The sequence below is a fragment of the Novosphingobium sp. ZN18A2 genome (assembly GCF_036784765.1).
In the GTDB taxonomy this organism is placed as follows: Bacteria; Pseudomonadota; Alphaproteobacteria; order Sphingomonadales; family Sphingomonadaceae; genus Novosphingobium.
Window position 1 is genome coordinate 3050001 of record NZ_CP136651.1, and the last position, 113068, is coordinate 3163068.

At 64.6% G+C, this 113068-nt stretch carries 109 protein-coding genes, 2 tRNA genes and 1 pseudogene (2 of these 112 only partly in view); 43 read left to right on the forward strand and 69 right to left on the reverse strand.

Annotation, left to right across the window (positions count from 1 at the left end; genetic code table 11):
• The 6 genes from RXV95_RS14555 to RXV95_RS14580 all read left to right on the forward strand — a co-directional run.
• Positions 1-614 carry the 3' portion of a glycosyltransferase gene (locus RXV95_RS14555; protein WP_338466745.1) on the forward strand. The gene continues 391 nt to the left of window position 1, outside the view, so 614 of the gene's 1005 nt are visible here — the last part of the coding sequence; its start codon lies beyond the left edge, outside the window; its stop codon occupies positions 612-614.
• Entirely contained in the window at positions 611-2140 is a 1530-nt protein-coding gene (locus RXV95_RS14560; protein WP_338466746.1) for an oligosaccharide flippase family protein, read from the forward strand. The genes RXV95_RS14555 and RXV95_RS14560 overlap by 4 nt, the downstream gene beginning before the upstream one ends.
• An 8-nt stretch (positions 2141-2148) precedes the next feature.
• On the forward strand, positions 2149-3012 hold the full coding sequence (locus tag RXV95_RS14565; protein WP_338466747.1) for a beta-1,6-N-acetylglucosaminyltransferase: 864 nt from the start codon (positions 2149-2151) through the stop codon (positions 3010-3012).
• An 86-nt stretch (positions 3013-3098) separates the two neighbouring features.
• On the forward strand, positions 3099-4064 hold the full coding sequence (locus RXV95_RS14570) for a retroviral-like aspartic protease family protein (RefSeq protein WP_338466748.1): 966 nt from the start codon (positions 3099-3101) through the stop codon (positions 4062-4064).
• A gap of 329 nt (positions 4065-4393) precedes the next feature.
• The gene (locus tag RXV95_RS14575) at positions 4394-6214 is read left to right on the forward strand and encodes an ABC transporter ATP-binding protein/permease (protein WP_338466749.1); all 1821 of its coding nucleotides are present in this window, start codon (positions 4394-4396) and stop codon (positions 6212-6214) included.
• Between the two features lie 66 nt (positions 6215-6280).
• On the forward strand, positions 6281-7621 hold the full coding sequence (locus RXV95_RS14580) for a peptide MFS transporter (protein ID WP_338468578.1): 1341 nt from the start codon (positions 6281-6283) through the stop codon (positions 7619-7621).
• A gap of 257 nt (positions 7622-7878) precedes the next feature.
• Here RXV95_RS14580 and RXV95_RS14585 read toward each other — a convergent pair whose 3' ends face one another.
• The 4 genes from RXV95_RS14585 to bamE are packed head-to-tail and all read right to left on the reverse strand — an operon-like array spanning position 7879 to position 10535.
• On the reverse strand, positions 7879-8082 hold the full coding sequence (locus RXV95_RS14585) for a DUF1737 domain-containing protein (protein WP_338466750.1): 204 nt from the start codon (positions 8080-8082) through the stop codon (positions 7879-7881).
• Between the two features lie 17 nt (positions 8083-8099).
• On the reverse strand, positions 8100-9401 hold the full coding sequence (gene hslU / locus RXV95_RS14590) for an ATP-dependent protease ATPase subunit HslU (RefSeq protein ID WP_338466751.1): 1302 nt from the start codon (positions 9399-9401) through the stop codon (positions 8100-8102).
• Positions 9402-9439: 38 nt separating this feature from the next.
• Positions 9440-10012 carry an ATP-dependent protease subunit HslV gene (hslV, locus tag RXV95_RS14595; protein ID WP_338466752.1) on the reverse strand — a complete coding sequence of 191 codons (573 nt, stop codon included), beginning with the start codon at positions 10010-10012 and terminating at the stop codon, positions 9440-9442.
• Between the two features lie 40 nt (positions 10013-10052).
• Positions 10053-10535 (reverse strand): outer membrane protein assembly factor BamE, encoded by a 483-nt coding sequence (gene bamE / locus RXV95_RS14600; protein ID WP_338466753.1) that lies wholly within the window; start codon positions 10533-10535, stop codon positions 10053-10055.
• Between the two features lie 192 nt (positions 10536-10727).
• Here bamE and RXV95_RS14605 point away from each other — a divergent pair, with 192 nt between their 5' ends.
• The 3 genes from RXV95_RS14605 to RXV95_RS14615 are packed head-to-tail and all read left to right on the forward strand — an operon-like array spanning position 10728 to position 13279.
• Positions 10728-11246, forward strand: coding sequence for a ubiquinol-cytochrome C chaperone family protein (locus RXV95_RS14605; protein ID WP_338466754.1), 519 nt, complete (start codon positions 10728-10730; stop codon positions 11244-11246).
• Positions 11243-11776, forward strand: coding sequence for a DUF177 domain-containing protein (locus RXV95_RS14610; protein WP_338466755.1), 534 nt, complete (start codon positions 11243-11245; stop codon positions 11774-11776). The genes RXV95_RS14605 and RXV95_RS14610 overlap by 4 nt, the downstream gene beginning before the upstream one ends.
• A gap of 54 nt (positions 11777-11830) precedes the next feature.
• The gene (locus tag RXV95_RS14615) at positions 11831-13279 is read left to right on the forward strand and encodes an MATE family efflux transporter (RefSeq protein WP_338466756.1); all 1449 of its coding nucleotides are present in this window, start codon (positions 11831-11833) and stop codon (positions 13277-13279) included.
• Positions 13280-13314: 35 nt separating this feature from the next.
• Here RXV95_RS14615 and RXV95_RS14620 read toward each other — a convergent pair whose 3' ends face one another.
• From RXV95_RS14620 to RXV95_RS14640, 5 genes are all read right to left on the reverse strand, one after another.
• On the reverse strand, positions 13315-14979 hold the full coding sequence (locus RXV95_RS14620) for a DUF87 domain-containing protein (RefSeq protein ID WP_338468579.1): 1665 nt from the start codon (positions 14977-14979) through the stop codon (positions 13315-13317).
• Positions 14980-15122: 143 nt separating this feature from the next.
• Complete coding sequence (locus RXV95_RS14625; protein ID WP_338468580.1) at positions 15123-15887, reverse strand: TIGR02186 family protein; 765 nt, start codon at positions 15885-15887, stop codon at positions 15123-15125.
• Positions 15887-16801 (reverse strand): sulfite exporter TauE/SafE family protein, encoded by a 915-nt coding sequence (locus tag RXV95_RS14630; protein WP_338466757.1) that lies wholly within the window; start codon positions 16799-16801, stop codon positions 15887-15889. Before RXV95_RS14630 ends, RXV95_RS14625 begins: the two co-directional genes overlap by 1 nt.
• A 76-nt stretch (positions 16802-16877) precedes the next feature.
• Positions 16878-18032, reverse strand: a complete 1155-nt coding sequence (locus tag RXV95_RS14635) for a hypothetical protein (RefSeq protein ID WP_338466758.1) — start codon at positions 18030-18032, stop codon at positions 16878-16880.
• Positions 18029-19417: a glycosyl transferase family protein gene (locus tag RXV95_RS14640; RefSeq protein ID WP_338466759.1), complete on the reverse strand. Its 1389-nt coding sequence runs from the start codon at positions 19415-19417 to the stop codon at positions 18029-18031. The genes RXV95_RS14635 and RXV95_RS14640 overlap by 4 nt, the downstream gene beginning before the upstream one ends.
• Positions 19418-19531: 114 nt before the next feature.
• On the opposite strand from RXV95_RS14640, the gene nhaA reads away from it, so the two are divergent.
• Together nhaA and RXV95_RS14650 are read left to right on the forward strand one after the other, a co-directional pair.
• Complete coding sequence (gene nhaA / locus RXV95_RS14645; RefSeq protein WP_338466760.1) at positions 19532-20740, forward strand: Na+/H+ antiporter NhaA; 1209 nt, start codon at positions 19532-19534, stop codon at positions 20738-20740.
• A gap of 92 nt (positions 20741-20832) precedes the next feature.
• Positions 20833-21288 carry a DNA starvation/stationary phase protection protein gene (locus RXV95_RS14650; RefSeq protein WP_338466761.1) on the forward strand — a complete coding sequence of 152 codons (456 nt, stop codon included), beginning with the start codon at positions 20833-20835 and terminating at the stop codon, positions 21286-21288.
• Positions 21289-21292: 4 nt separating this feature from the next.
• Here RXV95_RS14650 and gspN read toward each other — a convergent pair whose 3' ends face one another.
• The 8 genes from gspN to RXV95_RS14690 form a co-directional block, all read right to left on the reverse strand.
• Entirely contained in the window at positions 21293-22042 is a 750-nt protein-coding gene (gene gspN, locus RXV95_RS14655) for a type II secretion system protein N (RefSeq protein WP_338466762.1), read from the reverse strand.
• Entirely contained in the window at positions 22039-22512 is a 474-nt protein-coding gene (gene gspM, locus RXV95_RS14660; RefSeq protein ID WP_338466763.1) for a type II secretion system protein GspM, read from the reverse strand. The genes gspN and gspM overlap by 4 nt, the downstream gene beginning before the upstream one ends.
• Positions 22509-23642 (reverse strand): type II secretion system protein GspL, encoded by a 1134-nt coding sequence (gene gspL, locus RXV95_RS14665; protein WP_338466764.1) that lies wholly within the window; start codon positions 23640-23642, stop codon positions 22509-22511. Before gspL ends, gspM begins: the two co-directional genes overlap by 4 nt.
• A 14-nt stretch (positions 23643-23656) precedes the next feature.
• A complete protein-coding gene (gene gspG / locus RXV95_RS14670; protein ID WP_338466765.1) occupies positions 23657-24103 on the reverse strand; it encodes a type II secretion system major pseudopilin GspG in 447 nt (148 codons plus the stop codon).
• A gap of 5 nt (positions 24104-24108) precedes the next feature.
• On the reverse strand, positions 24109-25338 hold the full coding sequence (gene gspF, locus RXV95_RS14675) for a type II secretion system inner membrane protein GspF (RefSeq protein WP_338466766.1): 1230 nt from the start codon (positions 25336-25338) through the stop codon (positions 24109-24111).
• A 123-nt stretch (positions 25339-25461) separates the two neighbouring features.
• Positions 25462-27087 (reverse strand): type II secretion system ATPase GspE, encoded by a 1626-nt coding sequence (gene gspE / locus RXV95_RS14680; RefSeq protein WP_338466767.1) that lies wholly within the window; start codon positions 27085-27087, stop codon positions 25462-25464.
• Between the two features lie 4 nt (positions 27088-27091).
• A complete protein-coding gene (gene gspD / locus RXV95_RS14685) occupies positions 27092-29326 on the reverse strand; it encodes a type II secretion system secretin GspD (RefSeq protein ID WP_338466768.1) in 2235 nt (744 codons plus the stop codon).
• The gene (locus tag RXV95_RS14690; protein ID WP_338466769.1) at positions 29323-30114 is read right to left on the reverse strand and encodes a type II secretion system protein N; all 792 of its coding nucleotides are present in this window, start codon (positions 30112-30114) and stop codon (positions 29323-29325) included. The genes gspD and RXV95_RS14690 overlap by 4 nt, the downstream gene beginning before the upstream one ends.
• 285 nt (positions 30115-30399) lie before the next feature.
• Here RXV95_RS14690 and RXV95_RS14695 point away from each other — a divergent pair, with 285 nt between their 5' ends.
• On the forward strand, positions 30400-30882 hold the full coding sequence (locus RXV95_RS14695; RefSeq protein WP_338466770.1) for an NUDIX domain-containing protein: 483 nt from the start codon (positions 30400-30402) through the stop codon (positions 30880-30882).
• Here the strand turns inward: RXV95_RS14695 and dinB are convergent.
• The gene (gene dinB / locus RXV95_RS14700; protein ID WP_338466771.1) at positions 30879-32015 is read right to left on the reverse strand and encodes a DNA polymerase IV; all 1137 of its coding nucleotides are present in this window, start codon (positions 32013-32015) and stop codon (positions 30879-30881) included. The genes RXV95_RS14695 and dinB overlap by 4 nt on opposite strands.
• 124 nt (positions 32016-32139) lie before the next feature.
• Here dinB and RXV95_RS14705 point away from each other — a divergent pair, with 124 nt between their 5' ends.
• Positions 32140-33411: a multidrug effflux MFS transporter gene (locus RXV95_RS14705; protein WP_338466772.1), complete on the forward strand. Its 1272-nt coding sequence runs from the start codon at positions 32140-32142 to the stop codon at positions 33409-33411.
• A 35-nt stretch (positions 33412-33446) separates the two neighbouring features.
• Here RXV95_RS14705 and RXV95_RS14710 read toward each other — a convergent pair whose 3' ends face one another.
• The 6 genes from RXV95_RS14710 to RXV95_RS14735 all read right to left on the reverse strand — a co-directional run bounded on the left by RXV95_RS14710 (position 33447) and on the right by RXV95_RS14735 (position 41321).
• Positions 33447-34199 carry a hypothetical protein gene (locus tag RXV95_RS14710; protein WP_338466773.1) on the reverse strand — a complete coding sequence of 251 codons (753 nt, stop codon included), beginning with the start codon at positions 34197-34199 and terminating at the stop codon, positions 33447-33449.
• 12 nt (positions 34200-34211) lie between these two features.
• Positions 34212-35735: a carboxyl transferase domain-containing protein gene (locus tag RXV95_RS14715; protein WP_338466774.1), complete on the reverse strand. Its 1524-nt coding sequence runs from the start codon at positions 35733-35735 to the stop codon at positions 34212-34214.
• A 62-nt stretch (positions 35736-35797) separates the two neighbouring features.
• Positions 35798-37783: an EAL domain-containing protein gene (locus RXV95_RS14720; protein WP_338466775.1), complete on the reverse strand. Its 1986-nt coding sequence runs from the start codon at positions 37781-37783 to the stop codon at positions 35798-35800.
• Positions 37784-37978: 195 nt separating this feature from the next.
• Positions 37979-38311: a PilZ domain-containing protein gene (locus tag RXV95_RS14725; protein ID WP_338466776.1), complete on the reverse strand. Its 333-nt coding sequence runs from the start codon at positions 38309-38311 to the stop codon at positions 37979-37981.
• A 195-nt stretch (positions 38312-38506) separates the two neighbouring features.
• Positions 38507-40090 (reverse strand): phosphoglycerate dehydrogenase, encoded by a 1584-nt coding sequence (gene serA / locus RXV95_RS14730; protein ID WP_338466777.1) that lies wholly within the window; start codon positions 40088-40090, stop codon positions 38507-38509.
• 103 nt (positions 40091-40193) lie between these two features.
• On the reverse strand, positions 40194-41321 hold the full coding sequence (locus tag RXV95_RS14735) for a phosphoserine transaminase (RefSeq protein WP_338466778.1): 1128 nt from the start codon (positions 41319-41321) through the stop codon (positions 40194-40196).
• A gap of 138 nt (positions 41322-41459) precedes the next feature.
• On the opposite strand from RXV95_RS14735, the gene RXV95_RS14740 reads away from it, so the two are divergent.
• Positions 41460-42125 (forward strand): extensin family protein, encoded by a 666-nt coding sequence (locus tag RXV95_RS14740; protein ID WP_338466779.1) that lies wholly within the window; start codon positions 41460-41462, stop codon positions 42123-42125.
• Positions 42126-42185: 60 nt separating this feature from the next.
• On the opposite strand, the gene RXV95_RS14745 is transcribed toward RXV95_RS14740, so the two are convergent.
• The 7 genes from RXV95_RS14745 to RXV95_RS14775 all read right to left on the reverse strand — a co-directional run bounded on the left by RXV95_RS14745 (position 42186) and on the right by RXV95_RS14775 (position 48690).
• On the reverse strand, positions 42186-42806 hold the full coding sequence (locus tag RXV95_RS14745; RefSeq protein ID WP_338466780.1) for a LuxR C-terminal-related transcriptional regulator: 621 nt from the start codon (positions 42804-42806) through the stop codon (positions 42186-42188).
• Between the two features lie 255 nt (positions 42807-43061).
• The gene (locus tag RXV95_RS14750) at positions 43062-43826 is read right to left on the reverse strand and encodes a proteasome-type protease (protein ID WP_338466781.1); all 765 of its coding nucleotides are present in this window, start codon (positions 43824-43826) and stop codon (positions 43062-43064) included.
• Positions 43827-43853: 27 nt separating this feature from the next.
• On the reverse strand, positions 43854-44666 hold the full coding sequence (locus RXV95_RS14755; RefSeq protein ID WP_338466782.1) for a transglutaminase family protein: 813 nt from the start codon (positions 44664-44666) through the stop codon (positions 43854-43856).
• Between the two features lie 16 nt (positions 44667-44682).
• The gene (locus RXV95_RS14760) at positions 44683-45630 is read right to left on the reverse strand and encodes an alpha-E domain-containing protein (RefSeq protein WP_338466783.1); all 948 of its coding nucleotides are present in this window, start codon (positions 45628-45630) and stop codon (positions 44683-44685) included.
• Positions 45631-45678: 48 nt separating this feature from the next.
• Positions 45679-47076: a circularly permuted type 2 ATP-grasp protein gene (locus tag RXV95_RS14765; RefSeq protein ID WP_338468581.1), complete on the reverse strand. Its 1398-nt coding sequence runs from the start codon at positions 47074-47076 to the stop codon at positions 45679-45681.
• A gap of 163 nt (positions 47077-47239) precedes the next feature.
• Positions 47240-48022, reverse strand: coding sequence for an alpha/beta hydrolase (locus RXV95_RS14770; protein ID WP_338466784.1), 783 nt, complete (start codon positions 48020-48022; stop codon positions 47240-47242).
• A 116-nt stretch (positions 48023-48138) separates the two neighbouring features.
• Positions 48139-48690, reverse strand: coding sequence for a DUF3617 domain-containing protein (locus tag RXV95_RS14775; RefSeq protein WP_338466785.1), 552 nt, complete (start codon positions 48688-48690; stop codon positions 48139-48141).
• A gap of 115 nt (positions 48691-48805) precedes the next feature.
• Between RXV95_RS14775 and RXV95_RS14780 the strand changes: the two genes are divergently transcribed.
• A complete protein-coding gene (locus tag RXV95_RS14780; RefSeq protein ID WP_338466786.1) occupies positions 48806-49579 on the forward strand; it encodes a hypothetical protein in 774 nt (257 codons plus the stop codon).
• Positions 49580-49603: 24 nt separating this feature from the next.
• On the opposite strand, the gene RXV95_RS14785 is transcribed toward RXV95_RS14780, so the two are convergent.
• Together RXV95_RS14785 and der are read right to left on the reverse strand one after the other, a co-directional pair.
• Positions 49604-50032 (reverse strand): DUF983 domain-containing protein, encoded by a 429-nt coding sequence (locus tag RXV95_RS14785; RefSeq protein ID WP_338466787.1) that lies wholly within the window; start codon positions 50030-50032, stop codon positions 49604-49606.
• An 11-nt stretch (positions 50033-50043) separates the two neighbouring features.
• Entirely contained in the window at positions 50044-51420 is a 1377-nt protein-coding gene (gene der / locus RXV95_RS14790; protein WP_338466788.1) for a ribosome biogenesis GTPase Der, read from the reverse strand.
• A 124-nt stretch (positions 51421-51544) separates the two neighbouring features.
• On the opposite strand from der, the gene RXV95_RS14795 reads away from it, so the two are divergent.
• Entirely contained in the window at positions 51545-52318 is a 774-nt protein-coding gene (locus tag RXV95_RS14795) for a CHAP domain-containing protein (RefSeq protein WP_338466789.1), read from the forward strand.
• A 20-nt stretch (positions 52319-52338) separates the two neighbouring features.
• Here RXV95_RS14795 and RXV95_RS14800 read toward each other — a convergent pair whose 3' ends face one another.
• Positions 52339-52665 (reverse strand): DUF3297 family protein, encoded by a 327-nt coding sequence (locus RXV95_RS14800; protein ID WP_338466790.1) that lies wholly within the window; start codon positions 52663-52665, stop codon positions 52339-52341.
• Positions 52666-52771: 106 nt separating this feature from the next.
• Here RXV95_RS14800 and RXV95_RS14805 point away from each other — a divergent pair.
• Positions 52772-52846: transfer RNA gene (locus RXV95_RS14805), tRNA-Val, on the forward strand.
• 292 nt (positions 52847-53138) lie between these two features.
• On the opposite strand, the gene RXV95_RS14810 is transcribed toward RXV95_RS14805, so the two are convergent.
• The 3 genes from RXV95_RS14810 to RXV95_RS14820 form a co-directional block, all read right to left on the reverse strand.
• Positions 53139-54449, reverse strand: coding sequence for an endonuclease NucS domain-containing protein (locus RXV95_RS14810; RefSeq protein ID WP_338466791.1), 1311 nt, complete (start codon positions 54447-54449; stop codon positions 53139-53141).
• A gap of 71 nt (positions 54450-54520) precedes the next feature.
• Positions 54521-55534, reverse strand: coding sequence for a site-specific DNA-methyltransferase (locus RXV95_RS14815; protein WP_338466792.1), 1014 nt, complete (start codon positions 55532-55534; stop codon positions 54521-54523).
• Between the two features lie 171 nt (positions 55535-55705).
• A complete protein-coding gene (locus tag RXV95_RS14820) occupies positions 55706-55957 on the reverse strand; it encodes a helix-turn-helix transcriptional regulator (protein ID WP_338466793.1) in 252 nt (83 codons plus the stop codon).
• A gap of 84 nt (positions 55958-56041) precedes the next feature.
• On the opposite strand from RXV95_RS14820, the gene RXV95_RS14825 reads away from it, so the two are divergent.
• From RXV95_RS14825 to RXV95_RS14835, 3 genes are all read left to right on the forward strand, one after another.
• The gene (locus RXV95_RS14825) at positions 56042-56302 is read left to right on the forward strand and encodes a hypothetical protein (RefSeq protein ID WP_338466794.1); all 261 of its coding nucleotides are present in this window, start codon (positions 56042-56044) and stop codon (positions 56300-56302) included.
• Positions 56303-56806: 504 nt separating this feature from the next.
• A complete protein-coding gene (locus tag RXV95_RS14830) occupies positions 56807-57370 on the forward strand; it encodes a DUF308 domain-containing protein (RefSeq protein ID WP_338466795.1) in 564 nt (187 codons plus the stop codon).
• A 124-nt stretch (positions 57371-57494) separates the two neighbouring features.
• Entirely contained in the window at positions 57495-58556 is a 1062-nt protein-coding gene (locus RXV95_RS14835; protein WP_338466796.1) for an AI-2E family transporter, read from the forward strand.
• An 8-nt stretch (positions 58557-58564) separates the two neighbouring features.
• Here RXV95_RS14835 and RXV95_RS14840 read toward each other — a convergent pair whose 3' ends face one another.
• The 4 genes from RXV95_RS14840 to RXV95_RS14855 form a co-directional block, all read right to left on the reverse strand.
• Positions 58565-60202 (reverse strand): phospholipase D family protein, encoded by a 1638-nt coding sequence (locus RXV95_RS14840; RefSeq protein WP_338466797.1) that lies wholly within the window; start codon positions 60200-60202, stop codon positions 58565-58567.
• Positions 60203-60271: 69 nt separating this feature from the next.
• The gene (locus RXV95_RS14845) at positions 60272-61702 is read right to left on the reverse strand and encodes an efflux transporter outer membrane subunit (RefSeq protein ID WP_338466798.1); all 1431 of its coding nucleotides are present in this window, start codon (positions 61700-61702) and stop codon (positions 60272-60274) included.
• Positions 61699-64896, reverse strand: a complete 3198-nt coding sequence (locus RXV95_RS14850) for a multidrug efflux RND transporter permease subunit (protein WP_338466799.1) — start codon at positions 64894-64896, stop codon at positions 61699-61701. Before RXV95_RS14850 ends, RXV95_RS14845 begins: the two co-directional genes overlap by 4 nt.
• 8 nt (positions 64897-64904) lie before the next feature.
• On the reverse strand, positions 64905-65981 hold the full coding sequence (locus RXV95_RS14855) for an efflux RND transporter periplasmic adaptor subunit (RefSeq protein WP_338466800.1): 1077 nt from the start codon (positions 65979-65981) through the stop codon (positions 64905-64907).
• A gap of 490 nt (positions 65982-66471) precedes the next feature.
• On the opposite strand from RXV95_RS14855, the gene RXV95_RS14860 reads away from it, so the two are divergent.
• On the forward strand, positions 66472-67149 hold the full coding sequence (locus tag RXV95_RS14860) for an outer membrane beta-barrel protein (RefSeq protein WP_338466801.1): 678 nt from the start codon (positions 66472-66474) through the stop codon (positions 67147-67149).
• 218 nt (positions 67150-67367) lie between these two features.
• Positions 67368-68198: a YbaY family lipoprotein gene (locus RXV95_RS14865; protein ID WP_338466802.1), complete on the forward strand. Its 831-nt coding sequence runs from the start codon at positions 67368-67370 to the stop codon at positions 68196-68198.
• A 10-nt stretch (positions 68199-68208) separates the two neighbouring features.
• Here the strand turns inward: RXV95_RS14865 and RXV95_RS14870 are convergent, their stop codons facing one another.
• Positions 68209-69102 (reverse strand): LysR family transcriptional regulator, encoded by an 894-nt coding sequence (locus tag RXV95_RS14870; RefSeq protein WP_338466803.1) that lies wholly within the window; start codon positions 69100-69102, stop codon positions 68209-68211.
• Positions 69103-69311: 209 nt separating this feature from the next.
• Between RXV95_RS14870 and RXV95_RS14875 the strand changes: the two genes are divergently transcribed.
• The 4 genes from RXV95_RS14875 (at position 69312) to RXV95_RS14890 (ending at position 72719) form a co-directional block, all read left to right on the forward strand.
• A complete protein-coding gene (locus RXV95_RS14875; protein WP_338466804.1) occupies positions 69312-69503 on the forward strand; it encodes a DUF2892 domain-containing protein in 192 nt (63 codons plus the stop codon).
• 77 nt (positions 69504-69580) lie between these two features.
• Positions 69581-70867, forward strand: coding sequence for a serine--tRNA ligase (serS, locus tag RXV95_RS14880; RefSeq protein WP_338466805.1), 1287 nt, complete (start codon positions 69581-69583; stop codon positions 70865-70867).
• Positions 70864-71679: a M23 family metallopeptidase gene (locus RXV95_RS14885; RefSeq protein WP_338466806.1), complete on the forward strand. Its 816-nt coding sequence runs from the start codon at positions 70864-70866 to the stop codon at positions 71677-71679. The genes serS and RXV95_RS14885 overlap by 4 nt, the downstream gene beginning before the upstream one ends.
• A gap of 2 nt (positions 71680-71681) precedes the next feature.
• A complete protein-coding gene (locus RXV95_RS14890; RefSeq protein ID WP_338466807.1) occupies positions 71682-72719 on the forward strand; it encodes a potassium channel family protein in 1038 nt (345 codons plus the stop codon).
• 20 nt (positions 72720-72739) lie between these two features.
• Here the strand turns inward: RXV95_RS14890 and RXV95_RS14895 are convergent, their stop codons facing one another.
• Positions 72740-73150, reverse strand: coding sequence for a DUF1761 domain-containing protein (locus RXV95_RS14895; protein ID WP_338466808.1), 411 nt, complete (start codon positions 73148-73150; stop codon positions 72740-72742).
• A gap of 121 nt (positions 73151-73271) precedes the next feature.
• On the opposite strand from RXV95_RS14895, the gene rimO reads away from it, so the two are divergent.
• Positions 73272-74663 (forward strand): 30S ribosomal protein S12 methylthiotransferase RimO, encoded by a 1392-nt coding sequence (gene rimO, locus RXV95_RS14900; protein ID WP_338466809.1) that lies wholly within the window; start codon positions 73272-73274, stop codon positions 74661-74663.
• A gap of 89 nt (positions 74664-74752) precedes the next feature.
• Entirely contained in the window at positions 74753-76462 is a 1710-nt protein-coding gene (locus RXV95_RS14905; protein WP_338466810.1) for a thiamine pyrophosphate-binding protein, read from the forward strand.
• Positions 76463-76502: 40 nt separating this feature from the next.
• Here the strand turns inward: RXV95_RS14905 and RXV95_RS14910 are convergent, their stop codons facing one another.
• Positions 76503-77507, reverse strand: a complete 1005-nt coding sequence (locus RXV95_RS14910) for a c-type cytochrome (protein ID WP_338466811.1) — start codon at positions 77505-77507, stop codon at positions 76503-76505.
• Between the two features lie 264 nt (positions 77508-77771).
• Between RXV95_RS14910 and RXV95_RS14915 the strand changes: the two genes are divergently transcribed.
• Both RXV95_RS14915 and RXV95_RS14920 read left to right on the forward strand, forming a co-directional pair.
• Positions 77772-78833: a DUF47 family protein gene (locus RXV95_RS14915; protein ID WP_338468582.1), complete on the forward strand. Its 1062-nt coding sequence runs from the start codon at positions 77772-77774 to the stop codon at positions 78831-78833.
• Positions 78834-78849: 16 nt separating this feature from the next.
• Positions 78850-79863 (forward strand): inorganic phosphate transporter, encoded by a 1014-nt coding sequence (locus RXV95_RS14920; protein WP_338466812.1) that lies wholly within the window; start codon positions 78850-78852, stop codon positions 79861-79863.
• Here the strand turns inward: RXV95_RS14920 and RXV95_RS14925 are convergent.
• The gene (locus RXV95_RS14925) at positions 79860-80780 is read right to left on the reverse strand and encodes a cation diffusion facilitator family transporter (protein ID WP_338466813.1); all 921 of its coding nucleotides are present in this window, start codon (positions 80778-80780) and stop codon (positions 79860-79862) included. The genes RXV95_RS14920 and RXV95_RS14925 overlap by 4 nt on opposite strands.
• 191 nt (positions 80781-80971) lie before the next feature.
• Here RXV95_RS14925 and RXV95_RS14930 point away from each other — a divergent pair, with 191 nt between their 5' ends.
• Complete coding sequence (locus RXV95_RS14930) at positions 80972-81787, forward strand: TorF family putative porin (RefSeq protein ID WP_338466814.1); 816 nt, start codon at positions 80972-80974, stop codon at positions 81785-81787.
• A 77-nt stretch (positions 81788-81864) separates the two neighbouring features.
• Here the strand turns inward: RXV95_RS14930 and RXV95_RS14935 are convergent, their stop codons facing one another.
• Positions 81865-82851, reverse strand: a complete 987-nt coding sequence (locus RXV95_RS14935; protein ID WP_338466815.1) for a magnesium and cobalt transport protein CorA — start codon at positions 82849-82851, stop codon at positions 81865-81867.
• A gap of 155 nt (positions 82852-83006) precedes the next feature.
• On the opposite strand from RXV95_RS14935, the gene RXV95_RS14940 reads away from it, so the two are divergent.
• From RXV95_RS14940 to RXV95_RS14950, 3 genes are all read left to right on the forward strand, one after another.
• Complete coding sequence (locus RXV95_RS14940) at positions 83007-84542, forward strand: NAD(P)/FAD-dependent oxidoreductase (protein ID WP_338466816.1); 1536 nt, start codon at positions 83007-83009, stop codon at positions 84540-84542.
• A 56-nt stretch (positions 84543-84598) separates the two neighbouring features.
• Positions 84599-85360, forward strand: coding sequence for a molybdopterin-binding protein (locus RXV95_RS14945; RefSeq protein WP_338466817.1), 762 nt, complete (start codon positions 84599-84601; stop codon positions 85358-85360).
• A 131-nt stretch (positions 85361-85491) separates the two neighbouring features.
• A complete protein-coding gene (locus RXV95_RS14950; RefSeq protein ID WP_338466818.1) occupies positions 85492-85935 on the forward strand; it encodes a hypothetical protein in 444 nt (147 codons plus the stop codon).
• Positions 85936-85963: 28 nt separating this feature from the next.
• Here the strand turns inward: RXV95_RS14950 and RXV95_RS14955 are convergent, their stop codons facing one another.
• The 5 genes from RXV95_RS14955 to RXV95_RS14975 form a co-directional block, all read right to left on the reverse strand.
• Entirely contained in the window at positions 85964-87598 is a 1635-nt protein-coding gene (locus tag RXV95_RS14955; protein WP_338466819.1) for a peptidase S10, read from the reverse strand.
• Positions 87599-87818: 220 nt separating this feature from the next.
• The gene (locus tag RXV95_RS14960; protein WP_338466820.1) at positions 87819-88844 is read right to left on the reverse strand and encodes a mechanosensitive ion channel; all 1026 of its coding nucleotides are present in this window, start codon (positions 88842-88844) and stop codon (positions 87819-87821) included.
• Between the two features lie 436 nt (positions 88845-89280).
• Positions 89281-89982, reverse strand: coding sequence for a 50S ribosomal protein L1 (rplA, locus tag RXV95_RS14965; protein ID WP_338466821.1), 702 nt, complete (start codon positions 89980-89982; stop codon positions 89281-89283).
• 4 nt (positions 89983-89986) lie between these two features.
• Entirely contained in the window at positions 89987-90418 is a 432-nt protein-coding gene (gene rplK / locus RXV95_RS14970) for a 50S ribosomal protein L11 (protein WP_338466822.1), read from the reverse strand.
• 184 nt (positions 90419-90602) lie between these two features.
• Positions 90603-91409, reverse strand: a complete 807-nt coding sequence (locus RXV95_RS14975) for a class II glutamine amidotransferase (RefSeq protein ID WP_338466823.1) — start codon at positions 91407-91409, stop codon at positions 90603-90605.
• Positions 91410-91553: 144 nt separating this feature from the next.
• Between RXV95_RS14975 and RXV95_RS14980 the strand changes: the two genes are divergently transcribed.
• Positions 91554-92009, forward strand: coding sequence for a UrcA family protein (locus RXV95_RS14980; protein WP_338466824.1), 456 nt, complete (start codon positions 91554-91556; stop codon positions 92007-92009).
• Complete coding sequence (locus RXV95_RS14985; protein ID WP_338466825.1) at positions 92006-92827, forward strand: alpha/beta hydrolase; 822 nt, start codon at positions 92006-92008, stop codon at positions 92825-92827. Before RXV95_RS14980 ends, RXV95_RS14985 begins: the two co-directional genes overlap by 4 nt.
• A gap of 15 nt (positions 92828-92842) precedes the next feature.
• Here RXV95_RS14985 and RXV95_RS14990 read toward each other — a convergent pair whose 3' ends face one another.
• The 3 genes from RXV95_RS14990 to secE all read right to left on the reverse strand — a co-directional run bounded on the left by RXV95_RS14990 (position 92843) and on the right by secE (position 94236).
• A complete protein-coding gene (locus RXV95_RS14990) occupies positions 92843-93316 on the reverse strand; it encodes a hypothetical protein (RefSeq protein ID WP_338466826.1) in 474 nt (157 codons plus the stop codon).
• A 154-nt stretch (positions 93317-93470) separates the two neighbouring features.
• Complete coding sequence (gene nusG, locus RXV95_RS14995) at positions 93471-94007, reverse strand: transcription termination/antitermination protein NusG (protein WP_338466827.1); 537 nt, start codon at positions 94005-94007, stop codon at positions 93471-93473.
• A gap of 34 nt (positions 94008-94041) precedes the next feature.
• Positions 94042-94236, reverse strand: coding sequence for a preprotein translocase subunit SecE (gene secE, locus RXV95_RS15000; RefSeq protein ID WP_338466828.1), 195 nt, complete (start codon positions 94234-94236; stop codon positions 94042-94044).
• Between the two features lie 329 nt (positions 94237-94565).
• Between secE and RXV95_RS15005 the strand changes: the two genes are divergently transcribed.
• Complete coding sequence (locus RXV95_RS15005) at positions 94566-94919, forward strand: hypothetical protein (protein WP_338466829.1); 354 nt, start codon at positions 94566-94568, stop codon at positions 94917-94919.
• Between the two features lie 162 nt (positions 94920-95081).
• Here RXV95_RS15005 and RXV95_RS15010 read toward each other — a convergent pair.
• A tRNA-Trp gene (locus tag RXV95_RS15010) sits at positions 95082-95157 on the reverse strand.
• Between the two features lie 63 nt (positions 95158-95220).
• Here RXV95_RS15010 and aat point away from each other — a divergent pair.
• Positions 95221-95961, forward strand: coding sequence for a leucyl/phenylalanyl-tRNA--protein transferase (gene aat, locus RXV95_RS15015; protein ID WP_338466830.1), 741 nt, complete (start codon positions 95221-95223; stop codon positions 95959-95961).
• Between the two features lie 35 nt (positions 95962-95996).
• On the opposite strand, the pseudogene RXV95_RS15020 reads toward aat, so the two are convergent.
• The 3 genes and pseudogenes from RXV95_RS15020 to RXV95_RS15030 form a co-directional block, all read right to left on the reverse strand.
• A pseudogene (locus RXV95_RS15020) lies at positions 95997-96419 on the reverse strand (DUF2155 domain-containing protein); the annotation flags it as partial.
• Entirely contained in the window at positions 96419-96838 is a 420-nt protein-coding gene (locus tag RXV95_RS15025; protein WP_338466831.1) for an NADH:ubiquinone oxidoreductase subunit NDUFA12, read from the reverse strand. The gene RXV95_RS15025 and the pseudogene RXV95_RS15020, both read right to left, overlap by 1 nt.
• 113 nt (positions 96839-96951) lie before the next feature.
• Entirely contained in the window at positions 96952-97542 is a 591-nt protein-coding gene (locus RXV95_RS15030) for a RecX family transcriptional regulator (protein ID WP_338466832.1), read from the reverse strand.
• A gap of 157 nt (positions 97543-97699) precedes the next feature.
• Here RXV95_RS15030 and RXV95_RS15035 point away from each other — a divergent pair, with 157 nt between their 5' ends.
• Positions 97700-99454, forward strand: a complete 1755-nt coding sequence (locus tag RXV95_RS15035) for a fatty acyl-AMP ligase (protein WP_338466833.1) — start codon at positions 97700-97702, stop codon at positions 99452-99454.
• Positions 99455-99478: 24 nt separating this feature from the next.
• Here RXV95_RS15035 and RXV95_RS15040 read toward each other — a convergent pair whose 3' ends face one another.
• Together RXV95_RS15040 and RXV95_RS15045 are read right to left on the reverse strand one after the other, a co-directional pair.
• Positions 99479-101086, reverse strand: a complete 1608-nt coding sequence (locus RXV95_RS15040; RefSeq protein ID WP_338466834.1) for a DUF389 domain-containing protein — start codon at positions 101084-101086, stop codon at positions 99479-99481.
• Between the two features lie 104 nt (positions 101087-101190).
• Positions 101191-101592 (reverse strand): MAPEG family protein, encoded by a 402-nt coding sequence (locus tag RXV95_RS15045; protein WP_338466835.1) that lies wholly within the window; start codon positions 101590-101592, stop codon positions 101191-101193.
• A 213-nt stretch (positions 101593-101805) separates the two neighbouring features.
• On the opposite strand from RXV95_RS15045, the gene RXV95_RS15050 reads away from it, so the two are divergent.
• From RXV95_RS15050 to RXV95_RS15060, 3 genes are read left to right on the forward strand one after another with little or no spacing between them, the layout of a single operon-like run.
• Positions 101806-103017, forward strand: coding sequence for a toxic anion resistance protein (locus tag RXV95_RS15050; protein WP_338466836.1), 1212 nt, complete (start codon positions 101806-101808; stop codon positions 103015-103017).
• A gap of 10 nt (positions 103018-103027) precedes the next feature.
• Positions 103028-103795, forward strand: a complete 768-nt coding sequence (locus RXV95_RS15055; protein WP_338466837.1) for a hypothetical protein — start codon at positions 103028-103030, stop codon at positions 103793-103795.
• On the forward strand, positions 103795-104091 hold the full coding sequence (locus RXV95_RS15060) for a polyhydroxyalkanoic acid system family protein (RefSeq protein ID WP_338466838.1): 297 nt from the start codon (positions 103795-103797) through the stop codon (positions 104089-104091). The genes RXV95_RS15055 and RXV95_RS15060 overlap by 1 nt, the downstream gene beginning before the upstream one ends.
• Positions 104092-104094: 3 nt before the next feature.
• Here the strand turns inward: RXV95_RS15060 and RXV95_RS15065 are convergent, their stop codons facing one another.
• From RXV95_RS15065 to RXV95_RS15080, 4 genes are all read right to left on the reverse strand, one after another.
• Positions 104095-104538: a DUF2721 domain-containing protein gene (locus tag RXV95_RS15065; RefSeq protein ID WP_338466839.1), complete on the reverse strand. Its 444-nt coding sequence runs from the start codon at positions 104536-104538 to the stop codon at positions 104095-104097.
• Between the two features lie 139 nt (positions 104539-104677).
• A complete protein-coding gene (locus RXV95_RS15070) occupies positions 104678-105475 on the reverse strand; it encodes a class I mannose-6-phosphate isomerase (RefSeq protein ID WP_338466840.1) in 798 nt (265 codons plus the stop codon).
• Positions 105472-106530 (reverse strand): mannose-1-phosphate guanylyltransferase, encoded by a 1059-nt coding sequence (locus tag RXV95_RS15075; protein ID WP_338466841.1) that lies wholly within the window; start codon positions 106528-106530, stop codon positions 105472-105474. The genes RXV95_RS15070 and RXV95_RS15075 overlap by 4 nt, the downstream gene beginning before the upstream one ends.
• A 31-nt stretch (positions 106531-106561) precedes the next feature.
• Positions 106562-107326: a hypothetical protein gene (locus RXV95_RS15080; RefSeq protein WP_338466842.1), complete on the reverse strand. Its 765-nt coding sequence runs from the start codon at positions 107324-107326 to the stop codon at positions 106562-106564.
• 187 nt (positions 107327-107513) lie between these two features.
• Here RXV95_RS15080 and RXV95_RS15085 point away from each other — a divergent pair, with 187 nt between their 5' ends.
• The gene (locus tag RXV95_RS15085; protein WP_338466843.1) at positions 107514-107867 is read left to right on the forward strand and encodes a response regulator; all 354 of its coding nucleotides are present in this window, start codon (positions 107514-107516) and stop codon (positions 107865-107867) included.
• Positions 107868-107877: 10 nt separating this feature from the next.
• Here the strand turns inward: RXV95_RS15085 and fdhD are convergent, their stop codons facing one another.
• The 5 genes in view from fdhD to RXV95_RS15110 are tightly spaced (each overlapping or abutting the next) and all read right to left on the reverse strand, a layout consistent with a single transcriptional unit that may run on beyond the window.
• Positions 107878-108672, reverse strand: a complete 795-nt coding sequence (gene fdhD, locus RXV95_RS15090) for a formate dehydrogenase accessory sulfurtransferase FdhD (protein WP_338466844.1) — start codon at positions 108670-108672, stop codon at positions 107878-107880.
• Entirely contained in the window at positions 108662-108886 is a 225-nt protein-coding gene (locus RXV95_RS15095; protein ID WP_338466845.1) for a formate dehydrogenase subunit delta, read from the reverse strand. The genes fdhD and RXV95_RS15095 overlap by 11 nt, the downstream gene beginning before the upstream one ends.
• The gene (gene fdhF, locus RXV95_RS15100) at positions 108883-111738 is read right to left on the reverse strand and encodes a formate dehydrogenase subunit alpha (RefSeq protein WP_338466846.1); all 2856 of its coding nucleotides are present in this window, start codon (positions 111736-111738) and stop codon (positions 108883-108885) included. Before fdhF ends, RXV95_RS15095 begins: the two co-directional genes overlap by 4 nt.
• The gene (locus tag RXV95_RS15105) at positions 111728-112273 is read right to left on the reverse strand and encodes a molybdenum cofactor guanylyltransferase (protein ID WP_338466847.1); all 546 of its coding nucleotides are present in this window, start codon (positions 112271-112273) and stop codon (positions 111728-111730) included. Before RXV95_RS15105 ends, fdhF begins: the two co-directional genes overlap by 11 nt.
• Positions 112270-113068: the 3' portion of an NADH-ubiquinone oxidoreductase-F iron-sulfur binding region domain-containing protein gene (locus RXV95_RS15110; protein WP_338466848.1), read on the reverse strand. 722 nt of this gene lie beyond the right edge of the window; the window shows 799 of its 1521 coding nt (coding positions 723-1521); the start codon falls outside the window, past its right edge — the gene reads right to left on this strand; its stop codon occupies positions 112270-112272. Before RXV95_RS15110 ends, RXV95_RS15105 begins: the two co-directional genes overlap by 4 nt.

Below are 113068 nucleotides of genomic sequence, written 5' to 3' on the forward strand. Positions count from 1 at the left end.
GGTCGGATGGCGGAACGCCGCCTTCGGCGCTTCCGGTAACGCATGAGGCGTTCCTCGCTTCGATAGATGGCCAGGGGCCCCTGCTGTGTCATTCGGCGGTGATGTACCGGCGCGACGCGGTGCTTGCCGTGGGCGGATACCATGCCGCTTTCCGGCACTGCGAGGATCTTGACCTGTGGCTGCGGCTTTCATCGCTCACCAGGATCGCCAACCTGCCCGAATACCTTTTGCGCTATCGCCGTTATGACGAGCAGGTGTCGAACCGCCATGCGACCGAACAGCAGATCGGCGCGGCGGTTGCCCGCATGGCCTGGCGCGAACGGCAGGCCGGGCGCCCCGATCCGACCGCGCATATCGACCGCCTCCCCCCGATCGACGATCTGGACCGACTGTTCGGCCGCGAGGGCGTGGCAAGGGAAGTGCGGGCCACCCTGGTTCCCACGCTGCGTTATTCGCGCGAGGCGCTGCGCGACCGGGGCTTCGATATCATCGTGCGCTATTTGCGCGAGGGCGGCCGGCATGACGGTATGTGGCGCACCGTTGCCCGCCTCTTGCGGTTCGGCCTGCCGACGCGCGCCGCGCGGCTGGCAACCATGCTGGCGTTCGCCCGATGACGAATCCCGAACAGCCGGGCGCCACGCCGGACGGGGGACGCGAAGCGGCGGTGATGAGCGTGCGCGGCGCGGCCGTGTGGGCGATGTCCGGGCAATACATCTCGTTCGGTATCCAGTTCGTTTCGTCCGTTCTGATATCGCGATTCTTCCTGGCACCGGCGGAAGTGGGGCTGTTCTCCATCGCGATGGCCGCCGCGCTGCTCGCCTCGGTACTGCAGGATTTCGGCCTCGTTCGCTATATCGCGTCGCTGCCGGTCGTGACGCCGGACGAGATCAAGCGTTGCAGCTCGGTTTCGGTCACGTTCTCGCTGCTCGTCGCGGGATCGATCGCACTCACGGCATTCCCGATGGCCCGCGCCTATGGCCATCCGGACCTGATGCCGATCATGCTGATCATCGCCTGCAGCTATCTGTTCAATCCGTTTTCCGTGGTGCCGATGGCGCTGCTTGGCCGCACGATGTCGTTCCACAGCCATTTCGCCATCAACGTAAGCGGCGCGGTGGCGCAGGCCGTTGTGGCGCTGGCTTTGGCCGCGATGGGCTTTTCGGCATTCTCGCTGGCCTGGGGCACGCTGGCCTCCGGAATGGCGCGGGGCCTTGTGGCGCAAGTGATCCGCCCTGCCCTGCCGCTGCCGTTCAGCCTGAAGGGCACGCGCAGCGTGATCGGCGCGGGCTCTCGCCTTTCGTCGCTCTATCTTATCGGCGCGCTGGGCAACCGCACGCCGGACATGGTCGTGGGCAAGATCCTGGGACTGATCGCGGTCGGGCTTTACAGCCGGGCGGCCAGCTTGTCCGAACAGTTCCGCATCCTGATTTCCGGCGCGATCGGCAGCGTGTTCTTTCCCGCGTTCGCGCGAATCCGCGACCGGGGCGAATCGCTTGCCCCCGCTTACCTGCGCGTCTGCGCGGGCTATTCGGCGGTCATCTGGCCAGGCATGGCAGGGCTGGCGATGGCGGCAGAGCCGATCGTGCGGATGCTCTACGGTCCGAAATGGGCAGGTGTTTCGCCGCTGCTCTCGCTGATCGCGATCATGGATATCCTGCTGATCTCCCTGCCCCTGGCCAACGACATTCCCATCCTGCTTGGCCGCCTGAACCGGCTGACCGTCTACAACGTGATAGACACCACGATGTCCATAGCGCTGCTGGTTGCCGGGTCGATGCTGGGCGGCGTGGAAGGCGCGGCCGCATCGCGCCTTGTCTATGCGGTGGCGTGGATTGCGCTTTACGCCCGGTTCCTGCAGTCGCTGATCGGATTTTCGCCGCGCGACCTGCTGACGATCTATGCCAAGAGCACGCTGGCCACGGCTGCCGCGATCCTGCCGATGACGCTTGTCTATACGTTGCTTGTGCCGCCCGATGCGATTGACTTCTTCACGCTGGCGGCGGCATCGGCCGCTGGCGTCGTGCTGTGGTTTGTTACGCTGGTGGTCACGCGCCATCCCGCGCTGCACGATCTGCTGGCATTGTCTGAGGCGCTGCCCATGGTCGGCCCGATCGGTCGCCGCCTTTTGCGGTACGTGTGAGCGCCGCCATGCGGATGGCCTATCTGGTTCTGGCGCACGAAAAGCCCGCGCAACTGCGCCTGCTGATCGACCGCCTGCTGGCCGGTGATCACGGCGACATCGTGGTTCTCCACGTCGATCGCAGTTCTGCCCTGTGGCGCAGCGGCGAATGCGCCGACCTGGCAATCCGCCCCCGCGTGCACCTTGTTGCCGATCCGGTCTCCGTGCGCTGGGCGCACTGGAGCCAGGTGGCGGCCATCCATCGCATATGCACGCGCGCGCTTGAGGTCGGGTTCGACCATGCGCACCTGATCAGCGGCGTCGACTGGCCGGTCGCCGCGCGAGACGAGATCGCGCGGCGCATTGCCGCGGACGGCAACCGCACCTGCTATCTTGAGGCAAAGCCGGGCGTCATGGCTGAACGGATGCAGACCCGCCGGCTCGATTCCCGTTGGCTGCGCGTCGATCCGGAAAGGGACCGGCTCGCCTATGCGGCCTGTTGGGAATTGCGCCGCGTCTCGCGCTGGATCGATGCCGTGCTGCCCGCACGCACGCAGCCGTTCGGCCAATGGCACAAGGGTTCGAGCTGGTGGTCCATGCCGGCGGACGCGATGCGCGCGATCATGGCCGACGTATCGCGTGTATTGGCGAGCGGGCGCCTGACGGGCACCCAATGCGCCGACGAACACCTGATCCAGACGATTGCAGCGCGAAAGTTCGGTGACCGATTGGCCCCTACTATGCGGTTCATCGACATGCCTTCGGGCCAATCCAGCCCGCGCACGTTGCTGCGCGCCGACGCGCCTGCCATCGCGGCAAGCGGGGCGTGGTTCGCGCGCAAGGTCGATGCCGGCGCGGACGATTTCTTCCTGCGTGGGTTCGCACAAGGCTGATCGCATCCGGCCCGCAAGCCGCGATTCGACCAGCGACATGGCCGTTATCGCCAATTCGGTGTAATCTCCCCGGCGGGAGACAAGAGATGCCGATCAATCCACTGCTCGCCAAGGCTGCGGCAGCGGCCTTCCCGCTTCTGGCGGCCTATCCGATGACTGCGTTGCAGGACGCGGCGCCCGACGCATCGCAGACCGAAATCGTCCAGGCCGACCAGGACATCAACGCAAGGCTTACCGTCCCGGTGCACATATCGGGAAAGGGGCCGTACCGGTTCCTCATCGACACCGGGGCAGAGCGCACCGTGCTGGCCCGTTCCGTGGCGACGCAACTGGGCCTTGCGCCCACGTCGCAGGGCACGCTCATGAGCATTGCGGGCGTGAAGCCCGTGGACATCGTGGACGTTCGCGAAATCAACCTTGGCCGCCGCACCTTTTACGACCTTTCCGCGCCGCTGCTCGATTCGTCGGACATGGGCGCGGACGGGATCATCGGGCTCGACAGCCTGCAGGGCCAGCGCGTGCTGCTGGATTTCGACAACAACCGCATGGCGATTGGCGACGCGCACGATCTGGGCGGCAACTATGGCTATGAAATCGTCGTGCGTGCGCGGCGCAAGTCCGGCCAGTTGATCATGACCAACGCGCGGATAGACGGCGTGCACACGCAGGTCATCATCGATACCGGCGCGGAAATGTCTGTCGGCAACATTGCGCTGCAGGATGCCCTGCGCAAGCGCCACGAACAGGTGAAGACGCAGCTTATCGCGGTAACTGGCCAGCAGATAACCGCGGATCTCGGCTTTGCGCGTCGCGTCGAGCTGGGCGACCTCACCATTTCCAACACCGTCATTGCCTTTGCCGATGCCCCGCCATTCAAGCGGCTGGGCCTGCGCAAGAAGCCCGCCCTGCTGCTGGGAATGGCGCAACTGCGCCTGTTCCACCGGGTTGCGATAGACTTCGATAGCCGCAAGGTGATGTTCGACCTGCCCGCCAGCGCGATCGATCCATTCAAGCGCAACCTGGGCTCGCGCCTGCTCGACACCGGATACTGATTTCCGCGTTTAAGGGCACATGACTCAAGGGTCAGGACCTATTAATTGCACCTTCGGGGTTTGAGGCAAAATGGCCTGGCGCAAGGCGGATAGGCGCAGGAATAGTGGTTCTATTTCAAGACTCTCCAACGCAGCGCCGGGCCATTTTGGTCAAATCCCTGTGGGACGCCGGAATGGCTTCCATCTCGAACCGAAAGGCGCTTGCAAAGGCAACCAGCCTTCGCGGCGCGCCTTTCGGCCCGATATGTTCGCCATTCCGGCGCCTCGAAGGTGCAATTAATAGGTCCTGACCCTAGGCAAACCGCCCCAAGAGCCTATCTGGACGGGTAATGCCGCCAGATACCGCCACCGATCCCGACGCCCGCCACGACGGCTGGGGCACGCTGAAGCGTTTCCTTCCCTATCTCTGGCCACGCGAACGGCCGGAGCTGCGCTGGCGCATCGTCGTCGCGGTCATCCTGATCCTTGCCACCACCGGCACGCAACTTGGCCTGCCGTTCCTGCTCAAGTGGGCGGTCGACGCAATGAACGTGACCGGGCCGCGCGTGATGCAGCTCGCGATGCTGACGGTGCTGGCTTACGCGGCGGGCCGCTTCGGAGCGGTGGCGTTCAACAACCTGCGCAACATCGTGTTCGAGCGCGTGGGACAGGACGCGACCCGCGCGCTGGCGGAAAACGTGTTCGTCCAGCTTCACAAGCTGTCGCTGCGCTTCCACCTTTCGCGCCGCACGGGCGAAGTGACCAAGACGATAGAACGCGGCACCAAGAGCATCGACACGATGCTCTATTTCATGCTGTTCAACATCGCGCCCACGGTTCTGCAACTCGCGGCCATCGCGGTGATCTTCTACCTTGGTTTCGGCTGGACGCTGGTGGGCGCGACCGCGCTTTCCATCGTCGCCTATATCTGGCTGACGCGAACGATCACCGAATGGCGGACCAAGCTGCGCGCCGAGATGAACCGGCTGGACGGGCACGCACTGGCGCGCGCGGTCGATTCGCTGCTCAATTACGAGACGGTGAAATATTTCGGCGCCGAAGAGCGCGAACACCGCCGCTATGCCGAAGCGACCGACGCCTATGCCAATGCGGCGGTGAAGAGCGAAAACAGCCTGGGCCTGCTCAACATCGCGCAGGCGCTGGTCACCAATCTGCTGATGGGCGGCGCGATGGCGCTTACCGTCTATGGCTGGTGGCAGGGCAAGTACAGCGCGGGCCAGCTGGTGTTCGTGCAGGCGCAGCTGACGCAGCTTTTCCGCCCTCTGGACATGCTGGGCATGGTCTATCGCACGATCCGGCAGGGGCTGATCGACATGGCCGCGATGTTCGCGCTGATCGATACGGACATCGAGGTGAAGGACGCGCCCGGCGCCCCGGCGCTGGTGGTGCGCCGCCCCTCGCTCGCCTTCCAAGACGTGTGGTTCGGTTATGACGAGGATCGCACCATCCTGCACGGCCTCAGCTTCGAGGTCGAGGCGGGTACGCGCGTCGCGCTGGTCGGCCCGTCGGGCGCGGGCAAGTCCACCATCGCGCGGCTGCTGTTCCGCTTCTACGATCCGTGGCGCGGACGCATCTGCATCGACGGGCAGGACATTTCGCGCGTTACGCAGGAATCGCTGCGCGCCGCCATCGGCATCGTTCCGCAGGACAGCGTGCTGTTCAACGACACCATAGGCTACAACATCGCCTATGGCCGCGACGGGGCGACGATGCTGGACGTGGAACAGGCGGCAAAGGGCGCGGCAATCGCCGATTTCGTCAACCGCCTGCCGCAGGGTTACAATACCGAAGTGGGCGAGCGCGGGCTGAAACTTTCGGGCGGCGAGAAGCAGCGCGTGGCGATTGCCCGAACGCTGGTGAAAAACCCGCCGATCATGATGTTCGACGAAGCGACGAGCGCGCTGGACACCCGCACCGAGCAGGACATCCTGACGACGCTGCGCAGCGTGGCCGAGCATCGCACCACGCTTTCCATCGCACACCGCCTTTCGACCGTGGTCGATTCGGATCGCATCCTTGTGCTCGACCAGGGCCGCCTCGCCGAAAGCGGCAGCCATGCCGAATTGCTGCGCCAGCGTGGGCTCTATGCCGAAATGTGGGCCAGGCAGGCATCGGAAGGCGATTCGGTTGCCGAAGGGACAGTGGACTAGCGCGCAACAGCGGCTATCCATGGCGTTCCGTACAGACGCGCAACGCCTTCCCGAAGGATCAGAAGACTGACCGCACCGGCCGAGCACCAGCCCGACCTTTTCGGCCACCCGCGCGGCCTGTGGGTGCTTGCCGCGTCAGAGTTGTGGGACCGCATCTCCTTCAAGGGGATGCAGGCGATGCTCGTGCTCTACATGGCGGGCGAACTGCTCCAGCCGGGCAAGATCGAACGGGTCGCGGGCTTCGGCGCGTTCCGCGCGGGTCTGGAGGCGATGACCGGCCCGCTTTCCGCCGAAGCGCTCGCCGCGCAGATCTTCGGGCTCTACATCGCACTCGTCACGCTCACCCCGATTGCGGGCGGCTATATCGGCGACCGGCTGACCGGGCGGCGCGTGGCGGTGACGATGGGCGCGCTGCTGATGACGGCGGGACATTTCGCGCTCGCCTTCGACCGCACCTTCCTTCCCGCGCTCCTGCTACTCGTGCTGGGGGTGGGGTTGTTCAAGGGCAACCTGACCGCCCAGGTAAAGGCGCTTTATGCCGATGGCGACCGGCGGCAGGCCGATGCCTATCAGATATATCTGATCGCGGTGAACCTGGGCGGCGTAATCGCGCCGCTGCTTACCGGCACGCTGGCCAGCGCATGGGGCTGGCACGCCGGGTTCGCGGCAGCGGGGATCGGAATGCTGGTGGGGCTTGTCACCTATCTTTCCGGATCGCGCGTTCTGCCTCCCGAACGGCCGCGCCGGATTTCCGGCCCGCGGCAGCCGCTAAGCCCCGAAGAACGCCGTCACGTTACCGGGCTTCTGTTGCTGTGGCCGTTCCTGATCGGGTTCTGGATCGCCCAGTCGCAGGTGTGGAACCTCTATAACCTGTGGGTGCGCGATCACGTGGACCGCATGGTTGGCGGCTTCGAAGTGCCGGTGCCGTGGTTTGCATCGCTGGACAGCTTCGCGCCGGTGGTTCTGGCGCCGCTGGTGATCGGCCTGTGGCGCTGGCAGGCCCGGCTGGGAAAAGAACCGCGCCTGCTGACCAAGATGGCTCTCGGCTGCCTGTTCTTCGCCAGCGGCGCGGCGCTGTTGATGGCGGCCTCGCTTTCCGCCGACCGCGCATCGATGGCATGGCCCGTGGCGTTCCACTTCCTGTCCAACCTGGGCTGGCTGTTTTTCGTGCCGGTGGAAACCACGGTGTTCGCAGGCGAATCGCCCGAACGCTGGCGCGGCACAATGCTGGGCGTCGCATCGCTATCGGTATCGGCGGCCAGCCTGATTTCGGGCCGCATGGGCGTGCTTTACGAAGGCGTGCCGCCCGCGCAGTTCTGGGCGGTGAACGCCGCCATCGTCGGCGGCACCGGGCTGGCGCTGCTTGTGGCCGCACCGCTGCTGCGCAAGCGCCTCGCCAGCGCCTGAGGGACAATACCGCTTGGGGCCGCCCGGGGCCGCTTGGGGCCGCTTGAGCGAGTCCGGCTTCGCCCGGCGGGTCTGCTATCCGATTTTCGTCCAAAAGCGGACATTCTGGATACTGCGACATCGCGAACAGTGCGCTGGCCCACCCCCAACACCTCCCCCAAGCGGGAGGGGAGCGAGATTTGCGCCACCGCAGGCGGTGTCAGATCGGGGCGGGCAATTGCCCGATGGCCCCGCCATTCAGCGCACCGTCGCGCGGTTTAGCGCTTGATCGCGTCAGCCTTGTGCCAGACGACCGCCTGCGCAACCTTCATGCACAGGTGTCCTTCGTCCCACGCCATGCTGGGCGAACCATACAACTGCCAGCCTTGCGCCAGCGCTTCGGACACGCGCTCGCAAAAGGCGCGGTCGTCCTTGCCGGTCAGCAGGCGATAGACCGGGCGGCCTTCGGGCGTTTGGTGCATTCGGGCTGTTCCCTCGATCAAAGGATGTATTTCGACAGGTCGGTGTCACTGGCAAGGTCGGCAAGGCGCTCGCTCACATAAGCGTCGTCGATCGTCACCGTCGAACCCTTGCGATCCTCAGCATCGAAGCTGACCTCTTCCAGCAGCTTTTCCATCACCGTCTGCAGACGCCGCGCGCCGATGTTCTCCACGCTTTCGTTGACCTGCGCCGCCACGCGGGCGACCGCGCCGATGGCGTCGGCGGTGAAGTCCAGCGTCACGTCCTCCGTGCCGATCAGCGCGCGGTACTGGTCCACCAGGTTGGCGCGCGTTTCGGACAGGATGCGCACGAAGTCCTCTTCGTTCAGCGCCTTCAGTTCCACGCGGATCGGCAGGCGACCCTGGAGTTCGGGCAGCATGTCGCTCGGCTTGGCGACGTGGAACGCGCCCGATGCGATGAACAGCACGTGGTCCGTCTTCATCGGGCCATACTTGGTGGAGACCGTGGTGCCCTCTATCAGCGGCAGCAGGTCGCGCTGCACGCCTTCGCGGCTGACAGAGCCGCCGCGCACGTCGGACACGGCGATCTTGTCGATCTCGTCAAGGAACACGATGCCGTTGGTTTCCGCATTGGCCAGTGCGACGCGGGCAACGTCGTCCTGGTCCATGCGCTTTTCCGATTCCTCGTCCACCAGCTTGTCCCACGCATCGGCGACGCGCAGCTTGCGCTTCTTGGTGGGGGTCTTGCCCATCGCCTTGTTCATCATGTCGGACAGGTTGATCATGCCCACGTTGCCGCCCATTCCGGGCAGGTCGAACGGCATCTGGGGCGCTTCCTCCACCTCGATCTCGACTTCGGTATCGTTCATCGAGTTGTCGACGATGCGGCGGCGAAAGCTTTCACGCGTGGCTTCGCTGGCGCTGTCGCCCACCAGCGCCTTCAGCAAGCGGTCCATCGCCGCCTGACTGGCCGCTTCGCGCACCGCTTCGCGGCGGCGGTCCTTTTCCAGCCGGATCGCTTCTTCCACCAGATCGCGCGCGATCTGTTCCACGTCGCGGCCGACATAACCGACTTCGGTGAACTTGGTCGCTTCCACTTTCACGAACGGCGCATCGGCCAGCTTCGCCAGCCGCCGGCTGATCTCTGTCTTGCCGCAACCGGTGGGGCCGATCATCAGGATGTTCTTGGGCGTCACCTCGTCGCGCAGTTCATCGGGCAGGCGCTGCCTGCGCCAACGGTTGCGCAAGGCGACCGCCACCGCGCGCTTGGCTTCGGCCTGGCCGACGATATGTTCGTCGAGCGCCGCGACGATGGCTTTGGGGGTGAGGTTCTGGGTCATTCTCTTCTCGTTCTCCTCCCGCAAGCGGGAGGGCGTAATCAGATCGTCTCGACCGTCACGCGGTCGTTGGTGAACACGCAGATGTCGGCGGCAACCTGCATCGCCTTGCGGGCGATTGTCTCGGCGTCGGCCTCGTAAGCGTCGAGCGCGCGGGCGGCGGCCAGCGCATAGTTGCCGCCAGAACCGATCGCGGCGATGCCGCCTTCCGGTTCCAGCACGTCGCCATTGCCGGTCAGCACCAGCATCGAATCCGCATCGGCGACGATCATCAGCGCTTCAAGGTTGCGAAGATACTTGTCGGTGCGCCAGTCCTTGGCGAGTTCCACCGCGGCGCGCATCAGCTGACCGCGATATTGCTCAAGCTTGCGCTCCAGCCGTTCGAACAGCGTGAAGGCATCGGCGGTGGCACCCGCGAACCCGGCGATGACCTTGCCCTTTTCGGGGCCGCCCTCACCCAGCCGACGCACCTTGCGCGCATTGGGCTTCATCACCGTGTTGCCCATGGAAACCTGCCCGTCACCGGCGATCACGGTGCGGCCGTTCTTCTTCACCCCGATGATGGTGGTTCCGTGCCACTGTATCAGGCCGTGGCTGGCCCTGCTATCGTCCATGGGGCGGATGTAGGGTTCCGCCCGCAGGGTTCAAGCCGGATCAGCTGCCGTTCGGACCGCCAGGCGCGCCGGCCCCGCCGGCGCCCGCCCCCGGCATCGCGCCAACCGCGCCGATATTGCCGAACAGGTCTTCGAAGAAGCTGCGGCTGCGGCCCAGCGTCGGCGTCTTGTCGCCGTCGGGCGAAAGGCGCACGACGTGCTCCATCCCGTCTCGGCCGACATTGGTGACGTTGCCGGCCTTGTCGAAATTGACCGTCAGGATCATTTCCGATGACGTGCGCGGCCGCGTGAACGGCGCCTGCCTGGTGTTCATCGACACGTAATACCAGGTCTGCTCGCCAAACTCGCTCTTGAACGTGGGACGGCCCAGCGTGCGCTCTACCGAAACCTTGTTGTCCAGCCCCGGCTGCACCGAATTCACCAGCGCGGGATCGACGATATAGCCGCGGTGGTCGCGGATGCTTGCACAGCCGCTTGCCAGCACCAGCAGCGCCAGCGCCGACACGCCCCGTACGATCCGCATCCTGTCCTGCATTCGATAAGCTCCGAACCGAAATGACCCGCCATTGCCCCGGCGATTGCCAAGGCGCCCGCGCTGCCTGTATCGGCGGACCCTTACGGGCCAAAGCCGAACTCCGCAATGGCGGTAAGCGCGCAAGGCCCCGTCTTAATCGGCATCGGATTTAATCCGGGCTGAACGGAAGGGAATTCGCGAATGTCGTTCATCGCAAAGCTGTTTGCCCGCCGCGGCGACGATCGCGATGTCGCCCGCCCGCTGTGGCACCGCGTCGTCGCCATCTCGCGGGAACCGCAGTGGTATGCCGAGGCCGGCGTGGCGGACACCGTGGGCGGCCGCTTCGATGCGATCACGATGGTGCTGAGCGTGGTGCTGCTGCGCATGGAAGCGGACCCCGCGCTGATCGAACCGTCGGTGCGGCTGACAGAGCTTTTCGTGGAAGACATGGACGGCCAGCTGCGCGAAAGCGGCGTGGGCGACCAGGTCGTGGGCAAGCACATGGGCAAGTTGATGAGCGTGCTGGGCGGCAGGCTGGGCGCCTGTCGCGAAGCGCTGGCCGCAAGCGACGAAGCACCGCTTCTGGAAGCGGTGAAGCGAAACGTGACGATGATCGAAGGCAGCGATCCCGCGCGCGTCGCCGCGCGGCTGCGCGATCTTGCGCGGCAGATCGCCATCCTTCCGGCCGACGCGTTGCTGGCGGGGGAGATCGGGCGATGACAGGGAACGCACCTTCGAAGCCCGAGTTTTCGCGGCTGTTCGATATCCGCAACCTGCCGGGCGCACCGATCGTGCTGGAACCCGACGAGACGGAACGCCGCCGCCTTGCCGGGCGCTTTTCCATCACGGCGATCGATGTGATGCGCGCCGAAATCGTGCTCGAACCCGATGGGCGCAACATCAGCGCAAGCGGGCGGCTGACTGCCAGTATCGTGCAGCCCTGCGCGGTTTCGGGCGACGATCTTCATGTCGGAATAGACGAAGAGGTGTCTCTGCGCTTCGTACCGGCGGGAACGCCCCACGATCCGGACGAGGAAGTGGAGCTGGACGCCGACGAGCTTGACGAGATCGAGTACGAAGGCACCGCCTTCGACCTTGGAGAGGCGATTGCGCAAAGCCTTGCGCTGGCGATCGACCCGTTCCTGACCGGCCCGGACGCGGACAGGGTGCGCAAGGAGCACAATCTTGCCGGCGACGGCGCAAGCGGCCCGTTCGCCGCACTGGCCGCGCTGCAGAAGAAGAATGATTGACGCCGCGTTTCCGGCGCGCGGGTCCTTGTTGCCATCCCAGGAAAGTCCAGACGAATGACCAGATCCGGCCCGCCTGCGCGCGGCGACCTAAACAGCGGCCCCGTGATGCGCACGCTTCTGGTGTTTTCGGCGCCGACGCTCGCCTCCAACATCCTGCAGTCGCTGAACGGCTCGGTCAATTCGGTGTGGGTGGGGCGCCTGCTGGGCGAGGACGCGCTGGCCGCCACGGCCAATGCCAACGTGGTCATGTTCCTTGTCTTCGCGGCGGTATTCGGTTTCGGCATGGCCGCGACGGTCAAGGTGGGACAGGCATTCGGTGCGGGCCGGGTCGATGCCGCAAGGCGGACTTTCGGCAGCGCGATGGGCTTTTGCAGCCTGCTGGCGGTCATCATAGCGGTCGCCGGGTGGATCCTTGCCGATCCGCTGCTGAAGGCGCTGGCGACACCCGGCGATGCCTATGACCTGGCGCTGACCTATTTGCGCGTGATCTTCATTGCGATGCCGGCCTCGATGATCTCGGTCATGTTCGCGATGAGCCTGCGCGGCGCGGGCGATTCGCGCACGCCGCTGCTGTTCATGCTGTTGAGCGTGGGGCTGGACATCGTGTTCAACCCGATGCTGATAACCGGCTTCGGCCCATTTCCGCGCCTCGGCATCGCCGGGTCTGCCCTGTCGACCGCGCTCGCCTCTGTCGTCAGCATGATCGCGATGGTCACGTATGTTTACGTGAAGGACATCCCGCTGCGCCTGCGCGGAAGCGAGGTTTCCTATCTCCTCCCGCGCCGGGACGAGCTTGGCTATATCGTGACCAAGGGCCTGCCGATGGGTGCGCAGATGCTGCTGATATCGGCGGCCGGCATCATCATGGTGGGGCTTGTGAACCGCGAGGGGATACTGGCCAGCGCCGCCTATGGCGCATCGTTGCAATTGTGGACCTATCTGCAGATGCCGGCGATGGCGATTTCGGCGGCGGTCAGCGCCATGGCGGCGCAGGCAATAGGCGCGCGGCTGACCGGCCGCCTGTCCGAAATCACGCGCGCGGGGATCATCCTGAACATGGCGATGACCGGCGCGCTTACCGCGCTGCTGCTGCTGTTCGACAGGGCCGCGCTCGAGCTGTTCCTTGGCCCCGGATCGCCCGCCGTCCCGCTCGCCCGCCATATCCAGTTGCTGGCAAGCTGGTCGTTCCTGCTGTTCGGCGTGACGATCGTGCTGTTCGGCACGATGCGCGCGGGCGGCGTGGTGATCGCGCCGCTGATCGTTCTGGCAATCGCGATGTATCCGGGGCGGCTGGGCTTCTATTACATCGCCTATCCGCGCATCGGGCAGGACGCGCTCTGGTATGCTTTCCCCGTGGGCTCTGTCATTGCCAGCGCGCTTGCCATCGTCGCCTACCGCATGCCCGGCTGGCGCAAGGACATGCACGCGATTCCTTCCGGCGAAGCTGCCGAGGAAGCGATGGCCGACAGCGATGTTTCGGGCCGCATGGAACCCTTGATGTAACAGGAACGGGGCCGTCCAGCGGGCGGCCCTCAGGATCACCTGGCCTGTGCGCGCCAGCGTTGCACGGTGCGCACCACCGATTGTTCTTCCCCGCCCGACTTGCTCCACAGTTCGGAGAACGACGGGTCGGCCGAGGCCGGGCGCTTGACCGCTTCCAGATCATCGAAGCTGACGCGGATCGGGATCGCCACGCCTTCGCCGCAGATGATGCATTCGCGGTTGCGCAGCGCCGGAATCGAATCGAGGAAGCCGCGCGCGCCTTCGGGCATCGCCGCCTTCACGAAAGCCTGGTCGCGGTCGTTGTTGAGACGCATGGAAATGATCGTACCGCACTGCGAAAGCACGCCTTCGGCAAGGTCGGACGGGCGCTGCGTGATCAGGCCCAGCGATACGCCGTATTTACGGCCTTCCTTGGCGATGCGCGAAAGGATGCGGCCAACCGACGACCCGTCGGAATTCTTTTCGCTGGGCACGTAGCGGTGCGCTTCCTCGCACACCAGCAGCACGGGGCGGGTCTGTTCGTCACGCGACCAGATCGCATAGTCGAACACAAGTCGGCTGAGCACGGCGACCACCGTGGAGGTGATTTCCGAAGGCACGCCCGACACGTCGATGATCGAAATCGGCTTGCCGGCGGCAGGAAGGCGGAAGACCTTGCCCAGGAAATCGGCCATCGTGTCGCCCACCAGCATCCCTGAGAACATGAACTGGTAGCGCGGATCGGCCTTGATCTCCTCAATCTTCGATTTCACCCGCATATAGGGAACCGAAGAGTTGGCCTTGTCGATCTTGCCCATCTCGTTCTGCAGGATCGTGGTCAGGTCGGACAGCAGATAGGGGATGGGCGAATCGACCGTGATCTTGCCCATCTGGTCCGCCAGCCGGTTCTTCATCCGCGCCTGCAAAAGGCACTTCGCCAGAATGTCGCGATCCATCTGTGCGTCGGAACCGGTGGTGGTGATGAACACCTCGCAGTGTTCCTCGAAATTCATCAGCCAGTACGGCATCTGCAGGTTCGACACGTCGAGCAGGAAGCCCGTGTGGCGGAATGCCTGCATATATTCGCCGTGGGGGTCGATCATCACGATGTGCCCCTCCGGCGCCGCCTCGCAGATGCGGTGCAGGATCAGCGCCGCACTGGTCGATTTGCCGGTGCCGGTGGACCCGAGCAGCGCGAAGTGCTTGCCCAGCAAGGCATCGACATAAAGCCCCGCACGGATATCCTTGGTGGGATAGACCGTGCCGATGGGTACGCTGGACCGTCCGTCGCTGGCATAGATCTGGCGCAAGTCGGCACTGGTGGCCGGATAGATCGCCGCGCCGGGAATGGGATAGCGGGTAACACCGCGGCGGAAGCCATAGATCTTGCCGGTCAGCCGCTCTTCGTCGCCTTCGCCAAGGAAATCGATGTGGGCGATGATCCCGCCCTCGACCTTCCCTTCGGCGCGCTGGGTGCGCACGCTGGCAAGCAGCCACGAATCGCCGACGCGGATCTTGATCTGGCTGCCGACCTGGCCCGACAGGGCGATGGACGGATCGGTATCTACCGAACATTCGTTCAGGCGTTGCAGGTCGAGCGCGATGCGGCTGCCCGAACCGGCGATCTCGATCACGAAACCGATCGGCTGGCGCGCATTGTCCGAAACGGCTGCCGCCTCCGAAACGGTCGCCGGATTTACGGCATGCGTTTCGGGCGCCATTTCCGAAGGATCGGCAGAACGCGCTGCTTCGAAACCGTGCATGTTCATATCAGACATTATTCGCAAACCCCCGCCATGCGGCCATTCGATGGTTTGCCGGTCTATCCGCATCGCGGTTAACAAGCGGCTAAACAGACGGGGGGTTATACCAGCGCGAAGAGCCTGCCCGCGATCCAGCCCATGCCCACCGACACCAGCACGGCGAACAGTCCGTAAAGCAGCGAATCGCGGTCCGCCGTCACGGCAACGAAGCGTTCGAATCCCTGCTTGCTTACTTCCACTCTGGTCAGCGCGGAGGCGACAACCTTGCCCCGGTGCACCGCGAAGGTTTCCGCGGTATAGGTGCCGGTCTGCACGGTGGACGGCAGCGAAATGCGCGCCTGGTAAAGCACCTGCCCGCTTATCTTAACGCCGCCGGGGTTCTGCTGGTAAAGCCCCTGCCGGCGCTTCAGGTCCACCAGTCCGGCGGAAAAGCGCGCCTGCTGCGCGGGATCGATGGTGCCGATCGGCGAAAGCTGCAACCAGTCGAGCCCCAGTTCGTAGATCGCGGCGGTCTTGTCGTCCACGATGTCCTTTACCGGGCGCGACGAGGCAAGCGCGAAGAACGATGGCGCTGACCGGAATTCGGTGCTGTCGGCATTCAGCCAGATACCCGCGACTTTCTGCTTTTCGCGCAGGCGGATGGACTGGACCGGCCCTTTCAGCACCACGACGATGTCGTAATCCTGCGCCGCGCGCGAACCTTCCGGCGTCAGGATCGCGCCGAACAGCAAAAGGTTCGCGCCGGTAAAGCCCTGCCGCACCTGGATTTCATGCTGGCTGATTTCGGGCACGAGGATCGGGTCGCGCGCGCCGCCCAGGAACAGAAGCGCGGCGGCCAGCAACAGCGCCTTCGTGCCCGCGCTGATCACAACGGCACCACGGAATAGATTTCGCTTGGCCGGTATCCCAGGCCCAGCGCCATGCGGAAGGCGACCAGCAGCACGATGGTCGCCAGCACAAGGCGCAGCTTTTCGGGCCGGGCCTTCTGTGCGAACTGCGCGCCGATCTGCGCGCCCGAAACCGACCCCACAAGCAGCAGCCCCGCCAGAACGATATCCACCGCCTTGGTCGTCAGCGCGTGCATCATGGTGGTGACCATCGTCACGAACAGGATCTGGAACAACGACGTGCCGATCACCACGCTCGCGCTCATGCCCAGGATATAGAGCATCGCGGGCACAAGGATGAAACCGCCGCCGATCCCCATCAGCATCGTGATGATGCCCGTGCCCATGCCCAGCAACAGCGGCGCGAATGGCGAGATATAGAGGCCCGAGCGATAGAAACGCCAGCGCATCGGCAGACTGGCGACCAGCGGATGATGCCGCCGCTTGCGTGCCGGCACTTGCGTTCCGCTGCGCTGGGCGCGCAGCGCGCCGATGCTTTCGTGCGCCATCAGTCCGCCGATACTGCCCAGCAGGACGACATACAGGATGTTGATGACGGTATCGATCTGGCCAAGTGCCTGCAAAAGCCGGAACAGCAGCGCGCCGATGCCGGTGCCGATGGTGCCGCCCGCCACCATCACCGCGCCGAGCTGATAATCGATGCCGCCGCGCCGGGCATGGGCGAAAGCCCCCGAAACGCTGGCGCCCGTCACCTGGCTGGCGGCAGAGGCCGCCGCGACCGTGGGCGGCACGCCATAGAAGATCAGCAACGGCGTTGTCAGGAATCCGCCGCCCACGCCGAACATGCCCGACAACACCCCGGTAACCGCGCCAAGGGCGACGATGACCAGGCCGTTGACCGAAAGATTCGCGATCGGAAGGTAGACATCCATTGCGCCTTACGGCCTAGCGCAGCGACGGCGGCAATGGAACGCCGCGCGACGCATCGCGGATCAAATTCCGCAAGGGTCAGAAACCGGCGGAAACGGTTATGGCCGGTCCGGAGCCGGGCCGCGCATTTCCCGCAACGCGAAACCGCCAGTCGAACGCGACGCGAGACGCCGTGCCCTGCACCCTCAGGCGGGCCGATGCCCTTGGCCCCAGATCAAGCCGCGCCGCGCCGCGCTGCCCGCCGGCCCAGGCCCCGCCGCCCAGCCGCAACTCCATATTGCCGCCCGTCGCGGCAACTCTTTTGTCCGCGACGGCCTGCAAATCGAAAAACGCCGTTGCGCCCTTCCCGCCGACATAGCCCGCCTGCGCATAGACTTCGGCCTTCACGCCCATCGGCAGGCGCTGCGGCGCAAGTTCGGTCACGACCGTGGCCGCCGGGCGCACGCGCGCCTTGCCCGTCGATTGCGTGACACGCGCTTCGGCCAGTAGCCGCAGCGGCATGGACGGGACGGGCCGCACGCCAATTCCCGCTGCGACATCGCGATCCCCGCCCGGCCGCCCCAGCGCGCCAGAAACCCTGGCATATAGATAGGGCGCGGCGCGGCCGCCGTCGTGCAATCGGTAGCGCAAGACCGCACCGGCCTGGCTGCCGCCATAGCCCGGCGCGCCCGGAAGCAGCGCCGCCTCACCGCCATCGCGCCGCGCGAGCACCCAGCCGTCCGCCGACCAGCGCGATGTTCGGGATGTTCCGGCGGGCGGCACTGGTTGCGGTGCCGGGTTCATCGTCGAAAGCGCACGCGTCGCGATTTCCGGCAAGGTCACGTAACCGAGCGCGGCCATCAGCAGGAGCTGGTGCCCCGCAACCGCCCGGACGTTGCCCATTTCGGGCACCCGCACATCGCGCGATTGCACCTTGGGGGCGAGCGATTCGACCGGGTGCACCATCGGCAGGAACGGCCCCTGCCGCGTACCGTGCAAAGGCGCGAATCTGTGTGCCGCGGAACCATTCGTGGCGCCATGTCCCCGTTTCCCCGCACGCTGCATCGGCAGTACGCGACGCTTCGGGTCGCGCGCGTTGTCCTCGCTCCGCCCGGCAATTCGCTCGACCGGCGCGGGCACCACTTCGAACCCCGCGTCCCACATTGTCGCGCGCAGGCCGATCCAGCCGGTCAGCAGCGCGGCAAGAACCAGCAACGGCTCGCCCCGGCGGCGGGAGCGGGGCGTTACGGTCATCCCGAAAACCGGACCGCTGCGGGGTGGCGTCGATGCACGGTCTTGTCCCAGCGAATGCCCGTGCCCCTGAGTGTCCGCAGATAGGCGAGCAGCGCGCGCCGACCCACGATGATCGCGATCACGTTGGACACGTGGATGCGCAGGACGGAGCGGACCCCTTCGACCCAGCCATGGACATGCGCGGTGAAAGCGAAGCGCATGATCGCGCGCCAGAAGAACCCGGCAAGGTTGAACACCAGCAGCCATTCGAGCGCGCGCGAATATGGCAGCGCGGCGATCATGCCGGACCGTTCGGCCACCATCGCGAAGGGCCAGATCACGATCAGCAGATAGGCGGCAACCAGCACCACCGCGGTCAGCGGTCCGCGCCGGTCGCGCATGCGCATCCACACTTCCGCCGGCCGGCGATGCCAGCCGAGCCGGTCCCACCCCTGGAAGGCGATTCCGTGCAGCCAGCGGGTTTTCTGGCGAACCGCCGCATCAAGCGTGGCCGGAAAGAATTCACGCGTGGCGACAAGTGCGCCCGCCGCGTCGCGAATGCGCAGGAACCGGCCCTTCCCGCCGTCTTCGGCGACCAGCAACCCGCATTCGTAATCCTCTGTCAGCGAATCGGGTGCGAAGGGATGCGGCGTGCCGCGACGCCTTGCGATGCGCGCAATCGCGTCGCGCGAAAAGGCGCAACCCACCCCGGCCGAGGGCAGGCCGACGCCGAGCCAGTCCCGCACCACCATCGTCTTGCCGTGGGCTTCGGCGAACTCGTCTGCATAATGCCCCGCCACCCAGCGCGAATCCGCCTGCTGTTCGGGCATCACCGGCAATTGCACGAAGTCGGCCTGGTCCAGCGCGGCATCGAGTTCCGAAAGCGCGGCGGGATGGACCAGATCCTCTGCATCGTGGAGGACGATGGATCGCGCGCGAAAGCCCGCGCGCGCCTCGTCATCGCAAAGCGCTTCGTAAAGGCGGTTCAGGCAATCGGCCTTGGTCGTGGGACCGTCCACATCGTGAACCACGATGCGAAGACGCGGATCGCCCGCCGCTTCCATCATCGCGCAAAGCGTGGGCGTATCGTTGCGATAACAGCCGGCATAGATCCGCAATTCGGCCTGCGGCCAGCTTTCCAGGCAATGCGAAAGCATCGCGCCGACAACATTCGCCTCCTGCCATGCGGGGACGAAGACCGCCGCGATGCCGCCCAGCGGCGCATCGGGCGGGCGGGTCAGCGGACGCGCCCCGGCCCTGCCGCGCAGCGCCAGCCCCAGCCAGGCCACGTCCACCAACATTTCGTCCAACGTGCCCAGCGCCAGCCAGAAGGCCGCGAACAGAAGCAACTCGTGCTGAACCAGCACCAGCCCTTCCATCACCGCACGGGCGATTTGCGCGTCCAATCCCGTCTAGCCCCCTTGAAAGCGCCGGCGAAACCCGCCGGTCGCGAACGATCGTAAGGGTATTGGGGGCAATCACGCCTTGCAACGCGGGATCAGTTCGGGAATGGCGGGAAAATGCAGGCCAGATCGAACACTTCCCGAAATCCATTGACCACCCTGCTGGACAGCGAGGCGGCTCCCGGCATCGTTCTGATGATCGCCGCGGCGGCTGCCATGATAATGGCCAATTCGGGCCTGGCGGAAACCTATCACAACATCTTCCACCACCGGCTGGGATGGACCCCGATCCCCAAGCTGGACACCTGGCACCTGTGGATCAACGACGGCCTGATGGCGGTGTTCTTCTTCGTCGTCGGGCTGGAGATCAAGCGCGAGATCGTGGACGGCGAGTTGAGCGATGCGGAAAAGCGCCGCCTGCCCGTGATCGCCGCGGCCGCAGGCATGGCGATCCCGGCGCTGATCTTCATTTTCGTCGCGCGCGGCGACCCTTTGCTGCACCGGGGCTGGGCCATTCCGGCGGCCACCGACATCGCATTCGCGATGGGCGTCCTCGCCATCGTCGGCGGACGATTGCCCCCTTCGATCCGGCTGTTCCTGCTGACTGTGGCCATCGTTGACGATCTGGGCGCGGTGGCGGTGATCGCGCTGTTCTATACCTCTGGCATAAAGGCCATGTGGCTGGCGATTTCGCTCGTGATCCTTGGGGCGATGATCGCGCTCAACTATTTCCGGCTGCGTTCGGTCTGGCCCTATGTCGCGCTGTCCGTGGTGCTGTGGTTCGCGGTGCTCCATTCGGGCATCCACGCAACGGTGGCGGGCGTGATGGCTGCGTTCACCGTGCCGATGGCGCTCGATTCGTCGCGGCACAGTCCGCTGCTGCGACTTGAACATGCGCTGGTGAAGCCCAACGGGTTCCTGATCGTTCCGCTGTTCGGCTTCGCCAATGCGGGCGTCGCCATCGGGGGCGATTCGATGCACTTGCTGGCAACGCTTCCTGTGGCGATTGCGCTGGGCCTGTTCCTGGGCAAGCAGATCGGCATTTTCGCCAGCATCTGGATCGCGGACAGGCTGCGCATCGCCCCGCGTCCCGAAGGCGCAAGCTGGGTGCAGATCTGGGGTATGTCGCTGCTGTGCGGCATCGGCTTCACGATGAGCCTGTTCATCACCGCGCTGGCCTTTCCGCTGCACCAGTTGCTGGTAGAGGAAGCGAAGATTGGCGTGCTGGGCGGCTCCGTCGTCTCCGCGCTGCTCGGCTGGGCGGTGCTGCGCTTCGCACCGGGCGCGGCCACGCCGGACGCGACCCCGTCAGACAAATCGCCTTAATCGAACAGTGTAACCGCCTTTAATCGGGAAACGTGATCACCGTTCTGCGTTAGAAGGTTATCAGACCAGAAAACGCAAGAAAGGGAATCATCATGCCCGGCGACAATGCCACCAAAGCCCTGAACGACAGCATGAACGGCCTGCTGGCCGATTATTTCACGCTCTACGTCAAGACCAAGAACTTCCACTGGCACGTAAAGGGGCCGCAGTTCCGCAGCCTGCACCTGCTGTTCGACGAACAGGCCGGGCAGCTTTTCGCCCTGACCGACACCATAGCCGAACGCGTGCGCAAGAACGGCGGCCAGACGCTTACGTCGATTGGCGGCATCGGCGCCAAAAGCCGCATCGCGGACGACGATCGCACGGGGCTGGATGCCACGGAGATGGTCCGTACGCTGCGTGACGACAACGCGAAGCTGGTCGATGCCATTCGCGAAGTGAAGGCCGCGGCAACCGAAGCCGGTGACAACGCGACCGAGGGGCTTGCCGACGACTGGACCGACGAGGCGCAGGAACGCGTCTGGTTCCTGACCGAGATCCTTCAGTAAGGCGCTACAGCGTTCCGCCCGCCTTCACGCCGATCCCGCCGCCGGGGCGGGCGGAAAACCCCATGTCGAGCAATGGGCCGCTGACTTCGACCGGCAATCCGGTCAGCACAAGATCGGCGGTCCACTTGCCGCTGCCTTTTACGCGCAGCATCAGCTTTTCCATCCCGGTCGGCCCCTGCATGGGCACGAACAGGTCGCCGTCATCGCACCGCGCATTGCCGGACATCGCGATGTCGCCGGGCAAGAGCGCGCTGACCGGCGCGACCTTCAGCGTCACCGTGCCTTGCGCGGACTGGCACTTGCCGTCGCGAAGTTTCATCGCGAATTCGCCGAAGCCGAGCGAATCGACCGGCAGGGCGCCGGCCAGCCCGCCAAGCGGTACGGTGCCGTTCACGTGACGGAGCGCAATGTTGGCGCCATTGCCGGAAGCGATCGCACTGAACGGCGCGGCCGCTCCATCGGGCCGCCTGACCCAGACCTCTGGCCTGCCCACAAGCAGGGGAAGCGGGTTCAATCCGGCATCGACCGTGCCCAGCGGCAAGGGTCCGGCGTTGAGCTGGCCGATCTGGCCCGACCAGATAGACCCGTGCACGGCCTGCGCGGTGATCCCGTGCTTGCCGCTGCCCACCCAGGCCAGTGCCAGCCGCAGTGGAAACAGCGCGATCAGGAACAGCACGAACAACACGGCCAGCACAACGATGGCGCGGCGCGGCAGCCTGCGGTCGCGCAGGAAAATCCAGCGTTCGAATATCATCCTGCCCGCCTCAACGTCGCATTGACGGAAACCGTTCCGTCGGCTGCCGGGGTAACCGTCAGCGCCTCTATCGAAAGCCCCTGCGCGGACAGCCGGTCCAGCCAGCCGAGCACATCGGAAGCGCGCGCGCCGGGGATCGAGACGATCGTCGTGTCCGCGCCCTGCGCCTGGTTCGACTGGAGGACAAAGCCCGCCTCTTGCGCGGAGGCGGCAACCAACTGGTCCACTGGCCCCGAAGCGGCCACGCGCCCACGCGCGGGCGCATCCAGCCGGTCCAGCATCGCCATAAGGCGCGCGCTGCGCATCACCGCGTCACGATGGCGCAGCGCGGCGGCGTCAAGCGCGCGGCCAACGGGCATCACGATTCCATAGACCAGCAGGACCAGCGCGGCGAGCGCGCCCGCCACGCTCACCAGCACGCGCTCGCGCAGGGTCAGCCCCAGATACCAGGCGGAAAGCCGTGCGATCATTGCGCCCTCAGCGTTATGGCGGCAACCGTCGCGCCGGTGGGATCGGGTGCCAGCGCGGGCGGCACGGTGACTTTCCAGCCGTCTTCCTGAAGCGACAGCAACAAGGCGTTGATATCTTCCGCGCGCGGTGCGGCGGCGGTGAAGCGCAGTGTGCCGTCGGCCGAAAAGCCCAGGTCGCGCAAGCTGACACCCGGAATGGCCCGCATCGCGGCCAGCAGCGCGGCGGCAGGTGCGGAAAAGCCCGATGCGCCAAGACCGCGCTTCGCCACTTCCGCGCTGGCCAGCCGCTCTGCGCTGTCGAGGTCGGTCGCGGCGGGAAAGTGCTTTTGCGCGGCGGCCAGGGCGTCGGCCTCCTGCGCGCTTGAATCGACGTTCCACTTGATGATCCACGCCAGCATCAGCACCAGCGCCAGAAGCGCGGCCAGTGCAGCCATGCGCGCCAGCCGTCCCCAGTCCGGCAAGCGGAAGAAAGAAACGCGCCGGGGTGCATAGCGCCCCTGTCGCAAGTCCAGCGGCGCTTCGCCATGAACCACCAGCATACCCTGCAACACGGCATCGTCGGTGATGTCGCGAACCTCGCCGTCGCCTGCCAGCGCCTCGACCAGCGCAGGCTCTCCCGCGAAGGCGGCGGTGGTCGTGCGGGCCAGCGGTTCCGCGCCCAGCGTGCCGCCGACAAGGCCCGTCACCGGACGTGGCAGGGCAAGCGCGGCGGGCACAAGCGAAGCCGGTTCGATCCCGCGCGCCGCGCATTCGGCCAGCCATGTATCCATGTCTGACGGCGAAACCGCGCAGGACAGCAGCCGCCCCTCGTGCGCGGCGACGGCAACGTGGCGCTCGCCCGGCACGGCAGCTTCGCCCGCACGCTCCAGCCGCTCTGCCGCCAGCGCCTGTGGCAGCGGCATTTCGGGCAGCGGCTTGTCGGCCACCGGGGCCAGCGCGGCGGGCACGATCGCGGTGATGCGCGCGCCCTCGCCCAGATCGCCCCACGGCGCCGTGCCACCGGGGTCGAGCGTGCCTTCGCCTTCGATCCCGCGCGCGCCGACGCGCCACCAGCGCCCCTCCGCGCCGGGCGCGGGCGGAAGCTGGACGATCAGGCCGTCGGACGTGTCGTTGGCGGTTTCGCCGGTCATCGGTGTGCCCGTGCCTATTTCTTCTGTGCAGAGGTGATGTCGGCGTTCAGCCCCTCACCGCCGGGCTGCCCGTCCGCGCCGAGCGAGAGGATTTCGAACGGTTTCCCGTCGGGGCCGGGCACCTTGTACTGGTATGGCCGTCCCCAGGGATCGCTGGGCAGGTCCTTGATATAGCCGCCCGATTTGTAGCTGCCGGGCTGGCCCAGGTCCGCCGGCGGATTTTCAAGCGCGGCAAGGCCCTGCGCCTGCGTGGGATAGGTCGCGTTATCCAGGCGGTACATCTCCATCGCCTGGTCCAGCGTGGCGATATCACCGCGTGCCTTTACCACCATCGCCTTGTCCTGGCTGGGCAGCACGTTGATCAGCACCACGGTTGCCAGAAGGCCGATGATGAAGATCACCACCATCAGTTCGACAAGGCTGAAGCCGTTGGGGGCAGGAAGCTTGCGTTGGGGTTCCATGATTTTCAAAGTCCGGTCAGGTCTTGCAGTTGCAGGATGGGCAGCAGGATAGCGAGGATGATCAGCGCGACCACCGTGCCCATGACGATAATGATGGCAGGTTCCAGCAGCGCCATAGCCGCGCTGGTGAAACTTTCGAATTCGCGCTCCAGATAGTCCGCCGCGCGTTCCAGCATGGTGCCCAGCTGGCCCGCCGCCTCGCCGCTGGCGGCAAGATAGACCAGCAGCGGCGGGAACGTACCCGCTTCGCGCAAGGCGGTGGACAGCGATCCGCCCGCGCGCACCCTTTCGGTGATCGCCTGAAGCGCGTTACGCTGAACCGAATTGGAAACCGTGCGGCTGGCAAGTTTCAGCCCGTCGACCAGCGGCAGCCGCGCCTCGATCATTGTCGCCAAAGTGCGGGCAAGGCCGGCGGCGTGCATGTCGCGGATCAGGCGACCAATGAACGGCAGGCGCAACACCAGCGTATCGAAGCGCAGCTTGAAGGCGGGATCGCGCAAGGCGCGCAGGAAGCCGAGTACGCCCAGCGCCAGCACCAGCAGGATCGCCCACCACCAGGCGCCAAGAACCTGCGAGATGCCGATCACCGCGCGTGTCAGGAAGGGCAACTGGCGGCTGGCGTTGTCGAACTGTTCCACAACCTTGGGCACGACCTTCACCATCAGCCCCGTCACCACCGCCACCGCCACAAGGCTGAGCACGATCGGATAGGCCAGCGCGGCGATGATCTTGCCGCGCACCTGTGCCTGCTTTTCCAGCAGGTCGGCCAGCCGGTTGGCGATATCGGGCAGGCTGCCCGAATTCTCGCCCGCCGCGATCATCGCGCGATAGACCGGCGGAAAGCTCGGCTCCTCGCGCCGCATCGCCTCGGCCAACGGCAGCCCCTCGACAATACCCGCGTGGACGTTGGACAGGATCTCGCGCGCCTTGGGCTTTTCCGTCTGGCGAGAGATCGTGCGAAGCGTTTCTTCCAGCGGGCTGACCGCCATCAGCGAGGCGAGCTGGCGCGTGAACAGCGCCAGTTGCTTGGGCGAAAGTTTCGGTGCGAACAGGGCAAGGCCACTGGTCGATGTTGCCGCGCGCCTTGCGGAAGAGGCCGCGTCCGGCCCCACGCGCACCACGTGCCACTGGCGGCCCGCCAGCTTCGCGTGGGCCGCGCGCTCGTCCTCGGCCTCGATCGCGCCGCGGCGTTCGTTGCCCTTGGGATCAATCGCAAGATAGGCAAAGCGGGCCATCAGGTGCGCGTTCCGAAAGCGCGCGCGCGTTCATCGCTCGACAGGCTCACCATGAACGGGAGCGGGAACCACAAGGTCGGTTCTTCCGAAGCTTGTCGAAGGAGGCCGCGCAACATCGCCTTGCTAACCATCGCTGCGATCCTCGCGCCGGGTGATGCGCAGCGCCTCTTCCGCCGTTGTCACGCCTTCCAGCACCAGCCGCCGCGCGGCCCTGGCGAGCGTGGGAGACTTTGCGTACGCGTGCCTGGCGATGGCGGTTTCATCCGCGTTTTCATGGATCAGCCTGCGGATCGTGTCGTCCACGCGCAGGGCTTCGTAAACGCCGATCCGGCCGGTGAAGCCCGTCTGGTTGCAGGCCGGGCAGCCATTCGCGGCATAGACGGTCGCACCCGGCTCGATACCCAGCGCGCCGGCCACCGCCGGTTCGATTTCATGCGGTTCGCGGCAATGCGGGCACAGGCGGCGCACCAGCCGCTGGGCGATCACCGCGCGCAAAGTGGAGGCGAGCAGGAACGGCTCCACCCCCATATCGCGCATCCGCGTGATCGCGCCCGCCGAATCGTTGGTGTGGACGGTGGAAAGCACAAGGTGCCCGGTCAGCGACGCCTGAACCGCGATGTCGGCCGTCTCGCGGTCGCGGATTTCGCCGACCATCACCACGTCCGGGTCTTGCCGCAGGATCGCGCGCAGGCCCGCCGCGAAGGTCAGCCCCACCTTGGCGTTGACCTGCGTCTGCCCAACGCCTTCCACCGCGTATTCGACCGGGTCTTCCACCGTCAGGATATTGCGCGCGCCGTCGTTCAACTGGCGCAGCCCGGCATAGAGCGTGGTCGTCTTGCCCGACCCCGTCGGCCCGGTGACAAGCACGATCCCGTTGGGTTCCGCCAGCGCGCCGTTCAGGATTTCCGCCGCCCGGTCGTCCAGCCCCAGGTGCGCGAGGTCCAGCCCCGCGTTCTCCTTGTCCAGAAGGCGCATCACCACGCGCTCGCCCGCTCGGCCGGGCAGCGTGGAAACGCGCACGTCGATCAGCTTTCCCCCAAGGCTGAGCGAAATGCGCCCGTCCTGCGGCACGCGGCGCTCCGCAATGTCGAGCCGCGCCATCACCTTGATGCGGCTTACCAGCACCGGGGCGACGTGCGGCGGCATTCGCAGCTTTTCGGCCAGCACCCCGTCCACGCGCATCCGCACGACCAGCGCCTGTTCGTATGGCTCTATGTGAATGTCGGATACGCCCTGCCGCACGGCTTCGGCGATAAGGCCGTTGATGAGGCGGATCGCGGGCGCGTCGTCCGCCGAATCGAGCAAGTCTTCGGCGGAGGGAAGCCCCAGCGCGAGCGGATCGATGGTGTCGCCCGCTATGCCCATGTCGCCCGCGACCGCCGCCGCCGCGCCATCGACCGAATAGTGTTCGGCAAGGCGCTTTTCGAAAGCGGCCGAATCGACGCGCTCGATCTCCAGCGGCCGGCCCAGCGCGCGGCGCAGTTCCAGCAGAACCGACGGGTCGGCCCCTTCGCGCAGCACCAGATGTGCGGCACCGCCTGCCTGTCCGGCGTTGCCCTGCCCCAGCAGCACCCCGCGATCGCGCGCGAACGCATAGGGAAGGTCAAGCGCGGGAGCAGCCGCGGGCGACGCGACGCTGACCGCATCGGCCAGCGCGACATCGTCCGACACGGAAACGTCGGCGGGCGTGGTTCCGCCCGCCGTTGCGGCCTCCGTTTCGTTGTCAGCGTTTCCCCGGCGGATCTGCATCGGACTATGGCTTCCGGGGCGGCAACTCGCCGTCGATCTGCGCCTTCGGTTCGGCGGTGCCCGCAGCCGATGCCTGCGGACGGATCACCGTATCGCCCGGTGCGTGGGCATCGACCGGCATGGCCGCGCCCATGTAGTCGGTAACAAGCTGGTCGATCCCCGGTTCCTGCTTGGGATCGAACTGCATCTGCGCATCGCGGATCACGCCCATGCGCCGCGCCGCCAGCGCCTGGCGTTCGGCATAGGAGCGCAGGATGGTCGGCCGGATGAAGACCATCAGGTTGGTCTTCACGTGGCTTTTCCCGCGCGATTTGAACAGTTCACCCAGCAGCGGGATATCGCCCAGCAGCGGCACCTTCTCGATCGTGCGGCGCTCGTTATCGTCCAGCAGCCCGCCCAGCACCGCGATCTCGCCATCGTGGACGGTCAGCGTGGTCTTGATCTCGCGCTTGTTGACGATCAGTTCCGAATTGTTCGACGAGACCGGCCCGGCGACCGAGCTGACCTGCTGGCGCAGATCGAGCCGCACTTCGTTGCCCGCGTTGATCTGCGGCGTCACGTCCAGCTCTATGCCCACGTTCTGGCGCTGGATGGTGCGGAACGTGTTCTGGAAGTTCGCGCCCAGCGCCTCGCCGGTGGAAACCGGGATTTCCTGCCCGAACAGGATAGAGGCGGGCACGTTGTTGTTGGTGGTGATGTGCGGGGTGGAAAGGATGTTCGAATTGGTATCGGACTGCACCGCGTTCAGCAGCACGCCCAGATAGCGGTCCTTGCCAAGGTCGGCATAGCCGCCAAGATATCCGCCCTGCGCGCCAAGCGCGGCCTGCGCCGCATTCTGGCGCAACAGGTCTCCGGTCGCACTGTTCGTGGTGGTCGTGACGGTCGAACCGTTGATCACGGTGGTGGACTGGTCGATCTTGTTGGCCAGCAGCCCGCCGGCCAGCGTCACGATATTCGGCGCGGCGTTGGAAAAGTTGGTCGCGGCAAAGGGAATGTCCTTGCCGCCCAGCAGGAACTGCAGGCCCAGCTTCCGCGCGACGTCGTTCGAAACCTCGACGATCACCGCCTCGACCAGCACCTGGTCCTGCCGCACGTCAAGCTGGCGGATCACTTCGGTCAGCCGGCGCTGCACATCGGCGGGACCGGAGATGATGACCGCATTGGCGCCGGGATAGCGGGTGATCGTTGCCGTGCCCGCTTCGTTCGCCAGCTTGATCGGTCCGCTGCCCAGACCGCCGCTGGTCGCGCCCGTGGGGCTGGATGCGGCCGTCACCTGCCCCGGCGACGCGCTTGACGTAACGGTGCCGCCGCTGCCGCCTGCCGCAGACTGCCCGGACGTTCCGCCCACGCCGCCAAGCGATACGGGCGCGGCAGAACCGGACGTCACCTCGTCGCCGCCGCTGCCGCCCACCAGCCTTTCCAGCACGGGCACCAGCGTTGCCGCGTCGGCATAATCCAGCCAGACGACCTTCACCCCGCCGCTCGCCGCCGCGCGCGCATCAAGCTGGCGCGCGGTATCGGCCAGCTTCTTCAGCGTGCCCGGCTCCCCGCGCATGATAACCGCGTTCGAACTGTCGACCGGGACGATCGTCGCCAGCGCGCGGCCCTCTGCCCCTTGCTGGATCAGCTGCGTCAACGCCGTCGCGATCTCGCGCGCACCGGCGTGTTCCAGCATCACCGTGCGGGTAGAGGCTTCGCTTGCCTTGTCGATCTGGCCCACCAGCGCGCGGATGCGGCGCATATTGTCGGCATAATCGACGATGACCAGCGAATTGCCCGCCTTGTTGGCGGTGATCGAACCTTCGCGGCTGACCAGCGGGCGCAGCGTTTCCACCGCCTGCGCCGCCTCTATCGTGTGAAGGCGGACGATCTCCGTGATCATCTGGTTGCGCGCCGCGCCGCGGCTGCCGATCTGGCTCGGCTGCGCCGCCGCGCCTTCGGCCGGCTGTATGCGGAACGCGCCGTTGCTGGTCGGCACCGCGACAAGGCCGTTCGCGCGCAGCGTGGAAAGAAACACCTCGAAGTATTCCGACCGCGTCAGCGGCCGGTCGCTGACCACGCTGATCTTCCCGTTGACGCGGCCATCCACGATGAACGTGCGGCCCGTCACTTGCGCCGCGTCGGCGATGAAGGCGCGCACGTCCGCGTCGCGCACGTTCAGGGTATATTGCGCGAATGCGGCGTTCGGCGTGGCCAGCGCCAGCGCCGCGGCCGCGACAAGAAGGTTGCGAAATTTCATTGCGCCAACGTGATTGCAAGAGGAAGCTGACGGCCGCCGCGATTGACGGAAACCGAGATGGAAGCGCCGGGCTTCAACTGCCCGACAAGTGACGCGATATCGTTGCCCGAGGTTACCGGCTTTCCGCCTATCGCGGTGACGATATCGCCCGGTTCGAAGCCGGCTGCGCGGAATGCCGCGCCGTCTCCCGACGGCTGGACTTCAAGCCCGTCGATCCCGCTACCTCCGGCATACGGCGCAAAGGTGATGCCCTTGCGCACCGTATCCACGGTCAGCGCATCGGGGCCGGCATTGGCAGCGCGCGGCGGCGCGACAGGGTTTTCCGCGACCACCGCCTGCGCGTTCGGCGCGGCCTTGGACTGGTCGATATAAAGCAGTTCGTGCGCGCCGTTGTGATCCAGCGTCACGTAATCGAAGGCCACGCCCGCCAGCTTGACGCCGGGCTGCACCTCGTCTCCCACGCGATAGACTTGTTGCACGCCATCGGCCCCGGCCACGATTGCGCTGCCCCCGCCGCCCGGCATGCCGCGCGTGCCGTAAAGCGTAAGCGCCAGCGACGTTACGGACTGGCTCTGCCCCTTGCGCACCGGCGGCTTCGCCTGGCGGTTGAACGGATCGACACTGGCGAACACGGCCGCGCGTGCGGGTTCGGGCATTACGTGCACGGCGCGCGGGCGCCAGGCGCCCAGCGGCGAGACGGGCGTGACCAGCACCCACACGATCGCCGCGGCGAGCCAGACGATCGCGATCGCCAGCGCCCACCACAACACGTCGTGCAGCGACGGCACAGACAAACGCCTGCCCGAAAAGACAAAATTCTCCCGTGCGAATCGCACCCCGGTGCGCCCTCCTCGACGGCATTGCTTTACCGCGCCGATCCCGATTCCACCAACGCGGCGTGCTGGCGGACAAGCAGGGAAATGCTACCGGAGTATGACGAAATCCGTAAATGCCATTCTAAACGGATATTTCCCGCCCTGCCGCAACCGCCCGCGCGGCGCACGCCGCGTCGGCAGTATCCAACCCGAACCGGATGCATTATTCCGCCCCGCAAGCGGAGGAATCCTCGAACATTGCCGATTGCCGTCTCACCCCTCCTTCACCGCACCGCGCTGCGGATTGCGCAGGCCGTCCGTCTGCGCTGGTGGCGATTCGCCGGCGGGGCGACGCACGGTTGCGCCGTGATCGCGCAAAACCGCGCGGGCGAAATCCTGCTGGTCCGCCACACCTATCACCGCAGCGATCAGTGGATGCTGCCGGGCGGAGGCATCGGCGCGCTGGAACTTCCGCTTGCCGCAGCCATCCGCGAAGTGCTGGACGAAACCGGTTGCCGCCTTGCCGGAACGCGCCACGTCGCCACGCACGTGCTGGATCGCGGCCGCTGGGTAAACACGGTGGAACTGGTTTTCGGAACGACCGCCGACCTTCCGCGCGCCGACGGCCGCGAAATTGCGGAAGCGCGGTTCTTCAATCTGTCCGGCCTACCCGAAAGCCTTGGTGAATTGTCCCGCGCGCAGATCGCAGCCTGGCGCGAGAGTGACCGAAACGCGCGCTAAAACGGTAACTTGCCCTGTATAGGTTCGCCACCCACCGCCGTTTCTTCGTCTTCCTCCTCATCGCCCTCCAGCGCGGAAAGGGTCAGCCCCATCAACCGCACCGGCTGTGGCAGCGGTAGAACCGCGTCGAGCAACTCGCGCGAAAGGCGGGCGAAATCCTGCTTGTCCTCGACCGTGCGGACCACGGACCGCGCCCGCGACATGGGCCGGAAGTCCGCGAATTTCAGCTTCAGCGTCACCGTGCGCCCGCGCGCGCCGCTGCGTTCTATGCGGTCCCACACGATATCGATGATCCTCTCCAGCGTATCGCGCAATGCCGGCCCGCTGGAGATATCGTGATCGAACGTGCGTTCTCCGCCCACGGACTTTCGCGGCCGGTCCGCGCGCACCCGGCGAAGGTCTATCCCCCGCGCTGCGCGATAAAGGTAATCGGCAAGGTTGCCGAAGTGCTGGCGAAGGAAGCGGATGTCCCTTGCGGCAAGGTCGGCTCCGGTGCGGATGCCCAGCGCCGCCATCTTCTCCGCGCCGCGCGGCCCCACTCCGTGGAAGCGCGCAACGGGCAGCGACTGTACGAAAGCGGCGCCTTCGCCGGGGCGGATCACGCAAAGCCCGTCCGGCTTGTTCTGGTCGCTGGCCAGCTTGGCAAGGAACTTGTTGTAGGAAACGCCCGCGCTGGCGGTCAGCTGCGTTTCGGCCTTTATGCGGGCGCGGATCAGTTCCGCGATGCGCGTGGCGGAGCCGATGCCCTTCAAGTCCTCGGTCACGTCAAGATAGGCTTCGTCAAGGCTCAGCGGCTCTACATGCGGGGTATGGTCAAGGAAGATCGCGCGAATCTGGCGCGACACCGCCGAATAGACATCGAACCGCGCCTTGCGGAAAATGAGGTCCGGGCAGAGCTTCACCGCCCGCGCCGAAGGCATGGCGGAGCGCACACCGAAGACCCGCGCCTCATAGCTTGCCGCCGCGACCACGCCGCGCGCAGAGGAACCGCCCACCGCCACCGGCTTGCCGCGCAACGAAGGGTCGTCACGCTGCTCGACGCTGGCGAAGAAGGCATCCATGTCTACATGGATGATCTTCCTCAGGCCCGGCGCCGGATCATCGGGATCGATGGATTCGGATTCGTCGCTCACCGTGCCGGTTTAGGCGTCACGGCGCGCGACGGGGAGGCATTTTGCGTTTCACGCGGCGCATGCGCTTTTGCAAATGCGAAGAATTCACTTCCCCGATTTGTCGCGACAAGGCATCAGGCGATCCATGCAGCCATCGACGCCTGACGCTTCCCCGGTCCGCAAGCTGGGCGAGAAGGAATTCATCGCCCTGATGGCGATGCTTATGGCGTTGCAGGCGCTCGCCATCGACGGGATGTTGCCCGCGCTGGGGCAGATCGCACAGGATCTGGGCGTTTCCGATCCGAACGAGCGGCAGCTTGTGGTCGGCGTGTTCCTGGTTTCGGCAGGGTTCGGCGCGCTGGTGCCCGGCGCGCTGGCAGACCGGTTCGGGCGGCGCCCGGTGCTGTTCGCAAGCCTTCTGGCCTACATGGCGCTGTCGCTGGCCTGCGCGCTGGTTCAGGATTTCGATACACTGCTGGTGCTGCGCGCGCTTCAGGCGCTGGGTAGCGCGGGGCTTTCGGTGCTGCCGGGCGCAATCATCCGCGATCGTTTTGGCGGGGACCAGATGGCGCGGATGCTTTCGACGATTTCGGTGGTGTTCCTTCTGGTCCCGATCCTTGCGCCCAGCGTGGGGCAGACGGTTCTGCTGTTCGCGGGATGGCGCTGGATTTTCGTTGTCCTTGCCGTCATGGCCGCGCTGGTTACCGGCTGGGCGTGGTCGCGCCTGCCCGAAACGCTGGACCCGGCGCACCGCCAGCCGATCCATCCGGCCACCATCGCGATCAACATGGGCCGCGCGGCGGTGAACCGTCAGGCGCTGGGATATGTGATCGGCGGCGCGCTCGTGTTCGGGGCGCTGTTCGGATACATCAATTCGTCGCAGCAGCTGGTGGCCGAACATTTCGGCGTGGGCGAATATTTCCCGCTGGTCTTCGGCGGCACCGCGATGACAATGGCGGTGGCCAGCTTCACCAATGCGCGCATCGTCGAACGCTTTGGCGCCCGGCGCGTTAGCCACACGGCACTGTTCCTGTTCATCGCCACCGGCGCGCTGCAACTGTTTCTGGCGACGCGGCCCGGCCAGACGATCTGGCAGTTCATGCCGGTCATGGCGTTCAACATGTGCCTGATCGGCTTTATCGGCGCGAATTTCGGGTCGATCGCGCTCCAGCCGTTCGCCCGCACCGCCGGGGCGGCCAGTTCGGTCCAGGCTTTCGGGCGAATGGTAATCGGTTCTGGCCTGGGGATCGTGATCGGCCAGGCTTATGACAACACCGCCCGTCCCGTGGCGCTCGGCCTTGTCGCGTGCGGCATGGCCACGCTGTTGTTCGTGTTGTTCAGCGAACGGGGCAAGCTGTTCCGCCGCGTGACCCCGCCCGGCGCGCCGCGCCCGGTGGCCGACGTGGTGATGCACTAGTTGTCCTGACGCGCAAAGCGCAGCGACGCCTTGCCTCAGCCACCCTCGAGCTTCGCCGAATAGAGATGCCAGCCTTGCGATGGCGCGCCCGCCCCGCTTGACTGGCGCAGCACGTATTCGCCGGTGAAGTGCTGCCGCGTGCCGTCATCGAGCCGCGCGTCGACCGTGACGGGAACGGTCACGTAAAATGACCCTGCCGCCCCTTCCACCGCACCCGGCTTGCCCGGCTCCACCTGTGTCGAGACTGTATGCGCAAACCCGGCGCGAAAGGCTTCGAACGTCTTGTGGCTGTTCCCGCCGGAATCGCCCCACGCGGCATAGGCGGTGCCGAAATCGCTGGCGCCGATCGCATCGTAATACCGCCGCACGGCGGCAACCGCCGCAGCGCCGCTCGCGGGCGCGGGATCGCAGGCGGTCTCGTCCTTTCCGTCCGGCCCGAGCAAGGCGCACCCACGCGCGATTTCGCTTTCGATCATCGCGCAGGAATTGTCTGCATTGCACGGTGGATGCGTGGCGGGTGAGACGGCAAGGCACTGTTTGACAAGGGCAGCCGCCTTCGCCGCACCGATGCTTTCTGTGCAGGAAACCGGACTGCCGGCGGTCAGGGGCGGGGCGGTTGCGGCGGAAGCGGGCGGCGGCGCGATTTCCGAAACACTCGATACGGTGGCAGAAGGTCCGGCCTGGGCGCTGGGCGTCTCGTCAGGGCTGCCCGCCGGTCCGCTGCATCCCGCCAGCAATGCGGCCGGCACGGCAAGACACAGGCTCCCCTTCCAAATGCCCAAAGCCATGTCTGCCTTCTCCTATTCCGTCTCCAGCATGCGCCAGGCGAGGTCGGCAAACTCGCAAAGCAGGGGGCGGGTATCGCGCGGATCGACGATGTCCTCCACCGAAAAGCGTTCGGCGCTGCGAAACGGAGACCGCACGCGGTTCAGCCGGTCGCGGATCGCGGAAAGGTGGGCGTCATAGTCTTCCGCCGTTTCCAGTTCGGACTTGTAGGCGACTTCTATCCCGCCTTCGATTGGCAGGCTGCCCCAGTCGCCCGACGGCCAGGCGAAACGGTACTGGAATTCCTCGGCATTGCTCATCGCGCTGCCTGCGATGCCATAGGCGCGGCGAACGATCACGCTGGCGAGCGGGACGGTGGCCTTGTAGATCGCGTTCATCGCCTGCACGCCGTAGCGGATTGTGCCGGAACTTTCCGCCGCGTGCCCGATCATGAAACCGGGATTGTCGACGAGATGGACGATCGGCAGGCGGAACTGGTCCGCCAGCTTCACGAAGCGTTCCACCTTTTCGCTGGTACGCGCTTCCCACGATCCGCCCAGAAAAGAGGGATCGCTGGCCAGCACCGCAACCGGCCAGCCATCCAGCCGCGCGAAGGCGGTGATCGCCGCCCTTCCCCAAAGCCGCCCCATCTCGAACACGCTTCCGCTATCGAACACCGCTTCGGCCACGCGGCGCATCGAATAGACCTGCTTGGCATCGCGCGGCACGGCGCCGATCAGCCAGTCCTCGCGCCGGTCGGTGGGATCGGCGCAGCCGGTGCGCGCGGCCTTCTCTCCGGTGTGGCCGGGCAGGTATGACAGGAAGCGCCGCGCCCGTGCGAAGGCTTCGTGTTCGCTTGCCACCTCCTCGTCCACCACGCCGTTGCGCGTGTGGATGCCGCTGCCGCCCAGCGATTCCTTGTCGCTCGGCTCGCCGATCGCCTCCACCACCGCAGGCCCAGCGGCGAAAAGCTGGGACAGGCCCTTGACCATGATCGAATAGTGGCTGGCCACCACGCGCGCCGCGCCAAGCCCGGCCGTCGGCCCCAGTGCCAGCGCGACGACAGGCACGGTTTCAAGGTTCTTCACCACGTGGCTCCACCCCGGAACGGCGGGCACATAGGTCGCGCCGATATCCTCCAGGGTCTTCACCGATCCGCCGCCGCCGGTGCCGTCTATCATGCGGATCATCGGGATTTTCATCGTATGCGCCATCTGTTCGCACATCACGAACTTGCGATGGATCGCCGCGTCGGCCGCGCCGCCGCGCACCGTGAAATCGTCCGCCGATGCCACGACAGGGCGGCCTTCGATGTTCGCGCGCCCGAAGATCAGATTGGATGGCGCAAGGTTTTCCAGCCCTCCTTCGGCATCGTAAAAGCCCTTGCCCGCGATCTTGCCGATTTCGCGGAACGATCCGGCATCGACCAGACCGGCGATCCGCGCGCGCGCGTCCAGCTTGCCGCGCGAATGCTGCCGCGCGACCTTTTCCGCACCGCCCATCTGCTCGGCCATCGCTTCGCGGGCACGCAGTTCCTCGATTTCGGCTTCCCAGCTCAAGCGCCTCTCCCGCTCCTTATCAGGCGGTAGGTATTGGCACGCCGCGCCGGTCAGGAAAAGGGTCAGGCCGCCTGGCGCCCGGCAAGCGCTTCTTCCACCGGCAACGGCCGGCCAAAGCGATAACCCTGCATCAGCCGGATGCCCAGCGCGCGGGCCACCTCTGTCTGGGCTTCGGTTTCCACGCCTTCTATCACGCAATCGATGTCCAGCTGCCAGGCCAGCGTCAGGATCGTGCCGGCCAGCGCGCGCGCTCCGGCATCGGTTGCCAGCGCCCTGGTCAGCCCGCGATCGATCTTGAGCACGTCCAAGGGCAGGCGGTGGATATTGCCAAGGCTGGCAAGCCCCGCGCCGAAATCGTCGAATGAAATGCGAAAGCCGCGATCGCGGAACGCCTGGAGGTTATGCATGGCGCGCTTGGGATCGAGGATCAGCGCGCGTTCCGTCACATCGAACGTGATCGTCTCTGGCGGGGCGCCCGCCTCGCGCACGACCTGTTCGATCGATTCGACCGAACCGTCGCGCAACACATCGCGCGGCGCCAGGTTGACGCCGAGCGTCAGGCCCTGTTCCCACACGCGACATTCGCCCAGCGCCCGCGCCAGGATCGCGCGGGTCAGTTCACCCGTCCGTCCGGTCGCGTCGGCAAGCGGGATGAAAGTGCTTGGTTGCAGCCACGTCTCGCCGCCATCGGGTGTCCAGCGGGCCAGCGCCTCGTAAGCCACGACCTTTTCCGATTCGATGTCCCACACCGGCTGGTAGAGCAGCCGGATCGTGTCGTTCAGCGAAGCGGCGTTGAACGTTCGCGTGATCGCCACGCGCTGACGCAGGGCGACCTCGTCTTCCGGGGCGAACATGCACACGGCGCCATCCCCGTCTTCCTTTGCCTTGTAGAGCGCCGAATCGACGCGCTCGAGGCATTCGTTCACGCTCCGGCCCTCTGTCCGCTTCATGCCGATGCACGCGGACAGGCGCAAAACCGTTCCCCGGTCGGCAACCGGTTCGGCGATCTTGCGCGACAGATCCTTCATCGCCGCCAACGCTCGTTCGGAATCGTATGCGCCGTCCAGCAAGAGCGCGAACTCGTCCCCGCCAAGCCGGCCATAGGCGGTAACGCCGTCCTGCGCGCCGATCCTGATGGCCACCGTTTTCAGCAGGGCATCGCCTGCCGCGTGCCCATAGGTATCGTTGACGTGCTTGAATCCGTCGAGATCGACCAGCGCCAACCACGCGCTGGCGCCTGTCGCATCGTTCATCGCGCGCTCAAGCAAGGAAAGGAACGCACGGCGGTTGAGCACGCCCGTAAGCGCATCGTATGTCGCGTTTGCAAGGTTGTCCGCCGCAAGCCTTGCGGCATGGCGTTCACGCCGCACGATCTCCTCGCGCGAGAGCTCAAGCCGCACGAAATCGCGGTGATGGGCATTGGCGACGACCAGCAACAGGCAGGTCAGCGTTGCCTGCACCACCGATATGAAAACGGCGTTGGGGTGTCCGTTCATCACGAAGAACAGCGTGGAAGGAACGGCAAGCGAAAGGCCGAAGAACAGCGCGGTCAGCGGGGCTTCGGCAAGGCACAGTATGCCGCAGAAACCGATCACGGAAATCACGTAGTGGACAAGGCTCTGCTGCGCGGCGTCGCCATGGGGATAGATCGCAACCGCCCAGCCGACCAGGATCGCCGCACTGAAACCGCTGACCCAGTTCATGGTGCGAAGATCGCGGCGCAAGTCTGCGATGCTGCGCCGCCGGACCCGCGCGGGGAGCCAGTAGGCCAGCCGCCACAAGGCCAGGACAGACATCATCGCCGGCACCACTTCGGTAAGGACCGCGGGCGCCGTGCCGTGGAAGCGCATTGCAAGCAGGGTCACGGCAAGGATGACAAGACCGTAAAGCGGCGGCACGCGTTGCGACAGGTTGGCGGAATAGGCCCGGATCAGGTGATCTTCATCGCGCTGGCGATAACTCGCGCGAAACCGCCCCAGAATCGAGGGTCGCTGCGCCCGATCGCGCGCGTGTTCATGGCTGAACGTCCGGTCTGTACCAGTCCCCATGAAACCGGCCTAAGCGGCCAGCGTTAACGAAGCGTTTGGACCGATGCGGATTTACCGGAATTTGTTGCAAGTGTGACGATCTTGGAGCGGAATCGCGGACCGGCGATCCGTGGTGGTCGAAAAGCGCGCTGTTGGTCCGCTTCTGAAATTTGCAGCCCTGTTGGCCAGGTGGCGACAATTGTCAGAATTAATCCATTACCCGCCTGCGGCCGCCACTTTTTCCGGGCCTTCGCGCAGGACGTCCAGCAGGTTTGCCATTTCCGCCTGATGCAGCGGGGGGGAAAGGCGCAGGCCAACGCAATTGCCCTGCGACCAGCGCACCGCGCCGGTGATCATCCCATAGCCTTCGACATTGAAGTGAAGTTCTTCGCCTTCGCGAAAATGGTCCTGCTGTATCTGGCTGATCCGGCAGCCTTCAAGCGAAAGCTCTATCAGCAATCCGTCACCCGCGATCGCGCGGCCCTTGCGCAGGGGCACCCTGCGGCAGACGGCAAAACGCTTGTGGGCACGGATGACCAGTAAGGACACAGGCCTTCTCTCACCAAGGACCAAGACCTGCGACGTTAGCTATAGAGGGTTAACAATTGCCTTCGCGCGGGAAAACGCGCGCTGCCGGTGCAAGAACGGGGCCGCTTCGCCAGCCGTCGCGGCGCCCGATGCAAATGGGGCCGACGCCGCAATGGCGCCAGCCCCATGTTGCAATGACCATACGGCCCGGCGCGGTCAGAACCGCAGCGGCATCACCGTCTTCACGCCGGGAAGCTGCTTGGCCTGTTCCACCATTTCGGACGAAAGCTGGCTGTCGAGCGAAAGCAGCAGCACCGCTTCGCCGCCTGCTTCGCGGCGGCCAAGGTGGAAGGTGCCGATGTTGATCCCGTTCTGGCCCAGCAGCGAACCGATGGAACCGATGAAGCCGGGCGCATCCTCGTTCACGATATAGAGCATATCGCCCTTGAGGTCCGCCTCCACCGCGATGCCGAAGATTTCGGTCAGGCGCGGCTGGTCGGCGCCGAACAGCGTGCCCGCGACAGAGCGGTCGCCCGCTTCGGTGCCCACCGTCACGCGCAGCAACGTGTGGTACACGCCTTCGCGCTCGTGCCGGACGGAGCGCACGTCAAGTCCGCGCTCCTTGGCGAGGTAGGGCGCGTTGACCATGTTCACGCTGTCCGAATACTGCTTCATGAAGCCAGACAGCACGGCAGCCTCGATCGGCTTGCCGTTCAATGCGGCGGCCGCGCCTTCGCGCTCTATGCTGATCTTGGTCAGGCTCCCGTGGGCGAGTTGCCCGACAAGGCTGCCCAGACGTTCGGCCAGCGCCATGTAGGGCTTCAGCTTCGGCGCTTCCTCCGCCGAAAGCGACGGCATGTTGAGCGCGTTGGTCACGCCGCCGTTGACGAGGTAATCGGCCATCTGTTCGGCCACCTGCAGCGCGACGTTGACCTGCGCTTCATTGGTCGACGCGCCAAGGTGCGGCGTGCAGATGAAGTTCGGCGCGCCGAACAACGGGTTTTCCTTGGCCGGCTCAACCGCGAAAACGTCAAGCGCGGCACCCGCCACGTGGCCGGACACCAGCAGGCCTTTCAGCGCCGCTTCGTCGATCAGCCCGCCGCGCGCGCAGTTGACGATGCGCACGCCCTTCCTGGTCTTGGCCAAATTCTCGGCCGAAAGGATGTTGCGCGTCTGGTCGGTCAGCGGGGTGTGCAGCGTGATGAAGTCCGCCTTTTCAAGCAGGGTATCGAGGTCGGCCTTTTCCACGCCCATTTCCACCGCGCGTTCGGGGGTAAGGAACGGATCGTAGGCGACAACCTTCATGCGCAGGCCCAGCGCGCGGCTGGCGACGATCGAACCGATATTGCCCGCGCCGATCAGGCCCAGCGTCTTGCCGGTAACTTCCACGCCCATGAAGGCGTTCTTCGGCCATTCGCCTTTCTGCGTGCGTTCGTTCGCTTCGGGAAGCTGGCGGGCAAGCGCGAACATCAGCGCGATGGCATGTTCGGCGGTGGTGATCGAGTTTCCGAACGGGGTGTTCATCACCACCACGCCCTTGGCGCTGGCGGCAGGGATGTCCACGTTGTCAACGCCGATGCCCGCGCGGCCGATAACCTTCAGGTTGGTCGCCGCGTCAAGGATGGCGGGCGTGACCTTGGTGGAACTGCGGATGGCAAGGCCATCGTACTGGCCGATGATCTCGATCAGTTCTTCGGGCGTCTTGCCGGTGATCACGTCGACCTCGCAACCGCGCATCTCGAAGATGCGCGCGGCGTTGGGGTCCATCTTGTCGGAAATGAGTACCTTGGGCTTGGTCATGGTAAATTCCTTGTGCGGTCCTCCGGCAGCGCCGGGACGCAAGTATTGTATCGGGAAGCGGCGCCCCCGGCGCGGTGCCGGGGGTCACGCGAAGAGCGGGCCGTCAGGCCTTGAGCGAAGCCCAGGCCCAGTCGAGCCAGGGGCCGAGGGCCTCTACATCGGCCGCATCCACGGTCGCGCCGCACCAGATGCGCAGGCCCGGCGGGGCATCGCGGTATCCGGCCACGTCATAGGCCGCACCCTCTGCTTCGAGCAGGGCCGCGAACTTCTTGATGAAGTCCGTATCCGCACCTTCGACCGAGAGGCAGACAGACGTCTTCGAACGGATGCCCTTGTCTTCGGCCAGGTGGCTCAGCCAGCTGCGCTCCGCCACGATCTTTTCAAGCGCTTCGGCATTGGCGTTGCAACGCGCCTTCATGCCTTCCAGCCCGCCGATCTCCTTCGCCCATTCGAGCGAGAGGATCGCGTCTTCCACGGCCAGCATCGAGGGCGTGTTGATCGTTTCGCCCTTGAACACGCCTTCGGTCAGCTTGCCGCCCTTGGTCAGGCGGAAAACCTTGGGAAGCGGCCATGCAGGGGTATAGCTTTCCAGCCGCTCCACCGCGCGCGGGCCAAGGATCAGCACGCCGTGCGCGCCCTCGCCGCCCAGCACCTTCTGCCACGAGAAAGTGGCGACATCGATCTTGTCCCACGGGATGTCGTAAGCGAACACGGCGCTGGTCGCGTCCGCGAACGAAAGCCCTTCGCGATCGTCGGGAATCCATTCGCCGTCGGGAACGCGCACGCCGCTGGTGGTGCCGTTCCAGGTGAACAGCACGTCGTCCGACCAGTCGACCTTGTCGAGATCGGGAAGCTGGCCGTAATCGGCGCGCATCACCGTGGGTTCGAGCTTGAGCTGCTTGACCGCATCGGTGACCCAACCTTCACCGAAGCTTTCCCAGGCAAGCGTCGTCACGCCGCGCGCGCCGAGCATGGTCCACATCGCCATTTCGAAGGCGCCGGTATCCGAACCGGGCACGATGCCGATGCGATGCGTATCGGGCAGGCCCAGCACTTCGCGCATCAGGTCGATGCAATAGGCAAGGCGCGCCTTGCCGATCCTGGCGCGGTGCGAACGGCCGAGCGAATCGGTGTTGAGTTTTTCAGGGGTCCAGACAGGCGGCTTCGCGCAGGGTCCGGAAGAGAAATACGGACGCGCGGGTTTGCGCGCCGGACGGGTATGTTCAGTCATGTAGACTCTCCTTGCAGAGAGCACGCGCGGCGTTGGGACCGCGTGGCCCGCCGGCGGCCTTAAAGACGCGCGCCGGCAAGTCAAGCGGATTGCGTGACGTAACCGGATATTAACCATATATTCCGCAAACTGACGCCCATGCGACGCACTCTTGCCATCCTGCCCGCGATGGCCCTGTTGAGCGGCTGCATCGATGTCCCGCAGCCGCAACAGCGCCAGGCCGTGCACCAGTCGACCGCGCGGTTCACACCCGCGCCGCAAGAACGGCAATGCCTTTCGCGTCTGGGAATGACCCACGCGGATTTCACGCCCTTGCCGGACCGGTATTACGGTGCGGGATGTTCAACGCTGAACACGGTGCAGATCGCATCCTTGCGCAGCGACGAAGGTTTGCTTGCGCTCACCCGGCTGGGGCCGGTCTCCTGTCCTCTGGCCAATACTTTCGCCGGGTGGGCGCGCTATGGCGTGGACCGGGCGGCGCAGCAGATTCTGGGCAGTCCGCTGGTGCGGATCGAGACGTTCGGCAGCTACAACTGCCGCAACGTCGCCGGAAGCGGCCGCCGCTCTGCCCACGCCACCGCCAATGCGATCGACGTTTCCGGATTTGTGCTGGCCGACGGACGCCGCATCACCGTGAAGGACGACTGGTCGGGCGGCACAGCGGCCGAACGCAGGTTCCTGCGCGTGATCCACGAAAGCGCCTGCAAGCGATTCGGCACCGTGCTGAGCCCCGATTACAACGCCGCCCATGCCGACCATTTCCACGTAGAGGTGGACGAAGGCGGCGCGTCCTTCTGCCGTTGATCTATCCAGGCTATCCCTGCGGATGCGACGATAACTCCGCCGGCGCCGCGCCGCCATCCGTCACGCGGCGATATCGTCCATGCCCACCGCTTCGATGCGCAGGCGAACCACGTCGGCCGCGTGGTGCGCGCCCAGCTTGCCCATCATCTTCATGCGGTGGATTTCCACCGTGCGCGGGCTGATATCCAGCTCACGCGCGATGGCCTTGTTGCTGAGGCCCGCGGCCAGCCTGTCCAGCACTTCGCGTTCGCGCGCGGACAGGCGCGATATCCTCTCGCGCGCTTCGGCCGCCCTTTCTCGCTGCACGCGCATGCTGTCCGCTTCTGCCTCCACGCGTTCCAGCGAGGCGCGCAGCGGGCCGACGTCGAGCGGCAGCGACAGATAGTCCAGCGCGCCCGCCTTGATCGCGGCCACGACCCGGTCGGTCTCGATATTGGCGGCGAACATCACCAGCGGCAGCCAGCCCCCCTTGTCGGCCAGCCCTTCGATTACGGGCCGGACGGGATCGCCTTCACCGGAATCGAACGCCAGTATCACCCCGTCAGACGGGGCATGGGCGAGCAATTCCGCCCGGTCGGCATAGATCTCGGCATGGCACCCGGCGGTAAAGGCAAGGCGAGCCAGCTGCGCGCGGCGGGCGGACTGGCTATCGACGATGTGGATTTTCAGGCGATCAATCATGTCCCCGATTGATCGCCATGGCCGGCCTGCGATCCAGCCATAATCCCCCCGTTTCCGAGTGTTAGCATGGCGGTTCTGATGGAGCAGTGGCGGATTTCCGGCGGAAAAATGCATCCGTTTCCGATCCGCACCCGCCCGATTTCGCGCGGATCGGATTCGGTTTTACGCCGCAACGCCGTTCGCCGCCATACGCACGCCACCCTAGGGCGTTGGCTAGGGCGGTGGCCTTAGGGTCAGTACCTGAGGCAGGGATCGCTATTCGGCCAAAACCGACGTCGGCGCATCCAGCTTGTAGTCGGGCAGCGAATCGAACGCGAGTTTCAGCGCCTCGCCCCAGCCCGACGAAATCGCGTGGAAATAAGGGTCGTCCGCTGCGATCCGCCGTTCGTGCAACGGTTCGAAATTGTCGCGCTCCATCACCAGAAGGTCGAGCGGCAGGCCCACCGAAAGGTTGGCCTTGAGCGTGGAATCGAAGCTGACCATCAACAGCTTGACCGCATCCTCGAACGACATCGCCGGATCGTAGGCGCGGATGATGATCGGTCGCCCGTACTTGGTCTCTCCGATCTGGAAGAAGGGCGTGTCGAACGAGGCTTCGATGAAATTGCCTTCGGGATAGATCAGGAACAGCCGCGGCTCCATGCCCGCGATCTGTCCGGCAAGGATCAGCGATGCGGAGAACATCGGCTTTTCCGCAGACTGACCCGCAGCCTCGTTCCGCCCGGCAATCGTGTCGCGCAGCAGGTTGCCCACCAGCGTCGCGACCTGGAACATCGTTTCCGCCTCAAGGATGGAAGGCCGGCGCTCGTTTGGCGTCTTGTTGCGTTCTTCCAGCTGGCTGATCACCGCCTGCGTCGTCGCAAGGTTGCCCGCCGTCATGATCGCGATGAAGCGTTCGCCCGGCACGGACCAGGTCTGCATCTTGCGGAACACGGAGATGTTGTCGACGCCGGAATTCGTTCGCGTGTCGCTCATCAATACGAGCCCGCGGTCGAGCACCATGCCAACACAATACGTCATTGAAATTCTTCCCCCAACCCGGCGCGCTTATTGTTCCATACGCTGCTGCTCGACCGCAAGCGAGACGTGAAGTTCCTCTTCGTGCGCGCCGAAGCGGATACCGGTAACGGGGGCAGCCTCGCGATAGTCGCTGCCGGTGGCGATGCGCACATAGCGCGCATCGGGGCTGATCCCGTTGGAAATGTCGAAGCCGATCCAGCCGATATGGTCGACATGCGCTTCGGCCCAGGCGTGCCCGGCGTCCTGTTCCACCCGGTCATCCATCATCAGGTAGCCGCTGACATAGCGCGCGGGAATGTCCATCGCCCGGCACGCCGCGATGAAGATATGCGCGTGGTCCTGGCAAACCCCGTGCCCGGCATCCAGCGCCTCTTCCGATGTGGTTGCCGAATGGGTCTGCCCCGTTTCGTATGTCACCGCATCGCGGATCGCGGCTGACAGCGCGTGGAGCATGGGCAGCGGGTCCCCTCCGCGATCGACCTCGCCCAGCAGCGCGCGCAGCTTCGGTCCGGCCTTGGTCAATTCGGTCGGCCGCAGGAAGTGCCACAGCGGCAGAAATCCCGAATGGCGCCCGATGATGCCGGATTCGTCGGCAGTATCGACAAGGCCGGTGCAGCGGATCGTCATTTCCGAAGCGCCTTCGTCTATCGAGACGAGCGAGACGTGGTTGTAGTTGTGGTCTTCATATTCCACTTCCAGCCGCGCGCCTTCGAACACCATGTCCCACTTCACAACGCGCTGGCCGGAGGTGTGCTTGGGCGTAAGCCGCAGGCGCTGAAGCCCGTGCTTCAACGGCCCGGAAAAGCGGTAGTGGGTCACGTGGTCGATGGCGAGGCGCATGGGTTTTCTTCGCCCCCTATTCGTAGAACCGGTAGTCGCTCTGCACCTGCCTGGCGAGCTTCTGGTTGTGTGCGAGGAATTCGGCGATGAATTCGTGCAGGCCCTGTTCGAAAATCTCGTCGATGGTCAGTGCGTGAAGGCGGCTTTGCGTGTCCCGCAGGATCGCGTGGCTGTCCATCTCGCCTCCGTATTCGCGCGCCAGCGCGGCAAGGTTCGACTGGATCTTGGAATAGCAGAAGGCAAGGCTGCGCGGAAACCGACCGTCAAGGATCAGGAACTCGGCAATGCTGCGCGCGTCCATGCCGCCCGAATTGAGCCAGCGGTATGCGCGTTCGCCCGAAACGGACCGCAGGATCATGTCCCACTGCACGTTGTCGAGACTCGATCCGACATAAGAGACCGAGGGCAGCAGCACATAGTATTTCACGTCCAGCAGGCGCGCGGTGTTGTCCGCGCGCTCTATGAACTTGCCCAGTCGCGCGAAATTGAAAATCTCGTTGCGCAGCATCGATCCCATCATCGCGCCGCGCACCTGCGTGGAATACCGGCGGATCGTGTCCAAAACCGTGCCGAGGTTGGTTTCGCGCACCGGCCGGGACAGCAGGTCCTTCACGTTCATCCACAGCTCGTTCACCGCTTCCCACAGCTCGCGCGTGATGCCGGCGCGCACCATGCGGGCATTGATGCGCGCGTTTTCGCACATCGCCAGGATATTGCCGGGATTGTCCCGGTCGCGCAGGATGAAGTTGAACACGTCGGGGCCGGTATAGGTATCGCCGAACTTCGCTTCGTAGGCTGCCTGCTGGCCCAGCGTAATCACCACCGATCGCCATTCGACATCGGCGTCCATCTCGTCGCGGGTCAGCGCCATGCGGAAGCCCGCGTCAACCAGCCGCGCGGTGTTCTCCGCCCGCTCCAGATAGCGGAACATCCAGAACACGCCGTTGGCGGAGCGGCCTAGCATGACGGGGCCTGCATATTGGAGGGCGCCGGGTTGGAGGGAGTCGGGCGGTCAGTCATCGAGCACCCAGCTGTCCTTGGTCCCGCCGCCTTGCGACGAGTTGACCACGAGGCTGCCCTTCTTCAGCGCCACCCGCGTCAGCCCGCCCGGCGTGATATCGATCCGGTCGGGCGAAACCAGCACGAAGGGCCGCAGGTCCACGTGCCGCGGCGCAAGCCCGGCCCTGGTGAAGATCGGCACGGTGGAAAGCGAAAGCGTGGGCTGGGCGATATAGTTTTCGGGCCTGGCCTTCAGCTTCGCGGTGAACCGGGCGATTTCCTTCTTCGAAGCGGTCGGCCCGATCAGCATGCCATAGCCGCCCGAACCGTGGACTTCCTTCACCACCAGATCGGAAATGTTGTCGAGCACATAGGCCAGCGAATCCGGTTCCGAACAGCGCCACGTGGTGACGTTGGGGAGCAGCGGTTTTTCGCCGGTATAGAACTCCACGATCTCGGGCATGAAGGAATAGATCGCCTTGTCGTCGGCAATACCCGTGCCCGGCGCGTTGGCGATGGTGATGCCCCCCGCGCGATAGACGTCCATGATGCCCGACACGCCCAGCACGCTGTCCGGGTTGAAGGTAAGCGGATCGAGGTAATCGTCGTCCACCCGGCGATAGAGCACGTCGATCGGCTTGTAACCGCGCGTGGTGCGCATCGCGATGCGCCCGTCCTGAACGCGAAGGTCGCTGCCTTCGACCAGTTCGGCCCCCATCTGGTCGGCCAGGAAGGCGTGTTCGTAATAGGCGGAATTGTAGATGCCCGGCGTCAGCACCGCGACCACCGGCTTGCCGCTGGTGGCGGGCGGCGCGCAGGCGGCAAGGCTGCGGGCCAGCCGGCGCGGATAGTCCGAAACCTCGCGCACGCGGACCTTGGTGAACAGTTCGGGGAACATCGCCATCATCGTTTCGCGGTTCTCGAGCATGTACGAAACGCCCGATGGCGTGCGCGCATTGTCCTCAAGCACCATGAACTCGTCCTCGCCCGTGCGGACAAGGTCGATGCCGACGATGTGGGTAAAGACGCCGCCCGGCGGGTTGAAGCCCACCATCTGCGGCAGGAATGCCTCGTTCTGCGCCAGCAGGCGCAGCGGCAGGCGGCCGGCGCGGACGATCTCCTGCCGGTGATACAGGTCGTGCAGGAACGCATTGAGCGCGCGCACCCGCTGCTCGATCCCCTTCGACAGCCGCCGCCACTGGTTGCCACTGATGATGCGCGGCACCTGGTCGAACGGAATCAACCGTTCTTCGGCATCGTTCTGGCCATAGACATTGAATGTGATGCCGGTGCGGCGAAAGAAGGCCTCGGCCTCTGTCCCCTTGCGCCGCATCAGCTTGGGGTCCTGATTTTCGAACCAATCGCAGTAGCGCCGGTAGGCAGGCCGGACTTCACCGTCCGCCGTGTACATCTCGTCATAGGACGAAGGCGCTTCTGTCACTGGCAATCACCCATGTGCCCATGACTGACGCTTCGCTCGCCGCTGTCAAGGAGGGTTATGCTGCACTTGCGAAAAAACTTGACCGAAATGGATTGGACTGACGATCCGGACCGGCTTGCCCTGTCCGTCGACATCATTCGTCGACATCAAGCTGGCGCAGCACTTCGACGATCACGCCGGGATGGCTGGCGAAGGACAGGTGGTTGCAACGGACCGGGATCGCGCGGTCGCGCTCTCCCGCCCGGCCGCAGGCGGACCGCGGGTGGACCACGCCGTCGCGCGGGCTCCATATCGCGATCGTCGGCACCGGCGGCTTCGGCGCCAGGTCGCTGGCGACCGGCGCGTTTTCCACTTCGTGGCCGGTCACCCACTGATAGGCGCGCCATGCGTTGTTGGCGCGGCGATGCCCGGAAAACGGCGTCCCCATGGTGATGACCTTGCAGATCGACGCGGGCGCATGGCGCGCCGCTTCGCGCGCGAAGATGCCGCCAAGGCTCCACCCGACCAGCGCCAGCGGTTCACGCTCCTTGCGCGCCATCGCCTCGATCCGCGACAGCAGGAGGTCGAAGCGTTCCTCGGTCGGCCCCAGGTTGAAACCCAGCCCCCAGTCGCTCACGCGGTGTCCCGCGTTTTCCAGCGACCGCGCCATGTGATGCATGCGTGAGGGCCGGGTGCCGAATCCCGGCAGCAGCATGACCGGGCGCGGGATTGCGGCCCGGGCATAGGCCTGCCCGGCGCGGCGGCGGCGCAGCATCTCGCCCCACACTTCCGCCGGAGAGCCCAGCTCTCCCAACATCCTGCGCAGCGGCGGCTTGTGCGCCTGTTCGGGATGCGGCTGCAGTGCCAGCGCGTTGCGTCGCGAAATGTCGCTGCCGAACGCGGCCAGCTTCTCGCCCCAATGCTGAAGGTTCTGCATGCCGTGCTGTTTCAAATCAGGGATTCCGAAATCCACCGCCGGTCCTTGCTCCGCATGCCCTGTAAAGGCACCGCCAAGCCATTAACGCACCGGGGACAGCGAGGGTTCCGGCGCGATCAGCTGTCTTCCTTGCCCGTGCAAGCGCCCACGTGCTTTGCGTTCATCGACATCTGCATGTCCATTTTCATGCCCGAGTGGGCGTTGCCCATGCTCTGGACCTGCATCTGGTAGCTGTCCGGCGTGTAACTTCCGTTCATCGTCACCGATTGCAGGCCGGTTTCGCCCTTGCAATCCAGCCGCGCGTCGATCTTGCCGCCGCCCATCGTGAAGTGTTCGTAGGAACAGTTGTCAGACTTTTCGCCGAAGAACTTGGGCGTCGGCTTTTCCGCCTCTTCCTTTGTCAGGCACGAGGTGACGGTGCGTTCCTTGCCCATCATCCCCGCGATCATCTTCTTCGCTTCGGGCGGCGCGTCACCAAGGTCCAGCTTGTCGATCTTCATCGTCATTTCCCAGCGCCCGGGCGTGAACCGCATCGCTCCGGCTTCCGCCACCTTGCTGGCCACGCTTTCCGGTGATTCGTTGTGCGCCTCGATCGATTTTTCCTTGCTGCACGCGCCAAGCGCGAGAACGGCAAGCGGGAGCGCTGCAATCAGGGCGGAACGACGCATAAGCTGGACCTCTGTCGAAAGTTTGAAGGCGGGCAGGTTACCAAGCCCTGCCCCGCCTGCCAATGCGCCTTGCCCCTGCCGGAGGCCCGCCTTACGCTTCGACCCAAGGGAAAGGATGGACACGCAGATGGCAGAGGCCGACCGACCGATTACGCCCACCGCCGACACCCGCCCCTGGCCGCAGGAAGGGCGCGAGCGGATGATCTATCCATCGCCCGTCGGCTGGAAAGGCACCGACTTCGTGGACAACGAGGAAGATCTGCTGCGCCGCCTCAACCCCAAGACGGTGTTCATGATGGGTGACAATCCCGCCCTGCCGCGCATGCCCGAACGGCCCCGGCTGCTGGATTTCTTCCGCTGCCGTTTCGGTGACATCACCGTGCGCCACCTGCTGGTAAGCGCGAAACGTGCGATGGACGACGGACTGGACGAAAAGGTGGTCCTCGCCTGCCTGCTGCACGACCTGTCCAACGGCTGCCTGATCCGCGCCGATCATGGATACTGGAGCGCCCAGATGATCGCGCCCTATGTGGACGAGGAAGTGGCATTCGCGGTCAAGTACCATCAGGCGCTGCGGTACGTGCCCGATCCGGAATTCGGCTATGAATACCCGGATAGCTACAACCGGTTCTTCGGTCCGGACTACAAGCCGCCCGAATACCTTTTGCGCGATGCGCAAGCGGCGAAAGCCAGCCCGTTCTATCGCACGGCGCGCATGGTCACGCTTTACGACACCTATTTCTTCGATGACTTCCCGGATGTCGATCCATCCGAAATGGAAGGGGTGATCGCGCGCAATTTCCGTGAGCCGGACGAAGGCCTGGGCTTTGACGGATCTGATGTCGCCCACATGTGGCGCACGATGATCTGGCCCAACAATTTCCTTTAGGACGTTTGCAGGGATTCGGCGCGGCTATCCGGTCGGCGCGCCGGCTGCCGCTTCGGCCTTGCCCGACGCACCCGCGAACCCGCTCAATCCCATCCACCACTGCATGGCGATGATCGCGCCCTTCACGGGTTGCAGCATGCCCAGCATCATGGCCACCGCCAGCGACGCGACAATGGCGATCATCGCCCACAGAGGAAGCGAGGTCTGCCCCATCTCGATCATCACCGGCGCCATCAGGTGACCGGTGACAAGGATCGCGACGTAGGGCGGGAAATCGTCTGCCGAGTGCAGGGTCCAGTCCTGCCCACAGGCACGGCAACGATCCACCGGCTTCAGGAACTTGCGGAACAGCGGCGCGCCTTCGCAGCGCGGGCATTTGCCTTTCGCGCCGCGCAGCATGGCTTGTGAAGCGCTTTGCGGCAGGTGCGTGGTTGCAAGGGTCTGGTCAGGCATTCGGGCCGCTCTCACTTCCTGGCGAAGGGGTTTTTCGGGCTGCGCAGCGTAAGGCGCACGGGCACCGCTTCGAACCCGAGTTCGCGCCGGATGCCGTTGACGAGATAGCGCTGATAGCTTGCCGGAAGCTGGTCAAGCCGCGTGCCGAACAACACGAAACCCGGCGGGCGGGTCTTGGCCTGGGTGATATACCGCAGCTTTATCCGCTTGCCCCCCGGCGCCGGGGGCGGGTTGGCGGCCAGCGCATCGTCGAACCAGCGATTGAGCGCCGATGTGGGCACCCGCTTCGACCAGGAATCGCGGATGTCGAAGGCGGTGGAAATCAGCTGGTCCAACCCCTTGCCGGTTCGCGCGGAAACCGAAAGCAGCGGCACGCCGCGCACTTGCGCCAGCCCTTCGTCAAGCGCCGCGCGAACGCCGTTGAACAGGGCGGATGCGTCTTCCGCCACGTCCCACTTGTTGATGGCGATGATCAGCGCGCGCCCTTCTTCCAGCACCATGGACGCGATCTTCAGGTCCTGGTGTTCCAGCCCGCGCGTCGCATCCAGCAACAGGACCACCACTTCGGCAAAATCGATCGCGTGGCGCGCATCGGCCACGGCGAGTTTTTCCAGCTTGTCGGTGACTTGTGCCTTCTTGCGCATTCCGGCGGTATCGATCAGCCGGATATCGCGCGCTTCGCCGCTTTTCGGATCGGCCCATTTCCAGTCGATCGCAATCGAATCTCGTGTGATCCCCGCTTCCGGCCCGGTCAGCAGGCGCTCTTCGTTCAAAAGGCGGTTGATCAGCGTGGACTTGCCCGCGTTGGGCCGCCCGACGATGGCAAGCTTCAGCGTTGCCTTGGGATCGTATTCCTCTTCGTCCTCGCCCTTTTCTTCCGACTCCACCTGCTTGTCATCCAGGTGCGGCAGCAACGCCTCGAACAGGTCGCCCATGCCCTCGCCATGTTCGGCCGAAAACGCCACGGGTTCACCGAAGCCAAGCGAGAACGCCTCGAACAGGCCGGCATCGCCCGCGCGGCCTTCCGCCTTGTTGGCGACAAGCACGATGGGCACCGAACTTGTGCGCAGATAGCGGGCGATTTCCTCGTCCAGCGGCGTCACGCCGGCGCGCGCGTCGACCACGAACAACGCCACGTCCGCCCCCTTCAGCGAAGCTTCCGTCTGCTGGCGCATCCGGCCGGGCAGGCTTTCGGCGTCCTCGTCTTCCCAGCCTGCGGTATCGACGATGGTGAAATCGAGGCCCAGCAGGCTCGCTTCGCCGAAGCGGCGATCACGCGTGACGCCCGGCTGGTCGTCCACCAGCGCAAGGCGCTTGCCGACAAGCCGGTTGAACAGCGTGGACTTGCCCACGTTGGGGCGGCCGATGATGATGACCTGCGGTAGCATCGACCTCCCGTGGCGTGCCTTTGCCGGCAACGCAAGCGATGAGCGTGGTGAAGGGCAATCGTTAAGCCGTCATTTACCATAATGGACAGGCTTGCGTTAACCAAACCGGCGGCACCCTGCAGGAATGAAGGCACTTACCTGCACGATTGCGGTCATGCTTGCGCTGGGCGCCGCGCCCGCCCATGCCGCGCCGATTGCGCCCGGCGTGATCGACGGGCCGGACGACGGCGCCAGCGACCAGCCCTATCTGCAGTGCGTGCCCTATGCCCGGCAGGTTTCGGGCATACAGATTCATGGCGATGCCTGGACCTGGTGGGACCAGGCCGAGGGGCGTTACAAGCGCGGTTCCGTTCCCGAAGTCGGCGCGGTCATGAGCTTCAAGCCCTATGGCGCGATGCAACTCGGCCATGTCGCGGCGGTCAGCAAGGTGATCGATTCGCGCACGGTGCTGCTGCGTCACGCCAACTGGTCCCCGATCAACGGACGGCGCGGCCAGATAGAGGATGACGTGCGCGCAGTCGACGTTTCGCCGGACAACGACTGGAGCGAGGTGCGCGTATGGTTCGCGCCGATAAACGCCCTTGGCACGACGCACTGGCCGGTGAACGGATTCATCTATCCGGAAAAGGCGCTGAAAACCGATTCGCCCATGACGCTGGCCGATGCCCGCCCCACGCGTGAGCCGGCGCGCCAGCAGCGGGCATCGCTGATCGGCGACGATTTCCTGAAAGGTATCCCAGCCGATTCGCCATCGCGACGGGCGCAGGCCCCGCGCAACCTGCTGGCTTCGGACGATCGTTACACCCCGGCCCGGCCGCAGCGGCGCGTGGCCGCGGCGCAATCGGCACGCGGTGGCAACGACCCGATCGGCCAGATCATCTCGCGCATTTCGCGCTGACCCGGCCGGCGGGCGGAAACTCAGCCAGCCCTGGCTACGGGCGCGTCTTCGCCCAGATCTTCATACCAGGCTTCGACCGGGCCGTTGATCCTGATCGTCAGGGGCTGCCCCTTGCGGTCGAGCGTCTTGCCCGCCTGCACGCGCACCCAGCCTTCGGAAATGCAGTATTCCTCGACATTGCGGCGCACCGTGCCCTTGAATCGGATGCCGATCCCGCGCTGCAGCTTTTCGGCATCGAAAAAGGCGCTGCGCGGATTGATCGCCAGCCTGTCGGGCGGAAGGTCCGCTGCGGTGGCGGGCGTGGCGGGCTGGGAACCCGTTTCGGGCGTGTTTTCGTCTTCGCTCATGGGATCAGCGCCAATAGTTTTGCGCACCCGCTTGTCAATCGCCACGGACCGTGGCAAAGGCGCGCCCCTGTTCTTCGGGGCCGTCTGCCGGCCCTGCCAAAAGGACGGGCGCGTAGCTCAGCGGTAGAGCACACCCTTCACACGGGTGGGGTCGCAGGTTCAATCCCTGCCGCGCCCACCATTCAAACTACTGATTTTGAATGGTTTTTTTCGTAATTTCGTTGCGTATGCAACTATCCTCCCGGACAGTTGTTCGCACGTTGTACGCTGAAGGTGCATTTTTGCATCACTTTGTGCATGCGAGATTCAAAACGCGCGAAGCAATCGAGACTGCCAATCGCGCCATGTATCCTCATCTTTCAGTGAGTTAGTGGACAGAAATTGAGGTGTGACCCCACCCTGCACTGGGGTGGGGTCGGAGGTTGTTGCACTATAGTGTTCCATCGACAGCATCGACGCTCTCACCGATGCAATCAGATGGTCTTTAGCGTCATGCCCGCGCGATATTCGATCAATGAAACGTCGGTGTCGTGGGCATCGCGCGCATGGACGAGCTTGTCATCGATCTCGGCTGCAACCACCACGCCCCGAACCGGCTTGTTATCGGCAAGGTTGCGCTTCACCCAGCCCATGTAGCGCGAAAGCTGACCGAACACCTTGTCCGCGGAACGGCCTTTCTTGAGTTCGACAACTATGTATGTGCCGCCCACCTCTTTGAGCAGAATGTCGATAGGGCCGACGGTCGTTTCATATTGCCGCCCAACGAACTCGACCTTCACACCCAATTGTTTACCGATGATCTCGAAATTCGCTTCAAGATCGTCTTCAAGGCGCTTCTCGCTGGCCATTACACGGCGGAACTCGTTGAGTGCCTTGCCCTTGAGACCCATCTTCTTCTGAACTGCTGTAGCCGCTTCGAGGTCGCCGCGCGAGCGATACAGGTCTAGTGCGGTTTCACGAAGCGGCAGCGCATCTGGGTCGCCCATCCAAGCGACAAATTCCTTCTTGTTGGCGAATGCGATGTATTCGCCTTGGCCTGCATACTGCTCGATAAACCTGCGGTTTTCACCGCGCAGCGCCCCCGCAACAAGATGGATCGAGTGGTCATCATCCACGCCGATGATGTTCGACAGTCGCCACATTGCAACCGCGTAGGACTGGTTCAGCTTGATCGTGTTGTAGATCGAACTGCGTCGTTCGCCGCCAAGCATGTAGGCGTCGCAACGGTCAGCCAGCAGCCTCTGCTCCGCCTCGTCGATGCCTCTGAACTCCTCAATCAAGTCGGCAACGGCATCAATATCTTCAATGCGCTTGGCCCTCGCTACGAAGAGCCGGTATTCCATGGGCGAGATCGATGTTCCCAAACTCTGGAGCAGCCGAATCAGAAAGGGGACAGGGTGGAGCCTGATCGCTTGGTGATGGCGCGCTCGGATGGTCGGGTTCCAAATTTGGTATCGGAGAACTTGCTTCGCCAGCGCCGCATCATGGTCGCCCGCATCCAGCAGAGAATTCCCAGCGGGTGTAAAGTCGATTGACTCGGACTCATCGACCCACACCAAGCCGAGCAGGGTAAGCACTTGCTTGAGCATACGAGCCAGCGGCGCGCCGCCTTCCGGCCAATCACTTTCAGCGTGTGAGACGCCTTCAGCGTTCAATCGCTCAATGTAGCCACTCTGACAGTCCCGCCAGGTGCCGTTGTGCTCGAACTCCTTGAGAATCTTCAGGCGAGGAAGGATGCTCTCGGCCGAGACGGACAATCCCTTTGGCACATACCAATATGCCATGTCAGTTCCGTAGGACCGAACGAACTGTGACCACCTCGTCGGCAGCCGAATATTCTTCGCCGCTCTCGCCACTAAACCAGCTTCGGCTGATCGTCCTCGTCGGCGGCATCGACCTTTCGGCCATAGGTCTTGCGCTTATGCTTGCTCACAGCTTCCGCCCCTTTTGACCCGCCCTCTTCGAAGAGCATCCGAACTAAGTCATCCTTAGTAGGGTATTTCGGGCGTCCGACAACCCACAATGGTTCGTCAGGCGAAGCATCGCGGAGTCTTTTTTCAGCGAAATTCAAATACGATTGGTTGATGTCGATGCCGATCCATCGCCGCCTCATCTTCTTTGCGACGATGCAGGTGGTGCCAGTGCCGACGAACGGGTCGACGACGATCTCACCCGCAAAGTCGTCACAGGAACCGTATGTGTATAGGCGCATCAACCGTGCTGGCAGCTTTTCCGGGAACGGCGCTGGATGACCCTCCTCTCGCTTCACATCCTCTGGATACATGAACCAAACCTGCTGCGTGAGATCGAGCCATTCGTTCCGGGGTATCTTGTTCGCTTCCTTCGTTTTCTTATCGAACTGCGGCGGCTTTCCGGGCTTAACAAAGACGTTGATAAACTCGATGGTGTTGTTCTCGAAGATGTTGCCGGGATACGGGTAGCTGCCGAACATCATCTTTGACGTTTGCTTCTGCCAAATGAACAGGCCGTAGCGTTCTAGGTCCGTAGCGGCCAAAATCCGCTGCTCATTATCCGCTGCAATGTTCTTGAGGTGCCGAGTATGCTGTTCGATCACGTCCTTCGGAATGGGCATCAGCGGTGAATTGATGCACAGCTTGCCGTTCGGGCGCAGAACTCGTGCGCACTGTTCCCAGACGGCCTGCATGTCATCCAAGTAATCTTCGTAGGTCGCCCAGCCTTCCGTCGGACCATCATACTCGACCGCATTCCAATACGGAGGCGACGTGATTATGCAATCCACGGATCCTTCGCGCCATTCAGCCATAACTTTGGCGGCGTTGCCGCAAATAAACTGACCGATTTGGTTTTCGAAGGCCGGAGGTGCGACATACATTGCTTGCGATTCCATGCGCCATCTTATGGAACAAAATTGCAAGCGCGCCTACCACATGCCTTGAAGTTCCCCCACCCCAATCACCCCCGGCTGCAAGTATTCCGACGCGAACGCTGCCCCGCAAGGCCGTTTGCCAAGTCGCCGTGGTGCGCGCCGGACTTGCCTTGCGTTCGGAAAGCCTACCTGTCAGCTCTTGTCATGCAGCGCAGATGAGTGCAAACATCTTGGAAGCTCCTGCGTCAGCGCGGCCACGTCGCACCGCATCGCTCGACACAGCTTCACCAGCGCAACAAACGTCAGGTTGTGTTCGCCACGCTCGATACGGCCGACATAGCTGCGATCGAGCCCTGCTTCGTGCGCCAACCCCTCTTGTGTCATCCCAAGCTCACGGCGCCTCGCACGTATGCGTTGGCCAAGGATGTCGAGGTATAAATCCACCGCCGCACGACACGGGATAGGTGACTATTAGTCCACGGATTATGAATCCCATTGCGCGGCATTTTCTGCTATACGGTCGCTGAGATGACTGATCCCGAACTCGACGCGATGCATGTGATGCTTGAGGAACTCGACACGCTTGATCCCGCGGCAATCAAACGCATCTTGATTTGGCTCGCAGACCGATATGACATCGACTTGGTCGCTCGTCGAACGACAACGCGAAAGTCGCGCACCAAGCGAACCCGGCGTCAAACTCGTGAACATGCATCAGAAGGCACTTTCGGTATGCCGAAAAAAGGCCGCACCTCGCCCGAAATCGAAGCCTTGCTGAGACTCGCTTAGGGCAAGAGCTTTGGCATCGCATGTGGTTGCGCTCACACACTTGATCGAAGCGCCAGCGACCTCATCGGAATGAATGAAATTAGTTGTTCGCAAGTTGTTAGCATGGGGCGAAAATCGCGTAAGTTGTTAGCACGTTGTTTGCATCTTTCCACGCATACACTTCGTTAAATGGGCGGTTTTGCGTCACGAAAACGTGTTATATCCCGCACAAGCTGGTATTTTCTAACCTTCACACGGGTGGGGTCACAGGTTCAATCCCTGTCGCGCCCACCATCTTTCGACACGACCGGCTTTGCACGTCACCGGCGGAAAGATGGTCCGTCGCCCCGAACAAATCACCCTCACGCATATCCGTCGACGACTGACGATACCGCGCGGCACGTCACCGCGGAATTCATCCGAGTCCGGCTTCGTCCCGTTCAGCCCGATCTGGCTTAATCATACCCTCACCAGCGCGCGCTTTGTCGGGTAAGCTGCGGTGGGGAGCAAGCAAGGAGCGGTGTCATGACGTCTATTGAAGATGGCGTATCCACGGTCCGGCGCGCATGGGGCTGGATGCTGGCTTATGGAATATTGCTGATCGTCGTCGGCTGGTTCGCGGCATTTCACCCGATCGCGACCAATCTGGCCGTGGGCGTGATGCTGGGTGTGGCGATGGTCTTTGTGGGCGCGGCATCCATCATTGCCGCTTTCCGCGATTTCGGCTGGCAATCGAAACTGGTCGACGTGCTGTTCGGTATTCTGGCGTTACTGGGAGCATTCCTGTTCCTGGCGATGCCCGTGCTCAGCGCGACGGGGCTTGTATGGGCGGCCGGCATCTTCTTCATCGTGAACGGCGGCTTCGAACTCTACAACGGCTTCAAATCGAGCGAGGACCGGGTGTTCCTGATCGTCATGGGCATCGTCGACCTTGCGCTGGGCATCTACATTTCCACGTTCATGCCCCTGGGTGCGCAAATCGTTACGCTGGCCCTGTTCGTGGGATTCGGGTTCATTTTCCGCGGCGTGATCCTGTCCATTCTGGCCTTCAAGGTTCGCGGATTGACCGCCAAACAACCCGGGGCATAACCTCCGGCATCAGGAAAGCCGGTTCGGCAAGGCTTGCGCGGCGGACAGTGCCGGTGCACCCCGCGCGAACCGCCTTTTGCCACTGCGCCCCTCGCAGGCTGGCAAGAGGCGGCAGGACCGGGACATGATGCGCAAATCCAACACCCTGCTGGTCGCCATCGCTGCAACGGTGCTGATGCTCGTCTTTCTGGCGCCCATGCGCTCCGTGCTGTTGTGGGCAACGATGATGAGCGTGATCGTCGGCACGATGAACGAGCGGCTTGCCGTGCGATTCGCAAGCCGCAGCCGCGCGGCACTGGCGTCCATCGGCGTTGTCGTCCTGTGCCTGCTGGTCCCGATGATCGCCGTTTCGGCCTTGCTGACCGAACAGGTCGCCTCGATCGTTGCGCGGCGGCAGGAACTGGCCGCCGACATTTCGTCCGCCTTCCGCGACGGTCTGGCCCTTCTGCCCACGAAAATGGCGACCGACATCCAGCACGCGATCACCGCGTTCGACTGGTCGAAGATCACCGGCTTCATGGCGGGCGCCGCCAACTATCTGCTGCACGCCAGCGGCAATTTCCTGGTGGTGGGCGGACAACTGCTTGCCGCGCTGTACCTGGCCTATTTCTTCCTGCGCGACCGGGAGCAGATACTCGACCTGTTTTCATCCATGGTTCCGCTCGACCCGGCTGACCAGACCACACTGAAACAGCGGCTTGCGGAAACGGCGATCGCCACCTTTCGCGGCACGCTTCTGGTCGCGGCGGCCCAATCGGCCATCGCGGGGGCCGTCTATGCCGCGCTGGGCCTGAACATCTTTGCGGTGCTGGCGCTTCTGACGTTCATTGCCTGCCTTATCCCGGCAATCGGTTCCGGCCTGGTATGGGTGCCGGTTGCGCTGTATTTCTTCTTTTCAGGCGATTTCATCCGCGGCGGCATCATGCTGGCAAGCGGCATCCTGGTGATCGGCATGGTCGACAACGTGCTTCGGCCCAAGCTGATCGCCAGCCGGACGACGGTGCCGGATTACGTTATTTTCGTAACGTCGTTCGGCGGGCTTGCGCTGATCGGTTTCGACGGACTGTTCATCGGACCACTGGTTGCCTGCCTGTTCCTGGAATCATGGCGACTGAATACGCGCCACCGGGCAGAGGAAAGGCTGCCCGGCCAAGGCCCCGGCGGTTCCGACGCCCCGCAGGGCTAGCCAGGCCGTTACAACAACCATTGGATGGGCAAGAGCGACAGGGCCGAAACAAGCGCGCGGGAAAAGGCGGTCGTACCCGGCTCTTTGTGCCACACGCGCCTTGCGCCATTTTCTTCCAGCGTCCAGGTCAGCGCGCCGTCACTATCAAGGGAAACCGCATAGGCCGCTTCGGGCAGCCGCCGGTCAAGCGCCTGCCGGAACGCGATAGCCAGTTGCGGCGAGTCGATAACGAAGCCCATTTCGCAATTGAGCAGCGCGCTGCGCGGATCGAAATTGAACGAACCCACAAAAAAGGTCCGCTCGTCGATCGCGAATGTCTTGGCGTGCACGCTTTCGCCGCCGCCGCTGAACGCTGTATGCCCCAGCCGGGCCGCCCTGCTGCGCGACGCGCTGATCGGGCTTGCCTCGTACAATCGCACGCCCGCCTTGAGCAGCGGCTTGCGATAGGGGGCATAGCCGGCGTGGACCACCGGCACGTCCGTCACCTGTATGCTGTTGGTCGCCGCGCGCACCGCCACCCCGCGCCGCGCCGCGTCGGCCAGCAACCTTTCCCCCGCCTTGCCGGGAACGAAATAGCCCGAAACCAGGTCTATTCTGGACCGCGCGTTGTGGAACAGCGGGGCGATCCGCGTTGCGAGCAGGGATTGCCGGCTGGCGTGCCCCATCGCCTTTGCCGGATCGTCTGCCACAAGGCGCACGGGCGCCCAGACGAAAGCGTTGGAAGGATCGTCCAGACCCAGCGTTTCCAGCGCCCGGTTGCCTGCAAGGCGATAATGCTTCGCCCGCTCCGCATCGTCGTAAACCGGTTCCTCCAGTTCGTGCGCGTTCATCGCCCCCGCTGACGACAGGATCCATTGCACCGGATAGGCGGATTGGCTGCGCCAGTATCGTTCGAACTCCGCGCAAACGGCAGGCACGACCGCGCCGATCGCCAGTGCATCCACATCTATGAACAACCCGTGGTCGCGCGCACCGAAATATTCATCCCCCACGTTGCGGCCGCCCACCACGCTGGCAACGCCATCGACGGTGAACGACTTGTTGTGCATCCGCCGGTTGAGCCGCGGAAAATCGAACAGGTAATTCGCCGCGCGCATCCGGCGGATCGTCAAGGGATTGAACAGGCGGACAGAGATGTTGGGGTGCGCGTTTACCCCGGCCCACATGGTATCCAGCCCGGCGGTGGGATTGTCGTCGATCAGCAGCCGCACGCGGACGCCGCGATCGGCGGCCTTCATGATTTCCGCCAGCAACATCCGCCCCGAAAGATCGTTTTCCCATATGTAATACTGGGCATCGATGCTGCGATGCGCGTTTCGCACCATGGCCAGCCGCATCGCGAACGCATCGATCCCGTGCGTCAGCAGCAGCAAGGCCGTTTGCCCGTCATGGTCCTGCGCGAACTGCGCGGCAGTATTCGCGAATGGACCGGCGCCAGTCGCCAGCGGGCCATCTTCGGGCATCTGCGTGCGGGGCGGCAGGGGATTGGCCACCTTCAGGACAACCGCGACGGCAACCAGCGCGACGATCGCGACAAGCAGGCCTTCCATCACGCGGCGCCCCCTGCTTTTCGGTCTTTTCCCGTCCTTCGCCATGACAAGACCTCCTTGCGCGGAAGCAAGCCGTTCGCCTTCATTGTCCTTCATGCCCGCTCTTGCGCGATTCCGCGACCGGCAGGCCGGACGGCCCCGCCCGCCACACAGGCCAGCGCCCTGCTATTTCCCGGCGCTTTCCGATGGCGACCAGCCACCGCCCAGTGCCTTGTACAGATCTGCAAAGGCCAGATCGCGCTGCAACCGCGACTGGGCGACGGACAACTCGGTCGACAGCAGGGAGCGCTGCGCGTCGAGCACCGAGAGATAATCGCTGACACCGGCCTTGAACTGCAGGTTCTGCAAATGGAGCGACCGTCTGGCGGCTGCGAGCTGATCCGACAGCGGCCCCAGTTGTTCCTGCGCGGCACGATAGCCGTAAACCGCCTGGTTCACATCGAACAACGCCGACTGGACCGCCTGGCGATACTGGATCAGCGCCTGCCTGGTCTGCGCCCTTGCCACATCGACGTTGCCCTGATCGCGGCCGAACGAAAGGATCGGCAACTGCACATTCGGCCCCCAGCTATTGAGCGAGGCAGACTTGTTGTTGTCGAACAAGGACGTGATCTGCGTGCTCGACCGGCCGAAGATCGCGCTGAGGCCAATAGTGGGGAACGGGAATCGGTTGGCGATGGCCACGCCTTCCTGCGCGGTGGCCGCCGCCAGCGATTGTTCCGCCGAAATCACGTCGGGCCGCCGCGCCAGCAGGTCCGTGGGAACCCCCAGCGGCAGGTCATGGGCGAAATGGTCCGCGCCAAGGCCGTCACCCCCGTCGGTTCCGGCTGGTTCGAGCTCTATCGGCGCGGGATAGCGCCCCAGAAGGATCGCCAGGTTGTTTTCGTTGACGAGCCTTGCCTTGCGTACCGCCGGAAGCTGGGCCTGCGTGCCGGCAAGTTGCCCCTTCGCCTGTTGTTCTTCACTGTCGGAAACCACGCCCGAACGATGCAGCGATTGCACCAGGCTGAGCGACCGTTTCTGCAGGCCTATGTTATAGGTCAGTATCCGTTCTTCCGCCTGCAATTCCCGAATGGTCAGCCATGTGGCCGCAACCTGGTTCACGATCGTGGTCACAACGGCTTCCTTGCTTGCCCTTGTGGCCAGCAATTGCGCCCGCGCCGCTTCGTTCTGACGCCTCAGCTTGCCAAACAGGTCCACTTCCCAGTTGAGCAGCAGGCCAAGCGTGAACGCGCTGTCGTTCGCGTTGGGTTGGGGAGAGGCGCCGGTCTGCAACGAACCGTCGAGCGACGGAAACATCTGGCTTCGCGTGGTCCTGAGCCGGCCCTGCACCTCATCAATGCGGGCAAAGGCCAGTTGCAGGTCAAGGTTGTGATCCAGCGCTTCGCGGATCAACGATTGCAGTTGCGGGTCACGGTAAAGATCGAACCACGCGATGTTGGCGGCGCTTTGCGCTTCGCCCGCTTGCAACATCACGGCGTGCCGGGCCGGGATATCGAGTTCGGGCCGTTTGTAATCATGCCCCGCAACCATGCAGCCGGAAAGCGCCAGCGCCGCGGCGGCAGATGCGATCATCCTCGGTTTGCGCAGGCTCATGCCGGTTGCTCCTGCGTATCGCCGTCTTTGCCCTCGGGCGGTTGCGCGGCGGTATCGCTTTCCGTCGGGGTCTTCCCGGTCAGGCGTTCGGATATCGTCTGGACGATCACGTAAAGCGCCGGGACAAGGAACACGGCCATGAACGTGGCGACCAGCATTCCGCCAAAGACCACCGTCCCGACCGAATGCTTCGATGCCGCCCCCGCGCCCGTTGCGATCATCAACGGGACGACGCCCAGGATAAAGGCAAACGACGTCATGAGGATCGGGCGCAAGCGCAGCCGGGCCGCCTTGATCGCCGCGGCCGCGATCGGCTCTCCCGCTTCGCGGAAGGCCTTGGCGAATTCCACGATCAGAATCGCGTTCTTGGCGGAAAGGCCCACCAGCGTGACCACGCCGATCTGCCCGTAGACGTTGAAGTCCATCCCGCGCAGCAACACCGATATCAGCGCGCCCATCACCCCGAACGGCACGCCCAGCAGCACCGCGATGGGAACCGACCAGCTTTCATACAGCGCCGAAAGGAACAAGAACACCACGACCACGGAAAGGCCCATGACGATGGCGGCCGAATTGCCGGTTTCCACCTCTTCGCGCGTGACGCCCGCCCATTCATAGCCATATCCGGCCGGCAAGGCCTTGGCCGCCGCGCGTTCAAGCGCCGCAATCGCTTCGCCCGAGCTGTAACCGGGCGCGGGCGCACCCGAAATGTCGGCCGAACCATAAAGGTTGTACCGCGTCGTGAAGCGCGGGCCGGCGCTCTTCTCCACCGTCACCACGGTGCTTAGCGGCACTTCCTGCCCGGTCGTGCGGCTGCGCACCTTTATCGCGCCCAGCGCTTCGATATCCTCGCGATAGGGCGCGTCGGCCTGGACCATCACCTTGTAGTTCTTGCCGTAGCGGTTGAAATCGTTGACCTGCGCGCCGCCCAGCATGATGCCCAGCGTCTGATAGATATCGGTCAGTTGGAGGCCCAGCTTCTTGGCCCTCTCGCGATCCAGCGTCAGCTTGAAGTTGGGTGTGCCGGCATTGAAGGTGGACGAGATTCGCCCGATGGCCGGATCTTTCGATGCTTCCTCAAGGAACGCGGTTGTAACCTTCGCCAGTTCCTTGGGCGACTGCCCCGCCTTTGCCTGCAACATCATGGAAAAGCCGGACGATGCGCCGAAACCCGGCAGGGCGGGCGGCCCAAAGCTCATCAACATCGCTTCGGGCACGCCGAAGCCCATCATGTTCGATTTCTGCATCAGCGCCGCGGCCGAGCTTTCGCTGTCCCGTTCGCTCCACGGCTTCAGCTTGGAAATCATCATGCCCGCATTGGGCGCCGCGGTAACCGACAGCACGTCGAAGCCCGAAATCGACAGCACCGATTCCACCCCCGGCAGCTTTTCAAGCTTCTTCGAATAGGAATCGAGCACGGCCTGCGTTCGCTGGCTGTTCGACGCGTCGGGCAATTGCGCCATCGTGAAGAACGCGCCCACATCCTCGTCCGGCACGAAACCGGTCGGGGTTATCCGGAACAGCATGACGATCGCCAGGATGACGAAGACCAGCAACAGCGCCACGCGCTTGAGGCTGGTCGTCGTCATGCCGACGATGCGGGCATACCGGTCGGTCATGCGGGCAAAGCCGGTATTGAACCGGTCGAAAAACCGGTTGAGCCAGGACTTTTCCTCTTCCGGCTTGTCTTCACCCTTGGGCTTGAGCAGCAGGGAACACAAAGCCGGCGTCAACGACAGCGCGACAAGCGCGGAAAACGCGGTGGAAACGGCAATTGTAAGGGCGAACTGCTTGTAAAGCTGGCCGGTAACACCCGACACGAAAGCCATGGGGATGAACACGGCCGACAGCACCAACGCGATGGCCACAACCGGTCCGGACACTTCGTCCATCGCCGCGCGGGTCGCCTCACGCGGGGGCAGCCCTTCGTTCTCCATCTTCTCTTCGACCAGTTCGACCACGACGATCGCGTCGTCGATCACGATCCCGATCGCCAGAACCATGCCGAAAAGCGACAGCGTGTTGATGGAGAATCCCAGGAAATTGTAAGCGATAAGCGTCGCGATCAGCGAAACCGGGACGGCCAGCATAGGGATCAGCGTTGCCCGCCAGCTTTGCAGGAACAGAAACACGACGATCAGCACCAGGATGATCGCGTCGCGCAGGGTATGTTCGACCTCGACGATCGATTCCCCCACGAATTCGGACGTGTCGTAAACGATGCTGTAATCGAAATCGGGCGGGAATGCCGTCTTCAGGTCGGCCAGGCGCGCCTTCACGTCATCGGCCGTCTGCATGGCATTGGCGCCCGGAGACAGCGACACGCCGATGGCCGCCGCCGGTTTCCCGTCCAGCTTGGCTTCCTGCGCGTATCCTTTCGCGCCAAGCTCTATTCGCGCAACGTCGCGCAAGCGGACCAGCGAACCGTCCGGCTGGCTGCGCAGGACGATATCGCCGAACTGCGCGGCATGGTTGATCCTGCCCTGCAACTGGAGCGAATACTGAAAACCGCTTTCGGTTTGCGTGGGCGGCTGGCCCACCGAGCCGGGAGCCGCCTGCGCGTTCTGTTCCTGCACTGCCGCAACAACGTCCATCGGCGTAAGGTCAAGCGCGGCCAGCCTGTCCGGCTTCAACCAGATGCGCATCGCGAACTGGGAGCCGAAAACCGACACGTCACCCACGCCGGGCGTCCGCTTCACCTCGTCGACGATGTTGTTGTAAAGGTAATTGGCGAGGAAAGTCTTGTCGTAAGCGTTCGACGGCGAATAGAACGCGACATACATCAGCGTGTCGGTCGACGCCTTTTTCACCGAAACGCCGATATCCTGAACTTCCGACGGCAATTGCGGGATCACCAGCGATGCGCGGTTCTGCGTTTCGACCGCGGCAATGTCGGGGTTACGATCCAGCGCGAACTTCACGGTGATCGTGGACGTCCCGTCCGAACCCGATACCGAACGGATCGAACGCTGGCCGGTTACGCCGTTTATCTGGGAATCGAGCGGGGCCGTAACCGTATCTTCCACCACTTGCGCATTCGCGCCGGGATAAGTGGCCGACACGCGAACCGTCGGCGGGGAAATTTCCGGAAATTGCGCGACTGGCAGGCCAAGCAGCGAAAGCGCACCTGCCAGGACGAGAAACAGCGAAATGACGATCGCGAAGATCGGCCGGTCGATGAAAAAGCGTGCCATGGCCGGGGTCAGTCCTGTCCCGTGCCGGCCTGTCCCGTGCCGGCCTGCCCCGCACCGGGCGACGCGGCGGCGCCTTTCGCCTTCGCGCCTTGCGGCATCGGCTGCACAACCGCCCCCGGTTTCGTCTTGGAAAGCCCTTCGACGATGACCCGCTCACCCGCCTTCAGGCCGCTGGTGATGATCCATTGCCCGCCTACGTGAGGCCCAACCTGCACGCGGCGCTGTACCGCCTTGTTGTCCTTGCCCACCACCATCACGAAGAACGATCCGAACTGTTCGCTTACCGCCTTGTCGGGAATGACGATGGCGTTCTTTTCAATCGCGACGCGGATCTGCACCCGGCCAAACTGGCCCGGTCGCAAGGTCAGATCCGGATTCGGGAATATCGCGCGCAACCGGTAACTGCCCGTTGCCTCGTCGAAAGCCCGGTCCGTAAAATCTATCGTGCCGGTCCGGGGATAGACCGATCCATCGGAAAGGATCAGCTTCAGGCCATTCTGGGCCTGCTCGCGCTGCTGTTCGGGCAATTGCTGAAACCGCAGCACTTCCTGTTCGCTGGGGCTGAAATAGACTTCGACGGTCGATGCATTGGAAATGCGGGCAAGTTCCGTGGACCCCGGCGACACAAGCGTGCCGACGTCTACAGACGCCTTGCCGATCTTTCCGGAGATCGGCGCGCGAACATAGGCGTAGGATAAGGACAGCCGGGCCTGTTGAAGGCTTGCGCGGGCAGCTTTCACCTGGGCGGCATTGGCTTTCGCGGTTGCAACGGCGTTGTCGAACACCTGGCGCGCAATCGCGTCTTCTTCCACCAGCGGCCGATAACGCGCCACGTCTTCGCCCGCCTGGGCGGACTGGGCCTGGGCGCCGGCCAGCTGGGCTTCTGCCGCGGTCACCGATGCCTGGTATTCGCGCGGATCGATAACGAAGAGCAGCTGCCCCTTGCGCACGTTACTGCCTTCAACGAAAGCACGCCGCATCAGCACCCCGCCGACGCGCGGGTATATGCCCACATCCTTCAGCGCGCGGATATCGCCGATGTATTCAGCATAGAGAGGCGTCGATTGTGTGCGGGCAGCGGCCACTTCCACGGGAATTGGCGGAATCGCGGCCTTATTTCCACCCTGGCCGCAACCGCCCAATAATGTAATAATCGCAACAGACGAAAGTACTGCGCGAGTTCTTGCCATTATTTTCCCCAATACATTTATTTTCCCCAATACATTTGCGAAATCCACAGAGTGCAGGCGAGGCGCAGGCAACAAATGTTGATGCCGCTACCCAGCATTGCATTACGCATTACGAAATATTGCACTACCCAACCGAAACATTAATCTGACATTAATCCATTTGACAATCGTGCATATGGACCAATCTGGATGTATTTCGTCGAAACCATCCCCATAACGACTCGACTATGCCGACCCCATTTGAGCATTCGGTTATAATTTTTATTATGGTAGATGTCTGTTTACATAATTTTTCTGGCTATCGAACTTCGCATATCTCCACCTCACCAAGCGCAGCGGGGCACACCGTTGCAGCGAAACACTTTGGTTCAGATGGAGAATTCACATGCTCAACGGAAAGTCATTTGTCGCCGCCCTGGCAATCGCCGCCACGGCATCGGTCGCGTCTCCGGCACTGGCGCAGGGTAACGATGCCGGTGGCGTCTATGTCGGCGCGGAAACCGGCGTGGTGATGGCCGGAAGCGGGAACCTGGGCGGCGATGCGGTCGTCGGGCAGAAGGCCGGGTTCGACCTGGGCGGCACCGTCGGCTATCGCTTCGCGCAGACCCCTTCGGGCAATTTCCGCGTCGAACTGGAAGGTCACTATTCCCAGTCCGACCTGGACACCGGCAGGCCCTATGGCGCCTTCGCCGCAGACGCCTACAACGGCGAGGTGCAGACGGCGGGCGCGATGGTGAACGCCTATTACGACCTATCGCAACTGGGCGGCCGGGTGGTTCCCTATGTCGGCGCCGGGCTCGGCTTCGAAAACGTCGACCTCGATGCCCGCGGGAGCGCCGCGTCCTATCACGGCAACGATACCGTCTTCGCCTATCAGGCCATCGCGGGCATCGAATACCGGATCGACAACCACGTTTCGGTAACGCTCGACGGGCGCTATTTCGACATGGACAAGCCCCGCTTCCACACGGCCCCTGCCGGGATCGCGGTGACGCCGGAGCCGACCGCCTCGTATGACCTTGACGGATTCAAGGGCATGGTCGGGGTTCGCTACACCTTCTGATCGCTGGCGCGGCAATGCACCGGCCGTCCCCGGGCCATGCGCATTGCCGCCCACACCGGTCCGGCGCTTCGACAACAGCCCTCCCCCCGCACGGAGCGCCGGACCGTTAACATCGTCAGGCCATGGCCGGACCGGACCGTTCCCGTCTTGCACGTGCATCGGCAGGCGTGGTTACGAAGGGATCGGCCCAAGGGAGAAGGCCCAAAGGGAGAAACTCGATGAAGAAGCCACTTCCCGCGTCGATCCTCGCCGGATCGATGCTTGCCGTTTCGGTTCTGGTATCCGGATGCGCGATGCCCGCGCGTCAGGCCGAACCCCAGGCCCCGCTTGCGAAGTTGCACGACATGAAGATTTCCGGACAGGCCGCCTATCGCGAGCGTATTGCCCTTGCGCCGGGCTCTACATTCGACGTGCGCCTGATCGACATTTCCCGCGCGGACGCCCCGGCCGACGTGCTGGCGCAGGAAAGCCGCGTACTGAACGGTGAACAGGTGCCGCTGCCGTTCACGCTTTCGGTAAGCGAGCACAAGATCAAGACCAACCGCCGCTATGCCGTGCGCGCCACGATCACCGATCCGCAAGGGCGGCTGGCGTGGACATCGGACAGGGTCTATCCGGTCGGCACCTCCGCTTACGAACAGGATCTTGGCACGATCGCTCTGGTCCGGGTGCGCTCGTCAGGGGGAAGCGATCCGGCACGGCCGGCATCGACACAAGCCATTCCATCGGGCGCCGTCCACACCGTTGAGGACATCGACGGCACCGGCCTGATCGACAATTCGCACGTGACGATCCTTTTCGGGACAGACGGCCGGGTAAGCGGATCGACCGGATGCAACACCTTCTCGGCCAGCTATACCGCGAACGGCAACGCGCTTTCGATCGGTCCGGTCGCGACCACACGGCGTGCCTGCCTTCCGGCGCTCGACAAGCAGCAGGCGCGCTTTCTGGAAGCGATGCAAAGCCTTTCGCAATGGTCGCTCGATCCGCAGGGCCGGCTTGTCCTGCGGGGGGCGAACGGGCACGTCATCGTTGCGATCCGGTCGTAAATCGGCCGGACTACGTTCCGGGTGCCTCGCCCGCCGATCCCAGCAGCATGGCCCTCGCCTTCGAGATGCGGGGATTGCGCAGGGCGCTTTTGGGCCAGAGCAGGTTATATTCGATAGACGGGTTACTGTGGGGGCCATCCAGCGCCAGCAGCCGCCCTTCGCTCAATTCGTGCCCGACCATGTAGCGCGGCAGCACGGTCCACCCCAGCCCGGCCATCACGAAGTTGCGCAGTGCGCGCAAATCGGGCGCGGTCAGCGCTTCATGGGCATGGTCCAGCACGATGCGATTGTGATCGAGCCACGTCCGAAGCAGGTGACGTTCAAGATCGTAGGCGAGGAAGGGCGTTTCGCCCAGGGCCTTGCCCAGTCCATCGGCGCGCACGGCCTCGCCCATCCGAAGGGGGGCGACAAGCACCAGTTCCTCGCTGCCGTAAACGGTGAAGTCGATCCGCGGGTCGTCCGGGACAAAGACATTCAGCCCGAAATCGGACCGCCCCTCGACCAGCATCGCGATGATTTCCTCTCCGGCCGCCGGGTGCATCTGCACGGTCAGGTTGCTGGCGACGAGGTCCGCCAGCCGGGGTATGATCAGATCGGAAAGAATGTCGGACGGCCCGCAAAGATGGATCGTCCCCCCGATCGTGCGCGATCGCGCGCGCACTTCCGCCAGAATGCCTTCTGCCGTGTCGATCGCGCCCGATACGCGCGCGGCCAGTTCATCAGCAATCACGGTCGGCTTCACGCCGCGGGCATGGCGGGTGAACAGCTTGCGCTCAAGCATCGCCTCAAGGCTTGCAACGTGTCCCGAAACCGCGGGTTGGGTCAGCCCCAGTTCGTGCGCGGCCTTGCTGACCGAACCCTGGCGATAAACCTCCACGAAGCTGCGCAGCAGAATGATCGACATAGCGCAGACATAACAATCCTTATCGCGATCGTCGGCAGATATAACCGAACTGGACCATTCAATCGGCAAGCGCGTCACGCGCGTGCGAACAAGCGTGCACGGCGCCTCTGCCGTCGGGCATTCCCACAAACTCTCCGGGTTGATAGGTATCAATGCAGCGGCGGGGGAAATGCGGTTTCAAACACCCGGCTGCTTTTTGGGAGGCGCACATGTTCAAGACCAACGTTGGAAGTCTCGATCGTATTGCCCGCATCGTTCTGGGCGTGATCCTTATCGCGCTTGTTTTCGTGGGACCGAAAACGCCGTGGGGCTGGCTGGGCATCATCCCGCTTGCAACCGGGCTGCTGCGCACCTGCCCGCTCTATTCGATCCTTGGCCTCAACACCTGCGGAGCGAAATAGGGCGGTTCGTCGACGGGTATCGTGCAGGACGGCCAAGCGCGCTTGACCGGCGTCGGCACTGCCAATAGGCCGCGCCCATGCACGATATCCGCCTGATCCGCGAAAACCCGGAAATGTTCGACGCAGCCCTCGCCCGCCGCGGGGTGGAGCCTTGCGCGAAAGACCTGCTTGCCCTCGATGCAGAGCGGCGCGCCATCGCGACGCGGATGCAGGAGGTTCAGGCTCGCCGCAACGAGGCGTCAAAGGCCATCGGCGCGGCCATGGGCAAGGGCGACAAGGACGCAGCCGAAGCGCTGAAGGCCGAAGTTTCCGGCCTGAAGGAAGAACTGCCCGCGCTGGAAGAGAAGGACCGCGAGCTTTCGGGACTTCTGGCGGAGCGGCTGGCCGCGCTGCCCAACCTGCCCGATGCCGACGTGCCCGACGGGGAAGACGAAACGCAGAACGTGGAAGTATCGCGCTGGGGCACCCCGCGCACTTTCGCGTTCCAGCCGAAGGAACATGCCGACCTTGGCCCCGCGCTGGGCATGGACTTTGAAACCGGCGCGCTGATTTCGGGCGCGCGCTTCACCTTCCTTAAAGGCCACATGGCCCGCCTGCACCGCGCGCTGGCGCAGTTCATGCTGGACAGGCAGACGGAAGAGGCCGGCTATACCGAATGCAACCCGCCGCTTCTGGTGAAAGACGAAGCTGCCTTCGGCACCACCCAGTTGCCCAAGTTTTCCGAAGACCTGTTCCGCACGACGGACGGCCGCTGGCTGATCCCCACCGCCGAAGTCAGCCTGACGAACGCGGTGCGCGAACAGATCCTCGACACCGGCGCGCTGCCGATCCGCATGACCGCGCTTACCCCGTGCTTCCGGTCCGAAGCGGGCGCGGCGGGGCGCGACACGCGCGGCTTCATCCGCCAGCACCAGTTCGAGAAAGTGGAACTGGTATCGGTCTGCAGGCCCGACGATTCGGCGGCGGAACACGAACGGATGACCGGCGCGGCCGAAGCGATCCTGCAGGCGCTGGACCTGCCCTATCGCAAGATGCTGCTTTGTGCGGGCGACATGGGCTTTGCCGCGCGCAAGACCTATGATCTGGAAGTCTGGCTGCCGGGGCAAGGCGCCTATCGGGAAATCAGTTCGTGTTCGAACTGCGGCGATTTCCAGGCAAGACGGATGAATTCCCGCTTCCGACCGGACGGGCAGAAGAACACCGAATTCGTCCACACGCTGAACGGATCGGGCCTTGCCGTCGGTCGAACGCTGGTGGCGGTGCTGGAAAATTACCAGCAGGAAGACGGCTCTGTAATCGTGCCGGACGTGCTTCAACCCTGGATGGGCGGGATCACCCGGCTGGTGCCCGCAAGCGCGGCGTGAACGCGGCGCGGCGCCTGGCGCTTCCCGCCAGCGCGGCATTGACCGCGCTGGCCGGAGGCTGCGTCGGCTCATCGTCCCCGCCGCGCCAGGTCGCCCGGCCGGTCGTGCAATCGACCGCGAATGCGAACACCTATGTCGTGCGCAGCGGAGACACGCTGTCAGAGATCGCGCAAAATCAGGGCGTGGGCATGCGCGAACTGGCGCGCGCCAACGGCATTGCCCCGCCATACCTGATCCGCATCGGTCAGCGTTTGCGCATCCCATCGCGCAACCTTTCCTATCGCGAGCCGGCAAGGCCGGCGCCGATGCCCATGCCGCGCCCTGCGCCCACCCCGGCGCCGGTCCGCCCCTATGTTACGCCCGCCCCGCGCCCGACGAGCCTGCCAACGCCGGGTCCGGTGCGGCAGGCGCGAACGAAGATTCCGGGCGCGCCGGGCCTTACCTGGCCAACGGACGGGCCGCTTGCCAGCCGGTTCGGCAGCCTTGTGAATGGCGAACCCAACAACGGCATCGACATGACCGCCTATCCCGGCATGGCGGTGCGGGCTTCCGCCGCCGGCACGGTGATCTTCGCCGGGCAGGAAAGCCGGCGTTTCGGCAAGACGGTGATCGTCGATCACGGGGACGGATGGATGACCGTCTATGCCTATCTGGGCCAGCTGACGGTCAGCGCGGGGGAAAAGGTCCGCCAGCGCACGCGCATCGCCTTTGTCGGCAAGAGCGGGGAAGCGCGCGTGCCCAAGGTCCATTACGAATTGCGGCACGACAACGTGCCGGTCGATCCGCAGCTCTACCTGCCGGGACGACTTTGAGCGTGGCGCCGCCGCGCCAGCGCCGCCTGTTCAATCCGCTTCGGCGGGACGTGGGCGTTCCGGTCTGGGCGGATGTGGCAATACGGCTGTTCGCGGCGCTGGGGCTCGTGTTCGTTGTCGTGCTGGTCCACTGGTTCGACCGTGACGGCCTGGTCGACAATCACGACGGCCACGTCAGCTTTCTCGACGTCGTCTATTTCACGATGATCTCGATCACGACGACCGGGTTCGGGGATATCGCGCCGGTCAGCGACCGGGCACGGATGATAGAGGCGGTGATCGTCACGCCGATCCGTCTGGCGGTGCTCTTCATTTTCGTGGGCACGGCCTACAACTTCCTTATCAAGCGCAGCTGGGAGAGATTTCGCATGGCGCAGATCCAGAAGAAGCTCACCGGCCACATCGTGGCACTGGGCTTCGGCATCTCGGGGTCGGAGGCGGTGGGCGAACTGATCGCGCGCGGCACCGATCCCAAGCGCATCGTCGTGCTCGACCTTGACGATACGCGGCTGGAGCAGGCCGCGGCGTTGGGCTGCAACGTGATGAAGGGCGATGCAACGCGCGACGATACGCTGATGGACGTGCACGTGGCGCGCGCGTCGTCGATCCTTGTCTCGGCGGGGCGCGACGACACGTCCATCCTCATCACGCTGACCGCGCGGCACCTCGCCCCCGAAATTCCCATCACGGTTGTCGTGCGGGCGGAAGACAACGAGCAGCTTGCCCGGCAAGCAGGCGCCAGCAACGTGATCAATCCGGTGCGCTTCACCGGCCTCTTGCTGGCGGGTTCTGCCCACGGCCTGCACGTGGCGGACTATCTGGGCGACCTTGCCTCGGTCACCGGCCGTGTCCAGCTGGTCGAACGCCCGGTAACCCCGGACGAGGTGGGCAAGCCGCTAAGCGCGCTGGCCAGCGGCGGACAGGGGCTGCGCGCCTATCGCGCCGGGCAGGCCATCGGGTTTTGGGAAGACGCGGCGCAAGCGCTTCAGGCGGGCGATATCGTGGTCGAGATCGTGCCGGCTCCGGCCGAATCGGCTTGACGGTCGCGCGGAAATCGCCCCTAGCCGAACAGGAAGAAGACCAGCCCCATCGATAGATAGGCGAACAGCCAGTAACCGGCGTCGATCATGGCCAGCCGGGTGGAAATGCGCTGGTGCGAATAGCTGGTCCACAGCGCCGGAATGACGAACGCGATCGCCAGCCCGCCCGACATCATGAAATAGAGCCACGGCTTCACCGAAAGCGTTGCTTCGCCCACTCGCGCGAACATGTGGCCGATCATGGTCGAGGAAACCAGCAGCAGCAGGGCGCTGATCATGAGGGTCCGCCCGGGCGACGTGCGCGTACCCAGGCCGCCGGGTCCAACCTCCTCAAGCTTGGCGCGGCCGAACAGCGGTCCGTACCACAGGCCGGACACACCCAGCGCTACGGCAGTTGCGACTACCACGGCAAGCCAGTTTACCGGTCCCATGCCTTCCTCTCGTGCCGACCCTGTTTGTGCACGTGCTAACGCTCCATACCGGGCATTGCAAATGCACCCGTTGTGGAGATTGGTGACTGTTTCACGAAAAGCGCCTATGGGCGCGCCAATCATGGCATCGCAAACCCCGCAAGACACCACCCGCATCCCCGCATCGCCGCGCGTCGGCATGGTCAGCCTCGGCTGTCCGAAAGCACTGGTCGATTCCGAACGCATCCTCACGCGACTGCGCGCGGATGGCTATGCGATGAGCGCCGATTACGCGGGGGCGGACGTTGTTCTGGTCAACACTTGCGGCTTCCTCGATTCCGCCAAGGAAGAAAGCCTGGCCGCGATTGGCGAGGCCATTGCCGAAAACGGTCGCGTAATCGTGACCGGCTGCATGGGGAACGAGGCCGAAACGATCCGCGCGCGTTTTCCCGACGTACTGGCGGTAACCGGCGCGCACCAGTATGAGGCGGTTGTCGATGCCGTGCACGACGCGGCGCCCCCGGCGCGCGGTCCGTTTGTCGACCTGATCCCGCAGCCCGATATAAAGCTCACCCCGCGCCATTACGGCTATCTGAAGATATCCGAGGGCTGCAACCATTCCTGCGCGTTCTGCATCATCCCGCAACTGCGTGGAAAGCTCGCCAGCCGCCGCATAGACGCGGTGCTGCGCGAAGCGGAAAAGCTGGTCGCGGCGGGGACGAATGAACTGCTGGTGATCAGCCAGGACACCTCTGCCTATGGCGTCGACGTGCGGCACGAGACGCGCGACTGGAAGGGGCATCCGGTCCGCACGCACATGACCGACCTTGCCCGCGAACTGGGCGGGTTGCGCACGCCCGGGGGGCAGGTGCCGTGGGTGCGGCTGCACTATGTTTACCCCTACCCTCACGTCGACGCGGTGATCCCGCTGATGGCCGAAGGGCTGGTCACGCCCTATCTCGACATTCCCTTTCAGCACGCCAGCCCGTCTGTCCTGAAAGCCATGAAGCGACCGGCGAACGAGGCCAAGGTGCTCGAGCGCCTGAAATCCTGGCGCGAAATTTGTCCCGACGTCGCCATCCGTTCCAGCTTCGTCGTCGGCTTCCCCGGTGAGACCGAGGACGATTTCCGCTACCTGCTCGACTGGCTGGACGAAGCACAGCTTGACCGGGTGGGCGGCTTCCGGTTCGAGCCGGTCGAAGGCGCGGCGGCCAACGATCTGCCCGGTGCCGTGCCCGAAGAGGTGAAGGAAGAACGCTACGCCCGTCTGATGGAAAAGACCGAGGCGATCAGCGCGGCGAAGCTGGCGGCAAAGGTCGGGCGGACGATCCCGGTAATCGTCGACGAAGTGGGCGAGCCCGACGAGGACGGCGATATCGGCGCAACCGCGCGCAGCCAGGCCGACGCGCCAGAGATCGACGGCGCGGTTTACCTGCGCAACGTGCCAGCATCGCTGAAACCCGGCGATATCGTGGACGTGGCGATAGAAGACGCTGACGCGCACGACCTGTACGGAGCCATCGCCGGCGCGTGATTGCCGGGATTTAACGGAACCCCATCGGCGCTCCGGGCGTAGGGAAAGCATCCCGGCTTTCCCGTAACCGCAAAATGGAGCTGCCTGCCATGTCGCTGACCGTCGCCGAACTTCTGACCCGGACGCTTGCCGAAATCGGCGTCAGCCATGTCTTCGGGATCGTCGGCGACGCGCTGAACCCCTTCACCGATGCGCTGCGGCGCGACGACCGTATCGGCTGGGTCGGCGTGCGGCACGAGGAAGGCGCCGCACTCGCCGCCGCCGGACAGGCGAAGCTGACCGGGCGGCTGGCGGTGTGTTGCGGCACCACCGGGCCGGGCGGAAACCATCTTGTCGCCGGCCTTTACGAAGCGCGCAAGGACCATGCGCCGGTGCTGGCGATTTCCGGCGGGGTGCCGTCCGCCAAGCGGGGGCTGGACTATCACCAGGAAGACGATCCGGTGGAGCTGTTCCGCGACGTGTCGGTCTATTCCGAACTTGTCGCCAGCCCGGAACAGGCGCCGGGCGTGATCCGCCAGGCCATTGCCGAAGCCTATGGCCGCAAGGGCGTGGCGCATCTTTCGATCCCGCCCGACGTGTTTTCCGCGAAAGTGGAAATCGATGCGATACCCGGTCTTGCCACCCTGCGCCCGCGACCGGCCTTCGCCCCGGCGGAGGGCGAGATAGACCGGGCCGCGCTGATGATTGCGGAGGCTGAAAAGATCGCGGTGTTCTGCGGCGAAGGGTGTCGCGGCGCGGAAGTGGAACTGGTGCAGCTGGCCGAACGGCTGCAGGCTCCGCTGATGCACACCTTTCGCGGCAAGGACCTGTTGCCGTTCGACAATGCCTACTGGATCGGCGGCGTCGGCATGATCGGCGGCAGGCCGGGCGTGGACGCGCTGCACGATGCCGACCTGATGTTGATGGTGGGCACGGACTATCCCTATTCGGAATACCTGCCCCAGCACGGCAAGGTGATCCAGATCGACGAGCGGGCAGAGGCGCTGGGCCGCCGGGCACCGGCAGGGCTGGGCGTGGTCGGATCGGTCAAGCCCGCACTCGCCCGCCTGATCGAACGCCTGCCCCAGCGTAGCGACAGCGCGTTTCTGGACAAGGTCAAGGCAGACCGCGCCGAATGGAACGCGATGCTGGACGAAAAGGCCAGCCCGTCACGAACGGGCCACCGGCTCCACCCGCAGCAACTGGCGCGCGCGATCAGTGACCGCGTGGCGCAGGACGCGATCTGGGTAACGGATACCGGCGAAGTCACGCTGTGGGCCGCGAACTGGTTCCGCCAGAACGGGCGCCAGCGCATGACCGGATCGTTCAACAACGGCGCCGTGGGCACGGGAATGGGCATCGCAAACGGTGTGCAGGCGCTCGATCCCGCGCGCCAGGTGGTGCTCCACGCGGGCGACGGCGGCTTCACGATGCTGTGCAGCGAATTCATGACCGCAGTCGAGCACAAGCTGCCGGTAAAGGTGGTGGTTTACGACAACAGCGGCTGGGGCCTCGTCCACCTGGAAATGGAGGGCGCGGCGCTGCCGGCGGCAAAGGGCACCGAGTTTCCGAACATGGATTTCGCGGCCTTCGCCCGGGCCTGTGGCGGCGAAGGCTTCTCCGTCCACACCACCGGCGAATTGCCGGGCACGATCGAAAGCTGGCTGTCGGCCCCCGGCCCGGCAATCCTCCACGCGATGGTCGATCCGGACGAAATCCCGGCCATGCCGCACATCGACATTGGCCAGGCCGCACGCTTCGGCATCGCACGCATCCGCGAGGCGTGGCTTTCGTTGACCGGCCGCGAAAACGAAGCCTGAACGCCCCGTTTCGGATTGGGCAGTTTCAGATCGGGCGGATTCAGAGCGGGCCGCCGGGCACACCCGCGCCCAGCAGCTTTCCGTCCACCACCTTGCCGTAATAGCTTTTCTGGCCCTTGTGGTGCTTCTTCGCGTTTTCCGCGACGGTGCCGGTCTGGCGCGGATCCCTGGGGCGTTCGTGGCTGTCGACATAGGCCGCCACATCCCAAGCGTCCTGATCGCTCAGGGTGCCGCTGGTGCCATAGGGCATGTTCCACTTGATGAAGGCCGCGGCCTTGTCGACCTTCGCCAGCCCCGCGCCCCAGTTATAGCTGTGCGGCCCCCAAAGCGGCGGGAAGGTGACGTTGCGGCCGGAATGGCTGCCCTGCCCGTCCGCACCGTGGCAGGAATCGCACTGCTGTTCGAACACCTTCTTCCCGCGAACGGGATCATAGCCCAGCTTGGTTTCCTTCACCGCCGGAAAGCCGCCGCCAACCATCTTCACGCCCGTCGGCGCGCCGGTGGCCAGCCAGTGGAAATAGGCTTCAAGATCGCGATAGACCGGGCTGCCGCGCGCGGGTGCACCGCCTGCGGGGCTGTCCTGCGCGTTCATCGAATACATGAAGCAGCCGCGGATGCGGTCTTCCATGTCGTTGATCTGGCCGTTCTTCGAACGATAGGCCGGATACTTCACCCAGGCCGCCCACATCGGCGAAGCCTTGGGGCGGCGCCCGCCGTCTAGGTGGCAATTGGTGCATGACAGCGCACCGCCGACATAGGCGCGCGCATTGCCCGGCGTATCCGAAAAGATCGCCATGCCGCGCCGGATCGCATCGCCGTCCGGCCCGTCGGGGATTGTCGCCGGACTGGGCGGCTGGAAGCCCGCCGTCTTCGGGTCGGGCGTTTCCGCCTCGGTGGGCGTGCCCTGGTGATAGCCTGCCAGATCGGCGAGGAGCGATCCGCCGTTCACAAGCAGCATCGCCGCAAGCCCGCCACCGAACGCGGCCAGCAGCGGCAATAGGATCGGCGAACCGCCTTTTTGCGAAGTACCTTCGTTTTCCTGCATTCCTGGCCTATTTCCTGTCCGGCCGATAGCCTGGCTGGCTCTCCCGCGCGCATTCATGCCGCGCCGGACGCCCGCCGTCAAACATTAGCGTTTACTGATAGGCGTTCGCAGGATCGCCCCTCATAACAACGCTCTTGTAACATTGCGGTCATAAACGTAGGCGCGCGACCGGAAAGAGAACATCGGGTCCGGAGATCAACCATTCGCCAGATTGCTGCCCTGCCTTATTGCACAGAGGGGCCGGGGCTCGACGCCCCGGTGCGGGTGATGCTTGTCACCTCGCGCCGGACCGGACGCTGGGTGATCCCCAAGGGCAATCTGATGGCCGGCACGCCGTCCCACGCGGCGGCCGCGCTAGAGGCGGAGGAAGAGGCCGGAATCCGCGGGCTGGCCTGCCCCGTCGCGATCGGCAGCTATCGCTATCGCAAGCGCAGGCGCAACGGCGCGTCGCTTATGGTCGATGTGGAAGTCTTTCCGCTCTCGGTCAGTGAGGAACTGGCGACGTGGAAGGAAAAGGACGAGCGGGAACGCCGCTGGTTCACGCTTGCCGAAGCGGCGAACGCCGTGGACGAGCCCGATTTGCGCGAACTGATCCGTTCGTTCGGGCCAAAGGAATTTCGCGCGGCGGCCGTTCGCACCGGCATGCTGAACGTGGTTGCCAAGAAATCAAGGATTCCCAAGATGTTCGCATGGTTCCAGCGCCTTCTCCCGAAGACCGGCAACTTCTTCGAACTGTTCGAGGCGCACGCGCTTACGATCACCGCGGCCGCCGATGCGCTGGCCCGCCTGTTGCAGGGCGCGTCTTCCCCGGCGGACCACATCCGCGAAGTGAACGAGCGGGAAACCGATGCGGACAACATCATCCGCGAAGTGCTGCACACCGTGCGCGAAACCTTCCTGACGCCGTTCGATCGCAGCGCAATCACCAGCCTGATCGGATCGATGGACGATTCGGTCGATGAAATGCAGGCCGCCGTCCAGGCGATCGACGTGTACGACGTGACCGAGTTCGATCAGGAAATGAAGGACATGGCCGCCATCATCGTGGATTGCGCGCGGCTTACCGCCGAGGCGATCCCCCTGCTGCGCGACGTGGGCCGCAACGGCAACCGCCTGCACGAACTGACCGAACGGATGGTCCGGGCCGAAAACCACGCGGACGAAGTGCACCGCGCCGGGCTCAAGCGCAATTTCCGCGAGTTCGGCAAGGTCGACACGCCGCGCTTCATCGTGGCGCGCGAAATCTACAAGCATCTCGAACGGATCGTGGACGCTTTCGAAGACGTCGCGAACGAGATCGACGGCATCGTGATCGACCACGCCTGAACGAAGGGGCGACACGATGTACGAACTCGCCTTCCCGCTGCTGGTGGGGCTGATCGTCACCGCGCTGGCGTTCGACTTTCTCAACGGCCTGCACGATGCCGCGAACTCTATCGCCACCGTCGTATCCACGCGGCTTCTGCGCCCGGTTCCTGCGGTGGCCTTTGCCGCCGTGTTCAACGCCGGCGCCTATTTCCTGACGATCACCTTTCCCAGCCTGCACAAAGTGGCGGAAACGATCGGCGCCGGCCTGATCGACAAGAACCTGGTCACGCCTTCGGTAGTGTTCGGGGCACTGGTGGGCGCGATGTTCTGGAACGTCGTCACCTGGATGAAGGGCATCCCCTCGTCCTCAAGCCACGCGCTTGTCGGCGGCATCGTGGGTGCGGGCGTCGCGCACGCGGGCATCGCCGGTATCGAGTGGACCGGCCTCAACAAGACGCTGATCGCCATCGTGCTGTCTCCGCTTCTGGGCATGATCCTGTCGATGGCGATCATGCTGGTGACGAGCTGGGCCTTTTCGCGCAGTTCCAACCGCGTCGCCGAACGATCGTTCCGGTTCCTGCACCTCATTTCCTCGGGCACCTATTCGCTCAGCCACGGCCTGAACGATGCGCAGAAAACGATGGGCATCATCACCGTCCTGCTGTTTTCGACCGGCCACCTGAACGGCAAGTTCGAAGTGCCGCACTGGGTTGCGCTGTCCTGCTACACGGCGATGGGGCTGGGCACGCTGGTCGGCGGCTGGAAGATCATCGAGACGATGGGATCGCGCATCACCAAGCTTTCCCAGCACCAGGGATTTTCCGCGTCGCTTGGCGGTTCGATCATGGTCTTCGCCGCATCGTTGCTGGGCATTCCCGTCTCCACCACGCACACGATCACCGGCTGCGTGATCGGCGCGGGCGTTTCCCGCCGCGCCAGCGCGGTGCGCTGGGGCGTGGCGAGCGACGTGGTTGTTGCCTGGGTGGTGACGATCCCCGCTTCGGCGCTGGTGGGCGCGGCGTTCTATATGCTGACCCTGCTGTTCTAGGCGGCCTGTATCCGCGCGGATGCATCCTGCGGACGGACATAGACACGCGCGACAATCGGGAAGCCGGCCCCCACCTTGCGCTCTATAGCGGCGACGATCCGTTCTACCTCTCCGGCGCTGATCGCATCGTCGAAATCGGCGGTAATGATCGCCGTCACCATGTCCGGTGCTGCGTGCAGCGTCAGCACTTCGCGCACCGAAACGATGCCCTTGTGCGCTTCGGCGCAGGTGCGGATCGCATCGACAAGCTCCGGGTCCGCGCTTTCGCCGATCAGCAGGCTTTTCGCTTCGTAAAGCAGCATGATCGCAAGGATGCCCAGCACCAGCCCGATCAGGACCGACGCGAAACCGTCGAAGAACGGATTGCCGGTGACAAGGCTGAGCGCAAGGCCCGCCGCGGCGACCGCCAGGCCGACCAGCGCGCCCGCGTTCTCAAGCAGAATTACCAGCGTCGGCGCATCCTTGGTGTCGCGGATTTCCTGAAGGATGGTTCCCCTGCGGTGGGCGTTGAAATCCTTCAGCGCCGCGATCACGGACCAGCCTTCAAGCATGAAGGCGATGGCCAGCACCACGAAGGCGACCAGCGGATCGCTCGCCGGTTCCGGCTCCAGGATGTGGATGATGCCTTCGTAAACCGAAACGCCCGCGCCCAGCGAGAACACCAGGATCGCGACCACGAAGCTCCAGAAATAAAGTTCCCGCCCGTAACCGAACGGGTGCTGCGCATCGGCCGGCGCACGTGACCTTTTGCGGCCATAGAGCAGCAGCACCTGGTTGGTCGAATCGACCAGGCTGTGCACGCCTTCGGTCAGCATCGCTGAAGAGCCCGTGATCCCGGCCGCGACGAATTTCGCCACCGCAATGCCCACGTTCGCCCCCAGCGCGATCAGGATCGTGCGCGTCGAACCGCTTGCCATTTCCGGTCTGTCTCCATGTTTCGTGCCGTCGGACATACTTCGTTACGAAGCCGAAACGCGCGCGCCAAGCGTTTCGAATATCCGCTTTGGTTCCGGCGCGACGCGTCACCATCGGCCCGGCCCGATGAGAGGGCGCGCACGCCGGACGCAGGATGGAACGTTTTTACCCACCAGACGGGAGGACGTTCCCTATGAAAATATATATCGCCGCGGCGCTTGCCGCGTGTGCCATTCCGGCTTCGGCGCTTGCCGAAGAGACCGATCCGCCCGGCGCCTTCGAAGTGTCGGGCAGCGCGGCGCTCGTCTCCGACTATCGCTTTCGCGGCGTATCGCAGACTGACAAGCAGATGGCCGTCCAGGCGGGTGCGACCGTTACCCACGCCAGCGGCATCTATGTCGGCACATGGGCCTCCAACCTTGCCGGGTGGGGCACCTTCGGCGGCTCCAACATGGAACTGGACATCTATGGCGGATACAGCGCCGCGATCGCCAGCGGGGTGACGCTGGACGTCGGCCTTACGTGGTACATGTATCCCGGCGGCGCGGACACGACCGACTTTGCCGAACCCTATGTGAAGCTGTCGGGCGACCTTGGCCCCGCGAATATGCTGGTTGGCGTTGCCTATGCGCCGAAGCAGAAGGCGCTGGCGAACGTATCCAACACACCGCAAAGCAACGGACAGAGCCAGGACAACCTGTATATCTGGACGGACCTTGGCGCGGGGATTCCCGGCACCCCGTTCTCCGCCCGCGCGCACCTTGGCTATTCTAACGGCAACCCGGGCCTTGGCCCCAACGGCACCAGCATCGCCCCCACGGGCGAATACTTCGACTGGTTGCTGGGGCTCGACTATGCGCTCGGCCCGGTCACGCTGGGCGTGTCCTATGTCGATACCGACATCTCCCGGGCGGGATCGGCCTATCTCCTGCCGGGCTTCGCATCGACCAAGGACGGATCGACCATCGCCGGATCGACGGTGCTCTTTTCGGCAACGGCCTCGTTCTAGGGCAGACCGGGGCCAGTCCCGGCCATTGCAGGCTTCATGGGGTGGCCCGGCGCGGTAATCGTGCCGGGCCATTCCGGTCAGATCCAGCCGATCTTGCGGAAGCGCCAGTAAAGCAAGGCGCACACCGCGATCATCACACCCAGCAGCCAATAGAACCCGTCCACCAGGTGCGAGCCGGGGATGCGTTCGAAGTTCATGCCGTAGACGCCCGCAATCGCTGTGGGCACGGCCAGGATCGCGGCCCAGCTTGCCAGCTTGCGGGTCATTTCGCCCTGCCGGTGCTGTTCAAGCAGGCTGGCCGTATCGACGATGGAGGCCAGCGTCTCCTTCAGGCCGGACTGCCGGGCCAGAACGCGGCGCACATGGTCCAAGACGTCGCGGAACCATATCTGCGAGGACGCGTCGATCACCGGCAGTTCCGCCACCGAAAGGCGCTTGGTCACTTCCTCCATCGGGCCGATCACGCGTTCGAACCGCCGCAACTGGCGGCGCAGGCGGAAGATGCGGCGGATCGTCGCCTGGTCGGGAAACTCGTCGATCGCGTCCTCTTCCATTTCCTGCGCGATCGCATCCAGGTCGTCCATCAGCGGCAGGTATCCGTCGACCAGGAAATCAAGCACCGCGTGCAGCACATAGTCCGGCCCTTCGGCCAGCCGTTCGGCATCCTCTTCCAGCCGCCGGCGCAAGTCGCTGTGCGCGCGCGTGCTGCCGAAACGGACGCTGACGATGAAGCCCTTGCCGACGAAGAACGACGTCTGGCCATATTCGATCAGGTCTTCGCCTTCGGGCGTCTCCACCAGTTCGGCTGTGCGTGCGACGACGAAGATCTGCTGCCCGTAGATGTCGATCTTGGGCAGCTGGCGCGGGTGCAGCGCGTCTTCCACGGCAAGCGGATGCAACCCGTATTGCACGCGCACCCGCTCCATTTCCGCATCGTCCGGCTCATAAAGGCCGATCCAGTCGAAACTGCCATCGGGCGGCAGCGAACACGCCTCTCCATCGATGGGAAGGTCCGCATGGCTGACCAGGCCGTGGGTATAGCGCCGTGCCGCAACGATCGTCATGGCGCATACCGTGGCAGGACGCGGCCGCGCTGGCAATCGGGGCGCGAAGGCAAGGCGCCCCGCTGCGGCGCATCAGGCCAGTTGCAATTCAGGACTGTTCAGGCCGTCCGCCGTCGCCTACACTGGTGTCAACAAGACAGAACGGGAGAACAGCGGTGAACGCGATCGGCGGCAACACCGAATTCGGCAAAGCGGGCGAAGTGCCCGATATCGACGTGGCCATCGTAGGTGCGGGCATTTCCGGCATCGGCATGGCGGCGCACATGGAAATGATGTGCCCCGGCCGCAGCTATGCCCTGCTGGAGCGGCGGGCGGACCTGGGCGGCACGTGGGACCTGTTCCGCTATCCGGGCATCCGGTCCGACAGCGACATGCACACGCTGGGCTTCGTGTTCGAGCCGTGGAAGCACGAGAAATCCATCGCGGACGGCCCTTCGATCCTGGAATACCTGAACCGCATCGTCGACGAACGCGGCATCCGCCCGAAAATCCGCTTCAACACCAAGGTCGTCTCTGCCGACTGGGACGGCGCCGCCGCACTGTGGCGCATCGCGGTGGAGGACGAGACAGGCAAACACAGCGAAGTGACCGCGCGCTTCGTTTACCTGGGATCGGGCTATTACGATTACGACGATCCGTATGACGCGGGCTTTGCCGGGCGCGAGGCGTTCAAGGGCGATCTGATCCACCCGCAGTTCTGGCCGAAGGACTATGACTATTCGGGCAAGCGCGTGGTGGTGATCGGATCGGGCGCCACGGCCGTTACCATCGTGCCGTCCATGGCGGCCAGGGCCGCGAAGGTCACGATGCTCCAGCGCACGCCCACGTGGTATGCGATCCGTCCGGCGAAGGACAAACTGGCCAACACGCTGCGCAAGTTCCTGCCCGAAGGGCTGGCCTATGCGATCACGCGGTTCAAGAACATCCGGTTGCAGGATTTCTTCTTCAAGCGCGCACGCCAGCGCCCGGAAAAGGTCAAGGAGTTCCTCAGCGGCAAGATCCAGGACGCGCTGGGCGACAAATACGATGCCGCGACATTCACCCCGCCCTACGATCCCTGGGACCAGCGCCTGTGCCTTGTGCCCGACGCGGACATGTTCGAAGCGATCAAGGCGGGCAAGGCGGAAATCGTTACCGGCCATATCGACCGTTTCGATGAAACCGGCGTGCTGCTGAAGGACGGGCGGCACCTTGACGCAGACATCATCATCACCGCCACCGGCCTGCGCCTGGCGGTTGCGGGCAAGATCGCGTTCAGCGTGAACGGCGAGCCGGTCGATTGGTCGCAACGCTTCTTCTACAAGGGCTGCATGTTCTCCAACGTGCCGAACCTGGCGCTGGTGTTCGGCTATCTGAACGCATCGTGGACGCTGCGGGCGGACATCAATTCCGATTATGTGTGCCGCCTGCTGAACCACATGGAAAAGATCGGCGCGGAGGTTGCCGTGCCTTTCCTTGCCGAAGACCACGGGCTGGAAGAGGACGACATCTTCGATTTCTCGTCCGGCTATATCCAGCGTTCCAAGCACCTTCAGCCACGGAATGCCAAGGATCTGCCGTGGCGGTTGAACCAGGAATACGTGAAGGACAAGGCCTGGCTCAAGGCCTCTCCGATCGACGACGGCGTGATGCGTTTCGGCCATGCCGATCCGCAGGCGGCGCGGGTGGAGGTTCTGGAAGCGGCGGAATAGGCGGGCCGCTCCGCCCCGCTTCCCGCAGCCGGACCAATGGTCTATCCCTCGCGCCGATGACTGACGAATCGCGCATCTGGACCGCCGCAATCGTGATCGTGGGGGACGAGATCCTCTCGGGCCGCACGCAGGACAAGAACATCTCGCAAATCGCCGTATGGCTGGGCGTGCAGGGTATCCGCCTGCGCGAAGTGCGCGTGGTCGCCGACGATATCGACGCGATTGTAGAGGCGGTGAACATCCTGCGCGCGCGCAACGATTATCTGTTCACCACTGGCGGCATCGGCCCGACGCACGACGACATAACCGTTGACGCCATCGCGCAGGCGCTGGGCGTGGACGTGATCGTCCACCCCAAGGCGCGCGCGATCCTTGAAAGCTATTACAACACGCGCGGCGGATTGACCGACGCGCGCCTGCGCATGGCGCGCGCGCCCGATGGCGCGGACCTTATCGAAAACCGGATGTCCGGCGCGCCGGGAATCCGCATCGGCAACATCTTCATGATGGCGGGCGTGCCCGGCATCACCGCGCAGATGCTCGATTCGCTCACCGGGCAACTGGAAGGCGGATTGCCGCTGCAATCGCTGACCATCGGCTGCTGGGTTCCCGAAAGCGAGGTTTCCGACCTGCTTGCCGCCACCGAAAAGGCGCACGCGAATTGCCAGATCGGCAGCTATCCGTTCTTCCGCGAAGGCAAGGTCGGCGCGAACTTCGTGATCCGATCGACCGATCCCGAAGAAATGGAAACCTGCGCGGCGGCACTGGAATCCGGCCTTGCCCGATTGGAGCGCGAGGCCGTGCGGGGCGGGATCTGAAACCGCGTCCGGCACCGGGGCTTGTAGTTCTTGCCATCCTGCTTGCCGCGGGCGCGTGCGCCACATCCCCGCAAGGAACGCTGCCCCGGTTCGAAGCCGCACTTGCCGCACAGGACAGCGCGACGGCCGCCTTGCGCGGCTGGTGCGCGCAGCGACACATCGCCCCTGCGGCCGGCATTCGCGCGCTTCCCGTAAAGACCGCGACGATCCCCGCCTCTGCGGAAACGCGGCGGCTGCTGGCCGTCCGTGCGGACGAACGCATCGGCTATCGCCATGTCGCGCTGGCTTGCGGGGATACAGTCCTGTCTGTCGCGCACAACTGGTACGTTCCGGGCAGGCTGACCGCGCAAATGAACCGCACGCTGGAAACCACGCGCACCCCGTTCGGCAAGGCCGTGGCCGATACGCATTTCACGCGCCAGCGGCTTGCCGCGATCCGCGGACGCGGCCCCGGTTGCCCGGCTGGCACGGTGCTGACCCACCGGGCCGTGCTCCACCGCGCCAGCGACGGATTGCCGATCAGCCTTGTCGTGGAATGCTATACGCGCGCCAACCTGATGGCCGGCGCGCGCTAGGCGGCGTGGACAAATTCCGCGTGGATCATCACCCGCCAACATTATCGGTCCGCCGGATAAAGGCCGCCACGTTATCGTGCAGTGCCTTCAGCGAAGGTTCGTGCGCATAGACCATGTGACCGGACTGGTAATACTTGTATTCGATGTTCTTCTGCAGGCTGTCGGGGATCTGCAGGTGATGATCTTCGTACCAGCCTTCGTAGAACGGCGTGGCAAGATCGAAATACCCGCCGTTGACCATCACTTTCAGGTCCGGGTTGTATTTCATCGCCATGGCAAGGTCGGGCATCACGTTGGTCGCCCCGCGGATCGGGAACGGCATGCCCGGCTGCTTGTGGGCGAAATCCCATTGGCGGAACACGTTGATTTCGGGCTTGTAGGTCTTCCCCTTCCCGTAATGCAGCGTTGAACGCACATAGTCGTTGAAGGCAGAGACATAGGCCGAACTGATCGCGGCGGACTGCGGATCGTATTCCGCCTCCTTCTCAAGCGGGTCCATCGACGGCCCTGAAAAGCGGCTGTCGAGCCGGCCCGTGGTGAGATCGCCCGAAATCTGCAACTCGTGCGCGAACTGTCCGCCATCGACCCGCAGGTTCGATTTGAGGATATAGTCCACCGGAAGCCCGGTATATTGCGCAAGCTGCGTGGCAACCTTCTGCTTGGTCGCCGGGTCGATCTCATCACCCTGCGCCAGCGCCTGAAGGTAATCCGTCGTCGCGAAATGTTCGACCTGCTTCAGGAACGCAGGCAAGTCGGCGGGGCGCTGCCCCGGCAGCTTGTTGTGATACCAGGCGGTTGCCGCATATGTCGGCAGCGCGACGACATAGGGTTCTTCGGTGCCGGGGTTCAGGGTCGGCGTATCGATCGAAAGGTCGAAGTTGAGGATCTGCGACAGCAGGATCACGCCGTTGAAATCGATGTCGTCACCCGTTTCCAGCTCGTTCACCACCACGGCGGAGCGCGGCGTGCCATAGCTTTCACCGAACAGATATTTCGGGCTGTTCCAGCGATCGTATTTCGAAAGGAACGCCTTGATGAATTCCGAAAAAGCGTGGCCATCGGCATCGACGCCATAGAACGCCTTGTCCTTGTCCTTCCCCGCGATGCGCGAAAAGCCGGTGCCCGGTGCATCGATGAACACGACATCGGTCGCGTCGAGCAGGCTATAGGCGTTGTTCACCAGGCTGTAGGGCGCGGCGGGCGTGTGAGAATCGTCCGACGTCACAACCCGCTTCGGGCCAAAGGCGCCCATGTGCAGCCACACGGTAGAAGATCCGGGACCGCCGTTGTAGAAGAACGTGATCGGCCGGTTGGCGCTTGGCGCGCCGTCCTTGAAATAGGCGACATAGAACATTGACGCTTCTGCGCCCGGTTCCCCCTTTTTCGCGTTGCCCGACTTTTCGCGCCACGCGGCATCGTCCCACCCCGCCGGGTGCACGACAAGCGTGCCCGCGACGGCCTTGTAGCCGATCTTGCTGCCTTCGACCGTTACCGAGCCAGCACTGGCGGATTCGGTCGGCTGGAACAGCGCCTGCGGCGCTGCGCTGGCGGATGCGGCATCGTCGCCCGCGGTGTCTTTCTTGCTGCTGGCAGCCTGCGCCGGGCCGGCGGACAAGGCAATTGCGGCGCATCCCAGCGCCAATGTCCTGACAAGGGTTTTCATCAGATCTGCTCCCGTCTTTTACGGATAAGGCGGGGGCGTCCTTTGCTCGGCATCCTCTGGCGCCCCCTGTTGTGCGGAGCAGGATGGCGCGGCAGGGCAACAATGTTGCGTTAAATTATGGCAAGGTTCCGGTCACACCTGAAACCATCGGCACGCAAAAAGGGCCTGGCAGGCGTCGCTCCCAGGCCCCTTCATGCCGCTAGCCCCGCAGGGCGACGGCTTACTTGACGACGTCGTTCAGCTTGCGCGCGGCAACGTCGCGCCCGCCCAGCCCGAAGGCCAGCGCAAAGGCGACGGACGCCCCGGCCACGATGGCCACGAACGCATAATCGACGATCGGCCCGCCGATATTCATCTGCTTGATGCCGATGAACACGAACAGGGCAACCGTCAGCCAATAGACCAGTGCCGGCGCAAAACCGTCTCCCGCGGCGGTCGAGATCAACCCCTTGAGGACGCGCGCCAGGATCACGCCTGCCGCGATCAGAACCGCGCCGAAGATAACGCTCGCCCCCTGGTCAAGCACGGTTTCGACCACGCGGGTGAGTTCGGGAAAGCCCAGCAGCCGCGTTGCCGCGATGGCCATGAACAGCAGGATGCCGATCCGCACCAGCGTGGCGACGATGCCCGATGCGGTGCGCCCTTCGGGAACGACGCCGATGGCCGCCACCGAACGGTCGAAGCCGAGCCCGGGCAGCACTTCCTCTATCATCCGGCCGACCCAGCGGGCGATCACGTATCCCAGCCCCAGCAGCAGGCTGGCCCCGATGATCAGCGGCACGGCTTGCAGCATCATCGCCAGCATTTCCGTGGCGGGAACTGTGATTGCCGGGATGTTGAGCACATCCAGCGCCGCGATCGACACCGGAATGATGATCAGGATGAACACGATCGTGGAGATCGTCCTGCTGATCGTGCTGTTGCCGGTAACCGCTTCGGCGCCGCCAAGGTTGGCCCACTTGTCGAAATCGACCGAGACAAGCGCGGTTTCCACGATGTCGCGCGCGATCCGGGCGATCATGCCGCCGACGAAGAAGATAATCGCGGCGCCAAGGATCTTGGGAATATAGTCGATGAAGCTGTTGATCAGTTCCTGAACGGGGCCGATCACGCTGTTGAGTTCAAGCGCCTGCAGCACGGCGATCAGGCCGAAAAGCCAGATGAACAGGGAAACCAGCCGGCCCAGCGTGGCACCGATGCTTTCGCCAGAGCCCGACGCGCGTTGCAGCAGCGGTATCGCATCCACCAGTTTTGCGAAGGACCACTTGGCGGCTTTGGCCAGCAGCCAGGTTATAAGCGGATGATGACGACGGTTATCGCCTTCTGGGCAAGCTGGCTGGCCAGCGCCGGATCGAAGGCATAGCCCCCCAATGTCAGATAATTCATGTCTGTCCCCCGGTTTGCGTTGCGGCGGGCGGTCATGATCATTCGGGCCAGCCGCTGCCGCCCCGGACCGCATCGATGCCAGATCGCCACTGGGCGGCGACGGCGTTTTGGCGACCTTGAGCCGGACAAATGCGGCGAGTCGCTCTCGCATCGTGGTCAATCCGGGAGACGCGGGCAACCCTTGTGCCAAAGGGCATGTAACGGGGAATCAAACGAAATCCGCGCGAAACAAACGAAAAGGGCCGGGAAACGGCGTGCTTCCCGGCCCTTTGCTATTTGATCCGAAGTGGCTGGATTCAGGCGCCAGCGACCTCGGCCGTGTCGATCTTGATGCCCGGCCCCATCGAGGACGAGAGCGCGACCTTCTTCAGGTACTTGCCCTTCGCGCCCGAAGGCTTCGCCTTGACGATCGCGTCCATGAACGCATCGAAGTTGGCGCGCAGCGCTTCGTTGGTGAAGCTCATCTTGCCGATGCCGCCGTGGATGATGCCCGCCTTTTCCACGCGGAACTCGATCTGGCCGCCCTTGGCGTCCTTGATCGCCTGCTCCACGTTCGGCGTGACGGTGCCCAGCTTCGGGTTCGGCATCAGGCCCTTGGGGCCGAGCACCTTGCCGAGACGGCCGACCACACCCATCATGTCGGGCGTGGCGATCACGCGGTCGTAATCCAGGTTGCCGGCCTGCATGTCTTCCATCAGGTCTTCCGCGCCAACCTTGTCGGCGCCGGCGGCCAGCGCCTTTTCGGCGTTGTCGCCGCGCGCGAAGACCGCGATCTTCACGTCCTTGCCCGTGCCCGACGGCAGCGAAACCATGCCGCGAACCATCTGGTCCGCGTGGCGCGGATCGACGCCCAGGTTCATCGCGACCTCGATGGTCTCGTCGAACTTGGTGGTCTTCAGGTCCTTCAGAAGCTGGATCGCTTCGTCGACGCCATAAAGCGTCTGGTTGTCACCCAGCTTTTCGGCGAGGGTCTTCTGCTTCTTGTTCAGCTTAGCCATGTCTTCAGCCCTCCACGACGTCGAGGCCCATCGAACGGGCGGAGCCCTCGATGATCCTGGTTGCCTGCTCGATGTCGTTCGCGTTCAGGTCCTTCATCTTCATCTCGGCGATCTCGCTGAGCTTCGAACGCGCGATGGTTCCGGCCGAAACCTTGCCCGGTTCCTTCGAACCCGACTTGAGGTTGGCGGCCTTCTTGATGAGGAAGCTGGCGGGCGGGCTCTTGGTCTGGAACGTGAAGCTGCGATCCGCATAGACCGTGATGATGGTCGGGATCGGCATGTTCTTTTCCATGTCCTGCGTGGCGGCATTGAACGCCTTGCAGAATTCCATGATGTTCACGCCGCGCTGGCCCAGGGCAGGGCCGATCGGCGGAGAGGGGTTCGCGGTGCCGGCGGGCACCTGCAGCTTGATATAACCTTCGATCTTCTTGGCCACGAGTGGCCTCCTTTCTTCCTGTCGGGCCGCACGCCGAAGCGTTGGCCCTCAGAGTGAGCGGTCAGACAGACGGCGCATGGCCATCCTCCCGCACGGATTTCCGGCCTGGCATGGATATCCACGACGCCCGGGAGCGCGCGCGAATAGCGGGACAAAGCGATTCTGGCAAGCCGCCTTGCGCGGTTCAGCCTTCGCGGCGCCCCACGATCGCGCCGTCGCGCAGCGCCAGAACGGTTCCGCGCGGCAGGCCTTCCCAGTTGCCGTCGTCCAGCGGCACGCTTGCAAAGACGATGGTCTGCGGCGGCAGATCGCGCACCCTGGGGCCGCTGGCATGCCATTCGCGCGGGGCGTCCTCGCGATCGAAACGACGCATGACAAGCCCCGGCTCGCGCGGTTCGGTAAGGCCATCGGGCATCTCGAACCTGCGCCGGTCGGCATGGACGAACAGCGTGTGCCCGTCGAAAAACAGGAAGTTGGCATCGCCCAGCGCACGCATGTCGGCTGCAAACGCCGCGAACGCATCGATCCGCGCCTCGTCCGACGTCGCATTCGCGCGAGAGAGGCGTGCGAGCAGAATCAGGAAAGCCAGTTCGGAATCGGTATCGCCCACCCGCTCGGCCTTCACCGCCTGCGCTTCGGGCACGTCCTCTATGCCGCCCAGCGTGCCGTTGTGCGCGAAGTGATGCGCCCGGCCGCAATGCACGCGCGTATAGGGATGGGTGTTCGCCAGAAGCGGCCTTCCGTGCGAAGCGCGGCGCACGTGCGCCATCAGATGGCGGCAGGCGATCTCCCGCTCGATCACCATGCGCGCAAGCGGGCTGTCCGCCGCGGGAGAGGCTTCACGGAACACGTGCGCGTCGCGGTCTTCGGCGAACATGATGCCCCAGCCATCGCGGTTGGCGTGGCGTTCGCCGCCTTCCGCGGCAAAGGCATCGAGTTCGTAACGCACCGTGGCAGGCCGGGCAGCCGTCATCGCAAACAGTTCACACATAACGCTTTCCTAGACCCTTGCGGCGCCAGATGCGAGCGTGCCGTCGCACGGGGCGCGTCCGGCATTGACCGCGCCTTCGCGTGGCTGCACACCGTCACCCCGAACACCACGGGGAGAGACATGAGCAACCCTGCGAAATCAAGCGTGACCGCACTGGCCGGAATTGTTGCGACCATGGCACTGGCCCTCTCCGCTACATCCCTGTCCGCGACACCCCTTTCCGCAACGGCTGCGGCGCAAGGCAGCGAAACGGAGCCGCCCGCCGACGCCGTAACCGCGCCAGGCGATACCGACCAGACGATTACTGTCGAGGCGCCGCGCCTGGTCAAGCGGCCGGCGGCAAAGGAGGCCCATACCGGGGCCGAGTTCATGTCGACCACGGTGGCGATTCCCGTGCTCTACAGCGATCTGGACCTGACGAAGGATTCCGATGCCGAACGGCTGATGGCGCGAATCGAACGCGTGGCGACCGACGCATGTCGCGAGCTTGACCGCGTCTATCCGCTGGATCCCGACCCGGATTGCATCACCCGCGCGGCCGGAAACGCACAGCAGTCGGCTCGCGAAGCGATCGACGCGGCACGAGGCACGACCCCATGAGCAACACGCTTGTCGCCAGCCGGTCCGCGTTCCTGGCCGGCCACCCGGAGCAGCGCGAAACCGTGAACGGCCGCGAATGGGGAGTGATCCGCGCGGGCAAATCGGGTCCGGGGCTGGTCCTCCTTCCCGGAACGCTGGGCCGCGCGGACATCTTCTGGCAGCAGATCGATGCGCTGTCCCACCGCGCGCGGATACTCTCGCTGAGCTATCCCGACAGCGGCGGAATCGCCGAATGGTCCGCCGAAATCGCTGCGCTGATGGACCGTTCGGGAATGGATAACGCGGTGGTGCTGGGCACCTCGCTTGGCGGCTATGTCGCGCAATATTTCGCCGGCGCGGAGCCCGCGCGCGTGGCTGGGCTGATCGCTGCGAACACGCTGTCCTCCGCGTCGCAGGTGGTCGGCATTCCGCCCTATAGCCTCGACGTTGAATCGGTTCCGGCCGAGATCCTGCGCGATGGCTTCGTGCGCTCTCTCGAAGCGGCACCGCAAACCGATCGCGGACGCCGGGCCTTGACCGAATTGCTGCTGGCCGAAGTAACCGGCCGCATTCCCGCCGCGGAATTGCGCGCGCGTCTTTCCGCGCTGAAGCACGGACCGGAACTGCCGCCGCTCGACCTTGAGCGGGACAGGATCGCGGTCGTCGAATCGAACGACGACCCGCTTATTCCGGCGACAATGCGCGACATGGTGCGAAAGCGGCTTTCCCCCGGGCGGGTGTTCCGGTTCAGCAACGGCGGGCACTTCCCCTATGTGGAGCGGCCCGCCGAATACAACGCCTTGCTGGAAGAACGGCTGGACCTGGCCGAAAACGGCTGACCCAGGCCCCCTGGCTCAGGCGGGCGCCCCTTGCGCAAGCATGGCCTGCCACACGGGCAGGCGCATCGCGTCGAGGTATTCGCGCTGCATATCATGCGTCAGCACCTCGATCATGCGATCGCCCTCGATCCACACTTCGATCACGCCGAAGGCGCCGCCGCGCTTGCGATATTTGGACGTCCAGCCTTCGCGGCGGGCGATGGCGTGCACCTCGTCCTCGTCCAGCGGCGTCGCCATCGCGAAATGCGTGGACGATCCGCCACGCACCGCGCCGGGCATACCAAAGCCATCGGCGTCGCCTTCGGCCTCTACCAGTTCGGTGTTGCGCGGATAGACTTCGACCAGGGTGTTGCGATCGTCGCCCGCGTGGGCGACCCAGCTTCCCTCTATCACCGGCGGAAACGGCGTGGCGGCCCCTCCGAACAGTTCGGCAAGGACAGTGGCGACGCGCTGCGGATCATGCGCATCTATGGATACGTGAAACAGCATGGACCTTCTCCCGACTCACGATGAGCCGGAAGCCATTTACACCCGAATCGGAGGCAACCGCCCGTTTCCCGTCAAACGACCGGAAGCACACGACAGACGGCGCGGCGCGCCGACGAACGGCCGCGTAGGGCCGACCAAACGCGCGGGCGGGCGCTTACTTGCTGAGTTCGACCTCGTCGAAGCCCAGTTCGACCGGCGTCGCGCGGCCGAAGATCGAAACGCTGACCTTCACGCGCTGCTTGTCGAAATCGAGCTCTTCCACGATGCCGTTGAAGCTGGCGAACGGGCCGGCGTTGACCTTGACCGAATCGCCGATCTCGTAATCGATCGAAACTTCCTCACGCGGCTTGGAAGCGGCTTCCTCGCGCGCGCCGAAGTAACGCGCGGCATCGCGTTCCGAAATCGGCTGCGGCTTGCCGCTCGATCCCAGGAAGCCGGTAACCTTGGGCGTGTTCTTGACGAGGTGATACACGTCGTCGTTCATCGCCAGCTTGGCCAGGACATAGCCGGGCATCGTCTTGCGTTCGACCTGCACCTTCTTGCCGCGCTTGACCTCGGTCACCGTCTCGGACGGGACTTCCACCGCCTCGACGAGCTGCTCGAGCCCCATACGTTCGGCCTCGGCAAGGATCGCTTCCTTCACCTTGTTCTCGAAGCCGGAATAAGCGTGGATGATGTACCAGCGGGCCATATGTCTCTCGAAACCGTGTCTTGTGCGGGATGGATCAGGCGAGCGACAGCAGGAACTGCACGATCTTGCCGAACAGCGTGTCGATGCCAAGGAAGAACAGCGCCAGGATGACCATCATGATCGCCACGAAGATGGCCGTCGTCACGGTTTCCTGGCGGGTCGGCCAGACGATCTTGCGCGCTTCCGACTGGACCTGGCGCATGAACTCGCCGGGATTGATCTTGGCCATCGTGCTGCCTCTTTTCGCCTTGGCTTGCCTGATTCGAATTCGTGTCTCTTCCGCCTAGGGGACATCGCCGCCCCGGCCAGTGTCCGGGAGGGGCTGCGATATTCTCCATGAGCGGGAGTAGCGGCCATTTAGGCGCAGCCGCGCGCGATGGCAAGGTCTTGCCGGGTTTCATGCGCTCATATCATGTTGCCGCGCCCCTTGCACCGCACGGCCCGCACTTGCGCGAAACGCGCGACGGGCCGCGCCGGGGCCGGGAACGATGGCCCGTGCGCTCCATTGCAGCAGTCCGTCCGGGTCGCATCGGACGCGAGCAATCGGAGTGCAAAGACATGAAAACCATCACCCCCTGGATCATCCCCCTTGCCGCCACGGCCGCCTTTGCCGGGGCTGGCATCGCGCAGGCAGCGCCGCCCAAGGACGGCGCTTCGGCCGATACCGGCGCAACCGTATCGTCCACCACCCGCAGCGGGGACCGGGACGTAACGGCAACCGGCTCGGCCAAGGCCAAGGGCGGCGTTTCCGCGGATTCGTCGGGCGTTACCGGCGCGGCGAGCGACCACACCAACGCGGGCGCGATGATGACCGGTCCCGATCGCGCCGCGACCGTGGGCGGAAACCCTGGCACGGCGCAAACGAGCGCGACGCCTTCGGACAGCCCGTCCGACAATCCCGATTCGCTGTAATCGCCGCACAGCACGGAAAAACAAGCGCGGGGGCGGGAACATCGTTTTCCGCCCCCGAACACGTGTGGGAACGGGGCCGGGACGCATTCCAGCGCCGATTCGCGCACGCCGGGCGCACATGGCCGAATGACGACCACACAATGACGGCAAATGCGGGAAAAATGGCAGGAGTGGCAGGATTCGAACCCGCGGCCCTCGGTTTTGGAGACCGATGCTCTACCAACTGAGCTACACTCCTGTGCGGAAGCGCCCTGTAGTGGGTTGACCGGCGAAGCACAAGCGCGACAAACAATTTCCCGCAATGCACGGGCCCGCCGACAACCAGATCATTCCGCCAGCGCTGCTGATGCGCGCCTATCAGGCGGGCATTTTCCCGATGTCCGACAGCCGGGACGACCCGGACGTTTTCTGGGTAGAGCCACGGCAGCGCGCGATCCTGCCGCTCGACGGGCTACACCTGTCGCGCTCGCTTGCAAAGACGCTGCGCCGCGGGCGCTTCAAGGTCACTTGCGACGCCGCTTTCGACGCGGTGATCGATGCCTGCGCGGCGCCGCGTTCGGACAGCGAAGACAGCTGGATCAGCGGGCGCATCGCCGGCAGCTATCGCGCACTTCACGAACTGGGCCATGCCCACTCGATCGAATGCTGGGAAGACGGCGAGCTTGCCGGTGGGCTGTATGGCGTGGGCTTCGCGCGCGTGTTCTGCGGCGAAAGCATGTTCAGCCGCACAAGCGATGCCAGCAAGGTCGCGCTTGCGTGGCTGGTTGCCGCGCTGCGCCGCGCCGGGGCCGAATTGCTCGACTGCCAGTTCCTTACGCCGCACCTGGCCTCATTGGGCGCGGTGGAAATCCCGCAGGCGCAATACCTTGAATTGCTTGCGCGCGCGCAGCGGCCCTATTCGGCGGACGGGGCGCCCGAAGGCGAAGTGGATGCGGTTCCGCTGCCCGACGCTTTTGCCGCCTTGCTTGCCGATGCGTCCGATGCGGGCTTCGCGTCCTCCCCCGGGAAGGTCATCGAACAGTCCTTGACCCAGACATCGTAGACCGGGTGTTCAACCACGTTGAGCGAAGGCGAGTTCTTGAACAGCCAGCCCGAGAACACCTTGTGCCAGGCCAGCTTGTCCTTGATCGTTGCCCGCTCTTCCACGAAGACCTGCACGAAGGCGCCTGTTTCGGGCGGGTCTTCCCACGGCTTCGTCCGCTCGCAGGTCGCCAGCTTCACGATGAGATTGCCGATCCGCGTCGATTCGCCGCTTTTCAGCTTGATGTCCTGCGTAAGGTTGTTGCGCTTGTTCAACACGCCAAGCGTGGCAACGCGGTCCTTTACCGGGGTGCCATAATCCTCGTCCGCCGCGGCAGCCGCGGCGCTGGGCGCAATCGCGGGTGCCGTCGCCTCTTCCGGCGGCGGCGGATTGTTCTGCCCCTTGTTCGTGCATCCGGCCGTCGCAGCCAGCGCCGTGCAGGCGAGCAGCGCCCCGGCCGGCCTTGAAAGCACGCGCATCAGCCCTCTGGCGACCAGGCTTCGTAATCGCCTGTTGCCGCGGCGCGCTTGCCGCCGCGCTCAAGCGCGCCTTGCGGGCGATAGGCGAGCGCGGTGCCCGTTGCGTTGGGCGTGTAGTCCACTTCCCAGATACGCGGCGGAGGAAGGTTGCTTTCGGGAACGGCCCCGTCTTCAAAGCTGCCGTGCAGCCAGCCATGCCATTCGGCGGGCACGTTGCTGGCATCGTTCGCGCCGGCGTAGATCACCCAGCGCCGCTCACGCCCGGCGAACGGATGCCCGGCCGGATACGGCTTTTTCGAGCGATAATATTTGTTGCCCGCAGCGTCCGTGCCGACCTGTTCGCCATGACGCGCGCTATCGAGCATTGTGCCGATGGTGGCGCCATTCCACCATGTGAAGATCTTGGAGAAGATGCCCATGGTCGCGCGCCTAGCGGAAACAGGGGGGGCGCGGCAAGGCGATTCGGGCAGGATCACCCCGGCAGCAGTCCATTTGATCGATCCGGCAGTCACGACTCCCGCCGTCATCCCCGTTACCAAGGGGCATTTCCGGCATCGTCTTCGCCTTCCCCGGCCCATTGTTCCGCTTCCTCGACCGAGGGAGCTTCGATCAGGGCGCGCGCGCTGTCGATCGGGTGGCCGGCGCGCAGCATTGCCGCAACCTGCTTCTGCCTTTTCGCCGGGTCGCCCACCGCATCGCCGAATGGCCCGAACCGGCGTTTTTTTGCGAGCGCCAGCGCGGCGCGGCGGCGTTCCCCCTCGCTGGCCTGCACGTCATCGCGAACGGCCTCTTCAATTCCGGCCGCGCGCAGCGCCTGGTCGATCCGCCGTGCCCCGTATCCGCGCCGCAGCAGCCCGGCGCGCTTTGCCTGCGCGAAGGCAACGTCGTCCACGTATCCGGCGTCCACCATGCGCGCCACGATGGCCTGCACGTCGGGCTCTCCCTCCCCGTCCCAGCCGCGTTCGCGCAGCTTGCGCGACAGATAGGCGGAAAGCTTGCCCGCGCTCGTCGCAAATCGCGCGACATAGGCGAGCGCAAGCTCGTCCAGCCGGGCGCGATCAAGCGGTCGCGCAGCGCGTTCGCGGCGCTTGCTGCGCGAATTGTGTCGGGGACGGTCATCCATCGCGCCACATTCGTGCCACAGTCACGACTAAATGAGAACGTCGCGGAGCCCACACCCTGAATGCAGGGGAGGGGATGGCGCTCCATCGAATGTTCACGCGGCGGCCCGCATCGGCGGTGCCATCGCACGGAAAAACGATAGAAATTCGGGGTTTCGCATGACTGTCACCGATGCCGTCGCCGACGGGACGACACTTGTACCCACTCCCAACGACGACCATCTCGCGCGCCGCTACGCGGATTTCGAGACCTTCGTCGAGGCGCTGGATTATGCGGCGCAGGGTACGCTGGGCTTCAATTTCCACGACGCGCGCGGCAATCTTTCGCTGGTCTATCCGTTTTCGCAGCTTCGCGAAGAGGCGGTGGCGGTTGCGCGCAAACTGGTCGCGCACGGCGTGAAACCGGGCGATCGGCTGGCCATTATCGCCGAAACGAAACCGCAGTTCGCGGCGCTGTTCTGCGGCGCGGTCTATGCCGGCGCCTGGCCCGTTCCGCTGCCCCTGCCGACCAGTTTCGGCGGCAAGGACAACTATATCGAACAGCTTGTGGTCCAGCTTTCGAGTTCCGACCCGGCGATCCTTTTCTTCCCCGGCGAACTGACCGAGATGGCCGGCGCCGCCGCCGCGCGGCAGGGGTGCGAAGGCGTGGCCTGGGACGGGTTCCTTGAAGGTGAGGCTCCCGAGGTCGATCTGCCCGAGGCCGATCCCGATGCGATCTGCTATTTGCAGTATTCCAGCGGATCGACCCGTTTCCCGCACGGCGTGGCGGTTACGCACCGTGCGCTGCTGGCGAACCTGGCCGGCCACTCGCACGGGATGGAAATCAGCACCGGCGATCGCTGCGTCAGTTGGCTGCCGCTCTATCACGACATGGGGCTTGTCGGCTGTTTCCTCTCGCCGATCGCCAACCAGGTTTCGGTCGATTACCTGAAGACAGAGGATTTCGCGCGCCGCCCGCTCGCCTGGCTGGACATGATCAGCCGCAACAAGGGCACGACGCTCTCTTACTCCCCCACCTTCGGCTACGATATCTGCGCACGGCGCATTTCCAGCCAGTCGAACGTGGCCGAACGCTTCGACCTGTCGCGCTGGCGCGTGGCGGGCAACGGCGCCGACATGATCCGGCCCGACGTGATGCAAAGCTTCGTCAACGCCTTTGCCGAGGCGGGGTTCAAGGCGGGCGCATTCCTGCCCAGCTATGGCCTTGCCGAAGCGACGCTGGCCGTCACCATCATGCCGCCGGGCGAAGGTATCCGCGTGGAACTGGTCGAGGAAGAGCGCCTTTCCGGCACCCCGCGCGACCTTTCGCGCCCCGCGCGCTATCGTGCGATCGTGAATTGCGGCAAGGCAATTCTCGGCATGGAAGTCGCCATCCTCGGCGAAAAGGGAGAGCCTTTGGCCGACCACCGGATCGGCAAGGTATGGTGCAAGGGCTCAAGCGTCATGCATTCCTACTTCCGCGATCCGGAATCGACCGATGCGTGCCTTGTCGATGGCTGGCTGGACACCGGCGACATGGGATACCTTGTAAACGGCTACCTGTTCATCGTCGGCCGCGCGAAGGACATGATCATCATCAACGGCAAGAACCACTGGCCGCAGGATATCGAATGGGCGGTTGAACAGCTTCCCGGCTTCAACCACGGCGATATCGCCGCCTTCGCGATGGAAACCGAAAACGGGGAGGAAACCGCAGCGGTGCTGGTCCATTGCCGCGTTTCCGACGAGGACAAGCGCGTGGAACTGCGCGAACAGATCCGCGACAAGGTCCGCTCCGTCACCGGCATGAACTGCGTGGTGGAACTGGTTCCGCCGCGCACGCTGCCGCGCACCAGTTCGGGCAAGCTCTCCCGCGCGAAGGCCAAGAAGCTGTATCTTTCGGGCGAGATCGAACCCTACAAGCTGGCTGCCTGAGGGCGGTTCCGGGGCCGAAGGGCGTCAGCCGGCGGCGTCAGCCCCGCCCGGCGCCTCTGCCGGGGATGCCCAATCCGCCGTCACCACGTCCTTGGGCGCCTTCCGGCTGCTTTCCGTTTCCGTCAGAACCGTCACGCCCTTTTCGCGCAGAGCCTTGGCGGCAGCGTCCACTTCATCCCCGTCGCGCCCCGTCAACTTGACGGGCGCCTGTACGCGCGTCGCGGCCCAGGCGATCAGGCCCAGCGCGTTCTGCCCCTGTTCGTCCACCTTGCCTTCGGCAAAGGTCACGCGCGGAAGGGCTGCCGCAGGCGGGCGCAGCGCCACCTGCCAATCGGGAGCGAGCCGGGCGACACGCGATTCGAGCACCGCATAGGTCGCCAGCGGCGTACCCGGCACCACCTGCGCGTTGACCACGATCTTGCGATGATCGCGATCGACCAGGATCTGGTCGGCCGGGACGCCCGAAACCAGCGACATCGCATCCACCAGCCGCTTGATCCGTGCGGCTTCGTCTTCCTGCTGCTTGGCGCGCGCCGCAGAAAGCTGCGCTTCTTCTGCGTCGGTCGCGCTGGTGCCAACGCGGAACTGGTCGATCGATACCTTGACCGGACGGCCCAGCAGGCGGGTCAGCGCGCGGTTGCTGGTGTCTTCCGCCCCCGAAAGCAGCTTGGGCGTCAAGATCGATGCGGTGACGTTGATCGGCTTCGAATCGAAATCGATATCCATCTGCGAAATCCGCGCGCGCGGATCGAACTCGTCCTTGATGAAGCCGTTGATCGTGCGCGTGGCGTTGGTTTCCCACGCGATCTGCAAAAGCGAGATCGTAAGCGGCACCGCCAACGCGACAAGGCTTACGACGATACCCGCCGACTGCCAAAGCGTCTGCCGCTCTGTCAGCAGCGAATGGAAGCCATAGATCCGTGCCATGATCGTCGCGGTCAATGCGATGGTCATCAGGTTGGTGACGAACAGCATCAGCGCACCGCTGAACACCGTCCAGTTCCACGTCGCCAGACCGAAGCCGACCACGGCCAGTGGCGGCATCAAGGCGGTAGCAATCGCGACGCCCACGATCGCGCCCTCGCGGCCGCGGATCATCGCGTAGGTGCCGGCAAGTGCCGAGAAGAACGCGATGGCAAGGTCGAACAGGTTGGGGCGCGTGCGCGCGGCGATTTCGGGCGTAACCGTCTGCAGTGGCGACATCAGGACGATAAGCGCGCAGAACAGGATAGCGGCGCCGGTGCCCAGCCCCAGCGTGCGGGCCGCCCGCCTGAGCCAGTGAACATCGCCCGTGGCCAGCGCGAAGCCCGCGGCGATGATCGGCCCCATCAGCGGCGAGATGAGCATGGCGCCGATGACCACGGCCGGCGAGGACAGCAACAGGCCAAGGATGGCGATGCCGCCCGACATGAGCAGCATGAACACGTACCGGCCCGAGAACTGGCCTTCGTCCTGCACTTTGGACAGCACGGCAAGCTGATCGACCGACGCGACAAGTTCGCGCCGCCGCCAGCGCCGCATCGGCCCCAGCACCGGCGCGAGCAGGCGCATGCGCGGATTGAAGGCGCTTTCGCGCTTCGCGCCGGGCGCGGTTCCGGCCTCTGCGGCAGTGGACGGTGTCTGCGAATTCATATCCGGCCGCATTTATTGCCTGCCGCAATCGCGCGCAAGCAAAGCTCTATACGGAACGGATGGATATGAAACGGATGGCAAGGGTGCAGGAACGATCCCGCGCCTCAACCCGCCAGCAGCGGCCAGAGCGCGATCAGCAGGCCGACGATGCTGACCAGGAATACAAGCGTGCGCACCTTGGGCACACCGGCCCAGTAAAGCGGCAGGTAAACCGCCCGCGCGCCCAGCCAGATCCAGCCGCCCAGCGCGGTCGTGCCACTCGTCCGCCCCGCAACCACCACGCCAAGAAGCGCGATGATCGCGATAGGCAGCGTTTCCAGATAATTGTCGCGCGCGCGTTCCAGCCGGCCGGCAATCGGGTTGAGCGGCGGCAGGCTGGCGGTTTCATCGCGCGCGCCGGTGTTCCAGTCGACGCCGTATTGCTTCGTCTTGAAGTGGATCGCGGTGAAGATGTGGACCAGAAGCAGGACGGCGGCCCAGCCCAGGATCATGATTTCAGGATGCATGGCGCGGCTTCTCTCCCAATGTGGTTTTTATCCAGCCTGACCGTGACGCACGCCAATGTCCAGCGGGATCGGCGCCTGTCGCCGGGCGGACGGGCTATGCCGCTGGTCGACCCGTCCCTTGAATGCCGTGTCTTACAATCATAATACAGCTTGTCAGGAGACGCGCGCATCTCCACATTGAAGACGACCGACCTACACGCCGGGGACTATCCGATGGCCAGCAGTACCGAAACGCAGACCGAAGCCAAGCTTGACCTGACACCGCCCGATCCGGTGCCGGCTGTCGCGCCGACGAAAGCGGCGGGCCTTGTGCCTGTATCGGATGAGACAAAGTCCAAGCTGGAAGCGAAGGTCGAATCCTTCGTTGCCGACCTTGTCTCGCAGGATGCAGCAAGCCCCGAATTCGGCAAGCGGGTGGACCAGCTTACCAACATGGGCCGCAAGGAAATCGTCGCTGCCGCGTCGATGTCCAACCGCTTCCTGGACCGGCCGATCCGGGCGATGGACAAGGACACCGGCGTCGGCACCGACCTGGCCGAACTGCGCCGCACGGTGGAAGACCTCGATCCCGGCCGGCAAGGCAATCTTTCCTCGGGCCGCAAGTTCCTGGGCATCATTCCCCTGGGCAACCGCATCAAGCGCTATTTCGACGGCTATACGTCGGCGCAGGGGCACATCAAGGCGATCCTCGACCGGCTTTCGTCGGGCAAGGACGAACTGCTGATGGACAATGCCGCAATCGACGTGGAACGCCAGAAGCTGTGGGAAGCGATGGGCAACCTGGAACAGATGATCCACATCTCCAAGGTGCTCGACCAGCGGCTGGAGGACGCCGCCGCCGACCTTGACCACACCGATCCCGCAAAGGCCAAGGCGGTGCGCGAAAGCGCGCTGTTCTATACCCGCCAGCGCACGCAGGACCTGCTGACGCAGATGGCGGTGACGGTGCAGGGCTATCTCGCGCTCGACCTGGTGAAGAAGAACAACGTCGAACTGGTAAAGGGCGTGGACCGCGCCAGCACGACCACGGTGGCCGCATTGCGCACCGCCGTGACGGTGGCCCAGGCGATGACCAACCAGCGGCTGGTGCTGCAACAGATCACCGCGCTCAACACCACGACATCGGACATCATCGATTCGACCGGCAAGCTGCTGAAGGAACAGACCGGCAAGATCCACGAACAGGCCGCGTCGAGCACGATCCCGCTCGAAACGCTGCAGCGCGCATTCCAGAACATCTACGATACAATGGACAACATCGACACGTTCAAGATGAAGGCGCTCGATTCGATGAAGCAGACGGTCGACACGCTTTCTGGCGAAGTCGAAAAGTCGCGCGGATATATCGCGCGGGCCGAAGGGGCGGCGCAGGCAAAGCAGCTTGCCGGCAGCGAAGCGCCCTCGTTGCTGAGCCTGGAGGGCTGACTGACCCGCGATGGCCGGAGAAGCACAGCAGCACCAGCAGATCATGGCCGCCGCCGGCCAGTCGCTCGCGCGCAATCGCGCGGGCGGCCGCCGCTCTATCGGCAGGCGCTCGGCCGAACTGAAACACCGCCATTTCGCCCGCAAGCTGACTCGCATCGCGATGGCGATCGGGGCGATCCTGCTTGCCGCGATGATCGCGGGCATGGTGATAGACGGCATCGGCTTCACCGGCATCGTGGTGACGTTCTTCGCGGTCGTCTTCGCGACGGTGTTCTTCGGCCGCTATCCCCGCATGAAAGTGCCCGACCTGTCAAAGCTCAACACCGGCGATGTGCGCTCCATGGTCGGGCGAACCGAACTGTGGCTGGAGGCGCAGCGCCCTGCCCTTCCCGCGCCTGCGGTGCAACTGGTCGACCAGATCGGCGTGCAGCTTGACGGGCTGGGCGTGCAGCTTGAAGGCATAGACCCCGCCGAACCCGCCGCGCAGGAAGTGCGCAAGCTGGTGGGTGAACATTTGCCCGGCATGGTCGAATCCTATCGCCGCATCCCCGCGCACTTGCGCAAGGAGGAACGCGGCGGGCGCACCGCCGACCAGCAGCTGGCCGACGGGCTGGGCAAGATCAGCCGCGAGATTGACGACGTGACCCGCAGGCTGGCGGCGGGCGACCTGGACGCGCTGGCCGTTCAGGGCCGTTATCTCGATTACAAATATGGCAACGGGCTGAACGAAAGCGACGGCGCGGGCGCGGTCCTGCCCGCACCGGGAGAGAACGCCTGATGCGCGTTGCAATCCCCCATTCGCTTCCGCGCGAAGAGGTGCGCCGCCGCCTTCACGAACGCGCCCACGAAATCACGGGCTTCATCCCCGGCGGCATCGCGGAAGTCGCCACGGACTGGCCGGGTGACGACCGGATGCACATGGCGCTATCCGCGCTGGGACAGACGGTGGATGCGCAGGTCGATATAGAGGACACGGCGATGGTTGTGACCATCGACCTTCCGCCCTCGCTCTCGTTCGTGCGCGGCATGGTGGAAAGCACCGTGCGCGAAAAGGGCACCAAGCTGCTGAAATAGCGGTCAGAGATCCCGGCGTTCCAGTTCAAGGAACTCGCGCGGCAATCGCAGGGTCCGCGCCACAAGCCGCGTTTCCATAAGCAGGAACACAAGCGCCGCCATCAGCAGGCCGACGGCAATGAAAAAGCTGATGCCGATCGGAAGGTCGAACCGCATGCCCTCCAGTTCGCCGATGAACAGCGCGCCCACCGTGACGCCCACGGCAAGGCCGCTCATCACCAGCATCAGCAGCGCGCGCCCGATAAGCTGGATGCGCCGGTCGATATAGCGGATCTCGACCACGACCGCGTCGTGCTCCGCTCCTTGCGTTTCGCCATGCAGCTTTTTCAGGTTGCGCGAACGATCGACGATACGGCCCAGCCGGGTCGTCAGGATGTTCATGATATTGCCGATGGCGACCAGCATGAACACGGGCGCCAGCGCCAGTTGGATGGTATGTGCGATCACCGTTGCCCTTCCCCTTGAACCGCCACGTCCTTAGCCCCGATGCGAAACCGACTGGAAGGCCCGAATTGGCGATAACTATCGGGATCGCCGCCAGCCAAACGGCGCCCGTGGCGCGATCCGGAATTTGCGCTGCCCCGGATCAGCCGGGACGGACGATCACGCACTGCGCATCGTCCTCGAACTCAAGCGCCTCTATCGACGATGCACTGGCGCACTCGCCTGGCCACACGCGTTCGCCATGAAGCCGCACCGTCCCCGCCAGCGGGAGCACCAGCATCGGCGTATCGTATTCGGCCAGCAGCGCATCATCGGGTTCGCCGTCAAGCCGATGCGCGATGAAATGCGCCGCGCGCACCAGTTCTTCCGTCCCGTGCGCCCCCACATGGTGGCGCAGCGCGGGATCGTGCGGGGCACCGCGCGCCACAGCGATGCCCCGGTCCAGGTGGAGTTCGCGCGGTCGGCCATAATCGTAAAGGCGATAGGTGACATCGCTGTTCTGCTGGATTTCCACCAGCGAAAGGCCGCTGCCGATCGCATGGACGGTTCCCGCCGGAATATAGAAGAAATCACCCGCGCGCGCCGGATGCCACGCCAACAGGCCTTCGATCGAACCGTCGAGCGCGGCGGCCCGCATCGTTCCGGCATCGACCGGTTCGCGAAAGCCGATGGCGACGCTGGCGCCGGGCTCCGCATCGAGGATCAGCCAGCACTCCTCCTTGCCGGTCCGCGCATCTCCATCCACGCCGGAATCGCCGGGGTGGACCTGAACCGAGAGCTTTTCGGACGTGAAAATGTATTTGACCAGCAGGCCGGGCAGGTCTTCCGGGGGTTCGAACCAGATTTCACCGATGCGCTTGCCCGCTGGTGCTTCGAAGGGTGCGGGAAGGCTGTCGCGCCCCCAGACCTTCTCTACCTCGCGAATCGGAAGAACGCTCATTGCCGCGACGCTCCGGACAGCTTGCCCACGTCCTGCGCCCCTTCTGGCGTGCAGACCAGCACCTCATCTCCATCGACGACCACGATCAGGTTTGAAGCACCGATCACGGAAACACGCGGACCGTCGCTTTGCACCAGCACGTTGCTGCAATCGCGCAGTTCGGCGCGCCCCGCGATCGAATTGCCCGATCCGTCCTTTTCCAGAGCTTCGTGCAGCGCCTGCCAGTTGCCGATATCGGACCAGCCCATCGATGCGGGAACAACCGCCGCCTTCGCGGTATTTTCCATCACCGCGTAATCCACGGATTCGGATTGGATGGCGGCAAATGCTTGCGCGTCAGGATGGAACCGGCCCCCTTCCGCGTGTCCGGCCCTGACCGCACGGGCTACGGTTTCGGCGAGCGCCGGGCGATGGGCGGCCAGTTCTTCAAGGAACGTTCCGGCGCGAAAGGCGAACAGACCGCCGTTCCAGAAATATCCACCGTCATCCAGAAAGGCCTGCGCGCGCGCGCGATCGGGCTTTTCCACGAAGCGATCCACGCGCCATCCCGAAGCGACGCCGATCGCTTCGCCGCGCCTGATATAGCCAAAGCCGGTTTCGGGACCGGTCGGCGTTATTCCGAAGGTCACCAGCCAGCCCCGGGCGGCAAGATCGGCGGCCTTTCGGGCGGTTTCGCGGAACGTATCGACATCGGCGATGTAATGGTCACTGGGGCAGACAAGCATGATCGCGTCTGCGGGCAGGCGCAGCGCGGCCAGCGCGATTGCGGCGGCGGTGTTCTTGCCTTCCGGTTCCACGATTGTGCCGGCGCCCTTGCAGCCGTTCAATTGCGCTTCGACAAGGTCGAGATGCGCGGCCCCCGTCACCACCACCGGCGGCGCAAAACCGGCCGCCGCATCGCACCGCGCAAGCGTGGCCTCGAACAATGTCGATTCGCCGACGAGCGGGAGGAACGGCTTGGGCCGGGTCTTGCGCGAACGCGGCCACAGGCGCGTGCCGCTGCCTCCGCAAAGGATGACCGGGACAATCGGGACAGGTGCTGCTGAATCGTTCACGCCGAGTCGTTAGCACAGCGTTCTTGCCAAATCATCGCGACCTGAAGTCTACCCGGTAACCATAGCGGGCTACTACCGGTGTGCCATCGCTGCGCCTTGCAGGGTTGAACCGGATCTTGCGGATCACCAGCGGGCAAACCAGCGCCGTGGTCGCGGCATCCACGTCGCTGCGCGCTACAGAGCAATCGCACGCGCGGCCATCGACCGTAACGGTAAAATATACCGTCACCGACCCACCCGAGCGTGTCTGGCGCCCGCCGGGAGGTGTGGGAAAGTCGCTCGCCTCATTCAGTTCGCCCGAACGGATCGACGGACGCACCGCGATGGTTCCCCCTGCCCCGTTGCCCTGGCCGCCGCTGCCGGTTCCCTGCCCGTCGCCACCGCCACCGGTGCCTTCCCCCGACCTTGCGGCGCCCGACTTCCTTTCGTCTCCGGTCGAAGAGACGGGCGCCGCGGACATCTTCGGGATCGGAATACGGGCCTTGGGCGCCGAAACGGCCTTGGCCCGCGCGGTGGGCGCTGCCTGCGCGGCCTTGCCTTCGGGCTCTTGCGCGGTCGTCGAAGGGGCGGGTGGCGGCGGAGGAGGCGGCGTAAGCGGCACGTCATAAGTGCGCACGGACCGGTCGAGGCCAGCCTTTTCCAGCACCGCGGGCACGCCTCCCAGCCCGTGAATGATCGCCACGACAAGCCCGGCGTGAATCAGCGCGATCACGCCCAGAATCGCAAGCCTTGTCCGGGGTTCAAGGCGCGGCGCGTCGGTAAAGCGCCTTACGTCTTTCGTCTTTCTTTCAAGCATACCGTTCAATCGGGCCAACGCTCCTGCAGCTTACCCTATTGCCGCGTTAATCGCGGCGGGTCATGTCCCATTTGCGGCGAAGGCGGTTTGTGCCGATACATCCATAGTGTATTGTTTCCGCGCCGCCGATGTGGGAACGCGCGGGGACTCGGCGGAGTCCGGCACTTTTGCCGGACGGGGATCGGAAATGCGTATACTAGTTGTCGAAGACGAGCCCTTGCTCGCAATGCTGCTTGAAGAAAACATAAGCGAACTCGGTTACGAGTCCGCCGGTTCCGCCGCGACCGTCGAACAGGCGATGGGGTTGCTCGATTCGGGCGGCTTCGACGCGGCGCTGCTCGATTTCAGCCTGTCGGACGATACGACATCTGCCCCGGTGGCCGAAAGGCTGAAGCGCGAAGGCAAGCCGTTCTGCTACCTTTCGGGCCATTCGTCGCTGACGCTGGAGGACAGCGTTCCGCAAGCCCCCCTGCTGACCAAGCCGGTCAGCCTTTCCGCACTGCGCGGCGCACTCGATTCGATGGCGCGCCCGGCGGCCTGAATCGGCTCGTCTATTCGCCCCTGCTCTCAAGCACACTGTCGGACCGAAGCAGGCTGTAAAGCCTGACGCCGTGCGCCCGCGCCTGCTCTGCCGCAAGCGTGGACGCGGCCGAAATCGTTGCCAGCACCGGACAACCGGCAATCACGGTCTTCTGCACAAGCTCGAACGAACAGCGCGCGCTGAGCAGAATAAACCCTTCCGCCGGGGAAATTCCGCGAATGGCGAGATGCCCGATCAGCTTGTCCAGCGCGTTGTGCCGGCCCACATCCTCTCGCACCGCCACGATCCGCCCTTGCCCGTCACAAAACGCAGCGGCGTGCGCAGCCCCCGTCGTCCGGCCGAGGGGCTGGCGGTCGCGCAGCGCCCCGGCGGCGGCGAACAGGGCCGCTTCGGACACGTCCAGCCGCGCGGTCACCGGCGCAAGCGGCCGCAAAACCTGCTCCAGGCTTTCGATCCCGCACAATCCGCAGCTGCCTTCCGAAAGACGCAGCCGTGCGCGCTCCAGCAGCGGCGCCGCATTGCCGGCCGATACCGTTACGCGCAGCATCCAGCCGCCGTCGGCAACCGGTTGCGCATCGGTTGAAAGCAGTTCGGCCGGGTCCGCAATGATCTGCTCGGACAGCAGGAAACCGGCCGCATAGTCGGCAAGGTCAGTCGGCGTGGCCATCATAACGGCGTAACCGATACCGTTGATCTCTATGGCGACCGGCGCTTCCTCTATCAGCGGCCGGTCGATGTCATGGGGCGGACGGGCGTCCGCAAAATGCTCGCGAAAGCGGGCATTCTCCCAGCCTTTATCCGGCATCGGCACCCTGCGTGGCCGCCACCCGTTCCATCGCCGCCCGCGCCCGTTCCGACAGGCCGTCAAACCCCGTCGCTATCAGCTGTTCGCGCATGGCGGGCGTCCAGAAGCTGACGATGTGATCCGCCGTCGCGGCAACCGGATCGTCCTCATGCCCAAGGTTCGCGGCGATCTGGTTGGCCATCCGGGCCAGCCGCTCGGGCGTGGTCGCGCTCATTCGGCGGGCTCCATCTCGCCCTCGCCGGCGATGCGGCGCGAATGGCGGGCCTGCGCGGCATAGTCTTCCTGCCAGTCGCTCGGCCCGTTGGACGGGGTGACCTGCACCGCGGTCACCTTGTATTCGGGGCAATTGGTCGCCCAGTCGGAATAGTCGGTGGTCACGACATTGGCCTGCGTCGCGGGGTGGTGGAACGTGGTATAGACCACGCCCGGCGCCACCCGATCCGTCACCAGCGCGCGCAAGGTCGTTTCGCCGGACCGGCTGGCAAGGCGCACCATATCGCCCGACCGCAGGCCCCGGTTCTCCGCATCCGATGGGTGGATTTCCAGCACGTCTTCCTCATGCCAGACAGAGTTCGCGGTGCGCCGCGTCTGCGCGCCGACATTATATTGGCTCAAGATGCGGCCGGTGGTCAGCAGCAGCGGGAATCGCGGGCCGGTGCGCTCATCCGTGGGGACATAGTCCGCAACCACGAAGCGTCCCTTGCCGCGCACGAATCCGTCAACGTGCATGATCGGAGAGCCGTCGGGATGCGCTTCGTTGACCGGCCATTGCAGCGACCCTTCGGCCTCCAGCCGTTCCCACGTAACGCCCGCGAAGGTGGGCGTAAGCCGGGCGATCTCTGCCAGCACTTGCGCGGGGTGCGTGTAATTCCACGACAGCCCCAGCGCGCGGGCGAGTTCCTGGGTCACTTCCCAGTCCTCATACCCGTTAGCCGGCTCCATCACTTTCCGCACCGGCTGGATGCGGCGTTCGGCATTGGTGAAGGTGCCGTTCTTTTCAAGGAATGTGGAGCCGGGCAGGAACACGTGCGCGTAATTCGCCGTTTCGTTCAGGAACAGGTCGTGCACGATCACGCATTCCATCGCGGCGAGCCCCGCCGCAACGTGATGCGTATCGGGATCGGATTGCAGGATGTCCTCACCCTGGATGTAGATCGCCTTGAACTGCCCGTCGGTCGCGGCATCGAGCATGTTGTTGATGCGCATGCCCGGTTCCGGGTCTATCGCAACGCCCCAGTCATCCTCGAACAGCTTGCGCGAGGCGGCGTCCGACACGTGGCGATAACCGGAAAGCTCGTGCGGGAAGCTGCCCATGTCGCAGGCGCCCTGCACGTTGTTCTGGCCACGTAGCGGGTTCACCCCCACACCCTCGCGCCCGATGTTGCCGGTTGCCATCGCCAGGTTGGCGATCGCCATCACGGTAGAGGAGCCCTGCGAATGCTCGGTCACGCCAAGGCCATAGTAGATCGCGCCGTTCCCGCCCGTTGCATAAAGACGCGCGGCACCGCGCAATTCTTCGGCCGGAACGCCGGTGACGGGTTCGAGGAATTCGGGGCTGTTGCGCTCCTGCCCCACGAATTCGGCCCACTCGCGGTATTCGTCCCAGTCGCAGCGTTCGCGGATGAAATCCTCGTTCGCCAGCCCTTCGGTCGCGATCACGTGCGCCATCGCGGTCAACACCGCAACATTGGTGCCGGGGCGCAACGGCAGGTGATAGTCGGCCGAGACGTGCGGACTGCGCACAAGGTCGATGCGGCGCGGATCGATCACGATCAGCTTCGCGCCCTTGCGCAGCCGCTGCTTCATGCGGCTGCCGAACACCGGGTGCGCGTCCGTCGGGTTGGCGCCGATCACCAGGATCACGTCGGATTGCTCAACACTGTCGAAGTCCTGCGTGCCCGCGCTGGTGCCGAAGGTGGTCTTCAATCCGTATCCCGTGGGCGAGTGGCAAACGCGCGCGCAGGTATCGACGTTGTTGTTGCCGAACCCCGCGCGGACCAGCTTCTGCACAAGGAACGTCTCTTCATTGGTGCAGCGGCTGGACGTGATGCCGCCCAGCGCGTTGCGCCCGTATTTCGCGGAAATGCGCCGAATTTCGCTTGCGGCGTGGGCCAGCGCCTCGTCCCACGAAACCTCGCGCCACGGCTGGTCGATGCTCTCGCGGATCATCGGCGTGGTGATGCGGTCCTTGTGGTTGGCATAGCCCCAGGCGAAGCGGCCCTTCACGCACGAATGGCCGTGGTTGGCCTTGCCATCCTTCCACGGCACCATGCGCACAAGCTGCTCGCCCTTCATTTCGGCGCGGAAGGTGCAGCCCACCCCGCAATAGGCGCAGGTGGTGACGACGGAGCGTTCGGGCTTGCCCATTGCCTTGACCGACTTTTCCATCAGTGCGCTGGTCGGGCAGGCCTGCACGCAGGCGCCGCAGGAAACGCATTCGGACGACAGGAAATTGTCCGACGCCAGGCCCGCGCTGATCTGCGAAGCGAAGCCGCGCCCTTCCATCGTCAGCGCGAACGTGCCCTGCACTTCATCGCAGGCACGCACGCAGCGCGAACAGGCGATGCACTTGTCGGGCGCGAACAGGAAATAGGGGTTGGTCAGGTCCGGCGCCGTGCCGAGGTGGTTCGCGCCTTCATAGCCATAGCGCACGTCGCGCAGGCCCACGGCGGCGGCCATGTCCTGCAATTCGCAATCGTTGTTGGCGCTGCATGTCAGGCAGTCGAGCGGGTGATCGGAAATGTAGAGTTCCATCACCCCGCGCCGCAGCCTGGCGAGCTTCGGAGTCTGGGTGTGGACGACCATGCCTTCGGTCACGGGCGTGGTGCAGCTTGCGGGCGTGCCCTTCATCCCGTCGATCTCGACCAGGCACAGGCGGCACGATCCGAACTGCTTCAGATTGTCCGTCGCACACAGCTTCGGGATCTCGCCTCCCGTCACCGCAGCGGCGCGCATTACCGTGGTGCCCGCGGGGACGGTAACCTCGCGGCCATCGATTGTGCAGGTGACCGATTGGTCGGCAAGGACTTCGGGCGTTCCGAAGTCAGGCTGGCGTTCATAGCCCATGGGAGCGCTCCCCAGGATTGGCCTGCGCGGCCTTCAGGTCCGCCGGCGTATTGATATTAGCAGGTTTCGTCGAAAGGCGCACACCGCGCGCGCCGATCGCTTCGGCAAAGGCCAGCATCGAGTGCCGCCCCTCACCCTCAAGCAGCGCGTCGAGCGTGGCCGAGGCGCTGGCGGGCCACAGGCCGATCACCGGCTGGCCATCCGCATAGGCGGGCGCGGGCTGGAGTTCAGCCACCAGCCCCGCCCCCAGCCCGACCGAATCGACCGAACAGGTGAGCACCGCCCAATAGCCCGCGTCGGCTGCATGATGGAGCGCGGCGGCAACCCCGCCCAGCGGCCCCATCCCGGCATGCGGCCAGTCGGGCAGCGTCGGCGCGGGCGCGGTTTCGCGCCCGACCACGACCACCGCATCGCATTGCGCTTCAAGCGTCTCGACCGCGCGGGACAGCAAGGTTCGTCCGCCGATCTCGGCCAGCGCCTTGTCGCTGCCGAAGCGCGTGGAAGCCCCGCCCGCAAGGACCGCACCAAGGATCATGTCGCGCCAAAGTCCTCGGGCCAGTGCTTCAGCGCGCTCATCACCGGATAGGGCGTGAAGCCGCCCAGCGCGCAGAGCGATCCGAACTTCATCGTTTCGCACAGGTCGGTCAGAAGCGCGATTTCCTCTGCCGGATCGCGGCCCTGTTTCGGCATGTTGTGCATCTGCGGCATCCGCTCGATCGTCTCCAGCTGGCGCCCCGCGCCGCTGCGGATACGGTCGATCACTTCCATTCCACGCACCGCGCCAAGACGGCAGGGCGTGCACTTGCCGCAGCTTTCCGCCGCGCAGAATTCCATCGCGAACCGCGCCTGCGCGGCCATGTCCACCGTATCGTCAAAAACCACGATGCCAGCATGGCCGATCAGTCCGTCGGCAGCGGCAAAGGCTTCGTAATCGAACGGCAGGTGAAAATCCGATGGCGGGTGATACGCGCCCAGCGGCCCGCCAACCTGAACCGCGCGCACCGGACGGCCGCTGGCCGTGCCGCCGCCGATATCGTTCACCAGTTCGCCCAGCGTGATGCCGAAGCCCACTTCGAACAGCCCGCCGTGCTTCACATTGCCCGCAATCTGGATCGGCATCGTGCCCCTGGAACGCCCGAAGCCGACCTCGGCATAGCCATCGGCCCCGTTGGCGAGGATCCAGGGCACGGCAGCCAGCGTCAGCACGTTGTTGACCACGGTGGGCTTGCCGAACAGCCCCTCTATCGCGGGGAGCGGCGGCTTGGCGCGCACTTCGCCGCGCTTGCCTTCAAGCGAGTTCAGCAGCGAGGTTTCCTCGCCGCAGACATAG

Bases quoted from the DNA above. Each gene is read 5' to 3' on its own strand.
- RXV95_RS14985 (WP_338466825.1), top strand. From the start codon at position 92,006: ATGAGCAACACGCTTGTCGCCAGCCGGTCCGCGTTCCTGGCCGGCCAC.
- RXV95_RS15080 (WP_338466842.1), bottom strand. From the start codon at position 107,326: ATGCTTGAAAGAAAGACGAAAGACGTAAGGCGCTTTACCGACGCGCCG.
- RXV95_RS14635 (WP_338466758.1), bottom strand. From the start codon at position 18,032: ATGACCGTAACGCCCCGCTCCCGCCGCCGGGGCGAGCCGTTGCTGGTT.
- RXV95_RS14735 (WP_338466778.1), bottom strand. From the start codon at position 41,321: ATGACTGAACATACCCGTCCGGCGCGCAAACCCGCGCGTCCGTATTTC.
- rimO (WP_338466809.1), top strand. From the start codon at position 73,272: ATGGCATCGCAAACCCCGCAAGACACCACCCGCATCCCCGCATCGCCG.
- RXV95_RS15085 (WP_338466843.1), top strand. From the start codon at position 107,514: ATGCGTATACTAGTTGTCGAAGACGAGCCCTTGCTCGCAATGCTGCTT.
- RXV95_RS14850 (WP_338466799.1), bottom strand. From the start codon at position 64,896: ATGGCACGCTTTTTCATCGACCGGCCGATCTTCGCGATCGTCATTTCG.
- RXV95_RS15035 (WP_338466833.1), top strand. From the start codon at position 97,700: ATGACTGTCACCGATGCCGTCGCCGACGGGACGACACTTGTACCCACT.
- RXV95_RS14810 (WP_338466791.1), bottom strand. From the start codon at position 54,449: ATGGCATATTGGTATGTGCCAAAGGGATTGTCCGTCTCGGCCGAGAGC.
- RXV95_RS14560 (WP_338466746.1), top strand. From the start codon at position 611: ATGACGAATCCCGAACAGCCGGGCGCCACGCCGGACGGGGGACGCGAA.
- RXV95_RS14570 (WP_338466748.1), top strand. From the start codon at position 3,099: ATGCCGATCAATCCACTGCTCGCCAAGGCTGCGGCAGCGGCCTTCCCG.
- RXV95_RS14565 (WP_338466747.1), top strand. From the start codon at position 2,149: ATGCGGATGGCCTATCTGGTTCTGGCGCACGAAAAGCCCGCGCAACTG.
- hslU (WP_338466751.1), bottom strand. From the start codon at position 9,401: ATGACCCAGAACCTCACCCCCAAAGCCATCGTCGCGGCGCTCGACGAA.
- fdhD (WP_338466844.1), bottom strand. From the start codon at position 108,672: ATGCCGGATAAAGGCTGGGAGAATGCCCGCTTTCGCGAGCATTTTGCG.
- RXV95_RS15045 (WP_338466835.1), bottom strand. From the start codon at position 101,592: ATGCATCCTGAAATCATGATCCTGGGCTGGGCCGCCGTCCTGCTTCTG.
- RXV95_RS14945 (WP_338466817.1), top strand. From the start codon at position 84,599: ATGACTGACGAATCGCGCATCTGGACCGCCGCAATCGTGATCGTGGGG.
- RXV95_RS14610 (WP_338466755.1), top strand. From the start codon at position 11,243: ATGACAGGGAACGCACCTTCGAAGCCCGAGTTTTCGCGGCTGTTCGAT.
- RXV95_RS15040 (WP_338466834.1), bottom strand. From the start codon at position 101,086: ATGAATTCGCAGACACCGTCCACTGCCGCAGAGGCCGGAACCGCGCCC.
- RXV95_RS14775 (WP_338466785.1), bottom strand. From the start codon at position 48,690: ATGCGTCGTTCCGCCCTGATTGCAGCGCTCCCGCTTGCCGTTCTCGCG.
- RXV95_RS15060 (WP_338466838.1), top strand. From the start codon at position 103,795: ATGCGCGTTGCAATCCCCCATTCGCTTCCGCGCGAAGAGGTGCGCCGC.
- RXV95_RS14745 (WP_338466780.1), bottom strand. From the start codon at position 42,806: ATGATTGATCGCCTGAAAATCCACATCGTCGATAGCCAGTCCGCCCGC.
- RXV95_RS14895 (WP_338466808.1), bottom strand. From the start codon at position 73,150: ATGGGACCGGTAAACTGGCTTGCCGTGGTAGTCGCAACTGCCGTAGCG.
- gspE (WP_338466767.1), bottom strand. From the start codon at position 27,087: ATGCAGATCCGCCGGGGAAACGCTGACAACGAAACGGAGGCCGCAACG.
- gspF (WP_338466766.1), bottom strand. From the start codon at position 25,338: ATGGCCCGCTTTGCCTATCTTGCGATTGATCCCAAGGGCAACGAACGC.
- RXV95_RS14615 (WP_338466756.1), top strand. From the start codon at position 11,831: ATGACCAGATCCGGCCCGCCTGCGCGCGGCGACCTAAACAGCGGCCCC.
- RXV95_RS14800 (WP_338466790.1), bottom strand. From the start codon at position 52,665: ATGAGCGAAGACGAAAACACGCCCGAAACGGGTTCCCAGCCCGCCACG.
- RXV95_RS14750 (WP_338466781.1), bottom strand. From the start codon at position 43,826: ATGACGTATTGTGTTGGCATGGTGCTCGACCGCGGGCTCGTATTGATG.
- gspM (WP_338466763.1), bottom strand. From the start codon at position 22,512: ATGATCGCACGGCTTTCCGCCTGGTATCTGGGGCTGACCCTGCGCGAG.
- RXV95_RS14930 (WP_338466814.1), top strand. From the start codon at position 80,972: ATGAAAATATATATCGCCGCGGCGCTTGCCGCGTGTGCCATTCCGGCT.
- RXV95_RS14605 (WP_338466754.1), top strand. From the start codon at position 10,728: ATGTCGTTCATCGCAAAGCTGTTTGCCCGCCGCGGCGACGATCGCGAT.
- RXV95_RS14650 (WP_338466761.1), top strand. From the start codon at position 20,833: ATGCCCGGCGACAATGCCACCAAAGCCCTGAACGACAGCATGAACGGC.
- nhaA (WP_338466760.1), top strand. From the start codon at position 19,532: ATGCAGGCCAGATCGAACACTTCCCGAAATCCATTGACCACCCTGCTG.
- RXV95_RS14720 (WP_338466775.1), bottom strand. From the start codon at position 37,783: ATGGGGACTGGTACAGACCGGACGTTCAGCCATGAACACGCGCGCGAT.
- RXV95_RS14575 (WP_338466749.1), top strand. From the start codon at position 4,394: ATGCCGCCAGATACCGCCACCGATCCCGACGCCCGCCACGACGGCTGG.
- gspD (WP_338466768.1), bottom strand. From the start codon at position 29,326: ATGAAATTTCGCAACCTTCTTGTCGCGGCCGCGGCGCTGGCGCTGGCC.
- der (WP_338466788.1), bottom strand. From the start codon at position 51,420: ATGCTACCGCAGGTCATCATCATCGGCCGCCCCAACGTGGGCAAGTCC.
- RXV95_RS14760 (WP_338466783.1), bottom strand. From the start codon at position 45,630: ATGCTAGGCCGCTCCGCCAACGGCGTGTTCTGGATGTTCCGCTATCTG.
- RXV95_RS14815 (WP_338466792.1), bottom strand. From the start codon at position 55,534: ATGGAATCGCAAGCAATGTATGTCGCACCTCCGGCCTTCGAAAACCAA.
- gspN (WP_338466762.1), bottom strand. From the start codon at position 22,042: ATGATATTCGAACGCTGGATTTTCCTGCGCGACCGCAGGCTGCCGCGC.
- RXV95_RS14785 (WP_338466787.1), bottom strand. From the start codon at position 50,032: ATGCCTGACCAGACCCTTGCAACCACGCACCTGCCGCAAAGCGCTTCA.
- RXV95_RS15105 (WP_338466847.1), bottom strand. From the start codon at position 112,273: ATGATCCTTGGTGCGGTCCTTGCGGGCGGGGCTTCCACGCGCTTCGGC.
- RXV95_RS14925 (WP_338466813.1), bottom strand. From the start codon at position 80,780: ATGGCAAGCGGTTCGACGCGCACGATCCTGATCGCGCTGGGGGCGAAC.
- RXV95_RS14770 (WP_338466784.1), bottom strand. From the start codon at position 48,022: ATGCAGAACCTTCAGCATTGGGGCGAGAAGCTGGCCGCGTTCGGCAGC.
- gspL (WP_338466764.1), bottom strand. From the start codon at position 23,642: ATGACCGGCGAAACCGCCAACGACACGTCCGACGGCCTGATCGTCCAG.
- fdhF (WP_338466846.1), bottom strand. From the start codon at position 111,738: ATGGGCTATGAACGCCAGCCTGACTTCGGAACGCCCGAAGTCCTTGCC.
- RXV95_RS14875 (WP_338466804.1), top strand. From the start codon at position 69,312: ATGTTCAAGACCAACGTTGGAAGTCTCGATCGTATTGCCCGCATCGTT.
- RXV95_RS14910 (WP_338466811.1), bottom strand. From the start codon at position 77,507: ATGCAGGAAAACGAAGGTACTTCGCAAAAAGGCGGTTCGCCGATCCTA.
- RXV95_RS14830 (WP_338466795.1), top strand. From the start codon at position 56,807: ATGACGTCTATTGAAGATGGCGTATCCACGGTCCGGCGCGCATGGGGC.
- RXV95_RS14835 (WP_338466796.1), top strand. From the start codon at position 57,495: ATGATGCGCAAATCCAACACCCTGCTGGTCGCCATCGCTGCAACGGTG.
- gspG (WP_338466765.1), bottom strand. From the start codon at position 24,103: ATGGAACCCCAACGCAAGCTTCCTGCCCCCAACGGCTTCAGCCTTGTC.
- serS (WP_338466805.1), top strand. From the start codon at position 69,581: ATGCACGATATCCGCCTGATCCGCGAAAACCCGGAAATGTTCGACGCA.
- RXV95_RS14780 (WP_338466786.1), top strand. From the start codon at position 48,806: ATGGACACGCAGATGGCAGAGGCCGACCGACCGATTACGCCCACCGCC.
- RXV95_RS14765 (WP_338468581.1), bottom strand. From the start codon at position 47,076: ATGTACACGGCGGACGGTGAAGTCCGGCCTGCCTACCGGCGCTACTGC.
- RXV95_RS14795 (WP_338466789.1), top strand. From the start codon at position 51,545: ATGAAGGCACTTACCTGCACGATTGCGGTCATGCTTGCGCTGGGCGCC.
- RXV95_RS15005 (WP_338466829.1), top strand. From the start codon at position 94,566: ATGAAAACCATCACCCCCTGGATCATCCCCCTTGCCGCCACGGCCGCC.
- RXV95_RS14935 (WP_338466815.1), bottom strand. From the start codon at position 82,851: ATGACGATCGTTGCGGCACGGCGCTATACCCACGGCCTGGTCAGCCAT.
- RXV95_RS14865 (WP_338466802.1), top strand. From the start codon at position 67,368: ATGAAGAAGCCACTTCCCGCGTCGATCCTCGCCGGATCGATGCTTGCC.
- RXV95_RS14860 (WP_338466801.1), top strand. From the start codon at position 66,472: ATGCTCAACGGAAAGTCATTTGTCGCCGCCCTGGCAATCGCCGCCACG.
- serA (WP_338466777.1), bottom strand. From the start codon at position 40,090: ATGACCAAGCCCAAGGTACTCATTTCCGACAAGATGGACCCCAACGCC.
- RXV95_RS14920 (WP_338466812.1), top strand. From the start codon at position 78,850: ATGTACGAACTCGCCTTCCCGCTGCTGGTGGGGCTGATCGTCACCGCG.
- RXV95_RS15055 (WP_338466837.1), top strand. From the start codon at position 103,028: ATGGCCGGAGAAGCACAGCAGCACCAGCAGATCATGGCCGCCGCCGGC.
- RXV95_RS14630 (WP_338466757.1), bottom strand. From the start codon at position 16,801: ATGGATGTCTACCTTCCGATCGCGAATCTTTCGGTCAACGGCCTGGTC.
- bamE (WP_338466753.1), bottom strand. From the start codon at position 10,535: ATGCGGATCGTACGGGGCGTGTCGGCGCTGGCGCTGCTGGTGCTGGCA.
- RXV95_RS15050 (WP_338466836.1), top strand. From the start codon at position 101,806: ATGGCCAGCAGTACCGAAACGCAGACCGAAGCCAAGCTTGACCTGACA.
- hslV (WP_338466752.1), bottom strand. From the start codon at position 10,012: ATGGACGATAGCAGGGCCAGCCACGGCCTGATACAGTGGCACGGAACC.
- RXV95_RS15095 (WP_338466845.1), bottom strand. From the start codon at position 108,886: ATGAGCGCGACCACGCCCGAGCGGCTGGCCCGGATGGCCAACCAGATC.
- RXV95_RS14740 (WP_338466779.1), top strand. From the start codon at position 41,460: ATGCGACGCACTCTTGCCATCCTGCCCGCGATGGCCCTGTTGAGCGGC.
- nusG (WP_338466827.1), bottom strand. From the start codon at position 94,007: ATGGCCCGCTGGTACATCATCCACGCTTATTCCGGCTTCGAGAACAAG.
- RXV95_RS14705 (WP_338466772.1), top strand. From the start codon at position 32,140: ATGCAGCCATCGACGCCTGACGCTTCCCCGGTCCGCAAGCTGGGCGAG.
- RXV95_RS15070 (WP_338466840.1), bottom strand. From the start codon at position 105,475: ATGAGCGTTCTTCCGATTCGCGAGGTAGAGAAGGTCTGGGGGCGCGAC.
- RXV95_RS15025 (WP_338466831.1), bottom strand. From the start codon at position 96,838: ATGGGCATCTTCTCCAAGATCTTCACATGGTGGAATGGCGCCACCATC.
- RXV95_RS14620 (WP_338468579.1), bottom strand. From the start codon at position 14,979: ATGGCGCCCGAAACGCATGCCGTAAATCCGGCGACCGTTTCGGAGGCG.
- secE (WP_338466828.1), bottom strand. From the start codon at position 94,236: ATGGCCAAGATCAATCCCGGCGAGTTCATGCGCCAGGTCCAGTCGGAA.
- RXV95_RS14755 (WP_338466782.1), bottom strand. From the start codon at position 44,666: ATGCGCCTCGCCATCGACCACGTGACCCACTACCGCTTTTCCGGGCCG.
- RXV95_RS14990 (WP_338466826.1), bottom strand. From the start codon at position 93,316: ATGCTGTTTCACGTATCCATAGATGCGCATGATCCGCAGCGCGTCGCC.
- RXV95_RS14955 (WP_338466819.1), bottom strand. From the start codon at position 87,598: ATGAAAACCCTTGTCAGGACATTGGCGCTGGGATGCGCCGCAATTGCC.
- RXV95_RS14840 (WP_338466797.1), bottom strand. From the start codon at position 60,202: ATGAAGGACAATGAAGGCGAACGGCTTGCTTCCGCGCAAGGAGGTCTT.
- RXV95_RS14585 (WP_338466750.1), bottom strand. From the start codon at position 8,082: ATGCACCAAACGCCCGAAGGCCGCCCGGTCTATCGCCTGCTGACCGGC.
- RXV95_RS14825 (WP_338466794.1), top strand. From the start codon at position 56,042: ATGACTGATCCCGAACTCGACGCGATGCATGTGATGCTTGAGGAACTC.
- RXV95_RS14905 (WP_338466810.1), top strand. From the start codon at position 74,753: ATGTCGCTGACCGTCGCCGAACTTCTGACCCGGACGCTTGCCGAAATC.
- RXV95_RS14710 (WP_338466773.1), bottom strand. From the start codon at position 34,199: ATGGCTTTGGGCATTTGGAAGGGGAGCCTGTGTCTTGCCGTGCCGGCC.
- RXV95_RS14870 (WP_338466803.1), bottom strand. From the start codon at position 69,102: ATGTCGATCATTCTGCTGCGCAGCTTCGTGGAGGTTTATCGCCAGGGT.
- RXV95_RS15030 (WP_338466832.1), bottom strand. From the start codon at position 97,542: ATGGATGACCGTCCCCGACACAATTCGCGCAGCAAGCGCCGCGAACGC.
- aat (WP_338466830.1), top strand. From the start codon at position 95,221: ATGCACGGGCCCGCCGACAACCAGATCATTCCGCCAGCGCTGCTGATG.
- RXV95_RS14845 (WP_338466798.1), bottom strand. From the start codon at position 61,702: ATGAGCCTGCGCAAACCGAGGATGATCGCATCTGCCGCCGCGGCGCTG.
- RXV95_RS14975 (WP_338466823.1), bottom strand. From the start codon at position 91,409: ATGTGTGAACTGTTTGCGATGACGGCTGCCCGGCCTGCCACGGTGCGT.
- rplA (WP_338466821.1), bottom strand. From the start codon at position 89,982: ATGGCTAAGCTGAACAAGAAGCAGAAGACCCTCGCCGAAAAGCTGGGT.